Source organism: Azospirillum sp. CT11-132 (genome assembly GCF_047302835.1).
In the GTDB taxonomy this organism is placed as follows: Bacteria; Pseudomonadota; Alphaproteobacteria; order Azospirillales; family Azospirillaceae; genus Azospirillum.
On sequence record NZ_JBGLZA010000002.1, the window covers coordinates 707,814 to 823,156 of the forward strand.

Consider the following 115,343-nt stretch of genomic DNA (forward strand, 5'->3'; position numbering starts at 1 on the left):
CGTCCAAACCCCTCACCTGCCGCATGTTCCGCCGCTCCGCATTGCCGACCAGCCGTCAGCATAGCGCCGCCGCCGGCCCGGCGGCAAACCAACCGAAGGACGTCATCCATCGGCGAAGCTTGCGGCGGAGCCTGTTCAGGCCCCCGGTGCCACCACGAAACAGGCCATGCCGATGTTGACCAGTCCGCTGCAGGCGCTGGCGGCATCCTGCTGCGACAGGCCGGACAGGCGGGCGCGATAGAGCGGACCGGTCTGGGTATCCACCGCCTGGACGACCCGTTGCGAACGCGACAGCACCGGCATGGAATTGCGGGCGCGGTCGATCACGCGCTGGCTGTCGTCGGGCGAGCGGAAGGCGCCGAGCTGCACCGTCCACACCCCGCCGCCGGCGGTCGCCGCCCCGCTCATCGTCGCCACCGGACGCGGCGCCGGCGCATCCGGAGTCGAGGTATCGGGCGCCACCACCCGCACCGCCGGTGCCGGCGTCGGTGCAGGAGCCGGCAGGGCGGCCACGGCGATCGGCGGCCGACTCGCCGCCGGGCGGCTGCTGGCGGGAGGGGTGTAGGACGGCGCCGGATTGACCGGGGCCGAATAGGAGGAGGACGGCCGGGCATAGGGCGAACCGTAATCCGGCGGCGAATCGGAGGACGGCGCGCTGACCAGCACGATGTCGGCGCCGTTGGGCGCCGGGGTGCGGTTCAGCCGCGGCCCGACCGACGCGATGTAGCGGCGCGTCTCGCCCGGCAGGCCGCGCTTGCCCGCCAGATAGTCGCCGTAACAGCCGGGACCGCAGTTGTAGGCGCCGAGGAAGCCCGGCGCGCCGAACAGGTTGTACATCTCGCGCAGATACGCGGTGCCGGCGATGATGTTGTCATGCGGATCGAAGGGGTCCGAACCCAGATTGTGCTTGCGCCGCATTTCGTCATAGGTCGCCGGCATCACCTGCATCAGCCCCATGGCGCCAGCCTTGCTGACAATGGGCTTGCCGTTGACGGTCGTGCGCCCGCCGCTTTCCTGGCGGATGACCTCGCGGATCCACAGCTCCGGCATGTCGAAGCGCTTGGAGGCTTCCGCGACATGCGCGTCGATTTCCTCCGGCGAGGCGACGCGATGTGTGCCCCCGCCGCTGGCGCAGGCGCTCAGCAGGGCGGTCAAGGCGGCGCAGGTCAGCAACGGCTTCAGGCGACGCACGGAACCCCCGGTCATCGTTCAGTTCAACTTTAGGATAAGCCCGATTTGGAGGTAGAGACCTTTGCACATTCCCGGCCCGCCGTAAACCGTCCCAGCTGTGACCTTCGACGCGGCCGGAGAGCGCGGGAGGGGAGGGGGCTTCCAATCCTTCGGACGGACAAGCGGCCGTCCGGGTATCTGCCGTCCGGCGTGGCCTATGCCGGGATTTCCCTTGCCTGGGTTTAAAGGGCGATCAGCTCTCGCGATCGTCGTCGGGGTCGCGGCGGGTGGTGAGTTCGCGCATCAGCCGTTCCTTGGCGGTCTTGCGGCTTGGCCGGCTGCCGCCACGCCCGAACAAGCCGCCTCTCAGCCCGCCCAGCAGGCCGCCGGCTTTCGGCTCCTCCTCCGGCTCCTCGGCCATCTGGGCGCGTTCCGCCTCGCGCCGGGCCAGCATGGCGGCGCGGTCGACCAGCGGGTTGCGCAGCCGGTGCGGCAGCGCCCTGAAGGCGAGGTTGGCGCGTTCCAGGTCGGCCAGATCCTCGGTGGAGCGGGCGATGCGCAGCGCCACCCGCAGCAGGTCGAGTCGCCACGCATCCTCCGGCGCATGCGGCAGCGTCTCCGCCGCCGCCAGCAGGGTATCCAGCCCCTTGCCGGTCAGCGCGCTGGTGGATCGTTCGCTGCTGGATTTATCGGTGTCGCGGTCCCGTCCCATTCCGTCATCGAAGCTGTCGCGCTGAAGGCGGACTTTAGGACGGCTCGACAGGATTTGTCTGCCCCCATGCGGAGACCACACCATTCGGGTGGGCGCAGGCACCCCACTCCGTCGGCTTCAATCGCGAAACGCTACGACGATCATGCGGTCGGAAGCCTTGGCCGGTTTGAAGAACGGCCTCAAAGGCTGGTTCGACGTGTGGACGCCGGTAAACCCCGTCGGGAAATTATGTGTCCTTTTGAATTGCGCAGCGCCAAGAGGAACATCGGTCTGATAGTCGAAATAGGTTAGCTGTCCATTGTCGCGCACAGCTGCGATCCAATGCGCACCAATAATCTGTTTGAAGTCGCTGTTGTATTTTCCCACAAGAACAAGGAAGTAGGCCCCATCCGGATATCCATTCATGAAATGCTCTGCGGCGGGGATCATCAATGGGTTGTCTTGCGAGCCGTTCACGACGATGTTCTGGCAACCGTGTGAGCGGAGATAGCTCACAATCCCTTCGACCTGTCCCTGAATGTAGCGGGCAGAGTCGATCTTCGTTCCGTTTCTTTTTTCCTGATATCGGACGAAGATTTGCGAAACGAACTCGCCACTGAACGGAGCGTTGACGTTGCCGCCGACAATCGTGTTCAGTTCCTGCATGATGGTTCCATAGTTCTCGTCCATCAGGCCGGCCAGGGCACAGACGGCGCAATTCGATTCCGCCACCATTCCGTTCGGCGCGTTGTTAACTGGCATTTCCCGCACTCCTTTCGACCTTCGGCTGTGCGGATGCTCTCAAAGAATTGTTCGGCCGGTCAACCAAAGTCTTGCGGCAGATCGCGAAATAAAAACGACCCTCCCCCCGTTGCCGGGAAGAGGGCCGCAAGTCAGTCGGGGAAATGCGCGGCTGGATGCCGGCGGTCATGCCGACACCCACGGGGATGGGCGCGGCATCTCGAAGCCGGCCCCTCCGCTTTCCAGCGGAAGGACCGGAAAACTCACCTCACTCCGCGGCCTGCGCCACGGTCAGCCCCAGCCGTTTGGCGACGCCCTCGCCATAAGCGGGGTCGGCGGCCAGGAAGTGCTTCAGCTGGCGCTGCTGGATGAACAGCGGGGCCTTGCCCAGGCTGCCGGCGATGTTGTCCATCAGGCGGTCCTGAGCCTCGGCACCGATCAGGCGGAACAGCGCGCCGGCCTGGGCGTAGTCGTCGTTGCCTTCGCGGTGGTCGTAGGCGGCGGCGTCGCCGCTGATGCGCAGCGGCGGCTCGCTGGCAACCCCGGTCTGGACCGGGCCGCCGAAGCTGTTCGGCTCGTAGTTCGGCCGGCCGCCGCCGTTGCCGTCCACCCGCATGACGCCGTCGCGCTGGTAGTTGTGGACCGGGCAGCCCTGCGGCTTGTTCACGGGGATCTGCGCGTAGTTGCCGCCCAGCCGGTAGCGGTGGGCGTCGGCATAGGCGAACAGCCGGCCCTGCAGCATCTTGTCCGGGCTGAAGGAGATGCCGGGCACCACGCTGGCCGGGCTGAAGGCGGCCTGTTCGGTCTCGGCGAAGAAATTCTCCGGATTGCGGTTCAGCACCAGCTCGCCGATCTCGATCAGCGGGTAATCGGCGTGCGGCCAGACCTTGGTCAGGTCGAACGGGTTGATGCGGTAGGCGTCGGCCTCGGCCTCCGGCATGATCTGCACCGAGACGGTCCAGGCCGGGAAGTCGCCGTCCTCGATCGAGGCGTACAGGTCGCGGGTGGCGTGGTCGGGGTCGATGCCGGCCATCGCGGTCGCCTGCTCGGCGGTGAAGTTCTCGATGCCCTGGCGGGTCTTGAAATGGTACTTGACCCAGAAGCGTTCGTTCGCCGCGTTGATCCACGAGAAGGTGTGGCTGCTGAAGCCGTCCATGTGGCGATGGCTGCGCGGGGTGCCGCGGTCGCTGAACAGGATGGTCAGCTGGTGCATCGTCTCCGGTGACAGCGAGAAGAAGTCCCACACGGCGGTGGGGTCCTTCAGGTTGGTGGCCGGGTTGCGCTTCTGGGTGTGGATGAAGTCGGGGAACTTCAGCGGATCGCGCAGGAAGAAGACCGGTGTGTTGTTGCCGACCAGATCGTAGTTGCCTTCCTCCGTATAGAACTTCACCGCGAAGCCGCGCGGGTCGCGCTCGGCATCGGCGGAGCCCTTTTCGCCGCCGACGGTGGAGAAGCGCAGGAAGACGCCGGTCTCCTTGCCGACCGTCGACAGGAAGGCTGCCTTGGTCCATTGCGTCACGTCGCGGGTGACGCGGAAGGTGCCGTAGGCGCCGGCGCCCTTGGCATGCACGACGCGCTCCGGAATGCGTTCGCGGTTGAAGTGGGCCAGCTTCTCGATCAGGTGGAAATCCTGCAGCAGCAGCGGACCGCGCGGCCCGGCGCTCAGCGAATTCTGGTTGTCGGGAACGGGCTGGCCGAAGCTGGTGGTCAGGGTGCTCATCCGGGTCATCCTCGTTGGGGCGGTGTCGCCTGAAGCGGCGTCATTGTCTGTGCGCTATCATTGTCTCGCCCCTGGTTATCCGGCGTCTTGAACGATATATCCAAGACATAGAAGGAAATGCACCAATAGGCTCCACCTATGAATCTCTCCGGCCTGTCCCTGCGTGACCTGGAATATGTCGTCGCCGTCGCCGAGCTGCGCCATTTCGGCCGCGCCGCCGAACGCTGCGCCGTCAGCCAGCCATCGCTGAGCGCCCAGATTCGCAAGCTGGAAGAAGCCCTTGGCCTGTCGCTGTTCGAACGCACCAGCCGCAAGGTCCTGCTGACCCCGCGCGGCGAGGCCATCGTGGCGCAAGCCCGCGTGGTGCTGGAGGAGGCGCGGCGGCTTCTGACGCTGGCCGACGGGTCGGACGGGGCACTGACCGGCCGGCTGCGGCTGGCGGCGATCCACACGCTGGGCCCCTACCTGTTTCCCCACATCCTGCCGGCGCTGCGCACGACCTGGCCCGACCTGACCCTGATCCTGTCGGAAGGCCGCACCGACAGCCTGCTGGAGGAATTGCGCGACGGCCGGCTCGACGCCGTGCTGCTGGCCCTGCCGGTGGAGGGCGACGGGCTGGCGGCCGAACCGCTGTTCTTCGAACCCTTCCTGCTCGCCCATCCCGCCGGCCACCGCCTCTGCGCCATACCCGGCCTGTCGCTGAACGACCTCGACCCGGCGGAGCTTCTGCTGCTGGAGGAGGGGCACTGCCTGCGCGATCAGGCACTGGCCGCCTGCGGTCTCAGCGCGCGGGGCGGCGGCGTCCATGCCACCGGACTGGAGACGCTGCGCCACATGGTGGCGGCGGGGGCCGGCTGCACGCTGATGCCGGTCCTGGCGGTCAAAGGGGCGGCCAAGGGGGAGGATGGCCGCGCCGCCACGGTCGGCGGGCTGGTGGAATACCGTGCCTTCGACGGTCCGCATCCGCCCGGCCGCGTTATCGGTCTGGTCTGGCGCGCCAGCGACCCGCGCGACCGTGACCTGCGTCAACTGGCAGACTTGTTGCGCCGCGACCTGCCGGCCGGCACGGAGCCCGCCCTATCCCAAAGAGATGACTGACGGGGGGAAGGAACAAGCGCCCATCGGCCGGGTTGAAGGCTCCGCCCGCTCTCCTCACTGTTCAGGGGACGGGTGTGACTTTCGATACAGGCGGAGAAACGGGCGATCATGGCGAATATCCTGAAACAAGCGACACGGCTCGGTGAAGGATTGCCCTTTCCGTTGGGTGCGACCTGGGACGGGCTCGGCGTCAACTTCGCGCTGTTTTCCGCCAACGCGACGAAGGTCGAACTGTGTCTGTTCGATGAAAGCGGCGAGGAGGAGCTTGAGCGCATCGAGCTTCCCGAATTCACCAACGAGATCTGGCACGGCTACCTGCCGGACGCCCGTCCCGGCCTGCTCTACGGCTACCGCGTGTACGGCCCCTACGAGCCGGAGAATGGCCACCGCTTCAACCCGAACAAGCTTCTGCTCGACCCCTATGCCAAGGAGCTGGTCGGCGAGATCCGCTGGAACCCGGCCCATTTCGGCTATGTGATGGAATCGGGCGACGACCTGACCTATGACGAGCGCGACAGCGCGCCCTTCATGCCGAAATGCAAGGTGATCGACCCGGCCTTCACCTGGGGCCGCGACCACAAGCCCGGCACTGCCTGGGACCGCACCATCTTCTACGAAACCCATGTGAAGGGCTTCACCAAGCTGCACCCGGCGGTGCCCGACAGCCTGCGCGGCACCTATGGCGGCATGGCGGTGAAGGAGGTGGTCGACTACATCAAGTCGCTCGGCGTCACCTCGGTGGAGCTTCTGCCGGTCCATGCCTTCGTCCAGGACCAGCATCTGGTCGACAAGGGTCTGGCGAATTATTGGGGCTACAACTCCATCGGCTTCTTCTCGCCGGAGCCGCGCTATGCCGCGTCGGGCAACGCCATCAAGGAATTCAAGGAGATGGTCGCCCATCTCCACAATGCCGGGCTGGAGGTGATCCTCGACGTCGTCTACAACCACACCGCCGAGGGCAACGAGCGCGGGCCGACCCTGTCCTTCAAGGGCATCGACAACGCCTCCTACTACCGGCTGATCCCGGACCAGCAGCGCTACTACATCAACGAGACGGGGACCGGGAATACCGTCAATCTCAGCCACCCGCGCGTGCTGCAGATGGTCACCGACAGCCTGCGCTATTGGGCGACGGAGATGCATGTCGACGGCTTCCGCTTCGACCTCGCCACCATCCTCGGGCGCGAACCCTACGGCTTCGACGAGGGCGGCGGCTTCCTCGACAGCTGCCTGCAGGACCCGATCCTCAACAGCGTCAAGCTGATCGCCGAGCCGTGGGACTGCGGCCCCGGCGGCTATCAGGTCGGCAACTTCCCGCCGGGCTGGGCGGAGTGGAACGACCGCTATCGCGACACCGTCCGCGCCTTCTGGAAGGGCGACGAGGGCAAGCTGCCGGAGGTGGCGCCGCGGCTCTGCGGCTCTGCCGACCTGTTCGACAAGCGCGGGCGCAAGCCCTGGGCCAGCGTGAACTTCATCACCGCCCATGACGGCTACACGCTGAACGACCTCGTTTCCTACAACGACAAGCACAACGAGGCGAACGGCGAGGGCAACAACGACGGCCACTCCCACAATCTGTCCTGGAACCATGGGGTGGAGGGTCCGACCGACGATCCAGAGATCAAGGCGCTCCGTGAACGGCAGAAGCGCAACATGCTGGCGACGCTGCTGCTGTCTCAGGGCTCGCCGATGCTGCTGGCCGGCGACGAGTTCGGCAACACCCAGCACGGCAACAACAACGCCTATTGCCAGGACAACGAGACGGCGTGGCTGAAGTGGGACGGCATCGACGAGGACGGGCAGGCTCTGATCGAGTTCGTCCGCCGCGTCGTCGCGGTTCGCCAGTCCTTCCCCATGCTGCGCCGCGGCCGCTTCCTCTCCGGTGAATACAATGCCGAGTTCGACGTGAAGGACGTCACCTGGCTGACCCCGGCCGGCGACGAGATGGACGAGAGTCATTGGCACGACGGCAATGCCCGTTGCCTGGGCATGCTGCTCGACGGCCGCGGGCAGGCCAGCGGCATCAAGCGCCCGGCGATGGACGCCACCCTGCTGCTGGTCATCAACGCCCACCATGACGTGGTGGAGTTCACCCTGCCGGAGGTGACCGGCGGCAGCGTCTGGCGCTGTCTGCTCGACACCAACCTGCCCGACCCCGACGAGGTGCCGCGCGTCAACACCGGCGAGGGCTACATCGTCACCGGCCGGTCGCTGCTGCTGCTGGCCCTGGAACCGGAAGGCAAGACCTCCTTCGCGCTGCGCCGCGCCGCCCGCGCGCTCCGCAGCGTCGCCGAGAGCCCGACGCTGTCCTTCGGCGAGGAGAGCACGGACGAGGAGAAGCCCGAGGAACCGGTCGAGGTGAAGGTGGAGGAGACAGTGGAGGCCGAAGCGGCAGCGGAGACCGCGCCGGTGAAGGGTGAAGCTCCCGCAAAGAAACCGACTTAACCCGACGCCACACTCCCTCTCCCGTCCCGGGAGAGGGAAGGGGCCCAAGCGGAGCTTGGGAAGGGTGAGGGGTGTTCCAAGGATCAGGAATCCATGTCCGGATCACCCCTCACCCTCCCCACTTCGTGGGTCCCCTCCCTCTCCCGGGACGGGAGAGGGCGTCATCGGAACGCACCGGATCCCCCGCCATGAAACTCTTCGAATGCCAGAACTGCCACCAGCCGCTCTATTTCGAGAACACGCTGTGCGAGCGCTGCGGGCACCGGCTCGGCTATCTGCCGGATGTGGGGACGCTGTCGGCGCTCGACCCCACCGACCATGACGGGGTGTGGAGCGCGCTCGCCACCAGCGAACCGCTCTACAAGTTCTGTGCGAATGCGGATCTCGACGCCTGCAACTGGATGCTGCCGGCCGACTCCGCCGACACCCACTGCGCCGCCTGCCGGCACAATCGCACCATACCCGACCTGTCCGACACCGCCAACCTCACGCGCTGGCGCAAGCTGGAGTTGGCGAAGCATCACCTGTTCTACACCCTGACCAACCTGAAGCTGCCCCTGCAGAGCCGGATCGACAACCCGGAGGAAGGTCTCGCCTTCGACTTCCTGACCGACACCGTCGCCGCCGACGGCACGGTGACGCCGGTGCTGACCGGCCATGCCAACGGCCTGATCACCATCAACGTCGCCGAGGCCGACGATGCCGAGCGCGAGAAGCGCCGCACCGAGATGGGCGAGCCCTACCGCACGCTGCTCGGCCATTTCCGCCACGAGAGCGGTCATTACATCTGGGACCGGCTGGTGCGCGACGACCCGGCGCTGCTGGAGCGCTTCCGCGCCCTGTTCGGCGACGAACGGCAGGATTATGGCGAGGCGCTGAAGCGCCATTACGCCGACGGCGCGCCGGCCGACTGGCAGGCGAATTTCGTCAGCACCTATGCTACCGCCCACCCGTGGGAGGATTTCGCCGAGACCTGGGCGCACTACCTGCACATCGTCGACACGCTGGAAACCGCCCGCGCCTTCGGCCTGCGGGTTCGCCCACGCATCACCGAAGGGGCAGAACTGGAGGCGGAGGTCGACTTCAACCCCCACAAGGCCCGGCGGATCGAGGATCTGATCGACCTTTGGCTGCCGCTGACCTACGCGGTGAACAGCCTGAACCGCAGCATGGGCCAGCCGGATCTGTACCCCTTCATCCTGTCGGCCGCAGTGATCGAAAAGCTGGGCTTCATGAACGGGATGGTGCGGGGGCTGGAGGGACGTTAGACCCCCACAACCGTCCGCACCCAGCGCACCGCGCGGTTGCGGCCGTCGCGCTTGGCCTTGTAGAGCGCGGAGTCGGCATGGCGCATCACCGTCGCCATGTCACTGTCGTCCTCCGGCCAGGAGGCAATGCCGATGGAACAGCCGACGCGGACCGTCTCGCCGTTGAACGACACCGGCTCGTTGACGGCGGCGATGATGCGCGCCGCCAGTTCCTCGGTGTCGGGAGCCGGGCGGTCGGCGCGGCGGGGAAGCACGGCGGCGAATTCGTCGCCGCCCAGCCGGGCGACCACGTCGTCGTCGCGGAAGATGCTGGCCAGCCGGCCGCCGATCTGGCGCAGCACGGCGTCGCCGGCATCGTGGCCCAGCCGGTCGTTCACCGGCTTGAAACCGTCCAGGTCGATGTACATCACCGTCGCCGATCCGCCGCCGCCGCCGGTCGACGCCTCGACATACTGTTCGAAGTAACGCCGGTTCGGCAGCGCGGTCAGCCGGTCCTCGTAGGCGATGTCCTCCAGCCGCATCAGGGCGACGTCCTTGTTGGTCAGGCTGTCCACCATCTCCCGCAGCGCCACCGACAGCCGGCGGATCTCCGCCGCACCGCCGACATCGGGGATCGCCACGCCGCGCTCGCCCTTGCCGATGCGCTCGGCGGCGTCGGCGATGGCGCCCAGCGGCCGGGCGATGCGTCCGGCGGCGAACCAGCCGATGCAGCTGAACAGCAGGGCCAGCACCGCGCCGGACCCGATGATCGTCAGCCGCAGGCGGTCGGTTTCGGCATAGACGATATCGGCCGGCTGGCGGGCGACGACGGTCCAACCCAGCCCGGCGTAATCGTGCAGCCCCTTGCCGTGGGCCACGCCGGTGACATAGGTGACGCCGTCGGGCCAGACCTCGCTGCTCCAGCCGTCGCGCAGCTTGGCGGTCAGCGTCGGCACCGGCAGGGGCTTGCCGACCGCCGAATCGGGACCGATCAGCACGGTGCCGTCGGCCGACAGGATATAGAGCGTCAGCCCCTTGCGGTCGGACAAGGGCTCGATCAGCTGCCGGATCGAGGCGTGGGCCCATTCCCAGCTGTAATGGGCGGCCAGCACGCCGACCGTGGTGCCGTCCGCCTTCTGCAGCGGGGCCGACACGTCGACGAATTTCGGTGTTTCGCCCTTCAGGTACGGCACCTTGCCATGCAGGGCCACCGCCTCGTGCACGTCGCCGACGAACAGGCCCTTCATGCCTTCCTGATGGACCGGGCGGCTGGCGATGTCGGCCCCCAGCAGCAGCCCGTTGGAGGCCGCCACCACCCGCCCGTCGGCGTTGGTCATGCCGATCCAGGCGATGGTCGGGTCGCGGCGCTTCAACTCGTCGATGGTCGATTGCGCCACCGCCGGGTCCTTCAGCGCGTCGATCCGCGACAGCGCGGCGATCTGGTTGGCGCGCGCCCACATGGTCAGATCGAGCTGCCGCGCCAGCGATTGCGCCAGCCCGGTCATCGAATTGCCGATCTCCTTCGCCAGCGCGTCGGCTGCGCCATTGCCGACGACCAGCCCCTTCACCAGAGTCGACCCGAGCAGCAGCACGGCGACGGTGACGGCCACGGTCATCCGCAGGCCGAAGGCCCGGCGCGGAACACGGATGGTGGCGACATGGTGTCCGGCGGTCCGGCCGCTTGGCTGTCCAAGGGGCGACATCGTGGCAAGATCCTTATCAAGCGGCGCCGGCCGAGCCGGATGGGAGACGATCAGTGCAGACACTGTATCATCCCAGCCCTTTATAAAGGGTCAAGCGGAACCGAAGCGATGCATTTACAATGTAAAAGGGAAAATTGCCGAACTTCCAGCACGCCCCGGACGTACGTCAGCCAAAAAAGTTTGCGAAGCTGACTTTCAGCATATTGCGTAAAAGAGAAAAGGCCGCTAGCTATACAGCCGCGGCCCGAGTTTAGGGAGGAAACGCCTGAAAGGCGATCGAAAAAACAAATAATGCTGCGTCGCCGAAAATCCAGCCCGATGTGGCTGGATTTTTCGTTTCAGCCGCAAGAATCTTCGCCAATATCAGTGTTGCCCCGGCGGAAGGGGGATTCCCCAAACGGTTGGTTGCGCTATCATGTCAGTCCAACGAACCAGACAGCCGGGAAGACTCCTCATCATGAAACGGCGTGCGTTCCTCTCCAGCGCCGGTGTCGGCCTTGCCGCCGCCGGAACCGCCGCGACCATCGCGGCTCCGGCCATCGCCCAGACCTCCCAGCCGGAGATCAAGTGGCGCATGGCGTCGAGCTATCCCAAGAGCCTCGACACCATCTATGGCGCGGCGGAGTTCATCGCCAAGCGCGTGTCCGACGCCACCGACGGCAAGTTCCAGATCCGCACCTTCGCGGCGGGCGAGATCGTCCCGGCGCTGCAGGTGCTGGACGCGGTGCAGAACGGCACGGTCGAGTGCGGCCAGTCGGCGGCCTATTTCTATGTCGGCAAGGATCCGACCTTCTGCTTCGACACCGCCATGCCCTTCGGCCTGAACACGCGCCAGCACATCGCCTGGATGATGCATGGCGGCGGTCTGGAGCTGATGCGGGAGGTGTTCAAGGATTACAACATCCACCACATCCCCGCCGGCAACACCGGCGCCCAGATGGGCGGCTGGTTCCGCAAGGAGATCAAGAGCCTGGAGGATCTGAAGGGCCTGAAGATGCGCATCGGCGGTCTGGTCGGCCAGATCCTGACGCCCTTCGGTCTGGTGCCGCAGCAGCTCGGCGGCGGCGACATCTATCCGGCGCTGGAACGCGGCACCATCGACGCGGCGGAGTTCGTCGGTCCCTATGACGACGAGAAGCTGGGCTTCCACAAGGTCGCCAAATACTACTACTACCCCGGCTGGTGGGAGGGTTCGGCCCAGATCCCGCTGATGTTCAACATGCAGGCCTGGGAACAGCTGCCGAAATCCTACCAGACCATCCTGGAACAGGCCTGCTGGGAAGCCAACAGCTGGATGATCGCCAAGTACGACACGCTGAACGCCTCGGCGCTCAAGCGGCTGGTCGGCGGCGGCGCCGTGCTGCGCCCCTTCCCGCGCGACATGATGCAGGCCTGCGAGAAGGCGGCGTTCGAATTTTACGACAAGCTTGCCGCCGGCAACCCGCGCTTCAAGAAGGTCTATGACGGCTGGAAGCCCTTCCTGGAGCAGGAGCGGCTGTGGTTCCGCGTCGCCGAGAACGGCTTCGACAGCTTCGTCTACAGCCAGTCGGCGCAGCAGCGCTGAGTCGCGTCGCGGGGCGGACCGCCTGCGGCGATTCGCCCCGCCTTTCGTTGAAAAGGCTGATTTTTTCAGGTCTTTCTGTCCGCAATCTCGATCATTGGTCTTCTCAACCGCACGCGAATGGAGCACACTGCCGGTCTAAGCGTGGGCATTGCCTTCGCAGTTGCACAAAATTTCGGCAAAGCGTTGAATTGATCACGACATAGTCATTCCTCTTGTCTATTTTCTTAAACGCGTGGTACCGTCAGGGTCAGAAAGACGGACCGGACCGGGGTGGCGTACCCGGATCCAGGTCGCCTGTGACGGGAGCGGACGGATGGACGGCGGGATGATCGCGACGACAGATACCCTGGTGCGCTTTTCCGGGGTGCAGAAGACCTACGATGGCGAGCATCTCGTGGTGAAAAGCCTCGATCTCGACATTCGCAAGGGCGAATTCCTGACGCTGCTGGGGCCGTCGGGGTCGGGCAAGACCACCACGCTGATGATGCTGGCCGGGTTCGAAGTGCCGACCCATGGCGACATCTTCATCGGCGACCGGCCGATCAAGAACACGCCGCCGCACAAGCGCGACATCGGCATGGTCTTCCAGAACTACGCCCTGTTCCCCCACCTGACGATCGAGGAAAACGTCGCCTTCCCGCTGTCGGTGCGCGGCGTTCCGAAGGCGGAGGTGAAGGAGCGGGTTCGGGCCGCGCTCGATATGATCAAGCTCGGCAACCTCGCCAGCCGCCATCCCGGCCAGCTGTCGGGCGGCCAGCAGCAGCGCGTGGCGCTCGCCCGCGCCCTGGTCTTCAACCCCGCTCTGGTGCTGATGGACGAGCCGCTGGGCGCGCTCGACAAGCGCCTGCGCGAACATATGCAGCTGGAGATCAAGCGCCTGCACGAGACGATGGGCCTGACCGTCGTCTACGTCACCCACGACCAGGGGGAGGCGCTGACGATGTCCGACCGCATCGCGGTCTTCAACGACGGCATCGTCCAGCAGATCGACCGGCCGGACGCGCTGTACGAGCGGCCGGTGAACAGCTTCGTCGCCAACTTCATCGGCGAGAACAATGTTCTGAGCGGCGTTGTTGAAAATATCGAACAGGGCTGGGCGCGGGTCGCGCTGGATGCCGGCGGTTCGGTGGTGGCGCAGGCGGTGAACATCGGCGGCGCCGGCAACCGCACCTCGCTGTCGCTCCGGCCGGAGCGGGTCGCCATCGAAACCGGCGACAGCGGCGACGCCGACATGAACCGGCTGCCGGCGACGCTGACCGACCTGATCTATCTCGGCGACCATACGCTGGCGGTGCTGAACACGCCGGCCAACCCGGAATTCATGGTCAAGCTGCCGGCCGGCTCCTACGCCGGTCTGGCGCCGGGCCAGAATGTCTACATCGCGTTCCGCCCGGAGGACTGCCGGGCGCTCGATCCGGTCTGAGGACGTGGTTCCTCGGCACCAGGATGCCTTTCAGCAACAACAACCACGACGAATAAGGACGGGGAATCATGTCGAAGATTAAGGTGGCTCTCGGTTTCGCTGCGACCTTCACCGCCCTCACGGCCCTGGCTTCGGCCGCAAGCGCCCGCGACCTGACCGTCGTGTCGTGGGGCGGCGCCTATCAGGACGTCCAGAAGAAGGTGTATTTCGGTCCGTTCAAGGAGACCGGCACTCCGATGAACGACGAATCCTGGGACGGCGGCGTCGGCGTCCTGCGCGCCAAGGTCCAGGGTGGCGCCTCCACCTGGGACGTGGTGCAGGTCGAGAGCGAGGAGCTGGCGCTGGGCTGCGACGAGGGCCTGTACGAGAAGATCAACTACTCCAAGATCGGCGGCGAGGACATCTATCTGCCGGCCACGGTCAATCCCTGCGGCGTCGGCGCCATCGTCTATGACTTCGTGCTCGGCTACGACAAGGACAAGCTGAAGGACGCGCCGAAGAGCTGGGCCGATTTCTTCGACACCAAGAAGTTCCCGGGCAAGCGCGGCCTGCGCCAGGGCGCCAAGACCACGCTGGAAATCGCGCTGATGGCCGACGGCGTGGCCCCGGCCGACGTCTACAAGGTGCTGGGCACCGAGGCCGGTATCGACCGCGCCTTCAAGAAGCTCGACACCATCAAGAACGACATCGTCTGGTGGAAGGCCGGCGCCCAGCCGCCGCAGCTGCTGGCCTCGGGCGAAGTGGCGATGACCTCGGTCTACAACGGTCGCATCGACGCCGCCAACAAGAACGAGAAAAAGAACTTCGGCATGGTGTGGAACGGCGCGCTCTACACCATCGACAGCTGGGTGATCCTGAAGGGCAGCCCGAACCAGGACGCCGCCTACAAGTTCCTGAACTTCGTCGGCAAGGCGGAGAACCAGGCCAAGCTGTCCGAAGGCATCGCCTACGGCACGTCGAACAAGAAGGCCCCGTCGCTGCTGCCGAAGGCCGTTCTGGCCGACCTGCCGACCGCGCCGGACAACATGAAGAACGCGATCGAGATCAACACCGACTTCTGGCTGGAGAACATCGACCGCCTGACCGAACGCTTCAACAAGTGGGCGGCGAAGTAAGCGTCAGCTTTTCGTAAGGGCACTCTACCCCCCTCTCCCCCCGCTCACGCGCAAACTTCGTTTGCACTGACGCGACAGGCGGACCTCCGGTCCGCCGAAAGCGGGGAGAGGGTCGGGGTGAGGGGGACGCACAGCGGCACACATCGGGCCGAAATGTGCTTCCCACTTCAGTTTTTTGGCGGATCATTTCCCGCCCTTCGGTGACTGGACGCCTCGCGTCCCCCTCACCCTAACCCTCTCCCGGGGGGGAGGGGATGGTGCGCAAGTGCGTAAGCACCCACTGCGTCTTCTCAACAGGACAATGCCGATGACAGCCGCCTTCGTTGCCGGCGCCGACGTGCCGTTGAAGCGTCGATTGAAACGGGCCGAGCGGGCCCGGCAGTTCCGTGCGCTGGGCCTGGTGCTGCCGCTGCTGGCCTTCCTGCTGTTCACCTTCGTCGTGCCGCTCGCCGGCATGATCTGGAAGTCGGTGGACGATTGGGAGGTGCCGCAGGCGATGCCGCAGACCGTGGCGGCGCTGGAGCATTGGAACGGCCAGGGGCTGCCCGACGAGGCCGCCTTCGCCGCGCTCGCCGCCGACCTCCGCGCCGCGTATGACGCCGGCACGCTGGCCGTCGCCGCCAAGCGGCTGAACTACATCGTCAACGGCTATCGCACCACGCTGCTCTCCACCGGCCGCAAGCTGAAGGAGCAGCCGGCTCCCGGCACCGCCAAGGAGACGCTGATCGGCATCAACCCGGCCTGGGGCGAACGCGAGAGCTGGACCGCGATCAAGAGCGCCAGCGGCCCGGTCACCAGCTATTACCTGCTGGCCGCGGTCGACCTGACCCGCAACGCCGACGGCGCCATCGTCCAGGCCCCGGCGGACCAGTCGATCTACCGCGAGGTCTTCGTCCGCACCTTCACCATCGGCTTCGGCGTCACGGCGCTCTGCCTGATCCTGGGCTTCCCGGTAGCCTATCTGCTGGCGAACCTGCCGACCGGCCGGTCGAACCTGCTGATGATCTTCGTGCTGCTGCCCTTCTGGACTTCGCTGCTGGTGCGCACCTGCGCCTGGATCGTGATCCTGCAGAGCGAGGGCATCGTCAACGGCTCCCTGCAATGGCTGGGCGTCATCGACGAGCCGATGCGGCTGATCTACAACCGGTTCGGCGTCTACATGGCGATGACCCATGTGCTGCTGCCCTTCATGATCCTGCCGCTCTACAGCGTCATGCGCGGCATCTCGCCGGCCTACATGCGGGCCGCCGCCTCGCTCGGCGCGCCGCCGATGACCGCCTTCCTGCGCATCTACCTGCCGCAGACCATTCCGGGGATCGGCGCCGGCTGCCTGCTCGTCTTCATCCTGGCCATCGGCTACTACATCACGCCGGCGCTGGTCGGTGGGGCCGCCGACCAGATGATTTCGTCCTTCATCGCCTTCTACACCACGGAAACGGTCAACTGGGGCCTCGCCTCGGCGCTGGGGGCGGTGCTGCTGCTCTCCACGCTGGTGCTGGCGCTGGTCTACGGCAAGCTGGCGCTCGGCCGCCAGACGACGGGAGGTCTGAAGAATTGAGCGCGAACCATTCCCCCCAAACCGCCAGCCAGCGCATCGCCTGGATCGCCACGATCGTCGCCTCCACGCTGGTGTTCATCTTCCTGATGGCGCCGATCCTGGCGATCGTGCCGCTGTCCTTCAGCTCCAGCACCTACCTGACCTACCCGTTGCCCGGCCTGTCGCTGCGCTGGTACGAGGAATTCCTCAATTCGGCGCGCTGGATGAATTCGCTGAAGAACAGCTTCATCATCGGCGTGTCGTCGGCCATGCTGTCGATGGCGCTGGGCACGCTGGCTTCGCTGGGATTGGCCCAGTGGAAGAGCAAGTGGAAGCCGCTGATCCTGGCCGTCGTGCTGTCGCCGATGGTGGTTCCGGTGGTCATCACCGCGGTCGGCGTCTATTTCTTCTTCGCGCCGCTGGGGCTGACCGGCAACTATCTGGGCCTGATCCTGGTCCACACCGCGCTGGCGACGCCCTTCGTCGTCATCACCGTGTCGGCGACGCTGCAGAGCTTCGACATGACGCTGGCGCGCGCCGCCGCCTCGCTGGGGGCGCCGCCGCTGCTGACCTTCCGCAAGGTGATCCTGCCGCTGATCCTGCCGGGTCTGGCGTCGGGCGCGCTGTTCGCCTTCGCCACCAGCTTCGACGAGGTGGTGACGGTGCTGTTCCTTGCGGGACCTGAGCAGCGCACCTTGCCGCGTGAGATGTTCAGCGGCATCCGCGAGAACATCAGCCCGACCATCACCGCGGTGGCGGTGGTGCTGACGGTGATCTCGGTCTTCATGCTGTCGACGCTGGAAATCCTGCGCCGGCGCAACGAGCGGCTGAAGGGGAATGTGGGCTGAAGTGGTCGCTCATGACCCCCACCCCAACCCTCCCCCGCTGGGCGAGGGAGGGGGCAAGTGCTGAAGCGGGAGAGCGGCGGCAGTCCCTCCCCCGCTCAGCGGGGGAGGCTAGGTGGGGATCTAACCTGCCAAGAATCCGCCCCTCACAAATACGGCGGCGTGCAGGCGCTGATCAGCTCGCACTCTTCCTCGCCGATGTTGCGGAACCTGTGCGTCACGCGGCTGTCGAAGAAATAGGCATCGCCGGGACCGAGCAGCTGCTTGCGGTCGCCCACGGTCAGCTCGATCTGACCCTTGATGACGATGCCGCCCTCCTCGCCCTCGTGCTGCAGCATGGTGCGGCCGGTGTCGGCGCCGGGAGCGTAGCGTTCGTGGAGGATCTGCAGGTTGCGGCTGCGCAGGTCGCCGACCTGCCGGAAGGAAATCCGGCCGACGGTGCCCTTCAACTCATCGGCCAGTTCGATCAGCTCGTCGCCCTTGAAGAAAATCTGCTCGGGCGGCGGCAGATCGTCGGAGGAGAAGAATTCGGCAAGAGTCATCGGGATGCCCTGAAGCACCTTGCGCAGCGACGATACCGATGGGCTGCTGCGGTTCTGCTCGATCAGGGAGATCGTGCCGTTGGTCACTCCGGCCCGCTGGGCGAGCGCCCGCTGCGACAGTCCATGCTGTTCGCGGATCTGCTTCAACCTTGCGCCGACGTCGAATTCCATCACCGGACTCCTGCTCCACATCCGTTAACGCAATAGCCCATTCGTGCAACCCCGTCATCAGAATATGAACAGCTAAACAGGGGTTGTTTAATTTATTAAACATGGTAGGCTTCTGTCCAAGGTCCAGGCCCCCGTGACGGAAATCCTTGATTGGCAAGGACATTTCCACCGGGCGCGGCCGGACGGTTCCACAATCTTCATGCAGGGCGGATCGAACATGCTGTCGCTGAACGACCAGGGCCTTCTCCGAACCAAGGGCTACGTGAACGGTGCGTGGCGCGCGGCCGATTCCGGGAAGAGCTTCCCGGTCACCAACCCCGCCACCGGCGCCGTCATCGCCGAAGTGTCCGACATGGGCGCCGCCGAGACGCGCGAGGCGATCGACGCCGCCAACGCCGCCCTGCCGGCGTGGAAGGCCAAGACCGCCAAGGAGCGCGCGGCCATCCTGCGCCGCTGGTACGACCTGATCCTCGCAGCCCAAGAGGATCTGGCCCAGCTGATGACCGCCGAGCAGGGCAAGCCGCTGACGGAATCGCGCGGCGAGGTCGTCTATGGCGCCTCCTTCATCGAGTGGTTCGCGGAAGAGGGCAAGCGCGCCTATGGCGACGTCATCCCCAGCTTCGCCGCCAACAAGCGGATCGTCGTCCTGAAGGAGGCCATCGGCGTCGTCGCGGCGATCACGCCGTGGAACTTCCCGAACGCCATGATCACCCGCAAGGTGGCTCCGGCGCTGGCCGCCGGCTGCACCGTGGTGGTCAAGCCGGCCGAGGACACCCCGCTGTCGGCGCTGGCGCTGGCCGAACTGGCCGAGCGCGCCGGTTTCCCGGCCGGTGTCTTCAACATCGTCATGGGCCGCGACCCGGTCGCCATCGGGCATGAGCTGACCCACAGCCCCATCGTCCGCAAGGTCAGCTTCACCGGCTCGACCGAGGTCGGCAAGCTGCTGATGCGGCAGGCCGCCAGCACGGTCAAGAAGGTGTCGCTGGAGCTGGGCGGCAACGCCCCCTTCATCGTCTTCGACGACGCCGATCTGGACGAGGCGGTCAAGGGCGCCATGGCGTCGAAGTACCGCAACGCCGGCCAGACCTGCGTCTGCGCCAACCGCCTGCTGGTCCAGGCCGGCGTCTATGACGCCTTCGCCGCCAAGCTGGCCGAGGCCGTGAAGGCGCTGAAGGTCGGCAACGGTGCCGAGCCGGGCGTCACCCAGGGGCCGCTGATCAACGCCGACGCCGTCGCCAAGGTGGAAGAGCTGATGGGCGATGCGCTGGAGAAGGGCGCCAAGGTCGCGCTCGGCGGCAAGCGCCACGCGCTGGGCGGCACCTTCTTCGAGCCGACCATCCTGACCGGCATCACCACCGAGATGCGCGTCGCCCGCGAGGAGATCTTCGGCCCGGTCGCCCCGCTGTTCAAGTTCGAGACGGAAGAGGACGCCATCCGCATGGCGAACGACACCGAATTCGGGCTCGCCGCCTATTTCTACAGCCGCGACATCGGCCGCGTCTGGCGCGTGGCGGAAAAGCTGGAATACGGCATCGTCGGCATCAACGAGGGCATCATCTCGACCGAAGTCGCCCCCTTCGGCGGCGTCAAGGAGTCCGGCATCGGCCGCGAAGGCTCCAAGTACGGCCTCGATGATTTCATGGAAGTCAAATATCTCTGCGTCGGCCTCGGCGCCTGACCGTCGTCAAAGGAAAGAAGACCATGAGCACCAACCAGTCCTTCGTCGCCCGTCGCGAGGCCGCCGTCTCCCGTGGCATTTCCGCCGGCATGCCCTTCTACATCGACCGCGCTGAAAACGCCGAGATGTGGGACATCGAGGGCAAGCGCTTCATCGACTTCGCCGGCGGCATCGCCGTGCTGAACACCGGCCACCGCCACCCGAAGGTGATGGAGGCGGTGAAGGCGCAGCTGGAGCGCTTCACCCACACCTGCGCGATGGTCACGCCCTATGACAGCTTCGTCGAGCTGGCGGAGAAGCTGAACGCGCTGGTCCCCGGCCCGACCCCGAAGAAGACCGCCTTCTTCACCACCGGCGCCGAGGCGGTCGAGAACGCCGTCAAGGTCGCCCGCGCCGCCACCGGCCGTCCCGGCGTCGTCGCCTTCTCCGGCGGCTTCCACGGCCGCACGCTGCTGACCATGGGCCTGACCGGCAAGGTCGTGCCCTACAAGGTCGGCTTCGGTCCCTTCCCGGCCGAGATCTTCCACGTGCCGTTCCCCAACGCCTACCGCGGCATCAGCGAGGCGGAGAGCCTGAAGGCGCTGGACAATCTGTTCAAGTCCGACGTCGATCCGGCCCGCGTCGCCGCGATCATCATCGAGCCGGTGCAGGGCGAGGGCGGCTTCAACATCGCCAGCCCGTCCTTCCTGCAGGCGATCCGCGCGGTCTGCGACAAGCACGGCATCGTCATGATCGTCGACGAAATCCAGACCGGTTTCGCCCGCACCGGCAAGATGTTCGCCGTCGAGCATGCCGGGATCGAGCCGGACCTGATCACGATGGCCAAGAGCCTGGCCGGCGGCTTCCCGCTGTCGGCGCTGACCGGCAAGGCGGCGCTGATGGACGCGCCGATCCCCGGCGGCCTGGGCGGCACCTATGCCGGCAGCCCGCTGGCGACCACCGCCGCGCTGGCCGTCATCGACGTCATCGAGGAAGAGAAGCTGATCGAGCGCGCCGAAAAGCTCGGTGAGCGCATCGCCGGCCGCTTCCGCACCATGGCCCAGCGCAACAGCCTGTCGGTGATCGGCGACGTCCGCAACCTGGGCGCCATGGTTGCCATGGAACTGGTGACCGACCGCGAGACCAAGGAGCCGGCGGCCGACCTGACCAAGGCGCTGGTCGCCAAGGCGGCGGAAAAGGGCCTGATCCTGCTGTCCTGCGGCACCTACGCCAACGTCGTCCGCATCCTGGTCCCGCTGACCGCCTCCGATGCCCTGGTCGACGAAGGCCTGGACATCATCGAGCGTTCGCTGGAAGAACTGGTGTCGGCGTAACCTCTCCCACCCCCATATCCCCTCTCCCCCCCGGGGAGAGGGTTAGGGTGAGGGGGATGCGTTGCGGAGCGCCGGTGATAGTGCCGACGCTCCGCGATTCTTGTAAATCCTCGCCATGCGTCCCCCTCACCCTTCCCAAGCTTCGCTTGGGCCCCTTCCCTCTCCCCGGGGGGGAGAGGGAACTCAAGGGCGGGGGAGTGCCAATAATTCAGGAGGAACACACCTTGGCCGGACCCTTGTCGCACATCCGGGTGCTGGAGCTGTCGCGCGTGCTGGCCGGGCCGTGGTCGGCGCAGACGCTGGCCGATCTCGGCGCCGACGTGATCAAGGTGGAACGGCCGGGTGCCGGCGATGACACCCGTGCCTGGGGTCCGCCCTGGGCCGGCGACCAGTCGGCCTATTTCCTGTCGACCAACCGCGGCAAGCGCTCCATCACCATCGACTTCGAGCGGCCCGAGGGCCAGGAGCTTGTCCGCAAGCTCGCCGCCCAGGCCGATGTCGTCATCGAGAATTTCAAGGTCGGCGGGCTGGTCAAATACGGCCTCGACTATGACAGCCTGAAGGCGGTGAACCCGCGGCTGGTCTATTGCTCGATCACCGGGTTTGGCCAGACCGGGCCGTACCGCAACCGTGCCGGCTACGACTTCATGATCCAGGGCATGGGCGGGTTGATGAGCATCACCGGCCAGCCCGACGGCGAGCCGGGCGGCGGCCCGGTCAAGGTCGGCGTCGCGGTGACCGACATCTTCACCGGCCTCTACGCCACCATCGGCATCATGGGCGCACTGGCCCACCGCGACCGCACCGGCGAGGGGCAGCAGGTCGATCTGGCCCTGCTCGACGTGCAGGTGGCGGTGCTGGCGAACCAGGCGATGAACTGCCTGGTCGGCGGCAAGGCGCCGCAGCGGCTCGGCAACGCCCACCCGAACATCGTGCCCTATCAGGCCTTCGCCACCCGCGACGGCTACATCATTCTGGCGGTCGGCAATGACGGCCAGTTCGCCAAGTTCTGCGCCGTCGCCGGCCGTCCCGATCTGGCGAAGGACGAACGCTATGCCACCAACCCGGCCCGCGTCGCCAACCGCAAGGAGCTGGTGGCGCTGCTGGAGGAACTGATCCGCACCCGCGACAGCCACGACTGGCTGGCCGCGCTGGAAGAGGTCGGCGTGCCCTGCGGCCCGATCAACGACCTGACCGCGGTGTTCGAGGACCCCCAGGTGAAGGCCCGCAACATTCACCAGGACCTGCCGCACCCGACCCAGGGCAGCGTGCCGACGGTGGCGAGCCCGATCCGTTACAGCGGCACCCCGCTGGTGCACGACACCGCCCCGCCGACGCTTGGCCAGCACACCGACACGGTGCTGGCGGAGTCCCTCGGCCTGAGCGAGGCCGACATCGCGTCCTTGCGCGAGAAGGGCGTGATCTGACCGCAGGAGTGGGGAGCCGGGAAGCACCGACTTTCCGGCTGCCCGATCAGAACTCCGTCACCACGGTCACGCCGGCGCCCTCGAACCTATCCATGGCCATCAGGGCGTCGATCGACTGCTCCAGCGTGATCGTCCTGCCGATCAGCTTCTCCGGCGCCAGCTTGCCGGAGCGCATCATCTCCATCATCGCGTCGTAGCGGTAAGCCTGCATGCCGTGACTGCCGAGGATTTCCAACTCCTGGGCGATGACGCGGCTCATCGGGATGGCCGGCGTGCTGTTCTCGGCCAGCATCAGGCCGACCTGCACATGCTTGCCCCGCTTGCGCAGGTTGCTGATCGAATTGAAGCAGGTGGTGGGGTGTCCCAGCGCGTCGAGCGAGACATGGGCGCCGCCGCGCGTGATCTCGAGGACCGCTTCGGCGACCTCACCGACCTCCGATGCGTTCACCGTGGCGACTGCGCCGAGTGCTCGGGCCATGTCGAGCTTGTCTTCCGAAATGTCGATGGCGACGACATTGGCGCCCACCGCGTTGGCGATCATGATCGCCGACAGGCCGACGCCGCCGCAGCCGTGAACCGCCACCCACTGTCCGGCGGATGTCTTGCCCTGATCGACGACGGCGCGGAAGGAGGTCACGAAGCGGCAGCCGAGGCTGGCGGCCGTGGTGAAGTCCATCGTCTCCGGCAACCGCACCAGATTGATGTCCGCCTGATGCAGGCCGACATATTGCGCGAAGGACCCCCAGTGGGTGAAGCCGGGTTGGAACTGCCGGTCGCAGACCTGATGATTGCCGGAATGGCATTCAGGACAGGCGCCGCAGCCGCCGACGAATGGGACCGTCACCCGGTCGCCGACCTTCCATTTCGTCACATCCTTGCCGACCGCCTCGACGATGCCGGCCAGCTCATGACCGGGCACATGGGGAAGCCGGATGTCGGTGTCATGGCCGACCCAGCCATGCCAGTCGCTGCGGCAAACCCCGGTCGCCATCACCTTGACGACGACGCCATGCGCTTCCGGCGTCGGATCGGGCACGGTCATGATTTGGGGCGGTGCGGAAAACGCCTCGTAGACCACCGCTTTCATCGGGATTCTCCTGCTGGATTTTCCCGGCATTCTACGGCGAAGCCGCTGAAATTGCCTTTCAATTGAAGACAGGGCGTTCCCAAGATATGAAAGGGTCTTTCGGGAAAATCGGCCTTCTTGAAGGAATTCGCCGGGATGGACGCGCTCGATAAAATGGATGCCACGATCGTGGACCGGCTGCAGCAGGATGGCCGGCTGTCCAACGCCAAGCTTGCCGAGCAGCTGGCGCTGAGCGAGGCATCCTGCTGGCGCCGTCAGAAACGATTGGAGGACAGCGGCGTCATCAAGGGCTATCAGGCGGTGCTCGACCGCCGCAAGCTCGGCTTCGGCGTGATGGCCTTCGTGCAGATCGTCTGCACGCAGCATGGCGAGGAGGTGACTGCGGCGTTCGAGGCGGTCATCCAGGCCTGCCCCTATGTGCTGGGTTGCCACAACACAACTGGCGAGGCCGATTTTCTGCTGATCGTCGTCGCCCGCGATCTCGACGATTACAGCAGGTTCGTCGACACGGTGCTGCGAAAGCTTCCGGGCGTCGCCAGCATCCGGTCCAACCTCTCCCTGCGGGAGATGAAGGCGACGAACCGGCTGCCGGTGCTGGAAGAGCCCTTTCGCTGACGGACCGGCCCCCGGAGCGGATGGAATTTTCGCATCGCTCCTGCCCGCCGGGCGGGGGTTGCGTTCGTCCGCCAATCCAGCAAAATCGCTGCCCGCCCCGGGCCTCCGGCCTGCTCCTGCGGATCACGCCCTCAAACCATCCCCGGATCCCGTCCATGACCGCGGCCCCCGCGACCGACACCCGCCTCGGCATCCTGATGATGCTGGGCGGCATGACGCTGTTCACGCTGAACGACGCGCTCGGCAAATGGCTGGTGGCCGACCATCCGGTCGCCATGCTGATCGCGGTGCGCAGCCTGTTCGGGCTGGCGGTTCTGGCGCCGATGATCTGGCGCGACGGCTTCGCCGCGGTCTTCGCCGTCGACCGGCTGCCGCTGCACATCCTGCGCGTGGTCCTGATGACGGTGGACGTCGCCTGTTTCTATTGGGCGGTCGGCTATCTGCCCTTGGCCGACGTGATGACCATCTACATGTCGGCGCCGCTGATCGTCACCGCTCTGTCGGTGCTGGTCCTGCGGGAAAGCGTCGGCTGGCGCCGCTGGGTGGCGGTTCTGGTCGGATTCGTCGGCGTCGTCATCGTGTTGAATCCAACCGGCCGCTTCGACCTGCTGCCGTCGCTGGTGGCGTTGGTCGGCGCCTTCATCTTCTCCAGCGGCGTCATCTCAACCCGCGTCCTGCGCTCCTCCTCCAGCCTGACGCTGGTCGGCAACCAGATGGTCGGCGGCATCCTGATCGGCGGGGCGGCGCTGCCCTGGTCGTGGCAGGCGCCGGGCTGGGTGGGCTTCTTCCTGCTGGGGCTGCTGGGCGTCTCGGCACTGGCCGGCCACGCCATGATGAACCGCTCGCTGCAACTCAGCCCGGCCGCGGTGGTGGTGCCGTTCCAGTATGTGTCGATCCTGTGGGCGGTTGTGCTCGACCTCGCCGTCTGGGGCACCGCGCCGACCGCCCGCATGGGGGTGGGGGCGGCGCTGATCATCGGCAGCGGCCTGTTCATCGTCTATCGCGAGCAGCGCGTGAAGCGTGGCGTGGTGGCCGAAGGGGTGACGGAGGTGCCGTGAGGCGGCCCCTCATTCCCCGAAGAAGCGCGGCACCAGCCTGACCGTCAGCGGATCCAGCGGGCGCCAGCCATAGTCGCGGATGACGTCGTTGGCCTCCACTGGCCGTCGGCCATCGGCCAGCGACCATGTGATGTGGTAGGTCGATCCGTCCGGCCGGTCGCTGGTGCCGTCGATGGCGACGACCAGCGCCTGCACCCCCTCGCCGTCGTCGGCGCAGCCGATCACCTCGGCCAGCGTGGCGGTGGGCAGCGGGTCCTGCGGGCCGGCGCCGAACTGCAGCGTGACATGGTCGGCGACCAGCCGTTCATAGCGCGGCGGGACCTGGGCCAGCAGGCGGCCGCGCTCGTCGGCCGGCAGTTCCCACCCGGTGTATCCCGATCCCATCACCGCTTCCCCTAAGCCGAAAGGCGCCGGCACACTCACCGCCGGCCGCCTTTCATGATCCCGTCCATGATCTTATTCGCTTCCGCCGGCCCGGCAATCAGCTCAATCATGCGGATGGCGGTATAGCCGGTGCGGGCGTTGCCGGCGGGGCCGGCCAGTTCCTTTTGCGCCCGTTCCGTCAGCGAGGCGGTGGTCTTCTGCGTCATCTCGCGCAACTCGCCGCGCAGCCCCAGCGAATCGGCGATGGTCGCGCATTTGCGCAGCGCCCGCGCGTGGTTCTCCGCCTGGGCAAGCTGCGCCCGTCCCTCGCGGACGTCGCCGCCGCCATCCAGCGCACCGATGGCCGAGACGATGCCGGCGTCGGCATCCTGCAGCACCTGGGTCTTCACCATGGAGTGGACGGAGCTGCGGACCTGTTTCAGCCGCTGGTCGAACTCCTTGTTGCGGCTCTGCTCCATCGCCGCGCGGGTGGCGTCCAGGGTGGCGACGAGGTCGAGCGCCAGATCGGCCACCGCCATGCGATCCGCATTCCCGGCGCTCTGTCCCGCCCGCGAGCGGTCCTCGATCTGGGCGACGACCGTGCCGCTCAGCGACATGAACAGCGCGGCGCGGTCGGCCGATTTCTGCCCCAGATCCATGTCCCACAGCCCACTCAGCAGCGCCGACGGGTTGGTCAGCCGCGACGCGGCCAGCAGCACGAAGATCTTCAGCGCGTCCGGCCGGCCGCGGGACAGCCGCCGGCCGATGGCCTGGATCGCCTCGATATGGTCGGCGTGCAGCTTCGGCACCGGCTTTGGCGACAGCGCCGCCTTCAGCTCCGCCACCTCGGACGCGATGGACAGGATGACGGCGATGTCGGCCAGCGCCCGCGTCCGGTTGGGGTTCATCCGCAGGTCCAGCGGCTCGCTGAAATGTCCGGCCACCGCTCCCTCGGCGATCTTCGCCACCGCCGCCGCGCATTCCGTCCAGAACGTCTCGCGCAGCGCCTTATGCTCCGCCCCCTCCTCCAGGGCAGGGCGGTAGGCGCGCAGCCGGTCCTTGCCGATTTCCGCCTCGACCAGCGGCCACAGGCCGTTCATCAGCGACCGCTCGATCACGCTCAGCGGCACCGGGTCGGCCTTGCCCAGCGCTTCGAACAAATCCTCGAAAGGGTCGCAGAACAGGCGCTTCAGGGTCGGCCGGCGGCTCAGCCGCAGCTCGACCAGCCGCGGGCGGATGACGGCGATGGTGCGCTGGATGTCGGGATGGTCGTTCATCTGCTCCAGCAGGCCGACGACCTGGCGGAACTTGGCCTCGTCGATGTCCATCAGCTTGTCGCCCAGCGCGACCAGATCCCTCATCTCCATGGTCAGGCCGCCTTCCCTTTGATCGTCTCGATCCGCATGACCAGATCGACGTCCAGCTGGCCGCTGCGCCAGTCGACATAGGCGCGCACCGACCGCTTGTGGCTGGAGATCAGCTTGTCCGCCATCATCGACTGGTCGGCACGGCCCTCGTCCTTCGGCAGCAGGGGGATGACGCGGAAGATGTCGTGGACGGCCATGTCCTGGCTGTGGCGGTCCTGGGTCTGCGCGTCGGTCCACAGCAGGATCAGGTATTCCCAGCCGTCGAGCAGCCAGGACAGCCGGCTCGACGCCTTGCGGATCAGCGCCCGCTTGGTCTCCCACTGGCGCAGCAGGGTCTCGAACGACGCCATCGCCTGATCGAGCTGGCCGATGACGTTGCGGGCATGGTTGACCGTGTGTTCCGCCACCTCGGCGCAGAATCCGCCGATAGGCGCCGCTTCCGACACGTTGTCGGTCGCCCAGTCGGTCATGCTGTCGCGGAAGCCCTGCAGGTCGCGCATCAGCCGCCGCAGCCGCGCCGGCTTGGGCGAGCTTGCCAGCCCGATCGACTCCATCAGCACCGCCAGCTCGGCGATGCGGCCATACAGCTCGGTCGGCTCCAGCGCCAGACGTTGCGCCGCCTTCATCATCAGGTCGCGCGTCAGCTTCTGCCCCTCGGCGGAAGTCAGGCCGACCCGCAGGATCTCCGTCGATTCCAGCCCGACCGCCTTCAGCGCTTCGACGATCAGCTGATAGTTGATGAGAAGCCGCTGCTCCTCGTCGTCGTTCAGCGCCGCTTCGGCCGCCGCCACCGCCCCGCCGCCGGCCAGCCCGCAGCGCGCCGCCTCCAGCACCGCCTTGCGGATGTCGTCGGGCGAACAGCCCTCGGCCTTGGCGATCAACTCGTGCAGCATCCGGTCATGCACCGTCATCGGGAAGGCCAGCGGCAGCGACTTCCACGGCACCACATAGACGCCGCGCCCTTCCGACAGGTTGGGCACCAGCACCTCCAGCTGGTCGCGGCTGTCCTTGCGCACGCGGGTCTGGGCCAGCACCGGCGTGGTGAAGGCCACCGCGGCACCGCGTTCCTCGAAGGTGGACGGGGCGAAATTGGTAAGGGAACGCATCGTGTCTGCGGCCGTGGCTGCTGGAAATGGTGGAACCGGATGATCGGGTGATTACGGCGCCGCGATGCTGAATTTTGCGTTAAATCCAATATAAGCGCCAACGGAAATATATCACCTTTGGACAGTGCGCCCGGATCTCTCGCGGTACCCCCCGCCTGTGGCCTTCACTGTTCCGTCCGTTCGTCCGTTGTCGAAGAAGGACGGTGCGCGGAGGGACGGCGGCATGGCAGCGGGGGCGGGATCGGTGTTCAAATGGATCGGCTACGGGCTGCTCGGCCTCGTCGGTCTCGTCGTGGTGGCGGTCGGCGCGGTGCTGCTGCTGTTCGACTGGAACGATGCCCGCGGCTTCGTCGCCCGCCATGCATCATCCGCGCTGAACCGCGAGGTCGCCATCGACGGCGACCTGCGCGTCCATCTCGGCAACCCGATCCGCATCCATCTGGAAGGGCTGCGCGTCGCCAATGCCGACTGGGCGCAGGACAAGACCATGGCGGAGATCAAGGTTCTCGACGCCACGCTGCGCCCCTGGCCGCTGCTGCGCGGCGACTGGGAACTGCCGGAACTGAAATTCCAGGGACCGAAGCTGATCCTGGAGAAGAACGAGAAGGGCGAGGCCAACTGGAACTTCGGCCCGCCGAATGCGGAGAAGGAGGTGGCGAAGCAGACCGCGACCCCCGACAATCGGGGCGACATCCCGGTGATCGAGCGGCTGGTGATCGCCGACGGCACCATCCGCTATCGCGACCCCACCAGCGACATCGACATCGACAACACCATCAACACCGCGACCGGCGGCAACGACGACGACACGGTGGAGCTGAAGGGCAAGGGCAGCTTCGCCGGCAAGCCCTTCACCCTGGCGGCGGCCGGCGGCTCGCTGCTGTACCTGCGCGACGACCCGAAGCCCTATCCGCTGAAGATCGACGCCGCGGTCGGCAAGACCAAGGGCCACATCGAAGGCTCCATCGCCGAACCGGTGAAGATGGAGGGCGTCGATCTGTCGGTTGCGCTCAGCGGTCCCGACATGGCGGAGATCTTCCCCATCGTCGGCATTCCGACGCCGAAGACCCGGCCCTATTCCATCGACGGCCGTCTGTCGCGCGAGGGCGACCTCTGGGCCTTCCGCGACATGACGGGCAAGGTCGGCGAAAGCGATTTGTCCGGCGACCTGTCGGTCAAGACCGGCGGCGAACGGCCGCTGGTGAAGGCCGACCTCACCTCCAAACGGCTGGCGGCGCAGGATCTTGCCGGCCTTGTCGGCGCCTCCCCGCGCGGCAGCGACGATTATCCGACCCGCGGCAAGGACCGGGTCATCCCGGCGACGCCGATTCCGGTGGAAAAGCTGCGCAACACCGACATGGACGTCCGCCTGCGCGGCAAGCGGGTGGAGGCGCCCTTCGCGCCGCTCGACGATCTCGACATGAGGGTCCGGCTGAACGCCGGCGATCTGCATTTCGACCCGCTGTCGCTGGGAATCGGCGGCGGCCGGATCGCCGGCGCGGTGCAGGTGGACGGCCGCCCCAAGGTGCCGGCGATGCGCACCAACCTGGACATCCGCGCCATGAAGCTGTCGACCTTCTTCAGCGAGACCGCGCTGGCCGGGCAGATCGGCGGCACGGTGGCCGGGCGCATCCAGCTTGCCGGCACCGGCAAGACGGTGGCCGACCTGCTGGCGACCTCCGACGGCAAGATCGGCGTCGCGGTGGACGGCGGCCGGATCACCAGCCTCGCGGTCAAGGGGCTGAAGACCAACATCCTGGAAACGCTGGGAGTCGCCATTTCCGGGTCGAAGCCGATGCCCTTCAACTGCCTGGTCGGCAACATGGCGGTGGAGAACGGCATCGCCCAGGTCCAGGCGCTGGTGCTCGACACGCCGGAAACCCTGGTCACCGGCAAGGGGCGGATCAGCCTGCGCAACGAGGCGCTGGACCTGCGCATCGTCGGCGACGCCAAATCGCCGCAGGTCTTCGCCACCCATGTCCCGGTGCTGGTCGGCGGGACGCTGGGCAACCCCGACATCGGCGTCGATCCCACCGAGTCGGCGGCGCGCGGTGCGGCGGCGGTGGCGCTGGGCGTGCTGCTGACGCCGCTGGCCAGCGTGCTTCCCTTCCTTGACCCAGGCAGTGATGAGCAGCCACAGTGTGGCCGGCTGGTGCGGGATGCCCGTTCTCCCGAAAAGGGGGGGCAGGCATCCGGCAAGTCGGGCAATGGCCGCGGGGAAGGGAAGGCGTCGGGATCGGCGCGCTGACCGGACGCCGATCCGCATCCATCCTGTCCGATCCGGCCATCGTGTAGGCCTGGAAGGACGCTGTCCCTGCCAATGACCATCGACCAGATGTTATCTTTCGGAATCATCGGCGCGGTGATCGCGCTGCTGATCTGGGACCGTCTGCGCTACGACCTCGTCGGCATGCTGGCGCTGCTGGCTTCGGTCACGGCTGGCATCGTGCCGGCAAAGGAGGCCTTCCAGGGCTTCTCCGACGACATCGTCGTCATCGTCGGCTCTGCCCTGGTGGTCAGCGCCGCCGTCGGCCGGTCGGGCGTGGTGGAGGCGGCGATGCGCCCGCTGACCACGCGCATGACCAGCGTCTGGACCCAGGTGGCGGTGCTGGCCGGCGCGGTGACCATGCTGTCGGCCATCGTCAAGAACATCGGCGCGCTGGCCATCTTCATGCCCATAGCGCTGCAGGTGGCGCGGCGCACCGGCACGCCGGTGTCGATGCTGCTGATGCCGATGGCCTTCGGCTCGCTGCTGGGCGGTCTGATGACGCTGGTCGGCACCTCGCCCAACATCATCGTCTCGCGCGTCCGGGCGGAGATGACGGGCCAGCCCTTCCACATGTTCGATTTCACGCCGGTCGGGCTGGTGATCGCGGTGTTCGGCGTCGCCTTCCTGTCGATCGGCTACCGGCTGCTGCCGAAGGGCAGGGCGGCGGGGGCAGGCCCGGCCTTCAACATCGACGACTATACGGCGGAGGCGCGGCTGCCCCCCGGGTCGCAGTTCGTCGGCCGCACCGTGGCGGAGCTGGAGCATTTCGGCGAGGGCGAGGTGACCATCGCCGCCATCGTGCGCGAGAACTACCGCCGCTACGTGCCGTCCGCCCATTGGGTGCTGTTCGCCGGCGACATCCTGGTTCTGGAGGGCGACACCACGGCGCTGGCCGAACTGGTCAAGCGCGCCGGCCTGCGCATGATGCACGACAAGGACCAGGAGGGGGTCGAGCACGAGGACGACATCGCCGTGGTCGAGGCGGTGGTGGAGCAGCGCTCCGCCATGATCGGCCACAGCATCGAGGAGGTGAACCTGCGCGAGCGCTTCGGTGCCAACCTGCTGGCGATCAGCCGGCGTGGCCGTCCGATCCGCCAGCGCCTGCGCCGTGTCCGCCTGCAGTCGGGCGATCTGGTGGTGCTGCAATGCCGTCAGGCCGCCGTGGCCGACACGCTGGCCGAACTGGGCTGCCTGCCGCTGGCCGAACGCAACCTCGCCATCGGCCGCACGCCGAAACGGGCGGCGGCGGTGGCGGTGCTGGGCCTGACCATCATCCTGGTCGCCAGCGGGCTGGTGCCCGTCGCCATCGGCTTCTTCGGGGCGGCGGTGGCGATGACCGCGCTGAAGGTGGTCAGCCTGCGCGAGGCGTATGAGGCCATCGAATGGCCGATCCTGGTCCTGCTGGGATCGCTGATCCCGGTCAGCGAGACCTTGCGCACCACCGGCGGGACCGAGCTGATCGCCGGCTTCCTGTCGGAGGCGTCGCAGGGGCTGCCGCCCATCGGCTCGCTCGCCATGATGATGGTGGCGGCGATGGCGGTGACGCCCTTCCTGAACAATGCCGCGACCGTGCTGGTGATGGCGCCGATCGGCGCCAGCCTCGCCACCCATCTGGGGCTCAGGCCCGACGCCTTCCTGATGGCGGTGGCGATCGGGGCGGGCTGCGACTTCCTCACCCCCATCGGGCACCAGTGCAACACGCTGGTGATGGGTCCCGGCGGCTACCGCTTCGGCGATTACTGGCGGCTCGGCCTGCCGCTGTCGATCATGGTGGTGGTGATCGGCACCGCCGCCATCGCCCTGTTCTGGCCGCTGGTGCCGCGCTGAAAATCAGGTCCGTTCACGACATTGTGTAACCTACGGGCAGTTCCGTCTTCCCTCCGTCTGGTGTAGGCTTCTCCCCAGGGCTAGAGCCTGACAGGAGGCGGAGATGTCGGTTTGGCGCCGCTATCTGGTAAAGGACGTGACCGGCCGGCTGGTCGATCTGCCGAGCAGCCTGCTCGACCGGGCCGACGACGGCACGGCGCCGCTGCCGCATTTCGCCGGCCGCTGCGTGGAAATGGTGGCGGCGGTGATCGTCGGCGACCGCAAAACCCACGCCCGCGTCACCGAACTGGCCTTCACCAAGCTCTATTTCGACCAGATGGGCTATGTCGACGCCGCAAAGCGCGAGCGGATGATCCGCCTGATGCTGGAAAGCTGCGCCGACCGCCGCTGCCGACCGCCGCGCCGGGATTGCGCCCAGCTGTCCCGCCGCGCCGTCGCCGCCCGCGACCAGCTGATCCGCGAATTCGGCTGGGAGCCGAAACCGGCGGAACGCGACGCCGCCCTCAGCCGCCTCGACCCCGCCCGCCTGCGCGGCGCCCCATCGGAACTGGCGCGCACGCTGCATTGAGGATCGCCCATTCCGGCCCCGGGAAAGGGAGCCGGTTCCCGCAAAGGAGTGGGGCCCCTTTTCGACCCGCCTCTCCCGACCCATATGCAGACGTACGCAAAGCATGGAGCCTGGCGAACCGCAGATGAGTCCTCCCGATACCGCCCAGACGCTGTCTTTCGCGCGCGTGCGTCAGCTGGCCCTGATCGGCGCCGGATGCACCATCATCCTGCTCGGCATTCTGCTCGCCCCCTTGCCCGGTCCGGGCGGGCTGCCGGTGATGCTGCTGGGCGGCGTGCTGGTGCTGCGCAACTCCGCCGATGCCCGTCGCCTGTTCGTGCGGTCCAAGCGCCGCTATCCCCGCATGTTCAGCCCGGTCGAGCGCATCCGCAACAAGCTGCGCGCCCGCCGCCTGCGCAAGATGCACGGCGGCTGATCCGCCCGCGCCTGTCGGGCGGGCGGACTGCCGGACGATGCTTACGGCGCCCTTTATTACGGTGCCGGCAGGGCCGGAACGCCGTCCTTCCACTGGTCCCAGTGGCCGATGATGTGGTCGACCATGCGTGACCCGACGAGTTCCACATTCTCCACCGTTTCGGCGAAGCCGCCGGCGGTCTCGCCGGGTTTCGGGTCCAGGTGCTGGAGCGTGGTCTCGTTCGGATTGCCCTGGTCAAAATTGACGGCGCCGCGCAGGCTCATCACCCGGTCGGAGCCTTGCAGCCGCTTGATGACCAGCGTGATTGCCGCCGCCTCCATCTCGGTGATGACGTAGTCGTCCGCACCGTAGAGCTTGGCGATGTACTGCGCCTGGGCCGACATGCCGGGACCGTGGAAGAAGGTGTCGCCGGTCATGTGCGTTCCGGTGCCTACAAAAGGAGCACGCTGCGCGGTTTCCTGCGGATAGCGCTTGCGGTAGGCACGGGCGGAGTCGCTGTCCTTCAGCGGCGTGTCGGCGGTCAGGCGCATGGCCCAGGACACCAGCGCCGGGTTCATCGGGAACAGCCGCACCGCCTCATAGCCCTTGCGCGGCATGAAGGTCGGCTCGCCCGGCTTGCCTTCCTCCGGCGCCCAGCGGTGGCCCAGATCATAGTCGACCACCCAGGTCGCCCAGTTCACTTCGCCGATGGTGCCGCGTGACGGCGGGGTGCCGGCCACGCCGGTGACCAGGAAATAGGCTTGCGACAGGTCGAGCTGCGGATTCAGCAGGATCGCCTGCATCGAGGCGGAGGAACTGACCTTGCCCATGCCCAGCACCGACCCGCACACGCCGTCGGCGTTGCAGTAGACCGGATTCAGCGCGCCCCGCACCGTGATGGGTTCGGCCGTTTGCCAGTAGCGTTCGTACCAGTGCTGGAACTCGCCGGCGCGGTCGCCGGTGTTCTTGCCGATCTCGAACATCGAGCCGACGAACACCTTGACCTTGATCGGCTCCGCGGCCTGCAGGGAACCAGTCAGCCCGAACAGGAGCAGAGCCGACAGGGCGGCGCCGCGGCAGCGGGAGAACAATGACATCGGACCTTCACTCCTTGGGACGAAAAGACGCACCCGAGTATGCAACGGCCATACCATGGCCGTCTCCGTCGCTTCATACGGCTCTGTAGGATTCGTTGGCCCCTCACCGGTCACCCTGCCGCCCGCCCGCGGTCTGCCCTGCGGAAGCGGGCACTGGACAGCGTCGCCCCGCAGCAGCCATCTTGTGCGTCCGTTCGCATGAGGAGGTCTTCCGGTGAAGTCGGGCAACGCGCTCCTGTCCAGCTATGGCACCACCATTTTCGAGGTCATGTCCCGCCTGTCGGAGGAGCATGGCGCGATCAACCTGGGCCAGGGGTTCCCCGACGACCGCGGGCCGGCCGACGTGCTGCAGACCGCGGCCGACGCGCTGCTCAACGGGTGGAACCAGTACCCGTCGATGATGGGCACCCCCGACCTGCGTCAGGCGCTGGCCACCCATGCCGGCCGCTTCTATGGCCTCGAAATCGACTGGAAGACCGAGACGATGGTCACCTCCGGCGCGACCGAGGCGCTGACCGCCTGCCTGCTCGGCCTGATCAATCCGGGCGACGAGGTGGTGCTGTTCCAGCCGATGTACGACAGCTACCTGCCGATCGTCCGGCTGGCTGGCGGCGTGCCCCGCTTCGTCTCGTTGAAGGCGCCGGACTGGAGCTTCAGCCGCGCCGACCTGGAGGCCGCCTTCTCCCCCCGCACCAAGCTGGTGCTGATCAACGACCCGCTCAATCCGGCGGCCAAGGTGTTCGACCGGGCGGAGCTGGAACTGATCGCCGAGTTCGTTCAGCGCCATGACGCGCTGGCCGTCTGCGACGAGGTTTACGAGCACATCGTCTTCGACGGCCGCCGCCACATCCCGCTGATGACCCTGCCGGGCATGCGCGACCGCTGCCTGAAGATCGGCTCGGCCGGCAAGACCTTCTCGCTGACCGGCTGGAAGGTCGGCTATGTCACCGCCGCCCCGCACCTGCTGCAGCCGGTGGCGAAGGCCCACCAGTTCCTGACCTTCACCACCCCGCCGAACCTCCAGACCGCCGTCGCCTTCGGGCTGGGCAAGGAGGAGGGCTATTTCACCGGGCTCGCCGCCGGGCTGCAGGCGAAGCGCGACCGGCTGTCGGCCGGTCTCGCCTCGGTCGGCTTCGACGTGCTGCCCAGCGCCGGCACCTATTTCGTCGCCGCCGACATTTCCCGCTTCGGCTTCGACGGCGACGATCAGGCCTTCTGCCGCTGGCTGGTGGCCGAGGCGAAGGTGGCCGCCATCCCCGTCAGCGCCTTCTTCGTGGAGAATGCGCCGACCAACGTCGTGCGATTCTGTTTCTCCAAGCGCGATGAAGTGCTCGACGAGGCCATCGACCGGCTGCGGAAACGCTTCGTAAGCGAATAATGCGTTGCGTGCAGTAAAGTTGCCTGCGCTGATTATCAAGATGTTCGGCAAGTTTTAACCTGTCGGTGCGATGATTGGTCATTCCACGGCCGGCCGTCGCCCGCTGCATTGAGCCGGCGGGGAAGCGGTGGAACGGCGGAGCGCAGGTCATGCCACGTCTCCCGACCTTTCGGTTCCCGGCGATCAGGACGCCGTCCTTCCGGACCTGCGTCCTGACGGCCGCCGCCCTGGCCATTGCCGGTGTGTGGGTCGGCTACGTCGTAATGGCCGCCTCCATGCTGGAAACCCAGACGCGGGACGCGTTGGCGAATGCCGAGGCGACGGCGCGCGCCTATGAAAGCAGCACCAGCCGCACCCTGCACGATGTCGACACCACGCTCCGCTCCTTCGCCGAGCGTTATGCCGATGGCGGGCTGGCCCGTGCCCGCCGCATCGTCGACGACGGGCTCTATGACACCGCCCTGATCCATCACGTCTCGGTCTTCGGCCCCGGAGGCGTCCAACTCTTCCGCAGTCAGGGAAGCGGTTCCCCCGAAAAGCTGGAGGACGAGGCCCTGCTCGCCTATCACCGGATGGAGGGGCGGGACCGGATGACGGTCGGTCCGCCCTCCACCGGATCGGCGGCCGGCCGGCCACTGCTGCGCCTGTCCCGCCGCCTGGACGATGCGGCCGGCGGCTTCGCCGGGGTGGTGGTCGCCAACGTCGATCCCAGCCATCTCTCGCGCTTCTACCGGCAGGCCGATGTCGGCCGGAACGGGGTGGTGACCCTGGTCGGCGTGGACCGGATCATCCGCGCCCGCGGCTCCAAGGACGGGCACGATGCCATCGGGCTGTCCATCTCCGCCTCGGCCCTGTGGGACTCGGTGCGGCGGTCGCCGACCGGCATCTACTGGCAGGACAGCATCGCCGACGGCTTTCGACGCGCCTACGCCTACCGCCCGGTGGAGGGTTATCCGCTGATCCTCAGCGTCGGCATCGCCGTGAGCGACCTCGAGGCCGCGGTCGCCGGCTTCCGCGGACAGATGCGGATCATCGCCGCCCTGCTCAGCGTCTCGGTCCTGCTGGTCGCCGCCCTGCTGCTGGTCCAGCACCGCAATGCCGAACGGCTGGCGGAGGCGCTGGCGGTCAACCGCGATTTCCTGGCCCGCGTCAGCCACGAACTGCGGACGCCGCTGAACGCCATCATCGGCTTTTCCGAGATCATCAAGGACCGGATGTTCGGCCCCGATGCCGGCGACCGCTATGCCGACTATGCCGGCGACATCCACGCTTCCGGCCGGCATCTGCTGACGCTGATCGACGACATCCTCGATCTGTCGCGGTTGCAGGCCGGGAAATTCGCCCTGCTGATGGAGGATGTCGACCCCGTCGCCGCCGCCGAATGGGCCATCCGCATCGTCACCCCCCAGGCGGAGCAGAAGTCGATCCGGCTGGAGATCAACCGCCCGCCGGCCCTGACCCTGGTGCGGGCGGACGAGCGGGCGCTGAAGCAGATGCTGCTGAACCTGCTGGGCAACGCCCTGAAATTCACCCCGGAGAACGGACGCGTGCTGGTCAGCATCGGGCGCGGTGTCCATGGCCGCTGTATCGTCCGCGTCACCGACAACGGCATCGGCATGACAGCGGAGGAACTGCGCCAGGCCTCCATCCCCTTCGGCCAGACCTCCGCCCTCACCACCCATCCCGGCCGCGGCACCGGTCTCGGCCTGCCCATCGTCAAGTCGCTGATCGAGGCGCATGGCGGCAGCCTCCGCATCGACAGCCGCCCCGGCCAGGGCAGCCAGATCACCCTGGAATTCGCGGCCTGATCCACAAGTCCGTTGCCGATCCGGCCCGCAACCTGGGCGATCTTCGCGGCGGTGCCGCAAAGCCATGGCGAAACCCCCGCCGCTTGGGCATACTCCGCGCCGGTTTTGTCCAGGTCCGAGCCGACGCCAGGGCTGTCCCCGGCCGTGTGCTTCCGGACCCACCCGCGGAATTGGGGCCTGTCCAGAATGTTGCGTGCGCTGGCGCGTGTCTGTGCCGTTCTTGTCGCGTGCTCCGGCACGTTCACCGCATCCCAGACCCTCGCCGCCGATCCCCCGGCCGAGCCGGTGCCCTTCGGCGTCTCCAGCGTCGAGGTGGTGGCGGAGCGCGATACGCCGCAGGCCTGCTTCACCTTCACCGACCGGCTGGAGCGCTCGCGCGCCGTCAACTACCGCGACTATGTCGCGGTGGAGCCGGCGGTGGACGGCGCCGCCATCGCCCGCGACCGCACGCTCTGCGTCGAGGGGCTGCACCATGGCGAGACCTACCGCGTCACGCTGAAGGACGGGCTTCCCGGCGCCGACGGCAAGCGGCTGCCGGCCGCCGACACCCGCGAGGTGCAGGTGCCCAACCGCAAGCCCTCGCTCGCCTTCCGCGGCGCCGGCTACATCCTGCCGCGCGTGGGGTCGGACGGCCTGCCGCTGCGCTCGATCAACCTGGACCGGGCGAAGCTGCAGGTGTTGCGCATCGCCGACCGCGCGCTGGTCGAGAAGATCTATTTCGGCCGCATCACCCAGCAGATGACCGATTACGACATCGGCGAGATCCTGGACAAGTCGGGCCAGGAGGTGTGGCGCGGCGAGATCGGCATCGGCAACCAGCCGAACCGCACCGTCACCACCGCCTTCCCGATCGACGCCGTGCTGGGCAAGCTGGAGCCCGGCGTCTATGTCGCCGTCGCCGGCGCGGACGAGATCAAGCCGGGCGGCTGGGACCGCAAGGCGACCCAGTGGTTCGTCGTCTCCGACCTCGGCCTCAACACCATCCTCGGCGAGGATTCGCTGGTGGTCTTCGCCCGCTCGGTCCAGAGCGCCGCGCCGGCCGCCGGGGTGGAACTGCGTCTGGTCGCCCGCAACGGCACGGAGCTGGGCCGCGTCCAGACCGGCGAGGATGGGCTGGGCCGCTTCGACCTCGCGGCCCTGCGCGCCGCCGGGACGGAGCCGGTGCAGGCGCTGTTCGCCGCGCGCGGCGACGGCGACTTCGCCGTTCTCGACCTGACCGCCGGCGGCGCTCCGCCGGCCGACACGCCGGACAAGCCCGCCACCGTCGTCCGCCCGGCGGCCAATGGCCTCGACGCCTATCTCTACACCGAGCGCGGCATCTACCGTCCGGGCGAGACGGTGCAGCTGACCGCGCTGCTGCGCGACGCCGACCTGAATCCGCCGCCCGCCGGCAAGCAGCTGACCATCCGCGTCCTGCGCCCCGACGGTTTCGAGGTGGAGCGGCGCGGCCTGACCGACAGCGGGGCCGGCGGCTATGCCACCCGCATCGACCTGCCGATGAACGCCTATCCCGGCAACTGGATCGTCACCGCCCATGCCGAGCCGGACGGCCCGGCCATCGGCAAGGCCGAGTTCCTGCTGGAGGATTTCGTGCCGCCGCGGCTCGACGTGGCGCTCGCCTCCCCGACGACGGTGCTGGCGTCCGACGGCGAGGCCGACATCGCGCTCGACAGCCACTATCTCTACGGCGCGCCGGCTTCCGGCCTGCCGGGCGAGCTGACGGTGACGCTGCGTGCCGCCGCCAACCCCTATCCCAACCTGCCGGGCTATCATTTCGGTCTGGTTCAGGAGGACGTGAAGCCGGCCCGCGCCGATCTGCCGGGCTTCATCACCGATTCCAACGGCTCGGCCCGCCTGAAGGTCAAGCTGCCGCGCCCGCCCGACAGCACCCGCCCGCTGGAGGCGGTGGTGCGCGCCACCCTGTTCGACCTCGGCGGCCGTCCGGTCGGCCGTGACTTCGTGCTGCCGGTGCGCCACCAGTCCTTCGCCATCGGCATCAAGCCGCGCTTCGAAGGCGACGGCGTGCCGGAGGGGGCGACCGCCGGCTTCGACGTCATCGCCGTCGGCCCGGACGGCAAGCCGACCGACCACGCCGACCTCTCCTACGAGCTGTTCGAGGAGGAGTATGATTACTCCTGGTACGAGGCCAACGGCCGCTGGGACTACAAGGTCACGGTGAAGGACCAGCGGGTGACCGGCGGTTCGCTGTCGGCCCAGGCCGGCGCGCCCGTCCCGGTCGAAACCCCGGTGACCGCCGGGCGTTACCGGCTGGAGGTGTTCGATCCCAAGACCGGCGTCGCCAGCAGCTTCCGCTTCGCCGCCGGCTGGTGGATGACCCCGACCGCCGGCGAGCGGCCGGATTCCGTCGACGTCTCGGTGATGATGCCGGCCTACCGCGCCGGGGAAAGCGCCTGGGTCTTCGTCAAGCCGCCCTATGACAGTCAGGTTCTGGTTGCCGTGGCCGACCGCGGCGTCTCCTATGCCGTCACCCGCGCCATCGGCACCCAGGGCGCGTTCCTGGAAATCCCGGTCGGGCAGGGCTGGACCAGCGGCGCCCATGTGCTGGCAACCGCCTTCGCCACCTCCGACCCGCAGTCGAAGAAGCCGCCGCGCCGTGCCGTCGGCCTCGCCTGGCTGGCGATGGACAAGGCGCCGCGGACCCTCGACGTCCGCCTCTCCGCCCCGGCGGAGACGGAGCCGCGTCGCGCCATGACCGCCGACATCACGGTGGACGGCGTCGCCGAGGGCAAGCAGGCCTTCGTCACGGTCGCCGCCGTCGACGAATCGGTGATGCAGCTGACCGACCAGCCCTCGCCCGATCCGGCCCGCCATTATCTGCGCAAGCGTCCGCTCAGGGTGGAGCTGCGCGACTCCTACGGCCGCCTGATCGATCCGGCCAGCCTGGACGCCGCCCGTCCGCCGGCCCAGCCGACGCCGCGCCTGCGCCAGATCGCCGGGCTGGTGCCGCCCAAGTCGGAACGGGTGGTCTCGCTCTATTCCGGCATCCAGACCATCGGGGCCGACGGCAAGATCTCCGTCCCCTTCGATCTTCCCGACTTCCAGGGCCGCCTGCGCCTGATGGCCGTCGCCTGGAGCGAGGGGCGGATGGGCCATGCCGAAAGCCAGATGCTGGTCCGCGACCCGGTCGTCGCCGACGCCGTGCTGCCGCGCTTCCTCGCCCCCGGCGACTCGGCGCAGGTCCTGCTGTCGCTCGACAACCTGAATGGGCCGTCCGGCGATTATACCATGACCCTGACCGCGGAGGGCGCCATCGCCATCGTCCAGTCTGCGTCCGGGGCCCAGTCGGAGTCCGGCAATGAGCTGGCCGTTCCAAAGCTGGCGCGCGGCAAGCGGGCGACGGCCGGCCGGGTGCTGACCGCCACCGGGGTCGGGTCGGGCCATGTCACGCTCGACGTCACCGGTCCGGAGGGCGTCCGCGTCACCCGCCGCTGGGACGTGACCGTCCGCCCGGCCACCCCGCCGGTATCGCGCCGCAACACCGCTGCGCTGCCGACCGACAAGAGCCTGACCATCCCCGCCGACCTCACGGCCGGCCTGCGGCCGGAAACCCTGTCGGTCGGAGCGGTCGTCGCGCCCCTGCCGGACCTCGACGTGGCGGGTCTTCTCTTCGCGCTCGACCGTGCGGCGGCGGGCGGGGCGGAGCAGACCGCCAGCCGCATCCTGCCGCTGCTGTCGATGAGCGACGTCGCTGCCGGCCTCGGCATCGCGCCGGAGGACCGCATCCAGGCCCGTGTCCAGCGCAGCGTCGACCGGCTGCTGACCTTCCAGCGGCTCGACGGCGCCTTCGCCGCATGGTCGCCGAAGGGAGATCTCGATCCCTGGCTGACCGCCTATGCTGTCGACGTGCTGGGCCGTGCCAAGGCGGCGGGCTACCGCGTACCCGACCAGCCCTATCGCAAGGGTCTGGACTGGCTGAAGCAGGCCATCGACAACGCCTGGGTCGAGACCGCCGACCTGCCGGGCCGCGCCTATGCGCTCTATGTGCTGGCGCGGGCGAAGATGATCGACGCCGGCGCCGTGCGCTATTTCCGCGAGAACTACTGGGACCGGCTGCAGACGGACTTCGGCCGGGCGCAGATCGCCGCCGCCACCGCCGTGCTGGGCGACCAGCCGGGGGCGACGGAGGCCTTCTCCAAGCTGACCGGCGCGCGCATGGTCACCGCCAGCCTGCGCGACCAGGGCTCCTCCCTGCGTGACGAGGCCGGCGTGGTGGTGCTGATGGCCGAAAGCGGGGCGGTGGACCGTGACCGCATCTTCCAGGCGGCTGACCGGGTGGCCAAGACCTTCGCCGCCGTCCGCACCACCAACCCGCAGGAGCAGGCCTGGTTGCTGTTGGCGTCCAAGGCGCTGATCGACCGCGCGGCGCCGATGAAGCTCGCCATCGGCGACCAGACGGTGGAGAACGCCAAGCCGCAGATCCTGCCCGTCGACCTAGCCGCCCCGCCGGCCATCCGCAACCTCGGCGGCGAGGTCCGCCAGACGGTGTCGGTCGCCGGTGTGCCCGACCAGCCGGCCGGCGCGGAGGAGCAGGGGATGACCATCCGCCGCCGCCTGTTCGACATGGCGGGCCGTCCGGTCGATCCGGCCGGCATCCGCCACAACGACCTGCTGGTGGTGACCCTGGAGGGCGAGGCCGGCGATCCGCTCGACCATTCGGTGCTGGTCAGCGACCCGCTGCCGGCCGGCTTCGAGATCGAGAATGTCCGCCTCGCCAACAGCGGCCAGCTCGGCAAGCTGTCCTGGCTGGGCGACCTGTCGGCCGTTCGCAATGTCGAGTTCCGCGACGACCGCTTCCTCGCCGCCGTCGACTTGCCGAAGGCGGCCCCCCGCTTCCGGCTGGTCTATCTGGTCCGTGCCGTGACCCCCGGCGACTTCGCGGTCCCCGGCGCCCAGGTTCAGGACCTGCAGCGCCCCCACCTGTCCGCCCGCACCGCCGCATCCCGGCTGCGCGTGCTGCCGGAGTGACGCAGGCAAGGCGGACGGGGGGCCGGCAACGGCGCCACCGTCCGCCTCAAATGCCTAAAGCCTTGAAAGTCTAAAGATAGCTCTGCTCGCCCCGGTGGTGCTCCCGCCGGCGGGCGAGCAGGGTCAGGGCCGCGACCACCACCGCGAAGCACAGGGTCAGCAGCAGGTAGAAGGCCAGTGCAAGGCCGACCGTCATGGTGCCGATCAGCACCATGGCCAGTATCCAGACGCCCAACGATACGATGGCGCGCGCCGACATGGGTTGTCTCCTGTCCCCTGTCCCGATCTGCCCGAAACCTTGAAATTTGTCGCGGCCTTCTGGCCGTCTGTCCGGCGCCGCACCCCATCCCCATATCGACCGGGGAGATGGGCGGATGCGTCCGCTCACCGCAAAGCCTGCCACAGCCGCCACCCATGCGGGGGCGTGGCATCCTGTCACTGCGCGGGCGCGCCGCACCCGTTAGTGACTGAACAGTTCAGGCCAACCAGTTTCCCCGCCGGTTCGGCAAACTGGTTTGCATGGTCAACAAGTCTGTTGACAGCAAGGGGCATCGACCTTACCTTTACGTAAACGTTAGGGAAGGGAGCGGACAGCGTGGATCGGCTTTCGGTCGGCAAGGGCATGATGGACGGCGGGGTGGATGCGGGCGACGACCTGATGTCCGGCCCGCGCCTTGCCATCGGCGAACTGGCCGGGGAGTTCGGTCTGACCCACCGCACCATCCGCCATTACGAGGATGAGGGACTGCTGTCGCCCGAGCGGATCGGCAGCGCCCCTGGAGGCGCCCGTGTCTACGGCCACCGCGACCGCGCCCGGCTGGCGCTGATCTGCCGGGGCAAGCGGCTGGGCTTCAGTTTGGCCGAGATCAAGGATTTCCTGAACCTCTACGACACCGACGACGCCCAGATCGAACAGATGCGCTACATGCGCACGATCGCGCGCCGCCGGATTTCCGCGCTTGAACAGCAGCTCGCCGACGTCAAACAGACACTGTCGGAGCTGTGCACCATCGACACCCAGATCTCCGAGCATCTTCGCCGCAACGGCATCACGGAGACGCAGGACATGGAGGAGAAGCACTCATGAAGTCGGTCGTCATCGCCGGTTATGCCCGTTCGCCCTTCGCCTTCGCCCACAAGGGCGAGCTGACCAAGGTCCGCCCCGACGATCTGCTGGCCCGCGTCATCGCGGCGCTGGTCGAGCGCACCGGCCTGAAGACCGACGACATCGAGGATGTCATCGTCGGCTGCTCCTTCCCCGAGGGCGAGCAGGGGCTGAACGTCGCCCGCAGCATCTCCTTCCTGGCCAAGCTGCCGCAGACCGCGGCGGCCACCACGGTCAACCGCTATTGCGGCTCCTCCATGCAGTCGATCCATCAGGCGGCGGGCGCCATCCAGATGGGCGCCGGCGAGGTGTTCATCTGCGGCGGCGTCGAGTCGATGACCCGCGTGCCGATCATGGGCTTCAACCCGATGCCGAACCCGGCGCTGAAGGCCTCCTACCCCGAAGCCTACTGCTCCATGGGCATCACGGCGGAGAATGTCGCCCGTAAATACGCGATCTCCCGCGCCGAGCAGGAGGCGCTGGCCGTCGCGTCCCACGCCAAGGCGGCGGAGGCCCTGGCCGCCGGCCGCATGGCCGATGAGATCGTCGGCATCCAGACCCCGGCCGGTCTGGTCGACAAGGACGGCTGCATCCGTCCCGGCACCAATGCCGACAGCCTGTCGGGCCTGAAGCCGGCCTTCATCGCCGACGGCACGGTGACCGCCGGCACCTCCTCGCCGCTGACCGACGGTGCGTCGGTCGTTCTGGTGACGACGGAGGAGTATGCCCGCGCCAACGGCCTGCCGATCCTGGCGAAGATCCGCTCGGTCGCCGTCGCCGGCTGCGCGCCGGAGCTGATGGGGCTTGGTCCGGTCCCGGCCACCCGCAAGGCGCTGGCCCGCGCCGGCCTGTCGATCAACGACATCGACATCATCGAGATCAACGAGGCCTTCTCGTCCCAGGCCATCGCCTGCATGCGTGACCTCGACATCGACCCGTCCCGCATCAACCCGGACGGCGGCGCGCTGGCGCTCGGCCACCCGCTGGGGGCCACCGGCGCCCGCATCACCGGCAAGGCCGCGGCGCTGCTGAAGCGCGAAGGCAAGCAGTTCGCGCTGGCCACCCAGTGCATCGGCGGCGGTCAGGGCATCGCCACCATCCTGGAAGCGGTCTGACGAACGGGATCGGGGAGGAAACGACCATGAAGATCGAACGCGCCGCCGTGATCGGTGCGGGCGTGATGGGCGCCGGCATCGCCGCCCATTTCGCCAACGCCGGCATTCCCTGCGTCCTGCTCGACATCCAGGCGAAGGAGGGTGCCGACCGCAGCGCCATTGCCAAGGGCGCCGTGGCGAAGATGCTGAAGACCGATCCGGCCCCCTTCATGCATCCCAAGAACGCCAAGCTGATCACGCCCGGCAATCTCGAGGATGACCTGAATCTGCTGGCCGACGTCGACTGGATCGTCGAGGCCATCGTCGAGAACCCGGCGATCAAGGCCGATCTGTACAAGCGCATCGATCCGGTGCGCAAGGCAGGCTCGGTGGTGTCGTCCAACACCTCGACCATCCCGCTGGCGGTGCTGACCGAAGGCCAGAGCGAGCAGTTCGCCAAGGACTTCCTCATCACCCACTTCTTCAACCCGCCGCGCTACATGCGGCTGCTGGAGATCGTCGGCGGCGCCGACACGCGCCCCGATGCGCTGGCCGCCATCTCCGACGTCGGCGACCGCCGGCTCGGCAAGGGCGTCGTCCACTGCAAGGACACGCCGGGCTTCATCGCCAACCGCATCGGCGTCTTCTGGATCCAGGCGGCGTTGAATGCCGCGGTCGATCTCGGCCTGACGGTGGAGGAGGCGGACGCCGTCGGCGGCCGTCCGATGGGCATCCCCAAGACCGGCGTCTTCGGCCTGATGGACCTCGTCGGTCTCGACCTGATGCCGCACATCGCCAAGAGCATGTCGGCGACCCTGCCGGCCAACGACGCCTATCGCGGCCAGATGCGCGAACACCCGGTCATCACCAAGATGATCGCGGAGGGCTACACCGGCCGCAAGGGCAAGGGCGGCTTCTACCGCATCAACAAGGCCGGCGGCGGCAAGGTGAAGGAGTCGGTCGATCTGCAGACCGGCGAATACGCCCCGTCGGAGAAGGCCCGGCTGGACAGCGTGTCCGCCGCCGGCCGCGACCTGCGCAAGCTGTGCGAGCATCCGGACAAGGGCGGCCGTTTCGCCCGCCGCGTCCTGGCGCAGACCTTGGCCTACGCCGCCAGCCTGGTGCCGGAGATCGCCGACAGCATCGTCGCCGTCGATGAGGGCATGCGGCTCGGCTACAACTGGAAGCAGGGTCCGTTCGAGCTGATCGACCGGCTGGGCACCGAGTGGTTCGCCGAGCTGTGCCGCTCCGAAGGGATCCCGGTCCCGGCGCTGGTCGAGACCGCCGCCGGCCGCCCCTTCTACCGGGTGGAGGGCGGCAAGCTCCAGCACCTGACCACCGCCGGCGTCTACGACACTGTTGTGCGTCCGGACGGCGTGCTGCTGCTGTCGGACATCAAGCGCGCCGCCGGCAAGCCGGTGTGGAAGAACGGCTCCGCCAGCCTGTGGGACATCGGCGACGGCGTGCTGTGCGTCGAGTTCACCAGCAAGATGAACGCGGTCGACGCCGACATCATGGCCGCCTACGAGAAGGCCATGCGCCTGATCGGCGACGGAAAGGGCGACTGGAAGGCGCTGGTCATCCACAACGAGGCCGACAATTTCTCGGTCGGCGCCAATCTGGGCCTCGCCCTGTTCGCGCTGAACATCGGCCTGTGGCCGCAGATCGAGGAGATGGTGGAGGGTGGCCAGCGCACCTACCGCGCGCTGAAATACGCGCCCTTCCCGGTGGTGGCGGCGCCCAGCGGCATGGCGCTCGGCGGCGGCTGCGAAATCCTGCTGCATTCCGACCATGTCCAGGCCCATGCCGAGACCTATGTCGGCCTCGTTGAGGTCGGCGTCGGCCTGATCCCGGCCTGGGGCGGCTGCACCGAGATGCTGGCCCGCCATCAGGCCAACCCAAAGGCGCCGCGAGGGCCCATGCCGGGTATCGCCAAGGCTTTCGAGATCATCAGCACCGCCACCGTCGCCAAGTCGGCGGCCGAGGCCAAGGAACTGCTGTATTTCCGCGCCACCGACGGCATCACCATGAACCGCGACCGCCTGCTGGCCGACGCCAAGGCCAAGGCGCTGGAACTGGCGGCCAACTATACCCCGCCGGAGAAGACCACGGCCTATGTCCTGCCCGGCCCCAGCGCCAAGGCGGCGATGGAACTGGCGGTGGAGGGCTTCGCCCTGCAGGGCAAGGTCACGCCGCACGACAAGGTGGTCTGCGCCGCCCTGGCCGAGGTGCTGAGCGGCGGCGAGGAGGCCGATGTCTCCAAGCCGGTCGGCGAGGACCATGTCCTGCGCCTGGAGCGTGAGGCGTTCATGGGTCTGGTGCGCACCGGCGGCACCATCGACCGGATCGAGCACATGCTGCTCACCGGCAAGCCGCTGCGGAACTGAGGGGGAGGAACGAGAGATGCCGATCTACAAGGCTCCGCTTGAGGATGTGCGCTTCGTCCTGGACGAAATCATCGGTCTGGACAAGCTGTCGGCCCTGCCGGGCTACGAGGACGCCACGCCGGAACTCGTCGGACAGGTGCTGGAGGAAGGCGCCAAGCTGTGCGAGGAGGTGCTGTTCCCGCTGAACCAGTCCGGCGATGGCGAGGGCTGCCATTTCGAGAATGGCGAGGTCCGTACGCCCAAGGGCTTCAAGGAGGCGTACACCACCTATATCGAGGCCGGCTGGCAGGGGCTGGCCTGCGACCCGGCCTATGGCGGGCAGGGGCTGCCGAAGCTGGTCAACATCATGCTGGAGGAGTTCATCTGCTCCGCCAACCTCAGCTTCGGCATGTATCCCGGCCTGTCGCTCGGCGCCTACAACGCGCTGGCGATGTATGGTTCGGACGAGCTGAAGCAGCGTTTCCTGCCCAAGCTGGTCGACGGCACCTGGTCCGGCACCATGTGCCTGACCGAGCCGCATTGCGGCACCGACCTCGGCATCATCCGCACCAAGGCGGTGCCGGATGAACGGGGCGGCTACAAGATCACCGGCACCAAGATCTTCATCTCGGCCGGCGAGCATGACCTGACCGAGAACATCCTGCATCTGGTACTGGCCCGCCTGCCGGACGCCCCGGCCGGGACCCGCGGCATCAGCCTGTTCCTGGTGCCGAAGTTCATGCCGAATGCCGACGGTACGCCGGGCGCGCGCAACGGCGTCGCCTGTGGCTCCATCGAGCACAAGATGGGCATCAAGGCGTCGTCGACCTGCGTCATGAACTTCGAGGACGCCACCGGCTGGCTGGTCGGCGAGCCGCACAAGGGCATGCGTGCCATGTTCGTGATGATGAACGCGGCCCGTCTGGCCGTGGGCATCCAGGGGCTGGGCCTGTCCGAGGTGTCGTACCAGAACGCCGTCAACTACGCCCGCGAGCGGCTCCAGGGCCGGTCGCTGTCGGGGGTGAAGGCGCCGGACAAGCCGGCCGATCCAATCATCGTCCACCCCGACGTGCGCAAGAACCTGCTGACCGCCCGCGCCTTCACCGAGGGTGCGCGCGCCCTGGGCGCCCTGACGGCCTACAAGCTCGACGTGGCGGAAAAGCACGCCGACGCCCGCACCCGCCGCGACGCCGACGAGTTCGTCCAGCTGATGACGCCGGTCGTCAAGGCGCTGTTCACCGACATCGGTTTCGAGTCGGCCAACATCGCCGTGCAGGTCCATGGCGGCCACGGCTTCATCTGGGAGACCGGCGTCGAGCAGTATGTCCGCGACGCCCGCATCTGCCAGATCTATGAGGGCACCAACGGCATCCAGGCGCTCGACCTCGTCGGCCGCAAGCTGCCGCAGGACATCGGCCGCCTGCTGCGCCACTTCTTCCACCCCGTCGGCCGCGACATCGAGACGGCGATGGAGAAGGACGAGCTGGGCGAGTTCGTGATGCCGCTGGCCAAGGCCTTCGCCAAGCTGCAGCAGGCCACCGCCCTGATCGCCCAGAAGGGCCTGAAGGATCCGGAGGAGGCGGGTGCCGCCGCCAGCGACTACCTGCGCCTGTTCGGTCTGGTGGCGCTGGGCTGGAGCTGGCTGACCATGGTGGAGAAGGCGCAGGCCAGGCTCGCGGCCGGGGAAGGCAACGCCGCCTTCTATGAGGCCAAGATCAAGACCGCCCGCTTCTATATGACCAAGCTGCTGCCGCAGACGAACAGCCTGTTCATCACCATCGCCGCCGGCGCCAAGCCGCTGATGGAACTGGAAGAGGCCGCTTTCTAACAGACCTGTCGATCCGCGTCCTATCGTCCTCCGGGGCGCGCAACTTCAAAGCCGGTCCGGTGCCAGAAATTGGTGCCGGCCGGCATTTTTTTAGATATTTCAAGATCCAGTGACGCATTCGCATATTGACCTAAAATTGTCATAGCGCTTTAGAAATATCACTCCCGGGAAGTGTTGCCTCCGTCCGCTAGGCCATCGGAGCGGTGACAAAAGTTAATTTCCGGTTGTCGGTCCTCGTCCCTGCGTGTTACATCTCAATAGAGATTACGTTCGGCCGGTGCCTGCTATATCCTTTGGATTTTAGGGAATATGCGGGTGGCGACAGCCCCCTCCTTTTCTCAAGCCCTTGGGGCGTCTTTCGGAGGGGCAGGCATGGTGCGGGAGTTTGAGCGATGAAGATCCTGATCGGTGATGATCACGTCCTGTTCCGGGAAGGTCTTCGCCGTCTGCTTGAGCAGCTTCGCGATAATGCTACCTTTGCGGAGGCCAGCAATTTCGACGAGCTTCTGGATATGGCGGCGTCGAAGGATGAGGCCTATGACCTTGTCCTGACGGACCTGCGCATGCCCGGCTGGCCCGGCTTCTCTGGCATCGGCATGCTGCGCGAGCGGCAGCCGAACGCCAAGGTCGTGGTCGTGTCGGCGTCGGAGGCACAGGCAGACGTGCGGGAGGCGCTGGAGAACGGCGCCGCCGGCTATATCCCGAAATCGTCCAGCGTGAAGATCATGCTGAGCGCGCTCGACCTGATCTTCTCCGGCGGCGTCTATGTGCCGGCGACGGTTCTGCGCGAGGGGACCGAGCCCGACCACCGCGGTGCCGGTGGCGTGATCCCGCCGACCGATCCGCAGCTGGAGCAGCTTCTGACCCAGCGTCAGCGCGAGGTTCTGGACCGCCTGCGCGAAGGCAAGTCGAACAAGCAGATCGCCCATGAACTGGGCCTGTCCGAAGGGACGGTGAAGATCCACATGACGGCGATCTTCAAGTCGTTGGGCGTTCGCAACCGCACTCAGGCGGCGATGGCCTTCCCGCAGTCGCATTCGGCCTGACGCCGCTCTTCCCGAACAGAATGAAACGACCCGCCGGAGCGCTCCGGCGGGTCGTTTTGCGTTTCAGGCGGTGTGGAACGCCTCACCCCATGCCGGCGACATAGCCCCGCAGCGACTCGACCTCCAGCTCGGCATCGTCGATGCGGGCCTTCACCACGTCGCCGATGCTGATCACGCCGACGACCCGGCCGGACTCGACGATGGGCACATGGCGGATGCGCCGCTGGGTCATCACCGCCATCATGTCGGCGACGGTGTCGGTGGGGGTGCCGGTGATCAGCTCCCGCGTCATCAGGTCTGCCGCCGGCCGGTCCAGCGCGCCGGCACCGTCGCGGGCGACGGCCCGCACCACGTCGCGTTCCGACAGGATGCCGACCGGTTGCCCGTCTTCATCGATCACCAGCACGGCGCCGATCCGGTGTTCGGTCAGCAGGCGGGTGACGGCGGCAACGCTGTCTTCCGGCGCGGCGGAGACGATCCGGTTGCCCTTGCGCTTCAATACGGCTGCAACATGCATGGCGGTACGGCCTCCCTTCCGTTGATCCCCGTAGGGGAATCATGGGGATAACCGTACAATCTGCAAGACTGATGGTAAAAAGAAAAAGACGGCCTCCCCCGGATGGGGAAGGCCGTCCTTCCGATGTCCGGAACTGATTCCGGAAACCGGTCTTAGAAGCGGTAGCCGACGCCGACGCCGACCAGCCACGGGTCCAGCGTGACCTTCGAGGAGACCGGAAGGACGCCGCCGCCGGGGAGGTTGGCGTTGGCGGTCACGTCGGTCTTCAGGAAGACCTTCTTGACGTCGAGGTTCAGCGACCAGTTGCCGGTCAGGGCGACGTCGACACCGGCCTGCAGGGCCCAGCCGAAGCGGTTCTTGTAGTTGGTGTCGGTGATCCGCACCCCGGCCGAGTTCGGGTTGTTGGCCGCGTCCTCGTTGTAGAACAGGGTGTAGTTGATGCCGGCGCCGACATACGGGCTGATGCGCTCCTTCGGCATGAAGTGGTACTGCACGGTCAGAGTCGGCGGCAGCAGCGACACCTTGCCGATTTCCGTGACGCCGCCGGCGCCGGCGATCAGGTTGCCCTTCACGCGGTGACGGCTGGTGCCGGCGATCAGCTCGGCGGCGATGTTGTCGGTGAAGAAGTAGGAGAAGTCGACTTCGGGGATGTAGTCGTTGCCGACCTTGGCCGAGCCGATGTCACCGATCGGGCTGTTGATCGTGCCCTTTTCCTGCGGCAGCACGGCCAGGCCGCGCGCACGGACGACGATGTCGCCGGCCGACTTGCCCTTGAAGTCCTGAGCGAGCGACGGGGAAGCGATGGCGACGAGGGCCGAGGTCGCCAGCAGGGCGGCGGCGGCGCGCGACAGGATGGTCATGGGGTCTGCTCCAGGCAATGCGTTGTTGCTGTTCTGTGGCATCAGCCAATGGAGCTATTACCAGACACTGTGTAAGGGTACTAGGGGGGCTACAACCCTTCCTCTCCTTCTGCAGCAGCTATGCAACAGTGACGAGTTGTCGCATGGACAAGGAAATCAAGGGCTTGGTTTGATTGTCCGCTGTGGGATCAGCGCCATGCAGTTCTGAACGATGGCATAGCATTGACCAAGTCGCGCGGAGCCGCCGCTGGCGCCGCCATATACGACGCGCTCGACCACACCGTTTCTCAAACTGAAAGTTGCTTCACAGTCGAAGCTGTTGACTTCATAACCATAGGACGGCCAGCCATAGCCGTAACCGTAATAAGGCCATCCCCAGCCGCCATAATAGCCGATCGGCGGCGTGCTGGGGTAGGAGACGATGCGGGAGCTGCGGTAGGTGAAGAACTCCTGGTTGCCGACGGTCGCCTGCCGTTCCGGCACCCCGGCGCAGGACAGCAGCGTCGCCTTGGACATGCCGATCAGCGCGGTCTGCGCCGCCAGCGCCTCGTCCGCCGCAGGGTTGGCACAGCCGCCGAGCGCTCCGGCAGAAGCCAATGCCAGGACGGCGAACGCCCTTCGTGCCACAGGTCCCTTCGCCACCAGACGCACAGACATCGCACGCCTCCTCCGCCCTGATGCCGGGCTACCATAGCCTGCCTTATCGGGCTCTTGCCGGCGACAGGTCCGACTCGGCTACTCCCAATGCCCGCACATCCTCCGGCAGGCCGCGGCCGGTGACGAGCCCCGCCGCCACCCGACCCATGGCCGGCGCGGTCTGGATGCCGTAACCGCCCTGGGCCGCCAGCCAGAAGAAGCCCTCCGCATCCGGCGCGAAACCCACCACCGGCACCTTGTCGGCGACGAAACTGCGCAAGCCTGCCCACCGGTGGGCCAATCTGCGAACGGAGAAGCGCGAGGCCTGCTCCAGCCGGTCCACCGTCACGGCGATGTCGATGTCCTCGGGCTGCACGTCGCAGGGTTCGATCGGCGTCTGGTCGGCGGGGGAGGCCAGCAGCCGGCCGGCATCCGGCTTCACATAGAAGGTCTCGGCCACGTCCGACACCATCGGCCAGCCGTCCAGCCCGGTCTTGTCGGCCGGATCCTCGAACACCGGATCGAAGGTGATGGCGGTGCGCCGCTTCGGCACCAGCCCGACGGTGGCGACTCCGGCCAGCTTCGCCAGCTCGTCCGCCCAGGCGCCGGCGGCATTCACCACCACCGGCGCGGCAAAGCTGCCGGCGCTGGTTTCGGCCACCCACAGCCCATCCTGCCGGGTGAGCGTCCGCACCTCGGCATCCGTCACCACCCGGCCGCCGCGCGCCTTCAGCCCGCGCAGATAGCCCTGGTGCAGGGCATGCACGTCGATGTCGCGGGCGTCCGGCTCCCAAACGCCGCCGGCGACATAGTCCGGGCGCAGAAAGGGCGCGCGGGCCAGAACCTGTTCGCGGTCATAGCGTTCAACCGACGGGGTCAGGCGGCGGCCCTGCTTGAATTCGGCATCCAGCCGGTCGATCTCATGCTCGCGGCCGATGATGAGGACGCCGCGCGGCGTCAGCAGGTCGTGCTCGGCGAAGCCGGCGGGCGGGCTGGTGTAGAAGTCCCAGCTCGCCACCGTCAGGGCGCGGATCGGTGCCGGGCCGTAGGTCTGGGTGTAGAGCGCCGCCGACCGGCCCGTCGAGTGATAGCCGGGCTGCGACTCGCGCTCCAGCACCAGCACCCGGCCCTGTGCGGCCAGCTCATAGGCGGCGGACGCCCCGGCGATGCCGGCCCCGACCACCAGAAAATCGACGCGCTCCACTCGTCCCGCTCCTCAACTTGTTATCGGCCGCCTATCGCGTGGCGACGCTTAGGCTTGGCATTTGATCCGGCAGGGCCACCATTTCAAGGATCAGCTTCTGCCGCAGGGCGGCGACGAAGCTGTCCTTGTCCATGGCGCTCTTCACGAAGCTGCCCGGCCCGCCGATCACGCTTTCGTCGAAATACTCCTCCAGCCAGGGGAATTCGTCGAGGATGGCGAGGCCGTTGACGATGATTCCGCGCTTCGTCACCCGGTCGCGGGCGTCGGCCGGATCGATCCCGCTGTTGGAAAAGCCGTTGGAAACCAGATCGATCACCTGCCGCGGCGCCTTGCCGCCGTGGTCGAACAGCTTCGCCGCCTCCAGGATCGCGCTGCCGATCGCCGTCGAGTCGCCCTGGAAGCCGCGGGGCAGGGCGTCGATCCGGTCGGCGAAGCGCCCGGCATCCTCCGGCTTGTCCAGCGCCGTCCAGGGGATCAGCACCCGCAGGCTGTTCGGACCGGAATAGGCCGCCAGCGTCACCCGCGTCCCGGCCGAAGCCAGCGCATCGGCCACCGCGGGATCGCGGAAGGCGGCGGCATGGCCCTGCAATTGGAATTCCAGGTCGCCGGTGGTGATGGAGGCGGAGCCGTCGAGCGCCAGCACCAGCGCCACCCCCGCCTTCTTCTCCGCCGTTCTCTCCGGCGGCGCGGCCAGCACCTCGCCGCACAGCGCCAGCAGGACGAACAGGACGGCGATCACGGCACGCAGCATTCTTATCGGCACTCCATCCTGCGCGAGCCCTTCTCACACGTTGGAAAGGGCGTGGCGCACCACCTTCACCATCACCGACGGCAGGGCATGATCGCCCAGCCGGTCGACCGGCACCCAGGTTCCGTCGGCCTGCCGCCAGTCGGTCCCGGCCTGCGCCGCGACCACCTCAAGCTCCAGGTGAAAATGGGTGAATGTATGGCGGACCAGACCGGGCAGCCGGCGCCAGCGGGCGGGCAGGGGCTGCTGCGCCGCCACCGCGGCCTCGCCGGGCAACTCCGGTCCCCAGGATGTCGAGGGCACCTCCGCCATGCCGCCCAGGAGCCCTTCCTCCGCCCGGCGGCGCAGCAGGACGGCGCCGTCGAAGTTCAGCAGCCAATAGGCGACGCCGCGCCGGGTCGGCTTCTCCGCCTTGGCCACCTTGCGCGGCAGGCTTTCGGCGATGCCGGCGGCGCGCGCCTCGCAATACTCCGCCCACGGGCACAGCATGCATTTCGGCTTGCGCGGGGTGCAGATGGTGGCGCCGAGGTCCATCATCGCCTGGGCATAGTCGCCGGGACGGAACTCCGGCGTCAGGGTTGCGGCCAGCCGGCGCAGGGTCGGCTTGGCATTGGGCAGCGGCTCCTCCACCGCGAAGATGCGGGCGATCACCCGCTCGACATTGCCGTCCACCACGGTGGCCTTGCGGCCGAAGGCGATGGCGGTGATGGCTGCGGCGGTGTAGGCGCCGATTCCCGGCAGTTCCAGCAGCGCCGCCTCATTGTCCGGAAAGATTCCGCCATGAACGTCCGCCACCACGCGGGCGCATTTGTGCAGGTTGCGCGCCCGCGCGTAGTAGCCGAGCCCGGCCCAGGCCACCAGCAGATCGTCCAGCGGCGATTCCGCCAGATCGCGCACGGTCGGCCAGCGTTCGGTGAAGTTGCGGAAATAGGGCGCTGCGGCGGGGACCGTCGTCTGCTGCAGCATGATCTCCGACAGCCAGACCCGGTAGGGATCGGCGGTCTCGTCCGGCTTGGCGCGCCAGGGCAGGTCGCGGCGGTGGCGGTCGTACCAGGACAACAGCCGCCGGGCGGCCTCGGTGGAATCTGGAATCATGATGGGAAGAAATAGAGGGTCCGGAGCGTCTGGGGAAGGGAGCCGGTCCGGTCTCTGGTCGGAAGCTGGGCATCGGCCCACGCTTGCGCTAGGGTGCCGGCATCCCACATGACCCGGAACCGGTGCCTGAACCGGGGCCGTATAGGAGTGATCGCAGAGCATGACCGGACCGCGTCGCATCGGCCAATCCGTTCCGGAGGTCGCCGGCAAGGTGCTGGGCAAGCGCGGGCTTGCCTTCGGCGCGCTGATCACCGACTGGCCGTCCATCGTCGGCCACCAGCTGTCGCTGCGCACCGCCCCCGACAAGCTCAGCTTCCCCCGCGGCAAGCGCGAGGAGGCGACCCTGCACATCCGCGCCATGGGCGCCATCGCGTTGGAGCTGCAGCATCTGGAGCCGCAGATCATCGAGCGCATCAACAGCTTCTTCGGCTATCGCGCGGTGGCGAAGATCAAGCTGATCCACGCGGCCCTGCCGTCCACGCCATCCCCGGTGGTGCGCCCGCGCGCCCTGACGATGGACGAGGAGATCGGCATCACCACCACCACCGCGGCCATCGAGGACGAGGAACTGCGCGCCACCCTGGAACGCTTCGGCCGCTCGCTGATGGCGCGGCCGAAACGGGCGGTGCGCTAGCCGGCCTGCTGGACGCGCCGGGGCCTGATTGTCTATACGTCAACATCTGGTAGGAACGAGGGCAAAGTGAACCGCAAAATTTTGGGACGCAGGTACTTCGGGCTGGCCGGCTTTCTGGCCATCGGCTTCACCGCCGCCATCGGCACCGCCGTGACGGCTCCGTCGGCCGCCCGCGCCGCCGCCACCCTGCCGCCGGTGTCGGAGATGATGGCCGACCGCGTCATGGGCGATCCCAAGGCGCCGGTGACGATCCTCGACTATTCGTCGATGACCTGCCCGCACTGCGCCCATTTCCACACCGACATCCTGCCGAAGATCAAGGAAGCCTATATCGACACCGGCAAGGCCAAGCTGATCTTCCGCGACTTCCCCTTCGATCAGGCGGCGCTCAGCGCCAGCATGCTGGGACACTGCGCGCCTGCCGAGCGCTACTATCCGCTGACCGACGTGCTGTTCAAGAGCCAGTCGACCTGGAGCCGCGCCGCCGACCCGACCAAGGCGCTGGCCCAGTACGGCAAGCTGGCCGGCATGAGCCAGGACACCATCGACGCCTGCTTCGCCAACAAGGAGCTGGCCGACGCCATCCTGAACAGCCGCCTGACCGGCCAGAACCAGTACAAGGTCGAAGCCACCCCGACCTTCATCCTCAACGACGGCAAGGTCCGCATCGAAGGCGCCCAGTCGTTCGAGGAGTTCTCCAAGGCGATCGACAAGCTGTTGAAGTAAGCGCCTGAAAATTGCCCCCACCTAACCTCCCCCGCTGGGCGGGGGAGGGACTGCCGCCACCCTCCCGTACAAAAACTTGTCCCCTCCCCGCCCAGCGGGGGAGGGTTAGGGTGGGGGCATTCGAAGCCGACACTTCGCCACTCGAAGCCCTCACCTCCTCAAAGCCCAAGTACACCAAAGGTTCTTCCCCAGTGCAGTTCACGCGTCTCCGCCTGTCGGGTTTCAAGTCTTTCGTCGATGCCACGGATCTGGTCATCGAACCCGGCATGACCGGCATCGTCGGTCCCAACGGCTGCGGCAAGTCCAATCTGGTGGAGGCGCTGCGCTGGGTGATGGGCGAGACGTCGGCCAAGCGCATGCGCGGCGACGACATGGACGACGTCATCTTCGGCGGCACCTCCAGCCGGCCGGCGCGCAATCTGGGCGAGGTAACGCTGGCGGTCGACAACCGGTCGCGCACCGCGCCGGCCGGTTTCAACGAGCATGACGAGCTGGAGATCACCCGCCGGATCGAGCGCGGCTCCGGCTCCGATTACCGCATCAACGGCAAGCTGGTGCGGGCGCGCGACGTCCAGCTGCTGTTTGCCGACAATGCCTCGGGCGCCAGTTCCCCGGCTCTGGTCAGCCAGGGCAAGGTGGCGCAGATCATCTCCGCCAAGCCGCAGGACCGCCGCGCCCTGCTGGAGGAGGCCGCCGGTATCACCGGCCTGCATTCCCGCCGGCACGAGGCCGAATTGCGGCTGAAAGCGGCGGAGACCAACCTGACCCGCCTCGACGACGTGATCGGGGCGATGGACACCCAGCTGCAAAGCCTGAAGAAGCAGGCGCGGCAAGCCGCCCGCTACCGCAACCTATCCGACCAGATCCGCAGGGCGGAGGCCGTGCTGTGGCACCTGCGCTGGCTCGCCGCGCAGGAGGAGCGCGCCCGCGCCCACGCCGCCTTCGCGACCGCCGAGGCCGAGGTGCGCGACCGCATGCTGGCCGTCAACCAGCTGACCGCCCGCCGCACCGAGGCCGCCGCCGGCCTGCCCGACAAGCGCCAGGACGAGGCCCGCGCAGCCTCCGCCCTGCAACGGCTGGTGATCGCCCGCGAACAGCTCGACGCCGAGGAAAAGCGTGTCGCCGATCAGCAGCGCGCGCTGGAGGCCCGGCTGCGCCAGATCGCAGGCGACCTCGGCCGCGAAGAGGCCCTTGCCGCCGATGCCGGCGAGGCGCTAGCCCGACTGGTGGCCGAACGCGACCGCCTGATCGCGGCGCAGGCCGACGAGGAGATGCTGGAGGAAGCCGCCGCCGAGGCTCTGGCCGAGGCGCGCGAGCAGGTCGATGCGCTCGACCACGAATTGACCCGCCTGACCGAAGCCGTCGCCACCGACGAGGCCCGCCGCGCCGCCACCCAGCGTCAGGCCGCCGATCTGGAAACCCGCGCCGCCGGCCTTGCCAAGCGGCTGGCCGAGCAGCAGGCCCAGCGCGCTGCGCTGGAGGCGGAGATCGCCGCCCGTGCCGACCTGTCGGAAGCCGAATTGGCGGTCGAACTGGCCGAACAGCGGCTGGAGCAGGCCCGCGACGCCGCCGAGGCCGCCGAACAAGCGAAGGCGGAGGCGGAACCGGCACAGTCCCGCGCCCGCGAAGCGCTGTCCGCCGCCGATAGCGCGCGCGCCAAGCTGCGCGCTGAGGAACGGGCGCTGGCCGAACTGCTGGAGGCCGGGGCGGGTGGGCAGTTTCCCCCGTTGGTCGATGCGGTGACGGTGTCGCCCGGCTATGAGGGGGCGCTCGCCGCCGCGCTCGGCGATGCGTTGACCGCTCCGCTCGACATGGCGGCACCGGTGCATTGGCGCATGCTGCCTGCCTATGAGTCGGTGGCGCCGCTGCCGGCCGGGGCCCAGCCGCTGTCGAACCATGTGCAGGGGCCGCCGGCCGCCGCCCGTGCGCTCGCCCATATCGGGGTGGTCGCCGATGCCGGGACCGGGGTGGCGCTGGCCGCGACCCTGGCGCCCGGGCAGGTGCTGGTCAGCCGCGACGGCGGGGCGTGGCGTTGGGATGGGCTGACCGTGCAGGCCGGCGCCCCGACCGCCGCCGCCATCCGCTTGAAGCAGCGCAACCGTTTGGCCGAACTGCGCGGCGAACTGGAGCTTGCCGAGGAGCAGGTCGAGCTGGCGCGCGAGGCGCTCGACGCCGCCAAGCTGGCGGTGGAGGCGGCGGCCCAGGCTGACCGCCGCGCCCGCGACTCCGTGCGGGATGGCTTCGCCGCGCTGAACGCTGCCCGCGACCGCCATGCCAAGCTGGCACGCGAGGCCGACGCCGCATCGTCCCGCCTCGCCGCCCTGGTGGAGGCGGTGGAGCGGCTCGCCGCCGACGAGCGCGAGGCCGCGGCCCGCCGGGACGAGGCGCTGGAACTGTTGGACTCGTTGCCCGACCCGCGCGAAGGGCGGGAGCGGGTGAACGACCAGCGCGCCGCCTTGGCCGAACGCCGCGCGGTTCTGGCCGAGCGGCAGAATGCGCTGGACCGGCTGACCCGCGAGGCGCAGGCGCGGCGCCAGCGTCTGGCCGCCATCCAGTCAGAAACCGCCTCCTGGGACACCCGTTCCGCCGGGGCCGGCGGACGTGTGGCGGAACTGCGCCAGCGCTCGCAAGAGGCGGAGGGCGAGATCGCCGCGCTGTCCGGCCGCCCGTCCGCGATCGCGGCGGAACGCCAGGAGCTTCTCGACCGCATCGCCATGGCCGAGCGCGACCGCAAGCGTGCCGCCGACGCGCTGGCGGAGGCCGAGTCCCGGCTGGCCGGGACCGAGCAGGCGCTGCACGACGCCGAGGCGGCGCTGGCCGATGGCCGCGAAGCCCGCGCCCGCGCCGAGGCCGCGGTCTCCGCCGCCCGGCAGCAGGAACGCACCCTGACGGAGCGCATCGCCGAACGGCTGGACTGCCGGCCGGAGGACACCCGCGCCGCCGCCGACCTCGACCCCGCCGAACCGATGCCCGACGCGACGGCGGTGGAGGCCCGGCTCGACAAGCTGACCCGCGAGCGCGAGAACATGGGGCCGGTCAATCTGCGCGCCGAGATCGAGGCGGAGGAGCTGGAGGCCCAGATCACCGGCCTGCATGGCGAGCGTGAGGATCTGACCGCCGCCATCGCCCGTCTGCGCCAGGGCATCTCCAGCCTGAACCGCGAGGCGCGCGAGCGTCTGGTCGCCAGCTTCGATGTGGTCAACCGCGACTTCCAGGAGCTGTTCACCCGCCTGTTCGGCGGCGGCAAAGCCTATCTGGAACTGGTCAACGCCGAGGATCCGCTGAACGCCGGCCTGGAGATCTACGCCAGCCCGCCGGGCAAGAAGCTACAGGTTCTCTCCCTGTTGTCGGGCGGTGAGCAGGCGTTGACGGCGCTGTCTCTGCTGTTCGCCGTCTTCCGGTCGAACCCGGCGCCGATCTGCGTGCTGGACGAGGTCGACGCCCCGCTGGACGAGGCGAATGTCGGCCGCTTCTGCGATCTGGTGGAGGACATCGCGCGGCAGGGCGACACCCGCTTCCTCATCATCACCCACCACCGCCTGACTATGGCGCGGGTGGACCGCCTGTTCGGCGTGACGATGGTGGAGCGCGGCGTCTCGCAGCTGGTCAGCGTGGATCTCAGCCGCGCCGAAGAGCTGCGCGGGGTGGCGTGACGCCCCGCCCCCTCCCGCCATGGAACGCGGAAGGGGGCGACGGGGGTGGTTACGCCGCGACCGGCATCCGGCCGTCCCGCGTGCGCATCAGCAGCCAGACCACCGAAACGCCCAGCAGCTTCGACGCGAAGCTGGCGGCCCAGACGGTGGGATCCCAGACGTCCAGCATGCCGAAGAAGATGGCGGTGTCGACCGGCACCGACAGGGCGGCGCTGATCCACAGCCGGTCGCGCAGGGGGCGGCGGGTGATGGTGAAGACCGCCCAGTCGATCATCTCCGACACCGCGAAGGCGACGACGCTGGCGGTGGCGACGAACGGATCGGTCAGCAGATAGGACAGCACGGTGCCGCCCAGCATGGCGGCGAGCGCCCAATGGCCGAAGCGCACCTGCACCATGTCGCGCAGGATGAAGATCAGGCCGGCCCAGCAGGACCAGACCAGATCCAGGTGCGGAAACAGGCTGAAGGCGTAGTTGATGGCAAGAATGCTGCCAATATAGGCGGCGAGCCAGAGCATGGCGATGTTCCTCCGAGAGCGGACCCGCGGCAATACGGGCGCTGATGACCGGAGCCGACCCCGCGTGAATGCGAGCGCCCCGAAACCGCTGTAGCTAACAGAACATCGCCATGGTGGGAAGTCCGTAAGGCTCCCTCTCCCGGGGCGGGAGAGGGCAAATTCCCTCACACCGGCGTCGCGTCGCTCTTCATCAGCGCGTAGGTGTAGCTGTCCACCAGCGCTTCCATCGAGGCCTCGATGATGTTGGTGGACACGCCCAGCGTCGACCATTCGCTGCCGTCGGTCCGCGCGCTGCGGATCAGCACCCGCGGCATGGCGCCGGTGCCGTCCTTGGCCGCCAGGATGCGGACGCGGTAGTCAGACAGGCTGACCTTGGCCAGTGCCGGATAGACCGGCTCCAGAGCCTTGCGCATGGCGACGTCCAGCGCATGCACCGGACCGTTGCCGTCCGCCACCTCCAGCCGCACGGTGTCGCCGACGCGCACGCGCACCACCGCCTCCGACTCCACCACCAGCTTGCCGACGGCGTTGTAGCGGCGCTCGTCGGTGACGTGGAAGCGCAGCAGTTCGAAGAAGTGCGGCACCTCGCCCAGCTCGCGCCGGACCAGCAGCTCGAAGCTGGCCTCCGCCGTGTCGTAGGCATAGCCGTCGCTGTCGCGCTGCTTCACCAGATCGAGCAGGCCGGCCAGCCGGTCGTCCTTGGAATCCACCGCCATGCCGATGTCGCGCAGCCGCACGATCAGGTTTGAGCGGCCGGCCTGATCGGACATGACGATCTGGCGGCGGTTGCCGATGGCCTCCGGCGCCACATGCTCGTAGGAGGACGGGTCCTTCTCCACCGCCGAGACATGCAGCCCGCCCTTATGGGCGAAGGCGCTGGCGCCGACGTAAGGGGCGTGACGGTTGGGGGCGCGGTTCAGCCGGTCGTCGAAGGCGCGGCTCAACTGGGTCAGGAGATGCAGATCCTCGCGCCGGATGCCGGTCTCATAGCCCAGCTTCAGCATCAGCGTCGGGATCAGCGAGACGAGGTTGGCGTTGCCACAGCGCTCGCCCAGACCGTTGATGGTGCCCTGGACCATACGGGCACCGGCCCGCACCGCCGCCAGCGAGTTGGCAACGGCGTTCTCGGTGTCGTTGTGGCAGTGGATGCCGAGATGGTCGCCGGGGATGCCGTGCCTTTCCACCACCTCGCGCACGATGGCGTCGACCTCGTGCGGCAGGGTGCCGCCGTTGGTGTCGCACAGCACGATCCAGCGCGCCCCGGCGTCATGGGCAGCCTTGATGCAGGACACCGCATAGGCCGGATTGCGCTTGTAGCCGTCGAAGAAATGCTCCGCGTCGAACAGCGCCTCGCCCTTGGCGGCATGCAGCGCGGCGATGCTGTCGCGGATCAGGTCGAGATTTTCCTCGCGCGGGATGTTCAGCGCGACGTCGACATGGAAGTCCCAGGTCTTGCCGACCATGCACACCGCCTTGGCGCGCGACTGCGCCAGCGCCGTCAGCTGCGGGTCGTTGGCGGCGCTGCGGCCGGGGCGGCGGGTCATGCCGAAGGCGGTGAAGGTGGCGCGGGTCAGCTCCGGCGCCTCGGCGAAGAATTGGTCGTCGGTCGGATTGGCGCCCGGCCAGCCGCCTTCGATGTAATCGATGCCCAGCCGGTCGAGATCCTTGGCAATCGCAATCTTGTCGGCGACCGAGAAATCCACATCCTGGGTCTGCGCCCCGTCGCGCAGCGTGGTGTCGTAGAGAAAGATGCGCTCGCCCGTCATCGCCGCCTGACCTGTAAATACAAGGGGACCGGCAGAGTTTTGCCGCCCTGTGGAAAGCCGGGAGAATGGACGATGCGACGCTTATCCTCAACCGTTTTGACAAGAAACTTGCGGAAAGCAGGCTTTCGCCGCAACGGAAGGGAATGGCGGAGCGATACGCTCCGTCTTCCGGGGTCAGCGCGCGAACAGGCGGTAGAGGGCGGAATGATCCAGCCCGCCGTCGCCCTGGTCCACCAGCATCTCGAACAGCTCCAGCGACAGGCCGAGCGTCGGCAGGTCGATGCCGGACTGCTGGGCCAGTTCCTCCGCCTGCCGCAGATCCTTGACCTGGGTGGTGACGCGGCCGCCGGGGGTGAAGTCGCCGCTGACCATGCGGCCGCCATGCAGGTCGAGGATGCGGGATTCGGCGAAGCCGCCGCGAATGGCGTCGCGCACCTTGGCCGGATCGGCGCCGGCCGCCTTGGCGAGCGCCAACGCCTCCGCCACCGCGCCGATGGTCAGGGCGACGATGACCTGATTGGCGGACTTGGCGATCTGGCCGGCGCCGCTGGCCCCGACATGGGTGATGCGGCGGCCCATCGCCTGCAGCACCGGCAGGGCGCGGGCGAAGGCGGTCTCCGACCCGCCGGCCATGATGGTCAGGATCGCCCCCTCCGCCGCCACGGTTCCGCCGGAGACGGGCGCGTCGAGCCACTCCGCCCCGGCGGCGGCGACACGCTGCGCCAGCGCGCGGGTGGCGGCGACGGCGGTGGTGCCCATGTCGATCACCAGATGGCCGGGGCGCAGGACCGGCAGCAGCGCCTCGGCCACCGCTTCCACCGCCGCAGTGTCGGTCAGCATCAGGATGATGGTCCCGGCCTGTCCGGCGACGGCTGCGGGGCCGGTGGCGGCGATCATGCCTTCCGCCGCCATCTCGGCGACCGGGCCGGGGCTGCGGCTGGAAACCACCAACTCCGCGCCGGCACGGGCGAGCGCGCGGGCCATCGGCTTGCCCATCAGGCCAAGCCCGATGAAGCCGATGCGCTGGCCGGCGAGGTCGGGGCGGAGGGTCTCTTCGGTCATGTCAAAGCTTTCAGCAAAGAATGGAAGACGGTCACAGGCGCATGTGGCGGGCGCGGGCGCCGCGTTCGATGGCGGCGGCGCACAGCCGGTCGACCCCCAGCCGGTGCCGGATCAGCTCCAGCATCCGCAGCTCCTCCTGCGAGGCCTTGGGATCGGCGGCGGCGATGTCGCAGGCCACCGCATAGGCGGTCTCGCGCAGCTTGGACGGCAGCGCCTGCTCGACGATGGTCAGCACCGTGTCCAGCCCGTCGTTGTCGGACAGCATGGCGGTGCATTCGCGCGTCGCGGCCATCACCTGGTCGCCGCTGTAATCCTTGAAGATCGGCAGGTAGCGCACATTCTCGCCGATGGCTTCCAGCTCAGGGTCGGTCATGTCGCCATCGCAGGCGGACACCAGGACCATGATGTAGATGAGCGCGCTGTGGTGGTCGATCATGGCGTCGGTCGGCTTTCTCATGAGGCGGTCTCCCCCGGGGAGTGGTCGCAAGTCGGGTCGGCAATCTCGAACGCCGCCTGCGCGGCGTCAAGCTTTGGCATCCGACGCCACTTTCGCGCCGTCAAGGGTGCCATGCTTGGCGCGGAGAGGTCGGCCGCTCGACGCGACGGTTGGGTCTGCTTATTGTCGCGCACCATGAACGTCGTCCTCAATGTCGCATTTCCCGTATTCGCCATCATTCTGGCCGGATTCCTGTCCGGGAAGTCGAAGCTGCTCGGCGCCGCTTCGTCGGAGGCGCTGAACAAGTTCGTCTATTGGATGGCGCTGCCGCCGGTGCTGTTCCTGGGCACGGCGAGACGGTCGATCCCGGAAATCTTCAACGGCCCCTTCATCGGCGCCTTCCTGGGGTCGATGCTGATGGTCTATGCGCTGGGCGCGATCATCGGCCGGCTTCTGCGGCGGGAGCGCACGCAGATCCAATGCATGCAGGGCCTGAACTCGGCCTTTTCCAACACCGGCTACATGGGCATCCCGCTGTTCCTGGCCGCCTTCGGCCCGGACCATCTCGCCCCCACCATCCTGGCGACCGTCATCATGAGCGCCATCATGGTCGGCATCGCCGTGATCTGGATGGAGTTCGCCAACAGCCACGGCGGCGGGCTGGGCAAGGCCCTGCGCGACGTCGGCCGGGCGCTGGCGAAGAACCCGCTGATCCTGTCGACCGCCGCCGGCCTCGCTTGGTCGGCGCTGCTCCCCGGCGTGGCGGTGCCGAAGCCGATCGCCACCTTCTGCGAACTGATGGGCTCCCCCGCCGGTCCCTGCGCGCTGTTCGCCATCGGCCTGTTCCTGGCCTCGCAAAGGCTGACCGCCGGGCTGGCGGAGGCGGGGTGGATCAGCGCGCTGAAGCTGCTGGTCCATCCGGCGCTGGCCTGGGTGCTGACGCAGACGCTGTTCCCGATGGACCCCTTCTGGACCGGCAGCGCGGTGATCCTGGCGGCCTTGCCGACCGGCGCGCTCACCTTCGTGGTGGCGAGCCAGTACCAGACCTATGTCGAGCGCACCTCCTCGGCCATCCTGGTCTCGACGGTGCTGAGCGTGGTCACGCTGTCGGCGCTGCTGGCGGTTTATGCGCCTGGGGGGTGAGGAGCGCAGCTTCCCCCATTGCGCGTGACCGATTTCTTCTGCACGATTTTTCGTATCAGCCATCCAGTGCGGAGAAATGTCATGCCGTCGAGCCGCGTGCGAGAGTGGGTTCTGTTGAATGACTTTTTCGAGCACAAGGTCCGGCAGGGAAATGATGTGTTCGTTCCGGACACATCCTATCCCCACATACACATCGGCAAGGGCTTCGTCGTTTTCTCCAGGACTTCGAACGACCATCCGGACCTGATCCGCGGCGACATCGTTTCGACGGCGCGGGCGCAGTCACTGGTCATTGATCTGCAAGGCACTAAAGATCCCCGCAAAGAGCGGTTTGCCGACATCCTTCAGATCTGCCGCTTCATCGCCCACCAGTTCTGAGCGGACGCCCTCACCACCCCCGCAGGAACTCCGCCGTCTCCTCCACCGCCTGCTTCAGCCCGACGCGCCGCATCTCCACCCCCTCAGGGAAGGCGCCGGCCAGCCGGCTCGGCATCATCGGGTCGAGCAGGACGAACACGCCGGTGTCGTCGGCGCGGCGGACCAGACGGCCGAAAGCCTGTTTCAGGCGCAGTCGGGTGATCATGTCCTCGTAGCGCCGGCGGCCGAAGGCCTCGCGGCGGGCACGGTGCAGGATGTCGGGACGCGGCCAGGGCACGCGGTCGAAAACGATCAGGCGAAGCGAGCGGCCCGGCACGTCCACCCCGTCGCGCACCGCGTCGGTGCCGAGAAGGCAGGCGTGCTCCTCGTTGCGGAAGATGTCGATCAGGGTGGACACGTCGAGCGGATCGACATGCTGGGCATAGAGCGGGATGCCGACCTGATCCAGCGGCTCGGCGATGCGGTCGCGCACCGCGCGCAGGCGGCTGATCGCGGTGAACAGGCCGAGCCCGCCGCCGCCCGCCGCCAGGAACAGCGATTTGTAGGCCGCCGACACCTGCCCGAGGTCGTCCTTGCGCACATCGTTGACCACGAAAACGCGGGTGCGGTTCGGATAGTCGAAGGGCGAGGGGACCTGCGCCCGGATCGCCGGGGCCGGCAGGTGGCTGGCCCCGCAGCGGTCCTCCGCCGCGCGCCAGTCCTGGCCGACATCGCCGGTGCCGTCGGTCAGCGTGGCGCTGGTCACCACCAAGCCATGGGCGGGACCGGCCAGCGCCTCGGCGAAGGGAACCGTCGGGTCGACCCAGTGGCGGTACAGCCCGACATCGACGTCGCGGCCGTCGATCCGCTCCACCGCGAACCAGTCGACGAAGTGGGAGGGCGTTTCGGTCGGCAGGGTGCGCAGCATGGCGCGCCACGCCTCCACCGTCAGGGTGCCGCGGCGGTGCAGGCTGCGCGACAGGGCGTCGATGCGGCGGCGCTGGTCGGAATCCAGTTCGGCGCTTTCGTCCTCAAGCCGTTGCGCCAGCCGGCGGGCCAGCGCCTCCACCGGTTCGGACAGGCGGACCAATGCCTGCTCCAACTCCGCCGCCGCGTCCAGCAGCCCATCCACCGGGTAAGCCTTGTCGGCCTCCAGGCTGTAAGGGCCGCCCTGGCCGGCGGTGCGGGCATAGACCTGCTGGCGGGCGAGCAGAAGGAAACGCTCGGTCGGCCCCTGCGGGTTGTCGGCGGCCAGACGCGCCGACCAGCCATCGCCGGGCAGCACGCGGGCGCCCATCAGAATGTCGTCGAGATGGCGCAGAGCCTCCTCGTCGCCGGCGACGATGTCCTCCAGCCGGCGCTTCAGCCCGCGGGCGCGGCTGCGGCCGGTCTCCTCGGCACCCAACAGCCAACGCCGAAGTTCCTGCGTCTCGCGGCAGGTCAGGTGGCCAGCGAAGGCGCTGTCGGCGGCGTCGAAGACATGGTGCCCCTCGTCGAAGACATAGCGGCTGGGCAGCGTCGGTTCCTCGCCGCCGCCGAGCGCTGCCTGCACCATCACCAGCGCGTGGTTGGCGATGACGATGTCGGCGCGGCGGGCGCGGCGGACGCTCTTCTCGATGTAGCAGCGGGCGTAATGATCGCAGGCTGAATAGATGCACTCGCCGCGGCGGTCGGCCAGCCCCATGGTCGGGCCGCGCCCGGCGATGTCGACCAGCCAGCCGGGAAAGTCGCCTCCGGTCATGTCGCCGTCGCGCGTCGCCGCCGCCCAGCGCGCCATCAGCCCGACGCCGATGGCGTTGTGCGGCTGGAAGGGCATGGCGCGCACCGCCTCTTCCAGGTTCAGCAGGCACAGATAATTCTCGCGCCCCTTGCGCAGCACCACCTTGCGCGCCTTGGTCGCCGGGTCGGCATAGAGCCGGTCCAGTTCCCCGTCGATCTGGTGCTGGAGGTTGCGGGTGTAGGTGGAAATCCACACCGTCCCGCCATTCTTCTCCGCCCAGACCGTGGCCGGCGCGAGGTAGCCCAGCGTCTTGCCGACGCCGGTTCCGGCCTCCGCCAGCACCACGTTCGGGGTGTCGGGCAACTGGCGTGGCGCGAAGGCGGCCGACACCGCGCTGGAATAATCGGCCTGCTGGGGCCGCGGCTCCGCCACCTTGCCCAGCACATTGGCCGACAGCATGGCGGCGAGGCGGCGGCGCGCCTCCTCCGGATCGACCGGGTTCTGAGCGGGCGGCGGCGGGGGTGCGCCTTCCTCCCACTCCTTGATGCGGGTCCAGACGCGCAGGCCGGAGCGGGCGGCCCCCTTCTCCGGCCCGTCGGGCTTGCCCAGCGCCGCCAGAACTGCCGGCGCCCAGGGCCAGCCGGCGCGCCCCATCTCCCAGGCGAAGGCGACGGGGTCGGAGGACTCCTCCCGCCCGGCGGCACCCAGGTCACCCAGCAGGCGGCGCACGGCGCGTTGCAGGGCCAGCGCCTCCGCCTCGTGGCCGTCGGGGGTGGGCAGGTCGAGCGCCTCGGCGATGCCGCGCGGGGTGGGGACGCAGAAGCGGGCGGGGTGGACGAAGGCGAACAGCTCCAGCACGTCGAAGGCCGGGAAGCCGTCGATCCCCAGCCGGCGGGCAAAGGCGCGGGCATGGCAGACCAGCGGCGGCAGACGGCGCACCTTCGATGCGGCGGCGGCCAGCGACAGCTCCTCCACCTCGCCGTCGAGGGTCAGCGACACGACGCGGCGCGCGCCGGCCACCATGGCGGGCGCATCGTCAAGGCTGTGGAGCGGGGTGGGGTCGGCGGTCAGGTCCATCGGCGGCACTATATGGCGGCGGCACGCCGCAAAGCGAGTGCCGGATGTTGACGGCCCGCCGCTTCACCCCCATTGAGGGAAGTCCGGGGAGCCAGGCGGAGACGGGACCTTATGCGGAAACTGCTGCGCTGGGCGCTGATCGGGGCGGCGGGGCTGATGGCCTTCACCATTCTATGGGCGGCGCTCTACCGGATCGTGCCGCCGCCGGCCACGCCGCTGATGTTGATCCGGGCGCTGGGCGGCTCCGGCCTGTCGCGCGACTGGGAGCCGCTGGAGCGCATTTCGCCGGCCCTGGCAGAGGCGGTGATCGCGTCGGAGGATACCGGCTTCTGCGGCCACGGCGGCTTCGACTGGGCGGCCATCGAGGACGCCTTCGAGGACAACGAGGAAGGCAAGCGCCTGCGCGGCGGCAGCACGATCAGCCAGCAGACCGCCAAGAACGCTTTCCTCTGGCCCGACCGCAGCTGGACCCGCAAGGGGGCGGAGACCTGGTTCACCCTGCTGATCGAAAGCCTGTGGAGCAAGCGCCGCATCCTGGAGGTCTATCTGAACATCGTGGAGTGGGACGACGGCGTCTATGGCGCCGAAGCCGCCGCGCGGCATCATTTCCACAAATCCGCGGCGGCTCTGACCCGGCGCGAGGCGGCGCTGCTGGCCGTGGTGCTGCCCAATCCGCGCAACTGGTCGCCGTCCCGCCCCGGCCCCTATGTCGCCCGCCGGGCCGGGGTGATCGAGCGGCGGATGGCGGTGGTGCGGCGGGACGGGCTAGCGGACTGCGTGCGGTGAGCATTTTGGCGGCAAACACTTGCCCCCACCCTAACCTCCCCCGCTGGGCGGGGGAGGGGACAGGCGCCTGATCGGAAAAGCAGCGGCAGTCCCTCCCCCGCCCAGCGGGGGAGGTTAGGTGGGGGTCTAACTTCTCGAAAGCGGCGCTGCTACCCTCCACCGAATCTTAACCCCCACCGCTTTACCATTCGCGATGCCCCCGCCGCTCCGGAGGAGGCCGACCATGGCCACGCGTCGCACGCTGCACGGAACGCCGTACCCGACACCGCCTCCCGCCCCGATGCGCGAGGAGTTGGTGCCGCACCATGCCTCGGAGCCGGAAGCGGCCCATCCCACCCGCCTGCTGATCATCGTCCTGATTTCGCTGCTGACCCTGGCCGGGCTGGCCTATGGCGGCGGCATCGCGGTGGACCGCATCCTCGAACAGCGGCGGATCGAGGCGCGGATGGGGCCGAAACCGCATCTTGCGCAGCTGCCGGCGATGGAACTGCCGCTGGGCGGGTCGCGGGCGGTGGAGATGCAGGTCTCGCTGGTGCTGGCGCCGAAGGTGACCGCCGACCGGGTGCTGCGCTACCAGGACCGCATCGCCGACCGCCTGTTCCAGACCGTCGGCCAAACCGACAGCGAAATCCTGACCGGCCCCGGCTCCGCCGCCTTCCTGAAGGCGCGCATCCGGGACGCCGTCAACCGCGAGGCGGGGACCGGCCTGATCCGCGACATCTACATCGAACGCATGGTCGTCAAGTGACGCACGCGGGGCTCGTTCGGCGATGGCCCTTGTCTTGTGCGGCGCAATAGCTTATGTAGGGCGTCTTGATCGCTGGAGGCTCGCGCGTCTCTTGAGCGAGACGCGCTGTGATTGCGCAACGGCAGCTCCTTCGGGGGCAAACGTCCCAGGGTTCTAGGGACGCTCTGGCCGCTGCATCGGATAGACGCCTCTCCCTCTATCGACCTCCTCCCGGCGAGTCCGCCGGTATGTCCCACGCCCGCCATCGGGGCGCGCGGGGCCGTGCCGTGTTGCTTTGAGAAGGTTGTTACGACTTGACGTTTTCCGAACTCGGCCTGCACCCGCTCGTCCTGAAGGCCCTCGAGGCGTTCGAATACACCGTTCCCACCCCGGTCCAGCTCGCCGCCATTCCGCCGGCGCTCCAGGGCCGCGATATCCTCGCCACCGCCGAGACCGGCACCGGCAAGACCGCCGCCTTCATGCTGCCGGCGCTGACCCGCACCGCCGAGCTGCCGCTGAACGGCGCCGCCACCCCGCGCGTGCTGGTTCTGGCTCCGACCCGCGAGCTGGCCAAGCAGGTCACCGACGCCGCCCGCAAGTACGCGAAGTTCATGAAGCTGAACATCGTGGACGTGGTCGGTGGCATGCCCTACCGCGAGCAGCTGCGCCTGCTGTCGCGCCCGGTCGACGTTCTCGTCGCCACCCCGGGCCGCCTGCTGGACCATGTCGCCCGCCGCCGCATCGCGCTGGACGAGGTCGAGGTGCTGATCCTCGACGAGGCCGACCGCATGCTGGACATGGGCTTCCTCGACGATGTCGAGACCATCGCCAAGTGCTGCCCGCCGACGCGCCAGACCCTGCTGTTCACCGCCACGCTGGACCGCCGCATGGCGCAGCTGGCCGGCAACCTGCTGCGCAACCCGGAGCGCGTGGCCGTCGAGAGCCAGGCGACCGCGATCAACGTGGAACAGCGCCTGCACCATGCCGACGATCTGGACCACAAGCGCCGCCTGCTGCAGCATTTCGCCGCTCAGGAAGAGGTCGGCAAGGCGATCATCTTCGCCGCCACCAAGCGTGATGCCGACACGCTGGCCGAGGAGCTGAGCGCCGCCGGCCATGCCGCCGCCGCCCTGCACGGCGACATGGACCAGACCAAGCGCAACCGCACGCTCCAGCGCCTGCGCTCCGGTCAGGTCCGCCTGCTGGTCGCCACCGACGTCGCAGCCCGCGGCATCGACGTGCGCGACATCACCCACGTCATCAACTTCGACCTGCCGCGTTCGGCGGAGGACTATGTCCACCGCATCGGCCGCACCGGCCGCGCCGGCGCCTCGGGCGTTGCGATCTCCTTCGCCGCCCGCGCCGACCGCGAGACGCTGGTCCGCATCGAGCGCTACACGAAGGCGACGCTCGAGGTGCATGTGGTGCCCGGCCTGGAGCCGACGCGCCCCTTCACCACCGGTGGCGCCGGCCGTCCGGCCGGTCGCAACGGCCGTCCGGGTGGCGGCGCCGGCAAGCCGTGGCACCGCAACGGCGAGTCCAAGGGTCCGCATGCCCCGCGCGGCCCGCGTCCGGACTATGGCCGCAACGACAACCACCGCGGCGACGCCCGTCCGGACCATGGCCATGCCCGTCGTGAAGCCCACGGCAACGGCAAGCCGGCGGCCCGTGCCAAGAGCTGGTAAAAGATAGCTGGTAAGTCTTGTTCTTGAAGTGACCGAGGGGGCGTCGCCGGCTGGCGGCGCCCCTTTCGTTTATCCGCCCCGCTTCCACACTGTCGTTTCGATGTAGCGGCTTGCCAGGAACCGGTAGGTCTGCTTCTGCAACGCCTCCACCTTCGGCGAGCGTTCCATCGTGACCTCGTCCCAGCCCTGCAGCAGTTCCTCCCATTCCAGCAGCTTGGCGCGCAGGTCGTCGCGGATCTTGCGGATGAACTGGATGGTGGGGTGGAAGTTGCGCAATGCGCCGACGATGTCGCCGGTCTGGGCGTCGGCCTGATCGAAGATCATGTCATATTCGCGCAGCGGCTTGCGGATCAGCCCCTGCATGCGGTTCAGCTCGCTGCAGAAGGTGCGGTCGGTGCGATAGATGGTGGCCAGCTTCGCCATCGCCTGATCGATGCGGCGGATGTGCCTGAAGCGGTCGCGCAGCGCCTCGATGTAGGACAGTTCCTGCGCAAGGTCATCGATGCGGTCGGTCAGATATTGTTCGGCGTTGGTGGTCAGCTTCAGCCGCTCGGCGATCTTGGCGAAGGCGGCCTTCATCTTCTCCTTGGTCTGCGGATCCTCGACCAGCTGTTCCAGTTCCGACTGGTCGGAAACGATGATCTCGTTGCCGGTGAAGGACGAGACGATCTGAACGGTCAACCGGCCCTTGGCGATGATGCGGTGCTTGTCCTCCACCGACCAGGAGGCGCGGCCGTCCAGCAATTCGCCCGGAATTTCCTCGCCCGGCCGGATCTGCTTCACGAAGGCCAGCCCCTGTTCGATGATCTCCAGCAGGCGGGCGTCATGGCTGCCCTCCTCGATCTGGAAGGACTCCATCAGGGTGGGAAAGGCGAGCGCCGCCTTCAGGTCGCCCAGCAGGATGTTCAGCACCGCTTCCTTGCTGTTCGGCTCCTGGCAGAAGAAGGCGCCGGGCAGGCTGAAGACCTTGTGCTGGAAATCGAAATGCGTGTCCCGCATCGGCTGGACCAGAACATTCTCCTGCGCGGCCTTTTCGGCGATGCCGGAGTCCGGAGCGCCGTCCGGGGAGGGGGTGGTCTCGTCGCTGCTGGGGGTATCGGTCATGGGCGGGGAGGGGACTCAAGGCCGGAGGAGGGGGCTGTCGATTGCTTGCGCAGCCTACAGCAGATCGCGCAGACGGAACCACATCATTGCGAGGACCAGCGCCGGCGTGCGGAATCGCCTCCCGCCGGGGAACGGCATGTGCGGGATGCGGGCGAACACGTCGAAGCGCCCGGCGGTGCCGCTCACCGTCTCCGCCATCAGCCGCCCGGCCATGCCGGCCAGCGCCACGCCATGGCCGGAATAGCCGTGGGCGTACAGCGTCGTCGGCGACAGCCGGCCCAGATGCGGCATGCGGTTCATGGTGATGGCGACCCGCCCGCCCCAGAAATACTCGACACGGGCATCCTTCAGCTCCGGATAGATCGCCAGCATCTTCAGCCGCATCGCCTGCTTCAGCCCCGGCGCGTCCACCCCCGAATAGCTGACGCCGCCGCCGAACAGCAGCCGGTGGTCGGCGGAGCGGCGGAAGTAATCGAGCGAGAACTTCATGTCCGACACCGCGATGTTCGTCGGCAGCAGCGCGGCGGCCCGCTCCGTCCCCAGCGGCTCGGTGGCGATCATATAGGTGGCGACCGGCATGATCTTGCGGTCCAGCGCCGGGGCCAGCCCGCCGAGATAGGCGTTGCCGGCCAGGATCAGGTGCTTCGCCGTCACCCGGCCGCGTTGGGTGCGGACCCACGGCGCGGCGCCGCTGTCCATGGCGAGGACGCGGCTGTTCTCGAAGATGCGCACCCCGGCGGCATCGGCGGCGCGGGCGAGGCCCAGCGCGTAGTTCAGCGGGTGCAGATGACCGCTGCCCTCGTCCAGCAGGCCGCCGATATAGGCCTCGCTGCCGACATGGCGGCGGATGCCGGCGTGGTCCAGCCGATGCACCCGGTCATAGCCGTAGCCGTCGCGCATTTCCCGCTCCAGCGCCGTCACGTCCTGCATGTGGCGCGGTTTCAGCGCGGCATAGGCGAAGCCCCAGGTCAGGTCGCAGGCGATGGCGTGGCGCTCCACCCGCTCCGCCAGCTGGGCCTTGGCCTCCTCGCCGAACTCCCACAGGCGGCGGGCATCCTCCTTGCCCATCCAGCCCTCGATGGTCGCCATCGGCTTGTTGTAGCCGGTGATGATCTGCCCGCCGTTGCGGCCCGACGCCCCCCAGCCGCAGCGCTCGGCCTCCAGCAGCACCACGTCGAAGCCGCGCTCCGCCAGCTCCAGCGCGGCGGTCAGGCCGGTGTAGCCGCCGCCGACGATGCAGACGTCGCAGGCGACCTCCCCCTCCAGGGTCGGGCAGTCGACACGGGGCGCGGCGGAGGCCGCGTACCAGCTGTTCAGGTATGAAGCTTTCGGCATGGCGGCAGTTAAGTCCCAGCCGATGGGGGAGGTCAACGGAAAGGCGGATGTTTCACCAAAGCATCATGCGGAACCCTCTGGCGCGGTCCGCCGGAACGGCGTCATAGTGTCGCTGTCGTTCACAGCACGGAGGGGGCTGCCCATCGCCCGGAGCGGTCCGCCATACCCATGGGTTTTATGGAAGACTTCATCAAGAAGAACCGCATTACCGAAGTCGAATGCCTTGTGCCCGACATGTCGGGCATCGCGCGGGGAAAGATCGTCCCTGCCGAGAAGTTCCTCCGCATCCTGCGCGACCGCGGCCTGCGCCTGCCCGAGGCGATCTTCGTCCAGACCGTGACCGGTGAATTCCCCGAGGACGAGGACATCACCTCGGACGAGAATTCCGACATCTACATGATCCCGGACGAACGCACGATCCGCTTCGTCCCCTGGTACAACGAGCCGACGGCCCAGGTCATCACCGACTGCGTCTATGCCGACGGCAAGCCGGTCGACGTCTCGCCCCGCCATGTCCTGAAGCGCGTGCTGGCGCTGTACGAGGAGCGCGGCTGGAAGCCGCTGGTGGCGCCGGAGCTGGAATTCTTCCTCGTCCAGGTCAACAAGGACCCCGACTACCCGCTGGTGCCGCCGGTCGGGCGCAACGGCCGGATGGAAAGCGGGCGGCAGGCCTTCGGCATCGACGCCGTCAACGAATTCGATCCGATCTTCGAAGCGGTCTATGATTTCTGCGAGAAGCAGGATATCGACATCGACACGCTGACCCACGAGGCCGGCGCCGCCCAGATCGAGATCAACTTCAACCACGGCGACGCCCTGGAACTGGCCGACCAGGCCTTCCTGTTCAAGCGCACGGCGCGCGAGGCGGCGATGCGCCACAATATCTACGCCACCTTCATGGCCAAGCCGATGCAGGGCGAACCCGGCAGCGCCATGCACATCCACCAGTCGGTGGTGGACGCCGACAGCGGCCGCAACCTGTTCGCCAATCCCGACGGCACCGACAGCGCCCTGTTCATGTCGCACATCGCCGGGCTGCAGAAATACCTGCCCTATGCGATGCCGCTGCTGGCGCCGAACGTCAACAGCTACCGCCGGCTGGTTCCCAACTCCGATGCGCCGATCAACGTGCATTGGGGCCGCGACAACCGCACCACCGGCCTGCGCGTCCCGGTCTCCCAGCCCGACGCCCGCCGGGTGGAGAACCGGGTGGCCGGCGCCGACGCCAACCCCTATCTCGCCATCGCCGCGTCGCTGGCCTGCGGCTATATCGGCATGATCCAGGGGCTGGAGCCGAACGACCCGATCAAGGGCTCCGCCTACCGCCTCGCCTTCACCCTGCCGCGCCACCAGTCGGAGGCGCTGACCAAGTTCAACGCCTGCAAGCCGCTGAAGGAAATCCTCGGCGAACGCTTCATCGACGCCGTCGCCTGCGTGAAGGAGGCGGAATACGAGGCCTACAACCGCGTCATCAGCTCGTGGGAACGGGAAAACCTGCTGCTGAACGTCTGAAATCTTAAGCTGACGAACAAAAGGGGCGGCCCGCGGAGACATCCGTCGGCCGCCCTTTTACGTGTTTGGTTCCCTGTTCCTGCGCGGGGTCCGGCAGTCCGGCACCTGCCCGGCGCTTAGCGGATCGCGCCGGCCGGCACCCCGTTCGTGCGCCGATCCGCCACGGAATTTCGCAAGTTCGGCCAGGAAGACCGGCCGCGTGCTGGCAATGGCCGCCTGTCCTACCCCGACCGGTCCGCAGCCCCACCCCGATCGATCGCCGGTCGTCGTTCCATGCCACGACCGCGCTGATCGGCCGTGTCGGCACAGCCGTAAATTTCAAAGCTGGCGTTAATCCGCTTATGGCCGCCCGAACACGAAATCGAAGACTTTCAAAGCAAAGCCGCAGTGTATTTTCGGCTGTGTCAGAGGAGGCGGAAGGAGATGCGGACGCTGCATGGCGTTTCGGCATCGCTGCACTTTGTTATCTCCTTTGAAAATAGTCAACACACGTAACCGTTTTTCGCGGAGACGGCGACCCCTGCCGCCGCGCTGTGCCTTCGATTGCCTATTCGGATAATCCAGGCGAGCGGCCGGACCGGCGCACGGGCACTGTCTCCACACAATCGATGGGCAACCGATGGATGGCCAAGCATGAGCATGCAACCTGCGATCCCGTCCCTTCGGACCGGCCTCCACAGCGTTGGCTGGGTCCAGCGCAGCATCATCCTGGCGTCGTTGTTCATCGTGCTGACGACGGGGCTGCTCGGGCTGGCGCTGCACCGCGGCGGCCATGCCAGCAACCTGACCGACATCCAGAACCTGTTCGTGCTGGAAAACCAGGACCTGATTCCGGTCGACAGCTGGGATCCGATGATCGCGGCGCTCAACTGGCTGCACGAGCGGCCCGGCGAGAACGTCTATGAAGGGGTGTTCTTCCAGCAGCACATCAAGTTCCAGTATCCGGTGACCTCGCTGTTGCCGCTGGAGGCGATGAAGGCGCTGGGGGTGCTAAACCTCGTGGCCTTCGAGCGGGTTAACCTGCTGTTCGTGCTGGCGACCGCGGCCGGCATGGCGATCCTGGTGCTGGAGATGGCCGCCCGTTTGCGGGTGCCGGGTGCCCGTGACGATCGCATGACCCAGGTGCTGCTCGGCGGCTTCGGCTTTGTCGCGACCCTGTGCTTCTACCCGGTGCTGAAGGCCTTCTCGCTGGGGCAGGTGCAGGTCTGGCTGAATGCGGCCTTCGTCTTCGCGTGCATCGCCCTGTTGCGGGATCGCCGCGCCCTGTGCGGCGCCCTGCTCGGCGCATCGACGCTGATGAAGCCGCAGATGTCGCTGTTCCTCGTCTGGGCGGTTCTGCGCGGCGACTGGCGGATGGCGGCGGGCTGGGCGGCCGTGGTGGTGCCGGGCGTGGCGCTGGCGACCCTGTTCTACGGCTTCGCCCCGATGATCGATTATCTCGACGTGCTGCTGTTCATCGGCCGCCATGGCGAGAGCTATCACGTCAACCAGACCGTCAACGGGCTGGTCAACCGCCTGCTGCACAACGGCAACAACCTCGACTGGTCGGCGGAGGCCTTCGCCCCCTACCATCCGGCGGTCCACATTGCGACGCAGATCTCCGGCCTTGCCTTCGTCGCCCTCGGCCTGCTGTGGCGCCGGCGCGACCGGGGGGCCGAGCGGATCCTGCCCTTCGTCGTCGCCGGCATCTGCTTCACCGTCGGCTCGCCGGTCGCCTGGGTGCATCATTACGGCATCCTGCTGCCGGCCTTCGCGCTGGCCTTCCTGATCCTGCTGGAGCCCGGCCTGCGGCGTCCGGCCGGGGCGGCGGCTCTGCTGGCCGTGGCCTATTTCCTGGCCGGCAACCTGCTGTTCTGGCCGGTCAACGCGCTGGCCGACACGCCGCTGAACGTCCTGCAATCCTATCTGTTCTTCGCCACCCTGATGCTGTTGGGGCTGACGGTCGTGCTGGCAGGGCGGCACGACCGCGCCGCTTTGGTCTGGGGCGGGGCGGACGCCGGCGACCGCAGGGACCGCGTTCCGCATGCGGGCGCTCCCGGCCTGACCGCGACCACGGTGGCGCTTCCCCGCGCCGCCGCGGCCGAAACGCCGGTCCCGCCGCCCGCCGCGGAGGAGCCGCCGCTGTTCGTCGATCTCGACGGCACGCTGCTGAAGACCGACCTTCTCTATGAATCACTGTTCGGCCTGATCAAGGCCCGGCCCTGGGCGGCGCTGCTCGTGCCGGTCTGGCTGGCGGGGGGCAAGGCGCGGCTGAAGGCGGAGCTGGCCCGGCGTGTCGACATCGATCCAACCGGCCTCGTCTACAATCCCGCCGTCCTGGAACGGCTGGAGGCCGAGCGCAAGCGCGGGCGCCGGCTGGTGCTGGCCACCGCCGCCCACCACCGCTATGCCGACGCCATCGCCCGCCATCTCGGCCTGTTCGATCAGGTCCTCGCCAGCAATGACGGCGTGAACCTGAAGAGCGAGCGCAAATACGAGGCGATCCGCGCGCAGGTGCCGTCCGGCGTCTTCGATTACATGGGCAACGACGAGGCCGATTATGCGATCTGGCGCGGCGCCCGCCGCGGCATCGCGGTGGATGCGCCGGCCGCCGTGCTGCGCCATGCCAACACCCTCTGCCCGCTGGAGACCATCACGACCCCGCGCCGGCCGCGCCTGCTGCTGATCCTCAAGGCGCTGCGCCTGCACCAGTGGCTGAAGAACCTGCTGGTCTTCGTGCCCCTGCTGGCCGGCCAGAAGCTGGGCGAGGTCGGCCCGACGCTGCAGGCGGCGGCAGCCTTCCTCGCCTTCGGGCTGTGCGCGTCGAGCATCTATGTGCTGAACGACCTGCTCGACCTGCCGGCTGACCGGCGGCACCCGCGCAAGCGCCGCCGTCCCTTCGCCGCCGGCGACCTGCCGCTCGACCTCGGCCTGACGCTGATCCCCGGCTTGCTGCTGGCGAGCCTCGTCCTGTCGCTGGTGGCGTTGCCGCCGCTGTTCCTGGCGGCGCTGGCGACCTACGCCGCCTCGTCGCTGTTCTACAACCTGTTCGCCAAGAACCGGGTGATCTGGGACGTGATGCTGCTGGCCGGTCTCTATTCGCTGCGGGTGCTGGGCGGCGCCACGGCGACCGCCATCGTCCCGTCCTTCTGGCTGTTGGCCTTCTCCATGTTCCTGTTCCTCAGCCTCGCCATGGTGAAGCGCTATTCCGAGATGGACAGCATGATGAAGCTCGGGTTGGAGCAGGCGGAGGGGCGCGGCTATGTGACCGCCGACATGCCGGTCCTGCAATCCATCGGCGTGTCGGCCGGCTTCCTCTCCGTGCTGGTGATGGCGCTCTACATCAACAGCCCGGAGGTCGGACGCGTCTATGACCAGCCGCAGGCGCTGTGGATCATCTGTCCGCTTCTGCTCTTCTGGATCGGGCGGGTGTGGCTGCAGACCCACCGCGGGCTGATGCACGACGATCCGGTGGTGTTCGCCGCCCGCGACAAGTGGAGCCTCGCCATCGGTGCGGTCTGCGGCGCCGCCCTTCTCTTCGGCCGGACCTGAGCCGCCGTCCTCCACCATTCCGCCTTTAGCCGGGAGTCCCCATGCCCATCGCCGTCGTCGGATTGATCCTGCTGAGCGTCACCCTGTCCGCCATCGCCCAGATCTCGCTGAAGATCGGCATGTCCAGCCCGGCGGTATCGACCGCGCTGGCGCGGGGGGAGGCCGGGCAGATCGCCCTGTCGGTCGTCGCCACGCCGCACATCCTGACCGGGCTCGCCTGCTATGGGCTGGGCATGGTGGTGTGGCTGGCGGTGTTGGCGAAGGTCGAGGTCACCATGGCCTATCCGTTCGTCGGGCTGGGCTTTCTGGTCACGCTGGCGCTCGGCGTCCTGCTGCTGGGCGAGACCATGAGCCTGACCCGCGTCATCGGCACCCTGCTGGTGGTGCTGGGCGTCGTTCTGACCGCACAGAGCTGAAGCCCCCACCAAACCCACATCCTAGACCCCGGCCGCCACCGGCGGGGGACGATGAAGGCGCCGCGGCAACAGTCGCGGCGCCTTCATTTTGCGTTGCACAAAAACTGCGGCAACGCGACTGTCGGCAACTTAGTGAATACCCCGTTATGGAAACGATTTTCATCACTGAATCTTTCAGTTTCAAAATCAAATGTCATGATTCCGGCATTGACCGGAATCCCCTGATGGATATAACTGACGGCATATTCGCGAGCGAAAATATCAGCGTATGCAATTTCAACGACAGGAGGTCTGGGCGCCGGCCGTCAGGCCGTTGCCTGGAAAGAGGGATCTCTTCGCCGGTCGCGACACCAAACGCACGGGATTTTCGCCCCCTGCGGTCGCGACCGGCCTCCCTCCTGCCGATCTACCGTTGACGATCGCCAGCGCCGCGAAACCAGCCACATCTTGAAGATCGAAATCGCCGAGGTCGAAACCGGCCCTCTGGCACCGCTTTGCGCTGAAGCAAGGACGCCGTCCGAATGGTGCGGCGTCCTTTTTCTTTGCATCCGGTGTGAATGATTTCCCGCGCACCGGCGCCGGATGGAGCGCCAGTCGCCTACGGCGAAACACAATAATCAGTTACAAAAGCATTCTTTCAAAAACAAAATTAAAAATAACATATTAACAATTGACCTCTACCAGAACGTGGATATAGCTTTCTGAAAATAAGGCACGGAGTTCACACAATAGTATGAAAACTTGCGGCGATCGGCGTTTATGTTTTAAAAAGGCCGTTCTCTGACCTTGCATAGATTTGCCGATTTTCAGCTGTCGTCCATTCAGTCAGGAATTTCGTCAGTTTCAAACATCGGCATCAAGCTGCGCATTGAAAGCGCATTTCTCCAATCATGTCTTGCCAATCATGTCTTGAAGGAGATCATCGGATGTCCACCGCTCCCATTCGCATGCTCTACGGCGGCGCCATGACCGAGGCGATCGTCAGCGGCGACCTGTCCAAGATGAAGGAGGCCGCCGCGGCCGCCGAGACGCACCTCGCCGAGCATGGCGACGTCGGCTCGATGCTGCAGATGCTGAAGATCGAGATCGCGAAAGCGGAATCGAAGGGCTGATCGGGCGCGCAGTCGCTTTTCCATTTTTCCTGCGGAGCAGTCTCCACATGTCCGAAGCACCCATGCGCTCCATCAAGCCTTACGGCGTGGCGATCTCCGACGCCATCGCCGGCGGCGATCTGGCGAAGATGAAGGAAGTGGCCGCGGCCGCCGAGCAGCATCTCGCCGAACATGGTGACGTGGCCGGCATCCTCAACCTGCTGAAGGTCGAGATCGCCAAGGCCGAAGCCGGTCTCTGACTCTGATTTTCAATCGACCGATTTCCAACCTCCCCGCCATTCAAAACCGAGGAACCGACAGATGTCCAAATCGCACCTTCCCCATCCCCGTCCGATGTACATGGCCACCATGACCCAGGCCATCGCCGGCGGCGATCTGGCGACGATGAAGCAGGTCGCGGCCGAGGCCGAGGAGCATCTCGCCACCTACGGCGACGTCCAGGGGCTGCTGCAGCTCCTGAAGGTCGAGATCGCCAAGGCCGAGGCGAACGGCTGATCGGCTTCGGCCGGGGTGCTGCGGCCGGGGTGCGGCGTCCATGCCGTCCGCACCCCGGCGGCGCCGCGCCGCCGATATACGGAGCCGCCGATATTCAGAGCCAATGCCATTCCGAGGAAGATACCGGAACCATGGACCAGCCGCTTCCCTGCCCCGACCTTTCGGCCCGCTCCCCGGATCAGCCCCCGGATCAGCCCCCGGATCAGTCGGCGTCCGTGCCGGCGCGCTATTGTTTTGAGGACGATTTCCGCAAGCTGGTCCCGGTCCTGGTGGTCTGGGAAACCACGCTCGCCTGCAATCTGAAATGCCAGCATTGCGGATCGCGCGCCGGCCGGCCGCGGCCGGACGAGCTGAGCACCGAGGAGGCGCTGGACCTCGTCGATCGTCTGGCCGCACTCGGCACCCGCGAGATTTCGCTGATCGGCGGCGAGGCCTATCTGCGCAAGGATTGGGTGGAGATCATCCGGCGCTGCCGCAGCCATGGCATCAGGACCGCCGTGCAGACCGGCGGCCGCAACCTGACCGATCGCCGGCTGGACGAGGCGGTGGAGGCCGGGCTCCAGGCGATCGGCGTCTCGATCGACGGGCTGCCCGACCTGCACGACCGGGTGCGCGGCGTTCCCGGCTCCTACGATCAGGCGATGAGCGCCCTGCGCCGCGCCAAGGAGCGCGGTCTGGCGGTGTCGGTCAACACCCAGATCGGACCCGAAACCCCCGACCATCTGCCGGAGCTGATGAACCGGATCATCGAGGCCGGGGCCACCCACTGGCAGATCCAGTTCACCGTCGCGATGGGCAACGCCGTCGACAATCCGGACCTGCTGCTGCAGCCCCACCGCCTTCTCGACGTCATGCCGCTGCTGGCCCGCCTCTACCGCGAGGGGCTGGAGCGCGGGCTGCTGATGGTTGTCGGCAACAATGTCGGCTATTACGGCCCCTACGAGCATATCTGGCGCGGCCTGGGCGACGACCGGATGCATTGGTCCGGCTGCGCCGCCGGGCAGATCGGCATCGGGATCGAAGCGGACGGCACCCTGAAGGGCTGCCCGTCGCTGGCGACCTCCCTCTATGCCGCCGGCAACATCCGCGAGATGAGCGTCGAGGACATCTGGCGCCATGCCGACCGGATGCAGTTCGGCCGCCTGCGGTCGGTGGACGAGCTGTGGGGCTATTGCCGCACCTGCTATTACGCCGACATCTGCCGCGCCGGCTGCACCTGGACCTCCGAATCGCTGCTGGGCAAGCGCGGCAACAACCCCTACTGCCATTACCGGGTGCTCGACCTCGCCAAGCATGGCCTGCGCGAGCGGGTGGTGAAGATCAAGGACGCGCCGAACGAGGCCTTCGCCATCGGCGAGTTCGCGCTCATCACCGAGCCGATCCCCGGCGCCGAATCCCCCGGCCTGCCGCAGCGCGACCCGGCAAAGGTGCATCGCCACGCCTACGAACGCTCCCCCGAAGGCGGCGTGGTGCCTCCCAGCCTGACGCTCTGCCGCGGCTGCAACCAGTATGTCTGGCCGCACGAGACCGACTGCCCCCATTGCGGCGCCGACGTCGCGGCGGCGGCAGTGCAGCACGAGATCGACAGCGCACGGCGCCGAGCCCTGATCCGCGAGACCCAGCGCCTGCTGGACGAGGCCCAGGCGCGGAAGCAATCCGTGGCCGCGCTCCCCGGATAGTCGGTTGATCGGGCACGGCTTCGGGCAGATGGCCGCCGCCCGGAAACCGGCTCCCGACCTCGACCCAAACCGTTGACAACATGCCCGGCCGTGGGTGCAATAGCGCCCGCGAGCCGGGTATGCCGTTGGGATGTGGCGGCGCCCGCAACACTCACGAACAGGTCGGGGCAAATCATGAAAAAACTCGCTCTCAGCCTCATCGGCGCGGTCGCGGCGATTGCCATCGCCGGCCCGGCGATGGCCCAGGCCAAGAAGCCGGTCAACATCTACATCTGGAACGATTATCTGGGTGAAACGACCCTCGCCGACTTCACCAAGGCCACGGGCGCTGAGACGAAGGTCGACCTGTATGACAGCCTGGAACTGCTGGAGCAGAAGGTGCTCGTCGGCAAGTCCGGCTATGACGTGATCGTGCCGACCGCCGAGCCGACCCTGTCCCGCCTGATCCAGGCCAAGGTTGTGGGTCCGCTCGACAAGTCGAAGATCCCCAACTACAAGAACGTCGACCCGAAGGTCCTGAAGCTGCTGGAGAATTCGGACCCCGGCAACAAGTACGCCGTGCCCTATCTCGGCGGGACCGTCGGCATCGCCATCATCCCGGAAAAGATCAAGGCCGTCGCCCCCGACGTGGCGCTCGACAGCTGGGACCTGATCTTCAAGCCGGAAGTGGCGAAGAAGGTTTCGGCCTGCGGCATCACCGTGATGGATTCGGCCATCGACGTCATCCCGTCGGTGCTGAACTACCTCGGCCTCGATCCGAATTCCGAGAAGAAGGAGGATCTGGAGAAGGTCGAAAAGACGCTGATGGCGGTCCGCCCCTACATCAAGCGGTTCGTCACCGGTGAGAACATCAACATCCTGGCCGGCGGCGACGCCTGCGTCGTGATGGCCTACAACGGCGACGCCATCCAGGGCGCCGCCCGCGCCGCCGAGGCCAAGAGCGCCAAGGTCGAATACATCACGCCGAAGGAAGGCGTGCAGGTCTGGTGGGACACGCTGGCGATCCCGGCCGACGCGCCGAACAAGGAGGGCGCGTACGAGTTCATCAACTTCGTGCTCGACCCGGCCAACATGGCCAACATCTCCAACAAGGTCAGCTACGCCAACGCGGTGCCGGCCTCGCTGCCGATGGTGGCCGACGACATCAAGTCGAACCCCGGCATCTTCCTGCCGGCCGACAGCAAGGTGAAGCTGTTCTCGCTGAAGCAGATCAAGCAGACCACCGACCGCGCCCGCACCCGCGTGTGGACCAAGGTCAAGACCGGCAAGTAAGCCGCTCCCAACGAGGCGCCGATCTGTGGCGCTGGCCCGCCCCGGCCGATCCCCAGCGATGGGGAGCGGCCGGGGCGTCGTCATGAAAGAGGAACCCGGATGGCCGGTCAGCCGATTCGCAAACCCACCCGTCTGGAACCGTGGCAGGACGCGGGCCAGACGCCGTATGTCCGAATCGAGAAGGTGACGAAGACCTTCGGCGACTTCGTCGCGGTGGACGAGGTCAGCCTGTCGATCTATCGCAACGAGTTCTTCGCTCTGCTCGGCGGTTCCGGCTCCGGCAAGACGACTCTGCTGCGCATGCTGGCGGGGTTCGAGCAGCCGACGGAAGGCAAGATCTTCATCGACGGCGTAGACATGGCCGGCATCCCGCCCTATGAGCGGCCGGTCAACATGATGTTCCAGTCCTACGCCCTGTTCCCGCACATGACGGTGGAGCAGAACGTCGCCTTCGGCCTGAAACAGGACGGGGTGGCGAAGGCGGAGATCCGCGACCGCGTGGCGGAGATGCTGGGAATGGTCCAGCTGTCGGCCTTCGGCAAGCGCCGTCCGCACCAGCTGTCCGGCGGCCAGCGCCAGCGCGTGGCGCTCGCCCGCTCGCTGGTCAAGCGGCCGAAGCTGCTGCTGCTTGACGAGCCGCTGGGCGCGCTGGACAAGAAGCTGCGCGAACGCACGCAGTTCGAACTGGTCAACATCCAGGAAAAGCTGGGCGTCACCTTCATCGTCGTCACCCACGACCAGGAAGAGGCGATGACCATGTCGTCGCGCATCGCCGTGATGAACCACGGCGTCATCGCGCAGGTCGGCACGCCGACCGAGATCTACGAATATCCGCACAGCCGTTTCGTCGCCGAATTCATCGGCTCCATCAACATGTTCGACGGCCGCGTCGTTTCCACCGACGCCGATCAGGTCATCGTCGCGTCGGAGGAGGCCGGCTGTGAGCTGCTGATCGCCCACGCCACCCCGGCGCCGGCCGGCTCCCCCGTCTCCGTCGCCATCCGGCCGGAGAAGATCGCCCTGTCGAAGGACCCGGTCGCCGGCGGGGACGGCCGCAACCAGACCACCGGCATCGTGCGCGAGATCGCCTATCTCGGCGACGTGTCGATCTATCTGGTGCAGCTGCCGACCGGCAAGACGGTGCGGGTCACCGCCCCCAACGTCACCCGCCGCACCGAAATGCCGATCACCTGGGAGGACGAGGTGACCCTGACCTGGCGCCCCTTCGCCGGCGTGGTGCTGACCCAATGAGGGCGGTCGTCGCCATTCTCGTTTCTGGCCTCAGCCGGATCGGGCTGTGGGGCCGCGGCGTGGTCGTCGCAGTCCCCTATCTGTGGCTGATGCTGTTCTTCCTGGTGCCCTTCCTGATCGTCTTCGGCATCAGCTTCTCCGAATCGATCATCGCCCAGCCGCCCTATTCGTCGCTGGTGGAGTGGCTGACCGACGAGGATGCCGGCACCTCGAAGCTGCAGATCCTGTTGAACATCAGCAATTACTTCCGGCTGGGCGGGGACGACCTCTACATCCTCGCCTACCTGAACTCGCTGAAGATCGCGGCGGTCACCACGCTGCTGTGCCTGCTCATCGGCTATCCCATGGCCTATGCCATCGCCAAGGCCGACCCGGCGCGGCGCGGGCCGCTGATGATGCTGGTGATCCTGCCCTTCTGGACCAGCTTCCTGATCCGCATCTATGCCTGGATCGGCATCCTCAAGGGCAACGGCGTCATCAGCAACCTGCTGGAATGGGCGGGCATCACCAGCGGTCCGGTGGAGATCCTCTATTCCGACTGGGCGGTCTATATCGGCATGACCTATTGCTACCTGCCCTTCATGGTGCTGCCGCTCTATTCCACCCTGGAGAAGATGGACCCCAGCCTGCTGGAGGCGGCGGCCGACCTCGGCTCCCGTCCCTTCAAGTCCTTCCTGCAGATCACGCTGCCGCTGTCGCTGCCGGGCATCATCGCCGGGTCACTGCTGGTCTTCATCCCGGCAGTGGGTGAGTTCGTGACGCCGGAACTGCTGGGCGGTCCCGACACGCTGATGATCGGCCGCGTGCTGTGGAACGAGTTCTTCGCCAACCGCGACTGGCCGGTGGCGTCGGCTGTCGCCATTGCCCTGCTTCTGGTCCTGGTGGTGCCGATCATGATCTTCCAGCATGTGCAGGGCAAACAGGCGGAGGCCGGGCGATGAAACGGTTCGGCTTCCTGTCCTGGGCGCTGCTGTTCGGCTATGCCTTCCTCTATGTCCCCATCGCGCTGCTGATCGTCTTCAGCTTCAACGAGTCGCGGCTGGTGACGGTGTGGGCCGGCTTCTCGACCAAATGGTATGCGGAGCTGATCCACAACGACACGCTGCTGGACGCCGCCCTGCTGTCCTTCCAGGTGGCGGCGGTGTCGGCAACGCTGGCGGTGCTGCTGGGCACCTGCGCCGGGCTGGCTTTGACCCGCTTCGGGCGGTTCCGCGGTCGGACGCTGTTCGGCGGCATGATCACCGCGCCGCTGGTCATGCCGGAGGTCATCACCGGCCTGTCGCTGCTGCTGCTGTTCGTGGCGATGGAGCAATGGGTGGGCTGGCCCGACGGGCGCGGCGTCACCACCATCACCATCGCCCACACCACCTTCACCATGTCCTACGTCGCGGTGGTCATCCAGTCGCGGCTGGCCGGCATGGACGGCAGCCTGGAGGAGGCGGCGATGGATCTGGGCGCCCGCCCGGCCAAGGTCTTCTTCGTCATCACCCTGCCGCTGATCGCCCCGGCGCTGGTCGCCGGCTGGCTGCTGGCCTTCACCCTGTCGCTGGATGACGTGGTGGTGGCGAGCTTCGTCTCCGGCCCCGGATCGACGACGCTGCCGATGGTGATCTTCTCCAGCGTGAAGTTCGGCATCAGCCCGCAGATCAACGCGCTGGCCACCCTGATGGTGCTGGTGGTGGCGACCGGCATCTTCGTCGCCAGCATCGTCATGGCCCGCCAGGAACGCCAGCGCAAACGCGACGAGCAGATGGCGATTCAGAACGGCTGATGGAGTTTTATGGACCGGCCGGACGCCATAGCCCGGCCGGTCCATAGACGATCCCGGCACCCCATCCGTCCGCGCAGAGGAGAAACCTGCCGCCATGGATGGCAATTGCCTGCTTCTTTTGCTATGTTGAAGCCATCTGCAACAGCGAAAGAGGCCGTGCCATGCGCGCGCTCCTGTGGTTCCCCTTGTTGAGACTCGGATTTTTCAATCCCGTTTCCAGTGCTTATTCGACCACCCGTACGGTCACCGCCCGCCGCGCCCTGCGCCCGCCGTCCGGCGCCTGATCGGCCGCCGATGGCCCTCATGCCGGCCCCCTCCCGGCATGCCGACGCGACCCGATGTCGCGTTCTTTCAAAAGTTCCTCTGCCATAAGGCCAAGTGCCGGCTGCCGTGGACGCGATTGCCAAACGCGCGCTCCCGTGGTTAGGGTGGACCGGGACGGAAAATGTCCCAGTCTTGCGGTTTGAGGCTCGCGGTTTCCAGTCACGCGGCCGCCGCGACGGGCAGGGACTTTTAAAAAATGGGTAGGGGGATCGACGCATGACGACACCGAACGCCCCGATGCCGACGGGCCAAGGCTTCCACATGCCCGGCGAATGGGCGCGCCACAGCGGCTGCTGGATGGCGTGGCCGTGCCGGCCGGAAACCTGGCCGGAGGGTGCCTTCGACGCCGCGTGCGACGCCTACGCCGAGGTCGCGCAGGCCATCTCCCGCTTCGAGCCGGTGACGATGGTGTGCGACCCGGCGGATGTGGCGGAGGCCTCGCTCGCCTGCGGTGCCGGCATCCAGATTCTGCCGCTGCCGATCAGCGATTCCTGGATCCGTGACACCGGCCCCAGCTTCGTTATCGACGGCAAGGGCGGGCTGGCCGGCGTCCATTGGGGCTTCAACGCTTGGGGCGGCAATTACGAGGGCTGCGAGAAGGACCAGCAGGTCGGCCGCCTGATCCTCGACCACCTCAAGCTCCCCTGCTTCTCCGCTCCGCTGGTGATGGAGGGCGGCTCCTTCCATGTGGACGGGGAGGGGACGCTGATCACCACCGAGCAATGCCTGCTCAACCCCAACCGCAATCCCGGCCTGTCGCGCGAGGAGATCGAGCGGCAGCTGAAGGACCATCTCGGCGTCGAGACGGTGATCTGGCTGGGGCAGGGCTATCAGGACGACGAGACCGACGGCCACATCGACGAGATCGCTCTGTTCGTGCGTCCCGGCGTGGTGATGGCGATCACCACCGACGATCCCGGCGATCCCAACTTCAAGATCTTCCAGGACAATCTCGACCGGCTGAAGCGTGCCCGCGACGCGAAGGGCCGCGCGCTGGAGGTCATCCCGATCCAGCAGCCGGCCCGCCGCGACGTGAGCGGCGTGCGCCTGACCCTGTCCTACACCAACCTCTACATCGCCAACGGCGGCATCGTCATGCCGGCCTTCGAGGACCCGGCCGACGACGAGGCATTCCGCGTCGTCCGCAAGGCCTTCCCCGACCGCGAGGTGGTGCAGATAGCGGCATTGGACATCGTGCGCGGCGGCGGCGGCATCCACTGCATTACCCAGCAGCAGCCGCTTCCCTGAAACCGGTGCTCTGATCCGGCCCGTCAGGCCGCCATGGCGGGGGCCGGCCGCAACGCCCGGCGTGCCAGTTCGAACGGGATCAGACCGACGGCGACCAGCGCCAGCAGCGCGCAGCCGAACTCGACGGTGACGAGGTCGCTGCCGGTCCGGTCGCGGATCAGGCCGGCCAGCATCTGGATGAGCGTCATCAGGATATAGAAGACGGTCATGAACCAGCCCAGCGACCATGCCGTCTCGCCCGGGGCGGAGTGGCGGGCGGGCAGGGCCAGGATGCCGCCGGCCGGCAGGCCGAGGAACAGGCCGGCGGCGATGCAGCTCGCCACCGGCGGCGCCCCCAGGCTGAAGGCCATCCCCGCCGCCGCGGCACCCAGCGATCCGACCGCCACCGGCATCAGCGGCCGGCCGCAACGGTCGGTCAGCAGGCCGCCCAGCGGCATGGTCGCCATGGTCACCCACACGGTCAGGCTGACGGTGCGCGACGCCTCGGTCACCGACATGCCGGTGGAGGCCAGCAGGGCCGGCGCATAGGTCAGGAAAATCACCTGTCCGACATTGTAGGCGGTCCAGATGATGCCGGCCAGGGTCGGAAGAATGCTCTGCCGCCGGGCGATCAGGCGCAGGCTGGGCATGCTCCGCCGCCCTATGGCGGTGCCCGTGGTGGTGCCGGCGGGCGAGCGGTAGGTCAGCCCCACCAGAACCGCCACCGTCAGGCAGACCAGGGTCGTCAGATGGCAGGCCCAACGCCAGGACGCCGCCTCCGCGATCGCCGGGAACACCGCCAGCGCGACGGCGAGGCCGAATTGCCAGCTGATGAACACGATGGACAGCGCCGTCGACAGATCGCGGTCGCGGAACCATTCGGCCACCATCGCCGACACCAGCACGCTGAGCACCGCGTTGCCGGCCCCGCCGACCAGACGCCCGGCCAGGGCGGTGCCATAATCGTGACTGACCGAGAACAGCGCGCTGCCGCCGGCCAGCAAAAGCAGGCTGAAAACCGCCAGCCGCTTCAGCCCGAACCGGCTGCTCAGCATGCCCGCCGGCAAGGCCAGCACGATGCCCGGCAGCATGAACAGGCCCATCAACTGGCCCATGGCGGCATAGTCGCTGTCCAAATCCACCCGCGCGAACGGCATCACGGCGCCGAGAATCTGGAACTCCAGCGCCATGCAGGTGCGGGCGATGAACAGGATGGCAAGAATGAACCAGCGCATGGTCGTCGCTTTCCCTGTCCACCGTGATCGCCGCCGTGCCCGTGCCGAAGATGACACCGAAACGCGCCTTGTCCAGAGCCCTCACCGGACCGGTGTCTTCCCACGCGGAAATGTCTGCGCCTCCTCGAAAAGCGGCAACAGGGAACGTGGCGGCACGGCCGGTGTTCCTGTCGGGCATTCTCCCATTCTGAAAGCCCGACGACCATGGCCGAGGACACCGCCCGCCGGCTGCAGGCACGCCCTATCGCGGTGACGAAGGCCGCTCCGCCCGCATCCACCCAGACCATCCTGCTGATCATCACGCTGATCGTGGTGACGCTCTATGTGGCGGCGGACATCCTGATGCCGATTGCCCTGGCGGTGCTGCTCGGCTTCGTGCTGACGCCCATCGTCAGCCGTCTGGAGCGCTGGCGCCTTGGCCGGGTGCCGTCGGTGCTGGCGGTGGTGGTCCTGCTGTTCCTCGCCATCATCGGCTTCGGCGCGGTGGTGGGCAGCCAGCTTGGCGATCTGGCCGACAATCTGCCGACCTACCAGCGCAACATCCACACCAAGATCCAATCCCTACGCAGCGCCACCGCATCGACCGGCGACCGCGGCGCCATCAAGCAGGCGACCGAGGCCTTCCGCGACCTCAAGCAGGAGCTGGAGAACGCCACCGGCAGCGCGCCGCCGGCGCAGCAGGGCACCACGGCCGCGCCCACGCCGCAGGCCGGCCCCGCCGCCACCCCGCCGCGCCGCGAACCCGTGCCGGTGCGCATCGACCAGTCCGACACCGGCGTGTTCGACCTCGCCAGCCGGTTTCTCGGTCCGGCGATGACGCCCATCGCCACGGCCGGCATGGTGCTGGTCTTCACCATCTTCATGCTGCTGCAGCGGGAGGATCTGCGCGACCGCCTGATCCGTCTGGTCGGGTCCGGCGACCTCAGCCGCACGACGGAGGCGATGAACGACGCCGGCGAGCGGGTCAGCCGCTATCTGCTGATGCAGGTGGTGGTGAACGTCACCTACGGCATTCCCATCGGCGTCGGCCTCTGGCTGCTGGGCGTGCCGAACCCGCTGCTGTGGGGACTGCTGGCGACGGTTCTGCGCTTCATCCCGTTCCTGGGGCCGGTGATCGCGTCGGCCTTTCCGATCCTGCTGTCCTTCGCGGTCGACACCGGCTGGACCCTGCCGCTGCTGTGCATCGCCCTGTTCGTGGCGGTGGAGCTGTTTTCCAACAATGTGGTGGAACCCTGGCTCTACGGTACGGCGACCGGCCTGTCCTCTCTCGCCATCATCGTCGCGGCGGTGGTGTGGACGACGCTGTGGGGACCGGTCGGCCTGCTGCTGGCGACGCCGCTGACGGTGTGCCTCGTCGTGCTGGGCCGCCATGTGCCGCAACTGCATTTCCTGGAGGTGATGCTGGGCGACCGCCCCGTCCTGCCCGACGAGGCGAAGGTGTACCAGCGCCTGCTCGCCCGCGATCCCACCGAGGCTACGGAGCTTGCCGAGGAGCGGCTCGGCGCCTGCAGCCCGGTCGAACTGGCCGACAGCCTGTTGCTTCCCGCCCTGTCGCTGGCCGAGCAGGACCGCCAGCGCGGCACCCTGAACCCGGACGGCCGGCAGGCGGTGGCCGAGGGCATGGCGAGCCTGCTGGACGAGTTGAGCGACAGCGTGTCCCCGGCCGCCGACGCGCCCCATGTGCTCTGTGTCGGTGCCCGCAACAATCTGGACGAGGCGGCGGCCGGGCTTCTGGCCTATCTGCTGACCGGCCGCGGCATCCGGACCGATGTCGTGCCGTGCGAGAAGGTGTCATCGCGCACCATCGCCAGCCTGGGAACCGCCGGGGTGGATGCGGTGGTGCTGTCCTCCCTCAACCCGTCCGCCCTCGGCCACAGCCGGCGGCTGGTGCGCCGCCTGCGCCTGCATTTCGGTCCGCACGTGCCGATTCTGCTCTGCCTGTGGAGCGCCCATCCGGAGGCCGAGGTGCCGGAGCGCGCCAGCGCCGAGACCGACGCCAATCTGGTCGCCACCGGCATGGCCGGCGCCCTGGCGGAGTTGGAGAAGATCCCCTCTCCCCGGGGGGGAGAGGGGGATTCCCCATAGGAATCTCAGGCCGCTGCCGCCCACCGGTTGCGCCCGGCGCGCTTGGCGATGTACAGCGCATCGTCGGCCGCCTGGATGCAGGCATCGGCCGTCCGCCCCTCGCGGTAGGTGGCGACGCCCAGGCTCAGAGTCACGACGATGTCGTGGTCCTGATGCGCGATCGGATGGCGGGCGATGATCTCCCGCAGCTTTTCCGCCACCGCTTCGGCCTGGATCTGATCGGTGTCGGGCAACAGGATCAGGAACTCTTCGCCACCCCAGCGGGCGCACAGATCGTGCCCGCGCAGGTTCCGCCGCAGCAGGCCGGCGGTTTCCACCAGCACATGGTCGCCGGCGGCATGGCCGAAGGCGTCGTTCACTTCCTTGAAATGGTCGATGTCCAGCATGATGAGCGCGAAGCCGCCACCGTTGCGGCCGACGCGGCACAGCTCCGCCTCCAACCGTTCGATCATCTGGCGGCGGTTGGGCAGCTCGGTCAGCGGATCGGTCTGCGAGGCGGCATACAGCGCCCGCGCCATCTGGCGGGTGTCGGTCTGCATGCGGTCGCTGATCTTGGCGATCTTGGTCAACTGCCGCATCAGCTTCAGATGCTCGTCGGCGAGCGCGCGAAATTCCCCCATCAGCGGATGGGCGGCGTAATCCGGGTTCTCCGCAAGGCGGGCGAGCCAGTCCTGGATCTTCTGCTCCTGCAGCATCATGCCCACCGTTCCCCGCCGCAAGGCCCAGCGCCTGGGCAAACCCGTCACCGTCGCGCCCTCAAGCCCGGTGCCAAGCCCGGTGTCGGCGGATTTGGTGTCGCCGGTCATGATGCCTCCTCTGCCACCGGGGCGATAGCGGTCGCCCGAAGCGTGGCCCGCGGCACCGGCAGCCGGACGGTGAAGGCCGACCCCCGCCCCAGTTCGCTCGTCACCGAAATGCCGCCGCCGTGGGTGTCCACGATGCAGCGGGCAAGGTGGAGCCCAAGCCCGGCGCCGGTCGTGCCGGCGGCGTTGGACGCGCGGAAATACTTGTCGAACAGCCGCGCCGCGTCGGCAGCATTGACGCCGATTCCCTCGTCCGTGATCCGCACCGTGACCTGACCCTCACCGGCCGAGAGGTCGACACGGACCGTCCCCCCGTTCGGCGAGTATTTGACAGCGTTCTCCAGCAGGTTGGAAAACACAATCGCCAAAAGGTCGCGGTCCCCCGGGATCGGGAGCGGACGCTCGGCGCCATGCAGCTCGACCCGGTGGCCGCAGGCCGACGCCCCCACCTCGCCCACCAGCGCGGTCAGCATCGCCGCAAGGTCGAAGGCCATCGGCCGTGCCGCCACGGTGCCCAGCCGGTCGTTGGTCAGGCAGCGTTCGATCAGGTGCAGCATCCGCTGGACCGCATTGCGGATCTTTCCCACCCGCGGCATCGCCGAAACCGGAAGCTTCGGCTCAAGCTCCAGCATCTGCGAGGCGCTGTCGATGATCGCCAGCGGCGTGCGGAATTCGTGGCTGACCATCAGCACGAACTGCCGCTGCTGGAGCGCCATCTCCTTGGTCTCGGTCTGCAGGCGGTCGCTGATCTTGGCGATCTTGCGGAACTGGCGCAAAAGCTTGCCGTGCCGTTCCGCCAGCGTCTGGAATTCCGCCAGCAGCGGGTTGTCGGCATTGGCCGGATCCTCGGCCAGCCGCTGAACCCACTGACGAAGCTCCTGTTCCTGCGACCGCATCGTCATCCCGGGTGCTCAGTGCGCGATCAGTGCGCCAGAATTTCGAAAGGCAGCGACACGTCCTCGGCAAATTCCTCGGCCATGTCGAGCGCGCGGTCGTTGTCGCTATCGTAATGCCAGCGCACCGACACCGTCTGACCCTTCTGGTGGGCGCCGTCCAGCATCTCCAGCACGTCGATCATGCATTTGATGCTGCTGGTGTTGAGATAGCTCAGCCCGATGTCCAGCACCACCGCCGGGGCGGGGGCCTTCAGATACTCCTCCAGCCAGCTGAACACCGGCGCGTAGAAGTCGAAGGAGTTTTCCGGATAGGATTCCCCTTCGATGCGCAGCAGCCCGGCCGCCGGATCGAAATCGATCAGGGGCGAGCAGGAGGTTGCCTCGATCCGCAAACTGTCCATTATGCGTGTTCCGTGATTTCTTATAGCTGGACTTCAAGGCTGAAGAAGAAATAGGCGTCGTCCACCGCGCGCAGCGAGTATTCCAGCGGCCGGGTGGCCTTGCGCGCCATGTCGATCAGCCCCAGCCCGGCGCCGCTGGCGCCCGGCTCGCGCGGCTTGCGCGACTGCTCCTTGTAGACCGCCTTGAGGCCGGCCTTGTCCAGCCCGCGCAGCTTTTCCAGCATCGCCGACAGACCGGGCACATCGTCCGCCTCCACCAGATTGCCGGAGCTGACGGCGTAATGGTCGCCCTCCTTGCCGATCACCACGATGCCGCTGTTGGCCGGGATCGGCCGGCCCAGCGCTTCGCGCGATGCCGTGTAATTGCGGACATTCTGCGCCTGCTCCACATAGACGGAGAAGACGTCCATGATCGCCGACTTTTCGATCCGCTCATTTTCCAGATGGTTGCGGACCGCCTTGCCCAGCTCCTCGATGACGCTGTGGCTGAAGGGGCCGCTGAAGCAGATCAGCAGCTTCTGCCGCGACAGCAGCTCCTGCAGGTTGAAGAGTTCGTTGCCTTTCATCGTACTTTGACGACCTGCCTTACGGGTGGACGGGGTGGGAGGAGGATGCGTCGGCTGCGGACACCGCCGCAAGTGCCGGCGAAACGGTGAAGCCGACCAGGGTGATGTCGTCGCGCTGGGCCCGCTCGCCCTGATGCTCGGCCAGGGCCTGCGCGAAGGCGGTCCTGCGCTCCGCCATCGGGATCGCGTCGTGCTCCAGCAGCATGGTGCTGAAGCGGCGGTTGCCGAAGCCGAAGCCGCGGGCGCCGCCGGCCTGATCGAGGAAACCGTCGGTGGTCAGGTAGAAACTGCGGCCCGGCGCCAGTTCCACCCGGTGGGTGGTGAAGCGATGGCCGATGTCGGAGCGGCGATAGCCCAGGCTCTGCGGGTCGCCCTTCACCTCGTCGACCTTGTCGGTACCGGGATCGACGATGTGCAGGCCGATCCGCCCGCCGGCGAACAGCAGGTCGCCGCGATCCGGCCGCACCAGGCACAGCCCGATGTCCAGCCCGTTGTCGAAGCGCGGGTTGTCGCGTCCGCGGGCCAGCGCCGCGCGCACCATGCGGTTCAGCCCGCCCAGGATCGCCGCCGGATCGCTGTCCGGCGTCTCCGACAGCACATGGTCGAGGATGGCCGACACCGTCATCGTCATGAAGGCGCCCGGCACGCCATGGCCGGAACAGTCGGCGACGCCGATCAGGAAGCGGCCGTCCTCCAACTCGCGGAAGATGTGGAAATCGCCGCCCACCACGTCGCGCGGACGCCACAGCACGCAGACGCCGTCCAGATGCCGCGCCATCTCGCGCTCGTCCGGCAGGATGGCCGACTGCAGGAGGCTTGCATACTGGATGCTGTCCATCACCTGCCGGTTGACGACCGCCAGCTGCTCATTGGACTGGCGCAGTTCCTCCGTCCGTTCGGCGACGCGCTGTTCCAGCCGTTCGGTATAGTCGTGGACGGTTTCCGCCATATGGTTGAAGGCGACGGTCAGTTGGCCGATCTCGTCGGCGCGGGTGTTGCGCAGGCGCACGCGATAGTCGCCGGCGGCGATGGCTCCCGCCGACCGCGTCAGCCGGGCGAGCGGCGCCAGCACCAGCCGGTTCAGCAGCACGCTGATCATGCCGATGACCGCCAGAAGCGAGAAGATGACGAGGCCCGCCATCGGCGCCAGCGCCGTCAGGGTGGCGCTTTCCGCCTCCTCCAGCGAATAGGTCATGCGCAGCAGGCCGACCATCGTGCGCTCGCCGTTGCTGCCGGACATGACGATCTGCCGTTCGACGGTCGCCAGCTCCGCCCGCCCGGCAGGACGGTCCAACTCCACCAGCGGTTCGCCATGGCCGCCGCGTCCGCCGGTCGCCGCCCACACCTTGACGCTGCGCACCGCCGGATCCTCGGCCATCAGGCCGCGGATCATCGCCTCCACCGCGCGGGTGTCGAACTCCCAAACCGCCTGCCCCATGGCCGAGGCCTGGAGCGTGCCGACCAGTGTCGCGCGGTGGGTCAGCGCGTCGCGCTGCTGCCGGCCGACCAGCACGGACGACACGCCCATGGCGATCAGCCCGACCAGCAGGGTGCAGCCGACGATCATCAGAATGACGCGGGTCAGCAGAGACGATCCGCCGGCGCGGGCGACCTCGTCACCCGATCCACGGGGGCCGGCGCCGCGAAGCGTATAGGATTCGGTGTCGTCCCATCCCGTGACGCTCATCCACATCCTCCTGACCCGGCCGATCGGGGCCTCTGCATTCATGGCGGGTTTCATGCCAACCCCGTCCCGGAGGTTCGGGGGTGCGGTAGTCCCATTTCCATCAGTAAATCCACCCTCGCGTGCAACATGCCGACAGTCATCGAGCCAGCCGGCGGGCATCATGCGAGTGGCCGATGAGCCTATCCATAGCACGACCGGTTTACTCAGTCCTGAAATAACATTTGGCAAAGGAGTGTTCATTGTCGGAGCAGCCGACAAAATGGGAACGACCGGCGACGGCCGGCGACCAATCCCAACCAATTGCGACGAACTGTAACATACGCCCTGTTCAAGTCGTCGAAGCCTTTGCCGGACGCGGGAATTTCCGTGGACGGCGGCGCCGTCGCCCATGCTACTTTCCGGGGCCGTCGCCTCCTGGCCGGACGCGGCGGTTGCGGCGGACTTGAGCTGAGGCTGGCAAGGACGGAGTGCGAAGGATGGCGTTCGGTGTTCGTGCATTCGCTGCCCCGGGGGGAGTCGCGGCCCGCCTGGCCCTCGTCATCGGCCTCGCTTCCGCGGCGCTGCCCGCGGCGGCCCGCCCGGTGACCATCCTGGCGCCGGAACTGCCACCGATGATGACCGCCGACGGCTCCGGGCGCGAGGCCTCCATCATCAAGGAAACCCTGGCCACCTGCGGGCATGAGGCGCATTTCAAGGTTGTCCCCTTCGGCCGCCACTGGAACGATTATCGCGACGGTGTCCAGGCGGGCGGGCGGGTGGATGCCGTCACCACCGTTCCGGCGGGAATGGAGATGCCGGGGTCCCGCTCCGTCCCCTACATCCACTACCAGAACGGCGCCTCGGTGCTGAAAGGCAGCGGCCTGACGGTGCGGTCGCTGGCCGATCTGGCGGGCAAGCGGGTCATCACCTTTTCCGGCGCGCCGGACGTGCTGCCGGGCCTGCGCGCCGCCATCCCCAGCTTCGGCGATTTCCGCGAGCGCGCCGACCAGATGGTGCATTCCAACCTGCTGTTCGCCGGCCGGGTGGACGCGGTGCTGGCCGACGGCCTGATTTTCGCCGAATACAACCGCCAGCTTCAGGAAAAGGCGAAATCGGCCGGCGGGCTGCCGTTCGATCCGGCCCAGCCGGTGCAGTTCACCGCCATCTTCCCGCCGACGCCCTACAGCATGGTTTTCCGTGACGAGTCGCTGCGCGCCGACTTCGACCGCTGCTTTGCCGAGCTTAAGGCGAAGGGCCGAATCGACGCCATCGACCGCGAATGGGTGGCCCGCTATGCCGCGACGGTCGGCGACCGCTACCTATCCAATAGGTAAGAGATCGGAACTGATATTGCGCGGTCTCGTTTATTCCGTTCGTCTGATAGGGTTTGCGTAACCCATTCGGGCGTTTAAGATAACCTCATACGAATGTGAATGGGGGCGTGAGGCGTCGTGGCCCGGATCATTGTGGTCGAAGACGAAGCCGACCTTCGTGACGATCTTGTCGAATATCTCGATCGCTGCGGCTTCGAGGTGCGGGGGGCGTCGCGCGGTGCGGAGCTGGACCGGCTGCTGGACGCAGGACCGGCCGACGTCATCGTGCTCGACATCAACCTGCCGGACGAGGATGGCTTTTCGGTCGCCCGCCGCGTCCGTGCCAGCTCGTCGGCCGCCATCATCATGCTGACGGCGCGGTCCAGCCTGATCGACCGCGTCATCGGACTGGAGCTGGGCGCCGACGTCTATCTGGTCAAGCCGGTCGATTTCCGCGAGGTCGAGGCGCAGATCAAGGCGCTGATGCGCCGGATGCAGAAGGGCGCCGATTCGCCGCCTGCCGCGGACCATGTCCAGGCGCCGCCCGCCGCGCCCGCCGGCGCTTCGCCTGCGGATTCGCGCAAGGCCTGGCTGTTCGACGACATCGAATGGCGCATCCAGCCGCCGAGCGGCGCCGCCGTTCCGCTGACCGCGACGGAGTACAAGTTCCTCTCGCTGCTGGTCACCGCGCCCGGCGAGGCAGTGAGCCGCCAGGACATCTCCCTGGCGCTGACGGGCCGCGACTGGGACCCCTACAGCCGCTCCATCGACTCGCTGGTCCGCCGCCTGCGCATCAAGGTGGAGGAGCGCAGCGGCTGCGCCCTGCCGGTCCAGGCGGTGCACGGCGTCGGCTACGCCTTCGTCGGCCCGGTGGTGACCAGCGCGGTGGAGGACAGCGCCGGCTGAGGGCGCTCTACCCCGGTCTCGGCACTCGACTCCCGGCCTTCCTTCGGCGATGGTAGCGCCCGCAAGGAAGGGACGAGAGACCACCATGACCGCCGAGACCGCTGGCGCCACCGCCTCCGAGAACACCGCGACCGAAGCCAAGGCCACCACCGGCGGCGACGGCAGCGGCCTGTATCTGGTCGACGGGTCGGGCTTCATCTTCCGCGCCTTCCACGCGCTGCCGATGCTGACGCGGCCGGACGGCACGCCGGTCAATGCGGTGCTGGGCTTCTCCAACATGCTGCTGAAGCTGCTGGCCGATGCCAAGGCGGAAGCGGTGGCGGTGGTCTTCGACAGCAAGCGGCTGAATTTCCGTAACGAGTTCTACCCCGACTACAAGGCCCACCGCCCGGAACCGCCGGAGGAGCTGAAGCCGCAGTTCGCCCTGATCCGCGAGGCGACGGAGGCCTTCTGCCTGCCCTGTCTGGAGCTGGAGGGCTTCGAGGCCGACGACCTGATCGCCACCTACGCCCGTCTGGCGCAGGAGGCCGGCCGTCAGGTCACCATCGTGTCGTCGGACAAGGATCTGATGCAGCTGGTCCGCCCCGGCGTCGGCATGTTCGACCCGATGAAGAACAAGTCCATCGGCCCCGACGAGGTGTTCGAGAAGTTCGGCGTCCCGCCGGAAAAGGTGGTGGATGTCCAGGCGCTGGCCGGCGACAGCGTCGACAATGTCCCCGGCGTGCCCGGCATCGGCGTGAAGACCGCCGCCCAGCTCATCACCGAATATGGCGACCTGGAAGCCCTGCTGGCGAATGCCGAGAAGATCAAGCAGCCGGCCCGCCGCCAGAAGCTGATCGAATTCGCCGATCTGGCCCGCGTCTCCCGCCGTCTGGTCCTGCTGGACGATCAGGTGCCGCCGCCCAAGCCGCTGGACGAGCTTCGTGTGCGCGAGCCCGACCACCAGAAGCTGATCGATTTCCTGCGCGCCCAGGGCTTCCGCAGCATCGTCTCGCGCGTCGAGATGGAGATGCAGAAGGACGGCCGCATCGCCGACGGCGCCGCCGGCGGTGCCGCTCCCACCACCGCCGCCGCTCCCGTGTCGAAGTCCCCGGCGCCTGCCGAAAGCACAGCTGCGGAAGACCGCCCGGCCCGCAAGACGGTGCTGCATGTGCCGGAGGTGCGCTATGAGCTGGTGCAGGACGCCGACGCGCTGCGCCGCTGGGTCGAGCGGGCGCGCGAGACCGGCGTGCTGGCGGTCGATACCGAGACCGACAGCCTGACCCCGGCCACCGCCACGTTGGTCGGCGTCTCGCTGTCCACCGAGCCCGGCATCGCCTGCTACATCCCGCTCGCCCATGGCGCCTCGACCGCCGCCGCCGGACAGTTGGACTTCGACGCCCCGCCGCCGCCCAAGCAGATCCCCACGGCCGAGGCGATGGCGATCCTGAAGGACGTGCTGGAGGACCCGTCGGTCCTGAAGATCGGCCACAACTTCAAGTTCGACCACCAGCTGTTCGCCCGCAACGGCATCACAGTGTCGCCGGTGGACGACAGCATGCTGATCTCCTACGTACTGGAGGGCGGTTCGCATGGCCACGGCATGGACGAGCTGGCGGAGCTGCACCTCGCCTACACGCCGATTCCGTTCAAGGAGGTCTGCGGCACCGGCAAGAACCAGATCACCTTCGACCGCGTGCCGCTGGACAAGGCGCTGGCCTATGCCGCCGAGGACGCCGACATCACGCTGCGCCTGTGGACGCTGCTGAAGCCGCGTCTGGTCGACGACCGCATGGTCACCGTGTACGAGACGCTGGACCGCCCGCTGGTTCCGGTGGTGGCGGACATGGAGCGGGCGGGCGTGCGCATCGACAAGAAGGCGCTGTCCGACCTGTCGCAGAGCCTGTCCGTCCGCCTCGCCGAGATCGAGAAGGACGTCCACACGCTGGCCGGCCAGACCTTCAACATCGGCTCGCCCAAGCAGCTTGGCGAAATCCTGTTCGACACGATGAAGCTCGGCACCGGCAAGAAGGGCAAGACCGGCGCCTATTCCACCGACAGCAGCGTGCTGGAGGAACTGGCGGAGCAGGGCCACACCATCGCCCAGCGCGTGCTCGACTGGCGCCAGCTCGCCAAGCTGAAAAGCACCTACACCGACGCGTTGCAGGAGAAGATTTCCCCGGTCACCGGTCGCGTCCACACCGCCTTCGCACTGGCGGCGACCAACACCGGCCGCCTGTCCTCCACCGACCCCAACCTGCAGAACATCCCGGTGCGGACGGAGGAGGGCAAGAAGATCCGCCGCGCCTTCGTGGCATCCCCCGGCCACAAGCTGCTGAGCGTCGACTATTCGCAGATCGAGCTGCGTCTGGTGGCGGAGATGGCGAACATCCAGGCGTTGAAGGACGCCTTCCGCGACGGTCTGGACATTCACGCCGCCACCGCCGCCCAGGTCTTCGGCATCCCGCTGGAGCAGATGACGCCGGACATCCGCCGCAAGGCCAAGGCGATCAACTTCGGCATCATCTACGGCATCTCCGGCTTCGGCCTCGGCCGCCAGCTCGGCATCGCGCCGGGGGAGGCCAACGCCTTCATCAAGACCTATCTGGAGCGCTTCCACGAGTTGAAGGTGTGGATGGAGTCGATCAAGACCTTCGCCCGCCAGCATGGCTATGTGGTGACGCTGTTCGGCCGCCGCTGCTACATGCCCGGCATCCAGGAAAAGAACGCCGCCCGCCGCGCCTTCGCCGAGCGTCAGGCGATCAACGCCCCGATCCAGGGCACCGCCGCCGACATCATGAAGCGCGCGATGAACCGCATGCCGGCCGCGCTCGCCGCCGCGGGCAGCAACGCGCGGATGCTGCTGCAGGTGCACGACGAACTGCTGTTCGAGGTGCCGGAAGCGGAGGCGGAGGACGCCGCGCGGATCGTGCGGGAAGTGATGGAGGGGGCGGCCCATCTCGGCGTTCCGCTGGTGGCGGAAGCGGGGATTGGGGACAATTGGGAAGAGGCGCACTGAGGGGGCCTTGACGCGGCCGGGGGGCGGCGGCCGTCAACCGTCGCCCCTGAGGTGCGCAACATATTGAGTCAGCATAGTTATGTGTGTTAGCCCGGACGGACCGAAAATATCCCTTTGATAGGGAGGGTTTATCGTGATGTCCGTTGCCCATAAGATCGCCTTCGCTCCGGCGGAGACCCGGCGCGCCCTGGTCTATGCCGCCTTGTCGCGGAGCCAGGGGGCGATCGCCAAGAACATGGATGTGGATTCGGTCGAGACATCGATCGACCGTCTCAAACGGGTGCTGTTTCCCTGGATGGTGCTGGATTTCCGCGCCGAGCCGACCAAGACCAAGGCACTGTGCATCTTCAAGATGTTTCTCGGCGACCGTGACGATGACAGCGCCGCCTACGCAAAGCTCGCCAGCGAGATGAAGACGGTCGAGCAGAACTCCAAGCTCGCGAAGAGCATGAGCTGGTTCAAGCGCGTCAAGACTTCGAAGTCCCGCACAGTCGACAGCAACATCTTCGACGACATGTTCCTTCTTCATCTGGAAAGCGACCCCAGGAACACGCTGAGATACCAGATGAATCAGGAACTGTTCGCACAGATTCTCCGCACCTCGCCGACGCTCAGCCAGAGCAAGGAACTGCTGGCCGCCGTCCGCAAGCTCCGCCAGACCTGCAAGGATGCCGGCTTCAACCTGAAGAATCTCGGGCTGGGCGACAGCTTCACCTGATCCGCTTCGCCGCGGAACACGTCGGCCTCGGCGGGCCGCCGTTCAGGCCCCGTCGGCCCCCACCCCATCCGCAAGGATCCGCACCGGCACGCCCTTCGCCGCCGGCGTCTTCGACGCCTCGTCGTGATACCACAGCGGAATCAGCGGGTTCATCTCCGGATAATAGGCCCCGACGCAGCCGCGCGGCAGGTGGAAGGGCGTGACCGTCAGGCCGCCGACCCGGCGGTCCACATCGTCGCCGGCATCGCTCGCCAGCGCGACCACCTGACCCTCGCTCAAGCCCGCCGCGGCGATGTCCAGCGGGTTCATCAGCAGCACGTCGCGGGTGCCCTCGATCCCGCGCAGGCGGTCGGAATAGCCGTAGATCGTCGTGTTGAACTGGTCGTTCGACCGCAACGTCATCAGCCGCCAGCGGCCCGGCGCATCCTCGAAGCCGATGGCGCGCAGGCGGCCCGGCGGGGTGAAGTGGGCCTTGCCGGACTCCGTCTTCCAGATCCGCTCGCGCGCCGGGTTGCCGCGGTAGAAGCCGCCGGGGGTGAAGACCCGTTCGTTGAAGCGGTGGAACTGGTCAGGATAGGTCTCCTCGATCAGCGCGCGGATGCGGCGGTAATCGGCCACCCACGCGTCCCACGTCACCTTCGGGTTGGGCGGCAGGGTAGCCTTCGCCATGCCGGCGACGATCGCGACCTCCGACTTCAGGTGCGGGCTGGCCGGCGTGTTGTTGCCGAGCGAGCCATGGATGCAGCTGAGGCTGTCCTCCATCGTCACCGCCTGCGCACCGCTCTCCTGCACATCCTCTTCCGACCGGCCGAGGCAGGGCAGCAGATAGGCGACCTCGCCGTTGATCAGGTGGCTGCGGTTCAGCTTGGTGGCGATCTGCACGGTCAGGCGCATGCGCGTCCAGGCCGCCTCCATCCGCTCGCGCTCGGGGATCGCGCGGACGAAGTTGCCGCCGAGGCCGATGAAGGCCTTCACCTCGCCCGACAGGATCTTCTCGCAGGCCTTGACGGTGGTCAGCCCCTCCTTGCGCGGCGGCTCGAAGCCGAACAGTTCGGCCAGCCGGTCGAGCGGCACCAGCTCCGGCTTTTCGGAAATGCCGACGGTGCGCTGCCCCTGGACGTTCGAATGCCCGCGCACGGGGGAGATGCCGGCGCCGTCGCGGCCGATGTTGCCCTTCAGCAGCCACAGGTTCACCAGTGCCGCCAGCGTCTCCGACCCGTGTACCTGCTGGGTCAGGCCCATGCCGTACATGGCGATGGAGCGGTCGGCCTCGACATAGATGTCGGCGGCCTGCTTCAGGTCGGCGCGGGTCAGGCCGGATTCCTCTTCGATCTCCTCCCAGCCGATGGCGGTCACCCGCGCCTTCATCTCCTCGAAGCCGACGGTGTGCTGGGCGATGAAGTCGGGGTCGAGGACATGCTTGCCCTCCTTCTGTCGCTCCTCCTCCGCCGCCAGCACATGCTTGATCAGGCCGGTGATCGCCGCGATGTCGCCGCCGGCCTTCACCTGGAAATACAAAGTGGAGATCTGCGTTTCCTTGCCGGTCAGCATCTCCAGCGGGCTTTGCGGGTTGCGGAAGCTCTCCAGCCCCTTTTCCCGCACGGGGTTGAAGGTGACGATCTTCGCCCCGCGCTTTACCGCGTCCTGCAACGGGTGGAGCAGGCGGGGGCTGTTCGACCCGGTGTTCTGGCCGAAGAAGAAGATGGCGTTGCAGCTGTCGAAATCGTCCAGCACACAGGTGCCGACCGGCGAGCCGATGACCTTCTTCAGCCCGACCGAGGTCGTCTCGTGGCACATGTTGGAACTGTCAGGCAGATTGTTGTGCCCATAAAGCCGCGCGAACAGCGCATAGAGATAGGAGGTCTCCAGGCTGGCGCGGCCCGACGAATAGAACACCGCCTGCTCCGGGGCGATGGCGCGCAGCTCCGCCCCGATGGCGGCGAAGGCCTCGTCCCAGCCGCAGGGCACATAGCGGTCGCTGGCCCGGTCATAGCGCATGGGGTGAGTCAGCCGCCCCTGCTGTTCCAGGTCGTAATCCTTCCAACCCTTCAACTCGGTAACCGTGTGCTCCGCGAAGAAATCGGGCGTGCAGCGCCGGCTGGTCAGTTCCCAGATCGTCGCCTTGGCGCCATTCTCGCAGAACTCGAAGGTGTGGGGCTTGGCCGGCTTGGCCCAGGCGCAGGACACGCACATGAAGCCGCCGGGCTTGTTCTGCCGGCGCAGCGTGTCGAGCACGGCGGGGGTCGGCCGTTCCTCCCCCATGATGCGGGCCATCGACCCGACCGATCCCCAGCCGCCAGCCGGGCCGTCGTAATGCGGGGTGTCCTTGTCGTCCGACAATCCGTCGATGCTCATGGGATCGGTCTTTCTCTGCGATTCGGTCATGACTTTCAGGGGGCTGGCTGCACTGGCTTCAAGTCCAACTCCTCAGACACGATCCGGTTCCGGCCCGTCGGAATTTCGGCTCCGCCCGTCTTCCGCATGGGTGCGCAGCGCCGCCCGTAGGGCTTTTCCCATCGCCTCACACCAAACTGAATAGGAGTCCGAATAACTGACTTCGGCAAAGATTTGCGGGATGCGCAGTGTTTTTGCCGCTGCGGCGCAAACGGCATCCAAATACCGGAATCGCTTCTCTGAAGTCATATGACCGAAATGATCTGGCACCTCGACAGTTAGCATTTCATGGGAAATGCTGGTGTCCTGACCCAACATCATGCACCGTGGACAGCTGGTCTTGAATTGGACTGCATCGCCATGTCTGATGTACAGGGATTCCGTGGTTCCAAAGCCAAGCCGTTGATAATCCAACCGATATGGGACCGACTGGACCAAGCGGTCATCGTCACCGACCGGGTGCTTGCCGCGCCGGGGCCGGTCATCCGCTATGTCAACCGGGCCTTCACCCGCCTCACCGGCTATCGGGCGGATGAGGTGATCGGCCGATCGCCCCGCATGCTGCAATGCGCGCGCACCGACAAGGCGGTGTCCGCCGCCATCAAACGCGACCTGCAGAACGGCGAGGTTACCCGCGGTACCCTGGTCAACCGGCGCAAGGACGGCAGCGACTATCTGTGCTCACTGGTCATCGCGCCGCTGATCAGCCCCAGCGGCGAGCCGGAGCACTTCATCTGCGTGGCGGAAGACCTGAAGGAAAAACGCTCGGCATCTGAGGTCCAGCACCTGTCCGCCGAACTGGAGCAGGCGCAGACGCAGATCGAGGATCTGGAGCAGCGCCACAGCGGCGCGAACGAGATGGTCGCGCGCCAGCGCAACCATCTGCGGATGGTCACTGGACGATACCGGGATACGATGTCTCAATTGGATGCGGTGCAGGAAAGGCTCTCGCTGCGGGAAAACGCTCAGGACCACCTGAACCGGGAGTTCGACCGCTCCGACAGCGATCTGAACGCCTCGCTGGAAGAGCTGCGCGCCATGGATGAGAAGCTGCGCCTCTCTCTGGAGCGCATCGAGGAAGCCAACCTGCAACTCGCCCGCTCCAACGAGGAACTGCAGCGTCTGCGGGCCGCCGATGCCGACAAGCTCCAGCTTCTCGCCACGGCCAGCCATGACCTGCGCCAGCCGGTGATGTCCATGGGGCTGTTCCTGGATGTGCTGCGCCATCGGCTGGGTGATGCCGAGCGGCCGATCCTGGGTGGGATTCTGGCTGCGCATCTGTCGATCCGCACCCTGCTGGAGGGCATGCTCGACACCGCGCGTCTCGAGGCTGGGGCACTGGATCCGAACATCGGACCGGTGCCGATGTGCGACATGCTGGACGTCATCAAAGGCGAGTTCACCATCCAGGTGGAAATGCGCGGCATCCGATTCCGCGTCGTCTCCAGCACTGCGGTGGTGTACAGCGATGCGCAGCTTCTGGAGCGCATCCTGCGCAATCTTCTCGCCAACGCGCTGAAATACACCGCGTCCGGGTCGATCCTGCTGGGCTGCCGCCGCTGCCACGACTTGGAGGGCCGCCCCTGCTTGCGCATCGAGGTGTGGGACGCCGGTCCCGGCATCGACGAGAAGTGCCAGAGCATCATCTTCGAGGAGTTCCGGCAGTTGGACAACCGCGACCGCGATCAGAGGCGCGGTGTCGGCCTCGGCCTCGCCATCGTGGCGCGGCTGGCCCGTCAACTCGGGCACGGGATTGCGCTGCGGTCGTCGCCGGGACGGGGGTCCGTCTTCTCGGTCCTGGTCCCGCTTGGCCTGAAGACCGACGGCGGCCGCTACAAGACCGGGGGGAAACGCCGGGGATGAGGCGCCGCCAAGTGCACAGGCGCGGAATTGCGGCCTTGCCACTTCCGGTTTGCTGGCTGCTCATCCCCATGCACCGGAAAGACCGCCGGATGGGAAGGTTCTTCCGGGTTGCCGCTTGGAACTAAGGTTGCAGTCACCCCCCGGAGATCCGGCGGGTAACGGCACTTTCGACCTATGAAAGGGAACAAACGTGGATCATCATGTGCAGCACGCCCAAGACTCCTCGGAGCGGGACATGGTATCCGACCGCCGGACGCCGTCCGACGATCCGCTCAAGTTCCTGGTTGTCGACGATCACGCGCTGGTTCGTTATGGCCTGTCGCTGGCCTTGCGGCAGCGCTACGAGCATGCAGCGGTCGTCGAGGCGGGTTCGCTGGCCGAGGCCGTGCGCAAGGTACGCTCCGAACCGGACCTCACCGCGATCCTCTACGACCTGCAGATGAGCGACAGCGACGAGCACAGCGGCCTGACCGACATGCTGGAGGCGGCTGGCGATGTACCGCTGATCGTCGTCTCAGGGGTGAGCGACGGCGACGTCATCGCGTCCTGCATCCGTGCCGGCGCCCGTGGCTTCGTCCACAAGGGCTGCGAGGGCGGGGTGCTCGATCAGGCGCTGCCCATCGTGCTGGCGGGCGGAATCTTCGCACCGGCACCACCGACGCCGCCCGATGGCAGGCCGGTCCGCATCGCGCTGGCTTCCGCCGCCGCTTCGGTGCGCAACGAAAGCGACGCGGTCAACGGCCTGACCGAGCGCCAGCGCGAGGTACTGCGGCTCCTGCTGGAAGGCCAGTCGAACAAGGAGATCGCCCGCGCGCTTGGCGTGCTGGAGGGCACCATCAAGGTGCATCTGCGCACGGTGATGCAGCGGCTGGGCGTGCGCAACCGCACGCAGCTGGCGCTGGCCACCGTGAAGGCCGGGATCACGCTGTCGTCCTGAGCGGTCCTATTGCGGCGTCGGGCCGATGCCGCGCTGCTGGGCGGCATCCAGCAGGCTGACCAGTTCGCCCGACACCCACCAGCGGCAGCGGCGGCGTTCCTCGGTCGCGACGGTGACGACGCGCTCGATCAGCCTGCTTTCGGCGGTGTTCAGTTCGCGGCCGTCGCGCAGCGCCCGCTCGGCGATGGCCAGCAGCGTCTTGTCGATGGCCGTCACCTCGATGGGATAGCCGGTCTCTTCGGCCAGCTCGCACAGCTCGGCCATGGCGGACAGCGCATCCTCCCGGCCATAGGCGCCGATCTGTCGGAACAGGCCGGCCAGATGCTCGCCGATCGCCGTCAGCCAGGGGTTGGTCGAGGCGGCGATGCCGCGGCGGCGAAGCCGGTGGTTGAAGCCGTTGATGAAGCGCACCGGGTCGATCAGCGGCCGGGCCGAGCTGCTGGCGTTCAGCGTCAGCAGGCGGTGGCTCAGCACCGGCACCACCTCTCCCTCGACCAGCCCGGTCACCCGGCCGACGGCGGCGGACACCGCTGCCCAGTTGCGCCCGCCGCGCTCGACGCCGAAGCCCTGCAGCGCATCGTACCAGCGGAAGGCGCGCTCCTGCAGCCGGTCCACCGTCTCGCCGGCGGTCAGTTGCGGCGGGGCAGGGCGGCCGAGATGCAGGTCCTCCAGCTTCTGGCGCAGGCACTGCCAGGCGAACTGCACATGCCCGACCGCCGCCTCGACCAGAGCCGGGTTGGGCGACAGGCCATGGAGCGCCAGCGCCTGATCGGGATCGCGCGATCCGTTCAGCAGGGCCAGGGCGTACTGCATCGCGCCCTCCGCACCGCCACCCGTGGCGGCGCCGCGCTCCGCCATCTCCGACACCATGTGCAGGATGCCGATGGTGTCGCGCGGACGGACGGCGCCTTTCCACAGCGGGGCATGATCCAGCATGGCGTCCAGCATCGCCAGATCGCTGAACGACAGCGGCGCCACCCCGGTCAGCCCGCGCTTGCGCAGCAGGGTGATCCGCTCGGCGTTGGCGGTCGCCAGCAGCGGTCCGGCCGCGCCGCGCCGGCGCAGGACCTCCAGCGAACGGACGCGAAGCTCCTCCGCCCATTCCGCGGCGGCGGGGGAGGCGAGGACGGCGTCGAGCGGATGTTCGCTGGCACGGTCGGCGATGTCGGCCTGGACCCGCCCGGCAAGGTCACGCAGATGCGGCAGCAGGGCGAACCACCAAGCGCTGGCGTCGACCACATGCATGCAGCCGGGCGGCCGGCTTTCCGCCAGCATCAGCGCATCGGTGCGCAGCATCACCGGGTCGAACCAGCCGGTCCAGATGCGCCGGGCATGTTCTGTGCGCGGGCCGTTCAGCATGGCGACGATCAGACGGCCGACCTCCACCGTCATCTGGTCGTCTTCCAGATGGCCCGCCTGCACCAGTTCGAACAGCTTGGACTTCTGCGCCCGGTCCAGCGGGGCCAGGATCGCCTTGACCTTGTCGAGGCTGACGGCTGCCGGATCCGGTTCCACCGCGTGAAGCGGCACGGTCTGAAGGGAGGCGCTGCGGTTGGGGCGGCCGGCCATGGCGTTCACGGGCGCTGCTGAGTCGCGGCAATTTTAGGTACTAGCACCAATGATTGCTACTGGTATGTCGTGACATATTCTGTCGAGCTGTGTCGGGGCTGTACCACGCTCGCGGTTTGCCGCTTTTCGCCACCGGCCAGCGACACATGAAACGAGATGTATCAAATGCAGCCTAAATTTATTTCATTTAAACGCTAAATCGCATCTTCACACCCGCCGGTCGCAGACCCATTATTCGCAAAGGCCCCGCGTCCAGCATCAAGGCGCCCCGATGATTCCCCAGAAGCTCGCCGATACGAACCCCAGGTTGTTCCCCGTCATGACAAAAGTCGACACCCGGAAGGCCGAACAGGTGGTTGACGATTTCGTCGCCCGCCTGGACGTGGCGGGCCTGCCCGATGGCGAGCGCGCCGAGGTCTACGAGGCGGCGCTGAAGCGTCTGATGGGCCACCTGATCGAGCACGAAGGCTGGCTGGCCGAGGAATTCACCGCCGCCGCCCTCTCGCTCGGCGCCTACTGACCGCTCGCGCTTTCCATCGGCCGCCCGTCCTACCCAGGACCGGCGGCCTTTTTTGTTTCCAGGGGGAGGGGCCCTGCATCTCCCTCTCCCGCCCCGGGAGAGGGTCGGGGTGAGGGGGATGCACCGCGTGACTATTCCAAAAATCCTCGCCGCGCCTCCCCCTCACCCTAACCCTCCCCCCGGGGGGGAGAGGGGACTTCTCACCGTTCGTTGAAGCTGTCGGACAGGGCGAAGTAGATCGGTTTCAGCAGATATTCCAGCAGCGACCGCTCGCCGGTGGGCATCTCCACCTGGGTGGTCATGCCGGGCAGAACCGGGTGCTGGACGTCGTCGCGGCCGACATGGTTGCGGCTGAGCGCCACGACCGCCTTGTAGTAGGGGCGTTTCTGCTCGTCCAGGAAGGTGGAGGCGGAGATGCGCTGCAGCGTGCCGGTGATGGCGCCGTAGCGGGCGAAGTCGTAGGTCAGCACCTTCACCGTCGCCTCCTGCCCGACCTGGAGATGGCCGACGTCGCGCGGGGTGACATGCGCCTCCACCGTCATCTCGTGGTCGACCGGGACGATCTGCATCAGGACGCCGCCTTCCGGCACCACGGCGCCGATGGTGTTGATCCGCAGATCCTGCACCAGCCCGCGCACCGGCGACGGCACGGTCAGCCGCTCGGCGCGGTCGTCCAGCTTGGCGCGGGCCTCGCGTAGCTGGGCGATCTCGGCGGTGACGGTGCCCATCTCGGTCACGGCGTCCTGCGACAGCTTGGCCGACTGGTCGAGGATGCGGTTGCCGGCCTCGGTGATCGCCTGCCGGGTGGCGATGATCTGGCCCTCGATCCGCCGCTGCTCGCCCATCAGGCGCGACTGCTCGCGCTGGGTTTCCAGCGATTGCAGCTTCGACGACAGGCCCATGGATTCCAGCCTGTTGCGGATGTCGACCGATCCGGTGATGAAGGTGATCTGGTCCTTGATGTTGGCGAGCTGCCCTTCGTACAGAGCCAGCTCGGCCTCGCGCTGCGACACCTGGGCCTGCAGCACGGCGATGGCGGTATCGCGGGCCTTGCGCTGGGTATCGTAGATCAGGCGCTGGTCGGCGACCTGCGCCTCCATCTGGGCCTTCGCCTGCGGCGTGTCGGGACCGGCGGCGCGGGTGAAGTCCGGCTCCCGCCCGGCGGCGAAGGCGCGCAGCCGCTCCGCCCGCAGCTCCAGCGTCAGCAGGCGGGCGTTCATCTGCTCGCGCTCGGCCTGGACCTGCTTGGGGTCGAAGACGATCAGCGGCTGGCCGGCCTCGACCAGATCGCCCTCCTTGACCAGGATGGCCGACACGATGCCGCCTTCCAGATGCTGGACGACCTGGGAGTTGCCGGACGGCACCACCTGTCCGGCGGTGACGACGGCCTCCTTGACCGGCATCAGCGTGGCCCAGGTCAGCAATGCTGCCAGCAGCAGGACCAGCACGACGATGGTCGCACGGACCAGCGACAGCGTCGCATCGTCGGCGCTGAGCGATTTGCCGGTGGGGCGGGCGAGGTCTGAAGCGGCCATCTGCGGTTCACACTGAATTCGAAGAGAAAGGAGCGAAACGGGTCAGCGTTGCGGCGTGGCGGCGACGCCGGGCGGGCGTTGCAGCCCGATCCCGCCCAGCAGCGCCCCGGCGATGCCGTTGGCGACGCTGCTGCCTCCACCACCACCCGGACCAACCGGCCGGGGACCGGGCAGGCCGCCGGCCGGGTTGGCGGGGGCGATCATGCCGGCGTCCATGGTCAGCACCGTGTCGGCCAGCGTCAGGTGGCTCGGCCGGTGGGTGACCAGGAAGATGGTGCTGTGGCCGCGCAACGCGGCCAGCGCCGCGTGCAGGGCCTTGTCGCCCTCGAAATCCAACCGGCTGGCCGGTTCGTCCAGCAGCAGGATGCGCGGCCGGCGGATATAGGCGCGGGCCAGGCAGATCTTCTGCGTCAGGCTGGGTGACAGGCGCAGCGACTGGTTGTCGCCGATGCGGGTGTCCAGCCCGCGCGGCAGCGCCTCCACCTCGTCCAGCGCGCCGGCCAGCGACAGTGCCCAGCGCAGCTCGGCCTCGTCGGCGGTCTGGTCGGCGAAGCGCAGGTTCTGGGCGATGGTGCCGTAGAACAGCGAGCTGGCCTGCGGCACATAGCCGACCGACTTGCGCAGGTCGATCGGGTCCATCTGGCGGATGTCGACGCCGTCGATCCGCACATTGCCGGCCTGCGGCGCATAGAGCCCCAGCATCACCTTCAGCAGCGACGACTTGCCGGCGCCGTCCGAACCGACGATGGCGACGATCTGCCCCGGCTTGACGGTGAAGGTCACGCCGACCAGCGCCGGGTCGGCATCGTTGCGATAGCGCAGCGACACGCGGGAGAAGGACACTTCGCCCTTCAGCTTGCGCGGCTGCAGGGTGGCGCAGCGCGGCTCGCGTTCCGGCCGGATGCTCATCAGGCCGTTGATCTGGCGGGCATTGGCGCGCAGCTGCTCGATGCGCGGCAACATGGAGACGGCGGTCTGCAGCGGCACCATCACCCGCCACAGCAGCATCATCGACGCCATCAGCGCACCCGGCGTCATGGTGCCGGCGAAGACCTGCAGGGCGCCGACGCCGACGGTGGCCAATCCTGCGACCGGCACCACCAGCCCGGCCAGCGCCGCGTGGGTCGCCGACAGGTTGGCGGCGGTGTGGCCCGACCGGGCGGTGCGGGCCGACAGCCGGTCATAGCGGTCGCGCCAATGGGCCAGCCCGCCGATGGCGCGCAGCGCCGGCATCTTGGCGACCATCTCGACGAAGAATTCCTGCCGCTCGGTGTCGGCACGCGCGGTGGTGCCGGTGCGGGCGCGCACCAGCGGGTGGACGGCGGCCCCGATGGCGGCGGTCACCAGCACGGCGCCCAGCGGCACCAGCGCCAACGGCCCGCCCAGCAACGCCATCACCCCGAGATAGAACAGGGCGAAGGGCACGTCGAACAGGGCCGCGACCTGCCCCTGGCTGATGAAGTCGCGGATCGATTCCAGATCCTTCACCCGGGCGATCTGCGTGCCGATGGCGGCGCGCTCGCTCAGCCCCACCGGCAGCATCAGGATGCGCTCGATGGTGGCGTTGCTGATGCTGCGGGCGATGCGCGACCCGGCATGGGCCAGCGCCCGGCCGCGGATCTGGCGCAGCGCGAAGTCGCCGGCGATCACCAGGAACGCGCCGACGGCGATGGTCGCCAGCGTGTCGAAGGACCCGGTGCCGATGACCTTGTCGTAGATCGCCATGGTGAAGAGCGGTGCGGCGACGGACAGCAGGTTGATGACCGCGCTCAGCCCCAGCACCGCCCACAGCAGCGGCAGATAGGCATGGATGACCGTGCCGACCCAGTTCTGGTTGCCGGTGCCGGCCGCCGCCTCCAGCGGGGTGAAGACATAGGCGGTGCCCTTGCCGAAATTCAGCAACACTGTCTCGCGCGAACGGCCGCTGAAGGCGGTGACGCCGTCGGCGTCGGCTGACAGCAGGGTGTAGATGCCGCCGTCGCGGGCCTGGAACAGGCAGGGCAGCAGCGACGGCTCCGGCCGGCCGAGATCGAAGCGCAGGCTGCGCCCCTCGAAATGCAGGCGCTGGAGCACGTCGCACAGCTCCTCCACCGTCTGCACCTCGGAGAAGTGGGGCAGGGCCTCCGCCAGTGTCTGCGGCGCGCCGCGCCAGCCCAGCGCGTCCAGCAGCGGGACCATGCAGGCGCCGACCGCCGAGGCTTCGGCCAGCCGGCGGCGCAGGATGTCGCCATCGTCATGGGCGGCGCGGATCGGCTCCGCACCGGTCTTGGCCTCCGCCTCGGCCGCCGGGGCGGCGGTGGCGGCGACCAGGGCCGGCTGCCCGCCGACGCTCCCGGTCTCCGGGTTGCGGGTGACGGCATGGCCGTCGACGATCTGCACCACCCTGTCGGCCAGCGACAGCAGCGACGGACGGCTGGTGACCAGCAGGATGGTGACGCTGCCGCGCAGCTCGTCCAGCGCACGGCGGAACGCCTTGTCGGACTCGACGTCGAGGGACGAGTTCGGCTCGTCCAGCAGCAGCACCGCCGGCTCGCGCACCAGCGCGCGGGCGAGGCAGATCAGCTGGCGGGCGCCGCGCGGCAGCGCCTCCTGCGAGGCGTCGCCGACGATGGTCTCATAGCCCTGCGGCAGGCTGGCGATGCGGCGGTCGAGGCCCAGGCGGCGGCAGACCTCCATCGCCAGATCGGCCCGGCCGGGGTCGAACAGGGTCAGGTTCTGCAGGATGGTGCCTTTGAACAGTTCCGGATGCTCGCCGACATAGACGACGCCGCCGATGCCGGTCATGGCGTCGGCCTCCGTCAGGGCGCGCACGCCGACCCGCACCTCGCCCGAACTTGGCCGCAGCACGCCCAGGATCAGGCGCAGCAGCGTGGTCTTGCCCGAACTGTTGGTCGCCACCACACCCAGGAACTCGCCCGGCCCGACGCTCAGCGACAGGCCGCTCAGGATCTCCGGCCCGCGGTCGTAGGCGAAGCGGACCTTGTCCATCTCGATGGAGCCGGGAGCCAGCGCCATGCCGACCGCGCCTCCGGCCTTGCCGTCTGCTTGCGGCTGCGCTGCGGCACCGTCAACTCCGACTTCCAGCAGGACATGGCCGATGCGGCGCAGGGCCAGCGACACCGACTGGTAGCGGACCCAGCGGTCGAACAAAGCCTGCACCGGCTGCACGCAGCGTCCGGCCAGCATCGAGCAGGCCGTCAGCACACCGGTGGTCATCGTGCCGTCGATCACCGACACGCTGCCCAGGATCACCACCAGCATCATCGTCGCCTGCGCCAGCGTGGCGGCGGCGACGGAGGCCGAACCGCTGAGCCGCGCGACGGCGAAATCCTCCTCGCTGCAGCCCTGCTGCAGGCGTTCGTGACGGCGCAGCAGCCCGGCCTCGGCGCCCAGCCCCTTCACGGTATGGACGCCGGCCAGCACCTCGCTGATGAAGTTCAGGCGCCGTTCCTCCAGCGTGTGGCGGCTTTCCAGCGCCCGGCGCATCCGCCGGCCCAGCACGGCGCCGACGATCAGGAACAGCGCCAGCACCGCCACCGGGATCACCGCCAGCCAGCCGGCCAGCAGGGCGATCAGCCCCAGGTAGAGAACGGCGAAAGGGATGTCGATGGCCGACTGCAGCGCCTGGCCCGAATAGAACTCCCGCACCATCTTGATGGCGCGATAGACCTCGAAATGGGTGCCGATCCCTTGCTGGGAAAAGGCGTTCAGCGGCATGTGCATCAGCCGGTCGATCAGCGCCGCGCTCGACCGATGCTCGATCCGGGCGCCCATCCAGGTGGTCAGCGCCGAGCGCGCGACGCGCAGGATCGCCTCCATCACCGCCGCCGCCCCGCAGCCGATGCCGAGCAGAAGCATGGTGCCGTAGGACTCGTTCGGCAGGATGCGGTCGTAGACGTGCAGTAGCGTGACCGGCAGTGCCAGCGCGAAGATGTTCAGCGCGAAGGACGCCAGCACCAGCATCGCCCGGTCGCGGCGCGGTCCCAGCATGCCCGACAGCAGGCGCCGGGCCGCCTTTTCGGCCGCCCGGTCGCTGCCGGAAGACGCATTTGCCGCTACGGTGCGCGATGCGGAGCGGATGGTGGACGGGGCTGCGGACTGCAAGACGACCAACTTGTTCACGGAGTTAACCGGGCGCTAATCAACACCACAATTGCTAGTGATAGGTAAATCCGCGAATAGCAACAAAAGGCAACCGAGTGACAAAAGGTGTTACGCGCACCTCTTTCGAACCTGCGCGAAAGAGGAAGAAACCAAGCGTTTCCAAGTGGTTTCGTGTCGTGGAGCGCAGGCGGCAGGATGGTTGCGATCGTCGGTTCAGCGTCCAAGCTGTTGAAACTCATCACAGGATGTTTCTTATCACAAGCAAGTCAGAGCGCTAGAACCTAGGATCGTGACGAGTGGCGTGGTGCGACTTCGCATCCCTCTTATGGAGCGGTCCGATGGCTGAGGAAGCGGTTCAAGGCAATGTCCCGGCGGTCGACGATCGTCAGATCCTGGACGATCTGACCCTCCTGCAGCAGGTCGACGGCACCCGGCTGGGCGGCGTCATCCACGAGGCGAGCGCGGTCCAACTGCAGCGGCCCGACGACACGCTGGGCTACGTTCAGACCGACTACCGCGGCGCCGAGGATCTGATGGTCGGCGGCGCGGTGCAGACCGGCACCGTCGTCGGCGAATCGGTGGCGGTCGCCTCCGACCGGGCGGTGAACGCGCTGCTTCTGAACGGCGATGTCCTGCGCACCGAAGGCCCCCGCGGCTCCGGCCC

The 115,343-nt window shown here is 67.6% G+C and carries 91 protein-coding genes (2 of these 91 cut by a window edge); 54 read left to right on the top strand and 37 right to left on the bottom strand.

Annotation, left to right across the window (positions count from 1 at the left end; translation table 11 throughout):
• From ACCD06_RS04975 to ACCD06_RS04995, 5 genes are all read right to left on the bottom strand, one after another.
• A protein-coding gene (locus ACCD06_RS04975; RefSeq protein ID WP_413339213.1) for a hypothetical protein crosses the window boundary here: on the bottom strand, nt 1-25 show its beginning. It extends 461 nt beyond the left edge of the window; the window shows 25 of its 486 coding nt (coding positions 1-25); it begins with the start codon at nt 23-25; its stop codon lies beyond the left edge, outside the window.
• A gap of 110 nt (nt 26-135) precedes the next feature.
• Nucleotides 136-1,206 (bottom strand): transglycosylase SLT domain-containing protein, encoded by a 1,071-nt coding sequence (locus ACCD06_RS04980; RefSeq protein ID WP_109156654.1) that lies wholly within the window; start codon nt 1,204-1,206, stop codon nt 136-138.
• A 217-nt stretch (nt 1,207-1,423) separates the two neighbouring features.
• The gene (locus tag ACCD06_RS04985; RefSeq protein WP_109156653.1) at nt 1,424-1,882 is read right to left on the bottom strand and encodes a hypothetical protein; all 459 of its coding nucleotides are present in this window, start codon (nt 1,880-1,882) and stop codon (nt 1,424-1,426) included.
• 117 nt (nt 1,883-1,999) lie between these two features.
• Nucleotides 2,000-2,623, bottom strand: coding sequence for a hypothetical protein (locus tag ACCD06_RS04990; protein ID WP_413339216.1), 624 nt, complete (start codon nt 2,621-2,623; stop codon nt 2,000-2,002).
• A 247-nt stretch (nt 2,624-2,870) separates the two neighbouring features.
• On the bottom strand, nt 2,871-4,322 hold the full coding sequence (locus tag ACCD06_RS04995) for a catalase (RefSeq protein ID WP_413339218.1): 1,452 nt from the start codon (nt 4,320-4,322) through the stop codon (nt 2,871-2,873).
• Nucleotides 4,323-4,460: 138 nt separating this feature from the next.
• Between ACCD06_RS04995 and ACCD06_RS05000 the strand changes: the two genes are divergently transcribed.
• The 3 genes from ACCD06_RS05000 (at nt 4,461) to ACCD06_RS05010 (ending at nt 9,133) form a co-directional block, all read left to right on the top strand.
• Complete coding sequence (locus ACCD06_RS05000; protein ID WP_413339220.1) at nt 4,461-5,420, top strand: LysR substrate-binding domain-containing protein; 960 nt, start codon at nt 4,461-4,463, stop codon at nt 5,418-5,420.
• Nucleotides 5,421-5,528: 108 nt separating this feature from the next.
• Nucleotides 5,529-7,865 (top strand): glycogen debranching protein GlgX, encoded by a 2,337-nt coding sequence (gene glgX / locus ACCD06_RS05005; RefSeq protein WP_413339222.1) that lies wholly within the window; start codon nt 5,529-5,531, stop codon nt 7,863-7,865.
• A gap of 188 nt (nt 7,866-8,053) precedes the next feature.
• Nucleotides 8,054-9,133, top strand: a complete 1,080-nt coding sequence (locus tag ACCD06_RS05010; RefSeq protein ID WP_109156648.1) for a putative zinc-binding metallopeptidase — start codon at nt 8,054-8,056, stop codon at nt 9,131-9,133.
• Here the strand turns inward: ACCD06_RS05010 and ACCD06_RS05015 are convergent.
• On the bottom strand, nt 9,130-10,815 hold the full coding sequence (locus ACCD06_RS05015; RefSeq protein ID WP_413339225.1) for a diguanylate cyclase domain-containing protein: 1,686 nt from the start codon (nt 10,813-10,815) through the stop codon (nt 9,130-9,132). The two genes, ACCD06_RS05010 and ACCD06_RS05015, sit on opposite strands and share 4 nt — an antisense overlap.
• Before the next feature lie 457 nt (nt 10,816-11,272).
• Here ACCD06_RS05015 and ACCD06_RS05020 point away from each other — a divergent pair, with 457 nt between their 5' ends.
• The 5 genes from ACCD06_RS05020 to ACCD06_RS05040 all read left to right on the top strand — a co-directional run bounded on the left by ACCD06_RS05020 (nt 11,273) and on the right by ACCD06_RS05040 (nt 17,302).
• Entirely contained in the window at nt 11,273-12,379 is a 1,107-nt protein-coding gene (locus ACCD06_RS05020; protein ID WP_413339227.1) for a TRAP transporter substrate-binding protein, read from the top strand.
• A gap of 313 nt (nt 12,380-12,692) precedes the next feature.
• Nucleotides 12,693-13,802, top strand: a complete 1,110-nt coding sequence (locus tag ACCD06_RS05025; protein ID WP_413339229.1) for an ABC transporter ATP-binding protein — start codon at nt 12,693-12,695, stop codon at nt 13,800-13,802.
• Between the two features lie 68 nt (nt 13,803-13,870).
• Nucleotides 13,871-14,917, top strand: a complete 1,047-nt coding sequence (locus ACCD06_RS05030) for an ABC transporter substrate-binding protein (RefSeq protein ID WP_109156644.1) — start codon at nt 13,871-13,873, stop codon at nt 14,915-14,917.
• 307 nt (nt 14,918-15,224) lie between these two features.
• Nucleotides 15,225-16,475: an ABC transporter permease gene (locus tag ACCD06_RS05035; protein ID WP_413339231.1), complete on the top strand. Its 1,251-nt coding sequence runs from the start codon at nt 15,225-15,227 to the stop codon at nt 16,473-16,475.
• Nucleotides 16,472-17,302 (top strand): ABC transporter permease, encoded by an 831-nt coding sequence (locus ACCD06_RS05040; RefSeq protein WP_169054926.1) that lies wholly within the window; start codon nt 16,472-16,474, stop codon nt 17,300-17,302. Before ACCD06_RS05035 ends, ACCD06_RS05040 begins: the two co-directional genes overlap by 4 nt.
• Before the next feature lie 143 nt (nt 17,303-17,445).
• On the opposite strand, the gene ACCD06_RS05045 is transcribed toward ACCD06_RS05040, so the two are convergent.
• Nucleotides 17,446-18,012 carry a cupin domain-containing protein gene (locus tag ACCD06_RS05045; protein ID WP_109151829.1) on the bottom strand — a complete coding sequence of 189 codons (567 nt, stop codon included), beginning with the start codon at nt 18,010-18,012 and terminating at the stop codon, nt 17,446-17,448.
• A 217-nt stretch (nt 18,013-18,229) separates the two neighbouring features.
• On the opposite strand from ACCD06_RS05045, the gene ACCD06_RS05050 reads away from it, so the two are divergent.
• From ACCD06_RS05050 to ACCD06_RS05060, 3 genes are all read left to right on the top strand, one after another.
• Entirely contained in the window at nt 18,230-19,690 is a 1,461-nt protein-coding gene (locus tag ACCD06_RS05050) for an NAD-dependent succinate-semialdehyde dehydrogenase (RefSeq protein WP_211103557.1), read from the top strand.
• Between the two features lie 23 nt (nt 19,691-19,713).
• Nucleotides 19,714-21,003, top strand: a complete 1,290-nt coding sequence (gabT, locus tag ACCD06_RS05055; RefSeq protein WP_136703152.1) for a 4-aminobutyrate--2-oxoglutarate transaminase — start codon at nt 19,714-19,716, stop codon at nt 21,001-21,003.
• A gap of 224 nt (nt 21,004-21,227) precedes the next feature.
• Nucleotides 21,228-22,430 (top strand): CaiB/BaiF CoA transferase family protein, encoded by a 1,203-nt coding sequence (locus tag ACCD06_RS05060; protein WP_413339234.1) that lies wholly within the window; start codon nt 21,228-21,230, stop codon nt 22,428-22,430.
• 46 nt (nt 22,431-22,476) lie between these two features.
• Here ACCD06_RS05060 and ACCD06_RS05065 read toward each other — a convergent pair whose 3' ends face one another.
• The gene (locus ACCD06_RS05065) at nt 22,477-23,517 is read right to left on the bottom strand and encodes a zinc-dependent alcohol dehydrogenase family protein (RefSeq protein WP_413339236.1); all 1,041 of its coding nucleotides are present in this window, start codon (nt 23,515-23,517) and stop codon (nt 22,477-22,479) included.
• Nucleotides 23,518-23,670: 153 nt separating this feature from the next.
• Here ACCD06_RS05065 and ACCD06_RS05070 point away from each other — a divergent pair, with 153 nt between their 5' ends.
• A complete protein-coding gene (locus ACCD06_RS05070) occupies nt 23,671-24,132 on the top strand; it encodes an Lrp/AsnC family transcriptional regulator (RefSeq protein WP_413339238.1) in 462 nt (153 codons plus the stop codon).
• Nucleotides 24,133-24,287: 155 nt separating this feature from the next.
• Entirely contained in the window at nt 24,288-25,190 is a 903-nt protein-coding gene (locus ACCD06_RS05075; protein WP_136703155.1) for a DMT family transporter, read from the top strand.
• 9 nt (nt 25,191-25,199) lie between these two features.
• On the opposite strand, the gene ACCD06_RS05080 is transcribed toward ACCD06_RS05075, so the two are convergent.
• The 3 genes from ACCD06_RS05080 to ACCD06_RS05090 are packed head-to-tail and all read right to left on the bottom strand — an operon-like array spanning nt 25,200 to nt 28,026.
• A complete protein-coding gene (locus ACCD06_RS05080; RefSeq protein WP_413339240.1) occupies nt 25,200-25,574 on the bottom strand; it encodes a hypothetical protein in 375 nt (124 codons plus the stop codon).
• A gap of 35 nt (nt 25,575-25,609) precedes the next feature.
• Complete coding sequence (locus ACCD06_RS05085) at nt 25,610-26,920, bottom strand: hypothetical protein (protein ID WP_413339242.1); 1,311 nt, start codon at nt 26,918-26,920, stop codon at nt 25,610-25,612.
• A gap of 2 nt (nt 26,921-26,922) precedes the next feature.
• Nucleotides 26,923-28,026, bottom strand: a complete 1,104-nt coding sequence (locus ACCD06_RS05090; protein ID WP_413339244.1) for a hypothetical protein — start codon at nt 28,024-28,026, stop codon at nt 26,923-26,925.
• Between the two features lie 223 nt (nt 28,027-28,249).
• Here ACCD06_RS05090 and ACCD06_RS05095 point away from each other — a divergent pair, with 223 nt between their 5' ends.
• The 4 genes from ACCD06_RS05095 (at nt 28,250) to ACCD06_RS05110 (ending at nt 33,105) form a co-directional block, all read left to right on the top strand.
• On the top strand, nt 28,250-30,274 hold the full coding sequence (locus ACCD06_RS05095) for an AsmA family protein (protein WP_109155960.1): 2,025 nt from the start codon (nt 28,250-28,252) through the stop codon (nt 30,272-30,274).
• Nucleotides 30,275-30,361: 87 nt separating this feature from the next.
• A complete protein-coding gene (locus ACCD06_RS05100) occupies nt 30,362-32,122 on the top strand; it encodes an SLC13 family permease (protein ID WP_348770461.1) in 1,761 nt (586 codons plus the stop codon).
• A gap of 103 nt (nt 32,123-32,225) precedes the next feature.
• Nucleotides 32,226-32,690 (top strand): hypothetical protein, encoded by a 465-nt coding sequence (locus ACCD06_RS05105; protein ID WP_413339247.1) that lies wholly within the window; start codon nt 32,226-32,228, stop codon nt 32,688-32,690.
• A 124-nt stretch (nt 32,691-32,814) separates the two neighbouring features.
• Complete coding sequence (locus ACCD06_RS05110; protein ID WP_109155963.1) at nt 32,815-33,105, top strand: hypothetical protein; 291 nt, start codon at nt 32,815-32,817, stop codon at nt 33,103-33,105.
• Between the two features lie 56 nt (nt 33,106-33,161).
• Here the strand turns inward: ACCD06_RS05110 and ACCD06_RS05115 are convergent, their stop codons facing one another.
• The gene (locus ACCD06_RS05115) at nt 33,162-34,181 is read right to left on the bottom strand and encodes a purine-nucleoside phosphorylase (RefSeq protein WP_413339249.1); all 1,020 of its coding nucleotides are present in this window, start codon (nt 34,179-34,181) and stop codon (nt 33,162-33,164) included.
• A 214-nt stretch (nt 34,182-34,395) separates the two neighbouring features.
• Between ACCD06_RS05115 and ACCD06_RS05120 the strand changes: the two genes are divergently transcribed.
• The 3 genes from ACCD06_RS05120 to ACCD06_RS05130 all read left to right on the top strand — a co-directional run bounded on the left by ACCD06_RS05120 (nt 34,396) and on the right by ACCD06_RS05130 (nt 42,353).
• Complete coding sequence (locus ACCD06_RS05120) at nt 34,396-35,559, top strand: aminotransferase (RefSeq protein WP_413339251.1); 1,164 nt, start codon at nt 34,396-34,398, stop codon at nt 35,557-35,559.
• 149 nt (nt 35,560-35,708) lie between these two features.
• The gene (locus tag ACCD06_RS05125; RefSeq protein ID WP_413339253.1) at nt 35,709-37,367 is read left to right on the top strand and encodes a sensor histidine kinase; all 1,659 of its coding nucleotides are present in this window, start codon (nt 35,709-35,711) and stop codon (nt 37,365-37,367) included.
• Nucleotides 37,368-37,553: 186 nt separating this feature from the next.
• The gene (locus ACCD06_RS05130) at nt 37,554-42,353 is read left to right on the top strand and encodes an alpha-2-macroglobulin family protein (protein ID WP_413339255.1); all 4,800 of its coding nucleotides are present in this window, start codon (nt 37,554-37,556) and stop codon (nt 42,351-42,353) included.
• A 70-nt stretch (nt 42,354-42,423) separates the two neighbouring features.
• On the opposite strand, the gene ACCD06_RS05135 is transcribed toward ACCD06_RS05130, so the two are convergent.
• Complete coding sequence (locus ACCD06_RS05135) at nt 42,424-42,612, bottom strand: hypothetical protein (RefSeq protein WP_109151845.1); 189 nt, start codon at nt 42,610-42,612, stop codon at nt 42,424-42,426.
• A 336-nt stretch (nt 42,613-42,948) separates the two neighbouring features.
• On the opposite strand from ACCD06_RS05135, the gene ACCD06_RS05140 reads away from it, so the two are divergent.
• The 5 genes from ACCD06_RS05140 to ACCD06_RS05160 all read left to right on the top strand — a co-directional run bounded on the left by ACCD06_RS05140 (nt 42,949) and on the right by ACCD06_RS05160 (nt 49,792).
• Nucleotides 42,949-43,440 carry a MerR family transcriptional regulator gene (locus ACCD06_RS05140; RefSeq protein ID WP_413339257.1) on the top strand — a complete coding sequence of 164 codons (492 nt, stop codon included), beginning with the start codon at nt 42,949-42,951 and terminating at the stop codon, nt 43,438-43,440.
• On the top strand, nt 43,437-44,573 hold the full coding sequence (locus ACCD06_RS05145; RefSeq protein ID WP_413339259.1) for a thiolase family protein: 1,137 nt from the start codon (nt 43,437-43,439) through the stop codon (nt 44,571-44,573). The genes ACCD06_RS05140 and ACCD06_RS05145 overlap by 4 nt, the downstream gene beginning before the upstream one ends.
• 26 nt (nt 44,574-44,599) lie before the next feature.
• A complete protein-coding gene (locus ACCD06_RS05150; RefSeq protein ID WP_413339261.1) occupies nt 44,600-46,939 on the top strand; it encodes a 3-hydroxyacyl-CoA dehydrogenase NAD-binding domain-containing protein in 2,340 nt (779 codons plus the stop codon).
• Nucleotides 46,940-46,955: 16 nt separating this feature from the next.
• On the top strand, nt 46,956-48,746 hold the full coding sequence (locus tag ACCD06_RS05155) for an acyl-CoA dehydrogenase C-terminal domain-containing protein (RefSeq protein ID WP_109155971.1): 1,791 nt from the start codon (nt 46,956-46,958) through the stop codon (nt 48,744-48,746).
• A gap of 392 nt (nt 48,747-49,138) precedes the next feature.
• Nucleotides 49,139-49,792 carry a response regulator gene (locus ACCD06_RS05160; RefSeq protein WP_109155972.1) on the top strand — a complete coding sequence of 218 codons (654 nt, stop codon included), beginning with the start codon at nt 49,139-49,141 and terminating at the stop codon, nt 49,790-49,792.
• Between the two features lie 82 nt (nt 49,793-49,874).
• On the opposite strand, the gene ACCD06_RS05165 is transcribed toward ACCD06_RS05160, so the two are convergent.
• The 6 genes from ACCD06_RS05165 to mutY all read right to left on the bottom strand — a co-directional run bounded on the left by ACCD06_RS05165 (nt 49,875) and on the right by mutY (nt 54,852).
• Nucleotides 49,875-50,309 carry a CBS domain-containing protein gene (locus ACCD06_RS05165; RefSeq protein ID WP_109155973.1) on the bottom strand — a complete coding sequence of 145 codons (435 nt, stop codon included), beginning with the start codon at nt 50,307-50,309 and terminating at the stop codon, nt 49,875-49,877.
• A 152-nt stretch (nt 50,310-50,461) separates the two neighbouring features.
• Nucleotides 50,462-51,169, bottom strand: coding sequence for an OmpW/AlkL family protein (locus ACCD06_RS05170; RefSeq protein WP_247871212.1), 708 nt, complete (start codon nt 51,167-51,169; stop codon nt 50,462-50,464).
• Nucleotides 51,170-51,325: 156 nt separating this feature from the next.
• Complete coding sequence (locus ACCD06_RS05175) at nt 51,326-51,826, bottom strand: hypothetical protein (RefSeq protein ID WP_247871213.1); 501 nt, start codon at nt 51,824-51,826, stop codon at nt 51,326-51,328.
• Nucleotides 51,827-51,869: 43 nt separating this feature from the next.
• Nucleotides 51,870-53,009: an NAD(P)/FAD-dependent oxidoreductase gene (locus ACCD06_RS05180; protein ID WP_413339265.1), complete on the bottom strand. Its 1,140-nt coding sequence runs from the start codon at nt 53,007-53,009 to the stop codon at nt 51,870-51,872.
• A gap of 31 nt (nt 53,010-53,040) precedes the next feature.
• Nucleotides 53,041-53,760 (bottom strand): DUF1194 domain-containing protein, encoded by a 720-nt coding sequence (locus ACCD06_RS05185; protein ID WP_136703169.1) that lies wholly within the window; start codon nt 53,758-53,760, stop codon nt 53,041-53,043.
• Nucleotides 53,761-53,793: 33 nt separating this feature from the next.
• Nucleotides 53,794-54,852 carry an A/G-specific adenine glycosylase gene (mutY, locus tag ACCD06_RS05190; protein WP_413339267.1) on the bottom strand — a complete coding sequence of 353 codons (1,059 nt, stop codon included), beginning with the start codon at nt 54,850-54,852 and terminating at the stop codon, nt 53,794-53,796.
• A 160-nt stretch (nt 54,853-55,012) separates the two neighbouring features.
• Between mutY and ACCD06_RS05195 the strand changes: the two genes are divergently transcribed.
• The 3 genes from ACCD06_RS05195 (at nt 55,013) to smc (ending at nt 59,865) form a co-directional block, all read left to right on the top strand.
• Nucleotides 55,013-55,486: a DUF721 domain-containing protein gene (locus ACCD06_RS05195; RefSeq protein WP_109155978.1), complete on the top strand. Its 474-nt coding sequence runs from the start codon at nt 55,013-55,015 to the stop codon at nt 55,484-55,486.
• 66 nt (nt 55,487-55,552) lie between these two features.
• Nucleotides 55,553-56,212 carry a DsbA family protein gene (locus ACCD06_RS05200; RefSeq protein WP_413339269.1) on the top strand — a complete coding sequence of 220 codons (660 nt, stop codon included), beginning with the start codon at nt 55,553-55,555 and terminating at the stop codon, nt 56,210-56,212.
• A gap of 191 nt (nt 56,213-56,403) precedes the next feature.
• Nucleotides 56,404-59,865 (top strand): chromosome segregation protein SMC, encoded by a 3,462-nt coding sequence (gene smc / locus ACCD06_RS05205; RefSeq protein WP_413339271.1) that lies wholly within the window; start codon nt 56,404-56,406, stop codon nt 59,863-59,865.
• Between the two features lie 49 nt (nt 59,866-59,914).
• On the opposite strand, the gene ACCD06_RS05210 is transcribed toward smc, so the two are convergent.
• The 4 genes from ACCD06_RS05210 to ACCD06_RS05225 all read right to left on the bottom strand — a co-directional run bounded on the left by ACCD06_RS05210 (nt 59,915) and on the right by ACCD06_RS05225 (nt 63,667).
• Nucleotides 59,915-60,382 carry a preQ0 transporter gene (locus ACCD06_RS05210; RefSeq protein WP_413339273.1) on the bottom strand — a complete coding sequence of 156 codons (468 nt, stop codon included), beginning with the start codon at nt 60,380-60,382 and terminating at the stop codon, nt 59,915-59,917.
• A 164-nt stretch (nt 60,383-60,546) separates the two neighbouring features.
• On the bottom strand, nt 60,547-62,148 hold the full coding sequence (gene cimA, locus ACCD06_RS05215) for a citramalate synthase (protein WP_413339275.1): 1,602 nt from the start codon (nt 62,146-62,148) through the stop codon (nt 60,547-60,549).
• 174 nt (nt 62,149-62,322) lie between these two features.
• On the bottom strand, nt 62,323-63,210 hold the full coding sequence (locus tag ACCD06_RS05220) for an NAD(P)-dependent oxidoreductase (RefSeq protein WP_413339277.1): 888 nt from the start codon (nt 63,208-63,210) through the stop codon (nt 62,323-62,325).
• Between the two features lie 31 nt (nt 63,211-63,241).
• Nucleotides 63,242-63,667, bottom strand: coding sequence for a tellurite resistance TerB family protein (locus tag ACCD06_RS05225; RefSeq protein ID WP_109151862.1), 426 nt, complete (start codon nt 63,665-63,667; stop codon nt 63,242-63,244).
• Nucleotides 63,668-63,841: 174 nt separating this feature from the next.
• Between ACCD06_RS05225 and ACCD06_RS05230 the strand changes: the two genes are divergently transcribed.
• Complete coding sequence (locus ACCD06_RS05230; protein ID WP_109155999.1) at nt 63,842-64,789, top strand: AEC family transporter; 948 nt, start codon at nt 63,842-63,844, stop codon at nt 64,787-64,789.
• 81 nt (nt 64,790-64,870) lie between these two features.
• Nucleotides 64,871-65,167 carry a hypothetical protein gene (locus ACCD06_RS05235; protein WP_109151863.1) on the top strand — a complete coding sequence of 99 codons (297 nt, stop codon included), beginning with the start codon at nt 64,871-64,873 and terminating at the stop codon, nt 65,165-65,167.
• 10 nt (nt 65,168-65,177) lie between these two features.
• On the opposite strand, the gene ACCD06_RS05240 is transcribed toward ACCD06_RS05235, so the two are convergent.
• Nucleotides 65,178-67,943, bottom strand: coding sequence for an ATP-dependent DNA helicase (locus ACCD06_RS05240; RefSeq protein WP_413339280.1), 2,766 nt, complete (start codon nt 67,941-67,943; stop codon nt 65,178-65,180).
• A 111-nt stretch (nt 67,944-68,054) separates the two neighbouring features.
• Between ACCD06_RS05240 and mtgA the strand changes: the two genes are divergently transcribed.
• The 3 genes from mtgA to ACCD06_RS05255 all read left to right on the top strand — a co-directional run bounded on the left by mtgA (nt 68,055) and on the right by ACCD06_RS05255 (nt 71,141).
• The gene (gene mtgA, locus ACCD06_RS05245) at nt 68,055-68,729 is read left to right on the top strand and encodes a monofunctional biosynthetic peptidoglycan transglycosylase (RefSeq protein ID WP_413339282.1); all 675 of its coding nucleotides are present in this window, start codon (nt 68,055-68,057) and stop codon (nt 68,727-68,729) included.
• A gap of 223 nt (nt 68,730-68,952) precedes the next feature.
• Nucleotides 68,953-69,477, top strand: coding sequence for a flagellar basal body-associated FliL family protein (locus ACCD06_RS05250; protein ID WP_109155985.1), 525 nt, complete (start codon nt 68,953-68,955; stop codon nt 69,475-69,477).
• Between the two features lie 293 nt (nt 69,478-69,770).
• Nucleotides 69,771-71,141, top strand: coding sequence for a DEAD/DEAH box helicase (locus ACCD06_RS05255; protein ID WP_136703176.1), 1,371 nt, complete (start codon nt 69,771-69,773; stop codon nt 71,139-71,141).
• Between the two features lie 69 nt (nt 71,142-71,210).
• On the opposite strand, the gene ACCD06_RS05260 is transcribed toward ACCD06_RS05255, so the two are convergent.
• Complete coding sequence (locus ACCD06_RS05260; RefSeq protein WP_413339285.1) at nt 71,211-72,245, bottom strand: hypothetical protein; 1,035 nt, start codon at nt 72,243-72,245, stop codon at nt 71,211-71,213.
• Nucleotides 72,246-72,299: 54 nt separating this feature from the next.
• Nucleotides 72,300-73,580 carry an NAD(P)/FAD-dependent oxidoreductase gene (locus tag ACCD06_RS05265; RefSeq protein ID WP_413339287.1) on the bottom strand — a complete coding sequence of 427 codons (1,281 nt, stop codon included), beginning with the start codon at nt 73,578-73,580 and terminating at the stop codon, nt 72,300-72,302.
• A 168-nt stretch (nt 73,581-73,748) separates the two neighbouring features.
• Between ACCD06_RS05265 and ACCD06_RS05270 the strand changes: the two genes are divergently transcribed.
• The 12 genes from ACCD06_RS05270 (at nt 73,749) to ACCD06_RS05325 (ending at nt 88,191) form a co-directional block, all read left to right on the top strand.
• Nucleotides 73,749-75,092: a glutamine synthetase family protein gene (locus tag ACCD06_RS05270; RefSeq protein ID WP_413339289.1), complete on the top strand. Its 1,344-nt coding sequence runs from the start codon at nt 73,749-73,751 to the stop codon at nt 75,090-75,092.
• A gap of 633 nt (nt 75,093-75,725) precedes the next feature.
• Nucleotides 75,726-78,623, top strand: a complete 2,898-nt coding sequence (locus ACCD06_RS05275) for a UbiA family prenyltransferase (protein WP_413339291.1) — start codon at nt 75,726-75,728, stop codon at nt 78,621-78,623.
• Between the two features lie 41 nt (nt 78,624-78,664).
• Nucleotides 78,665-79,039 carry an EamA family transporter gene (locus ACCD06_RS05280; protein WP_085085754.1) on the top strand — a complete coding sequence of 125 codons (375 nt, stop codon included), beginning with the start codon at nt 78,665-78,667 and terminating at the stop codon, nt 79,037-79,039.
• 926 nt (nt 79,040-79,965) lie between these two features.
• Nucleotides 79,966-80,151, top strand: a complete 186-nt coding sequence (locus ACCD06_RS05285; protein WP_109155991.1) for a DUF1843 domain-containing protein — start codon at nt 79,966-79,968, stop codon at nt 80,149-80,151.
• A 47-nt stretch (nt 80,152-80,198) separates the two neighbouring features.
• Nucleotides 80,199-80,390 carry a DUF1843 domain-containing protein gene (locus ACCD06_RS05290; RefSeq protein ID WP_109155992.1) on the top strand — a complete coding sequence of 64 codons (192 nt, stop codon included), beginning with the start codon at nt 80,199-80,201 and terminating at the stop codon, nt 80,388-80,390.
• 61 nt (nt 80,391-80,451) lie between these two features.
• Complete coding sequence (locus tag ACCD06_RS05295; protein WP_109155993.1) at nt 80,452-80,646, top strand: DUF1843 domain-containing protein; 195 nt, start codon at nt 80,452-80,454, stop codon at nt 80,644-80,646.
• Nucleotides 80,647-80,861: 215 nt separating this feature from the next.
• Nucleotides 80,862-82,325, top strand: a complete 1,464-nt coding sequence (locus ACCD06_RS05300) for a GDL motif peptide-associated radical SAM/SPASM maturase (protein ID WP_413339295.1) — start codon at nt 80,862-80,864, stop codon at nt 82,323-82,325.
• 174 nt (nt 82,326-82,499) lie between these two features.
• Entirely contained in the window at nt 82,500-83,597 is a 1,098-nt protein-coding gene (locus tag ACCD06_RS05305; protein WP_109075978.1) for an extracellular solute-binding protein, read from the top strand.
• A gap of 99 nt (nt 83,598-83,696) precedes the next feature.
• Nucleotides 83,697-84,848, top strand: a complete 1,152-nt coding sequence (locus tag ACCD06_RS05310) for an ABC transporter ATP-binding protein (protein WP_413339298.1) — start codon at nt 83,697-83,699, stop codon at nt 84,846-84,848.
• Complete coding sequence (locus ACCD06_RS05315) at nt 84,845-85,789, top strand: ABC transporter permease subunit (RefSeq protein ID WP_109075976.1); 945 nt, start codon at nt 84,845-84,847, stop codon at nt 85,787-85,789. The genes ACCD06_RS05310 and ACCD06_RS05315 overlap by 4 nt, the downstream gene beginning before the upstream one ends.
• A complete protein-coding gene (locus ACCD06_RS05320) occupies nt 85,786-86,619 on the top strand; it encodes an ABC transporter permease subunit (protein ID WP_109151878.1) in 834 nt (277 codons plus the stop codon). The genes ACCD06_RS05315 and ACCD06_RS05320 overlap by 4 nt, the downstream gene beginning before the upstream one ends.
• A 540-nt stretch (nt 86,620-87,159) precedes the next feature.
• Complete coding sequence (locus tag ACCD06_RS05325; RefSeq protein ID WP_109075974.1) at nt 87,160-88,191, top strand: agmatine/peptidylarginine deiminase; 1,032 nt, start codon at nt 87,160-87,162, stop codon at nt 88,189-88,191.
• A 23-nt stretch (nt 88,192-88,214) separates the two neighbouring features.
• Here the strand turns inward: ACCD06_RS05325 and ACCD06_RS05330 are convergent, their stop codons facing one another.
• On the bottom strand, nt 88,215-89,405 hold the full coding sequence (locus tag ACCD06_RS05330) for an MFS transporter (RefSeq protein WP_413339300.1): 1,191 nt from the start codon (nt 89,403-89,405) through the stop codon (nt 88,215-88,217).
• A 204-nt stretch (nt 89,406-89,609) separates the two neighbouring features.
• Between ACCD06_RS05330 and ACCD06_RS05335 the strand changes: the two genes are divergently transcribed.
• A complete protein-coding gene (locus ACCD06_RS05335) occupies nt 89,610-91,490 on the top strand; it encodes an AI-2E family transporter (RefSeq protein ID WP_413339302.1) in 1,881 nt (626 codons plus the stop codon).
• A gap of 5 nt (nt 91,491-91,495) precedes the next feature.
• Here the strand turns inward: ACCD06_RS05335 and ACCD06_RS05340 are convergent, their stop codons facing one another.
• The 5 genes from ACCD06_RS05340 to ACCD06_RS05360 are packed head-to-tail and all read right to left on the bottom strand — an operon-like array spanning nt 91,496 to nt 95,843.
• Nucleotides 91,496-92,296 (bottom strand): GGDEF domain-containing protein, encoded by an 801-nt coding sequence (locus ACCD06_RS05340; protein ID WP_413339304.1) that lies wholly within the window; start codon nt 92,294-92,296, stop codon nt 91,496-91,498.
• Nucleotides 92,293-93,195, bottom strand: a complete 903-nt coding sequence (locus ACCD06_RS05345; protein ID WP_413339306.1) for a sensor histidine kinase — start codon at nt 93,193-93,195, stop codon at nt 92,293-92,295. Before ACCD06_RS05345 ends, ACCD06_RS05340 begins: the two co-directional genes overlap by 4 nt.
• Before the next feature lie 20 nt (nt 93,196-93,215).
• The gene (gene siaC / locus ACCD06_RS05350) at nt 93,216-93,590 is read right to left on the bottom strand and encodes a biofilm regulation phosphoprotein SiaC (protein ID WP_413339308.1); all 375 of its coding nucleotides are present in this window, start codon (nt 93,588-93,590) and stop codon (nt 93,216-93,218) included.
• Nucleotides 93,591-93,610: 20 nt separating this feature from the next.
• Nucleotides 93,611-94,156, bottom strand: coding sequence for a SiaB family protein kinase (locus tag ACCD06_RS05355; protein ID WP_109075968.1), 546 nt, complete (start codon nt 94,154-94,156; stop codon nt 93,611-93,613).
• 19 nt (nt 94,157-94,175) lie between these two features.
• Nucleotides 94,176-95,843 carry a SpoIIE family protein phosphatase gene (locus tag ACCD06_RS05360; protein WP_413339311.1) on the bottom strand — a complete coding sequence of 556 codons (1,668 nt, stop codon included), beginning with the start codon at nt 95,841-95,843 and terminating at the stop codon, nt 94,176-94,178.
• A 476-nt stretch (nt 95,844-96,319) separates the two neighbouring features.
• Between ACCD06_RS05360 and ACCD06_RS05365 the strand changes: the two genes are divergently transcribed.
• From ACCD06_RS05365 to ACCD06_RS05380, 4 genes are all read left to right on the top strand, one after another.
• Nucleotides 96,320-97,156, top strand: coding sequence for a substrate-binding periplasmic protein (locus tag ACCD06_RS05365; RefSeq protein WP_413339313.1), 837 nt, complete (start codon nt 96,320-96,322; stop codon nt 97,154-97,156).
• 117 nt (nt 97,157-97,273) lie between these two features.
• A complete protein-coding gene (locus ACCD06_RS05370; protein ID WP_413339315.1) occupies nt 97,274-98,041 on the top strand; it encodes a response regulator transcription factor in 768 nt (255 codons plus the stop codon).
• A gap of 85 nt (nt 98,042-98,126) precedes the next feature.
• The gene (gene polA / locus ACCD06_RS05375; protein WP_413339317.1) at nt 98,127-101,039 is read left to right on the top strand and encodes a DNA polymerase I; all 2,913 of its coding nucleotides are present in this window, start codon (nt 98,127-98,129) and stop codon (nt 101,037-101,039) included.
• A 136-nt stretch (nt 101,040-101,175) separates the two neighbouring features.
• Nucleotides 101,176-101,757: a hypothetical protein gene (locus ACCD06_RS05380; RefSeq protein ID WP_413339319.1), complete on the top strand. Its 582-nt coding sequence runs from the start codon at nt 101,176-101,178 to the stop codon at nt 101,755-101,757.
• Between the two features lie 42 nt (nt 101,758-101,799).
• On the opposite strand, the gene ACCD06_RS05385 is transcribed toward ACCD06_RS05380, so the two are convergent.
• Nucleotides 101,800-104,112, bottom strand: a complete 2,313-nt coding sequence (locus ACCD06_RS05385; RefSeq protein ID WP_413339320.1) for an FdhF/YdeP family oxidoreductase — start codon at nt 104,110-104,112, stop codon at nt 101,800-101,802.
• A 72-nt stretch (nt 104,113-104,184) separates the two neighbouring features.
• A complete protein-coding gene (locus ACCD06_RS05390) occupies nt 104,185-104,472 on the bottom strand; it encodes a hypothetical protein (protein WP_413339322.1) in 288 nt (95 codons plus the stop codon).
• A gap of 39 nt (nt 104,473-104,511) precedes the next feature.
• On the opposite strand from ACCD06_RS05390, the gene ACCD06_RS05395 reads away from it, so the two are divergent.
• Entirely contained in the window at nt 104,512-106,014 is a 1,503-nt protein-coding gene (locus tag ACCD06_RS05395) for a PAS domain-containing sensor histidine kinase (protein WP_413339324.1), read from the top strand.
• Nucleotides 106,015-106,249: 235 nt separating this feature from the next.
• Nucleotides 106,250-106,951, top strand: a complete 702-nt coding sequence (locus ACCD06_RS05400; RefSeq protein WP_413339326.1) for a LuxR C-terminal-related transcriptional regulator — start codon at nt 106,250-106,252, stop codon at nt 106,949-106,951.
• A gap of 6 nt (nt 106,952-106,957) precedes the next feature.
• On the opposite strand, the gene ACCD06_RS05405 is transcribed toward ACCD06_RS05400, so the two are convergent.
• Nucleotides 106,958-108,520, bottom strand: a complete 1,563-nt coding sequence (locus ACCD06_RS05405) for a hypothetical protein (RefSeq protein ID WP_413339420.1) — start codon at nt 108,518-108,520, stop codon at nt 106,958-106,960.
• Nucleotides 108,521-108,839: 319 nt separating this feature from the next.
• Between ACCD06_RS05405 and ACCD06_RS05410 the strand changes: the two genes are divergently transcribed.
• Entirely contained in the window at nt 108,840-109,040 is a 201-nt protein-coding gene (locus tag ACCD06_RS05410) for a hypothetical protein (RefSeq protein WP_413339328.1), read from the top strand.
• 200 nt (nt 109,041-109,240) lie between these two features.
• Here the strand turns inward: ACCD06_RS05410 and ACCD06_RS05415 are convergent, their stop codons facing one another.
• Both ACCD06_RS05415 and ACCD06_RS05420 read right to left on the bottom strand, forming a co-directional pair.
• Complete coding sequence (locus ACCD06_RS05415; RefSeq protein ID WP_413339330.1) at nt 109,241-110,575, bottom strand: HlyD family type I secretion periplasmic adaptor subunit; 1,335 nt, start codon at nt 110,573-110,575, stop codon at nt 109,241-109,243.
• Between the two features lie 42 nt (nt 110,576-110,617).
• Nucleotides 110,618-114,697, bottom strand: a complete 4,080-nt coding sequence (locus ACCD06_RS05420) for a peptidase domain-containing ABC transporter (RefSeq protein WP_413339332.1) — start codon at nt 114,695-114,697, stop codon at nt 110,618-110,620.
• Nucleotides 114,698-115,017: 320 nt separating this feature from the next.
• Here ACCD06_RS05420 and ACCD06_RS05425 point away from each other — a divergent pair, with 320 nt between their 5' ends.
• Nucleotides 115,018-115,343: the 5' end (the start) of a tandem-95 repeat protein gene (locus tag ACCD06_RS05425; RefSeq protein WP_413339335.1), read on the top strand. Its footprint extends 15,790 nt past the window's final position; only the first 326 of its 16,116 coding nucleotides appear in the window; it begins with the start codon at nt 115,018-115,020; its stop codon lies off the right edge, out of view.

What these genes read in the sequence shown, in the direction of transcription:
- ACCD06_RS04980 (WP_109156654.1), bottom strand. Translation starts at nt 1,206, where the DNA reads ATGACCGGGGGTTCCGTGCGTCGCCTGAAGCCGTTGCTGACCTGCGCC.
- ACCD06_RS04985 (WP_109156653.1), bottom strand. Translation starts at nt 1,882, where the DNA reads ATGGGACGGGACCGCGACACCGATAAATCCAGCAGCGAACGATCCACC.
- ACCD06_RS04990 (WP_413339216.1), bottom strand. Translation starts at nt 2,623, where the DNA reads ATGCCAGTTAACAACGCGCCGAACGGAATGGTGGCGGAATCGAATTGC.
- ACCD06_RS04995 (WP_413339218.1), bottom strand. Translation starts at nt 4,322, where the DNA reads ATGAGCACCCTGACCACCAGCTTCGGCCAGCCCGTTCCCGACAACCAG.
- ACCD06_RS05000 (WP_413339220.1), top strand. Translation starts at nt 4,461, where the DNA reads ATGAATCTCTCCGGCCTGTCCCTGCGTGACCTGGAATATGTCGTCGCC.
- glgX (WP_413339222.1), top strand. Translation starts at nt 5,529, where the DNA reads ATGGCGAATATCCTGAAACAAGCGACACGGCTCGGTGAAGGATTGCCC.
- ACCD06_RS05010 (WP_109156648.1), top strand. Translation starts at nt 8,054, where the DNA reads ATGAAACTCTTCGAATGCCAGAACTGCCACCAGCCGCTCTATTTCGAG.
- ACCD06_RS05015 (WP_413339225.1), bottom strand. Translation starts at nt 10,815, where the DNA reads ATGTCGCCCCTTGGACAGCCAAGCGGCCGGACCGCCGGACACCATGTC.
- ACCD06_RS05020 (WP_413339227.1), top strand. Translation starts at nt 11,273, where the DNA reads ATGAAACGGCGTGCGTTCCTCTCCAGCGCCGGTGTCGGCCTTGCCGCC.
- ACCD06_RS05025 (WP_413339229.1), top strand. Translation starts at nt 12,693, where the DNA reads ATGGACGGCGGGATGATCGCGACGACAGATACCCTGGTGCGCTTTTCC.
- ACCD06_RS05030 (WP_109156644.1), top strand. Translation starts at nt 13,871, where the DNA reads ATGTCGAAGATTAAGGTGGCTCTCGGTTTCGCTGCGACCTTCACCGCC.
- ACCD06_RS05035 (WP_413339231.1), top strand. Translation starts at nt 15,225, where the DNA reads ATGACAGCCGCCTTCGTTGCCGGCGCCGACGTGCCGTTGAAGCGTCGA.
- ACCD06_RS05045 (WP_109151829.1), bottom strand. Translation starts at nt 18,012, where the DNA reads ATGGAATTCGACGTCGGCGCAAGGTTGAAGCAGATCCGCGAACAGCAT.
- ACCD06_RS05050 (WP_211103557.1), top strand. Translation starts at nt 18,230, where the DNA reads ATGCTGTCGCTGAACGACCAGGGCCTTCTCCGAACCAAGGGCTACGTG.
- gabT (WP_136703152.1), top strand. Translation starts at nt 19,714, where the DNA reads ATGAGCACCAACCAGTCCTTCGTCGCCCGTCGCGAGGCCGCCGTCTCC.
- ACCD06_RS05065 (WP_413339236.1), bottom strand. Translation starts at nt 23,517, where the DNA reads ATGAAAGCGGTGGTCTACGAGGCGTTTTCCGCACCGCCCCAAATCATG.
- ACCD06_RS05070 (WP_413339238.1), top strand. Translation starts at nt 23,671, where the DNA reads ATGGATGCCACGATCGTGGACCGGCTGCAGCAGGATGGCCGGCTGTCC.
- ACCD06_RS05075 (WP_136703155.1), top strand. Translation starts at nt 24,288, where the DNA reads ATGACCGCGGCCCCCGCGACCGACACCCGCCTCGGCATCCTGATGATG.
- ACCD06_RS05080 (WP_413339240.1), bottom strand. Translation starts at nt 25,574, where the DNA reads ATGGGATCGGGATACACCGGGTGGGAACTGCCGGCCGACGAGCGCGGC.
- ACCD06_RS05085 (WP_413339242.1), bottom strand. Translation starts at nt 26,920, where the DNA reads ATGGAGATGAGGGATCTGGTCGCGCTGGGCGACAAGCTGATGGACATC.
- ACCD06_RS05090 (WP_413339244.1), bottom strand. Translation starts at nt 28,026, where the DNA reads ATGCGTTCCCTTACCAATTTCGCCCCGTCCACCTTCGAGGAACGCGGT.
- ACCD06_RS05095 (WP_109155960.1), top strand. Translation starts at nt 28,250, where the DNA reads ATGGCAGCGGGGGCGGGATCGGTGTTCAAATGGATCGGCTACGGGCTG.
- ACCD06_RS05100 (WP_348770461.1), top strand. Translation starts at nt 30,362, where the DNA reads ATGTTATCTTTCGGAATCATCGGCGCGGTGATCGCGCTGCTGATCTGG.
- ACCD06_RS05105 (WP_413339247.1), top strand. Translation starts at nt 32,226, where the DNA reads ATGTCGGTTTGGCGCCGCTATCTGGTAAAGGACGTGACCGGCCGGCTG.
- ACCD06_RS05110 (WP_109155963.1), top strand. Translation starts at nt 32,815, where the DNA reads ATGAGTCCTCCCGATACCGCCCAGACGCTGTCTTTCGCGCGCGTGCGT.
- ACCD06_RS05115 (WP_413339249.1), bottom strand. Translation starts at nt 34,181, where the DNA reads ATGTCATTGTTCTCCCGCTGCCGCGGCGCCGCCCTGTCGGCTCTGCTC.
- ACCD06_RS05125 (WP_413339253.1), top strand. Translation starts at nt 35,709, where the DNA reads ATGCCACGTCTCCCGACCTTTCGGTTCCCGGCGATCAGGACGCCGTCC.
- ACCD06_RS05130 (WP_413339255.1), top strand. Translation starts at nt 37,554, where the DNA reads ATGTTGCGTGCGCTGGCGCGTGTCTGTGCCGTTCTTGTCGCGTGCTCC.
- ACCD06_RS05135 (WP_109151845.1), bottom strand. Translation starts at nt 42,612, where the DNA reads ATGTCGGCGCGCGCCATCGTATCGTTGGGCGTCTGGATACTGGCCATG.
- ACCD06_RS05145 (WP_413339259.1), top strand. Translation starts at nt 43,437, where the DNA reads ATGAAGTCGGTCGTCATCGCCGGTTATGCCCGTTCGCCCTTCGCCTTC.
- ACCD06_RS05150 (WP_413339261.1), top strand. Translation starts at nt 44,600, where the DNA reads ATGAAGATCGAACGCGCCGCCGTGATCGGTGCGGGCGTGATGGGCGCC.
- ACCD06_RS05155 (WP_109155971.1), top strand. Translation starts at nt 46,956, where the DNA reads ATGCCGATCTACAAGGCTCCGCTTGAGGATGTGCGCTTCGTCCTGGAC.
- ACCD06_RS05160 (WP_109155972.1), top strand. Translation starts at nt 49,139, where the DNA reads ATGAAGATCCTGATCGGTGATGATCACGTCCTGTTCCGGGAAGGTCTT.
- ACCD06_RS05165 (WP_109155973.1), bottom strand. Translation starts at nt 50,309, where the DNA reads ATGCATGTTGCAGCCGTATTGAAGCGCAAGGGCAACCGGATCGTCTCC.
- ACCD06_RS05170 (WP_247871212.1), bottom strand. Translation starts at nt 51,169, where the DNA reads ATGACCATCCTGTCGCGCGCCGCCGCCGCCCTGCTGGCGACCTCGGCC.
- ACCD06_RS05175 (WP_247871213.1), bottom strand. Translation starts at nt 51,826, where the DNA reads ATGTCTGTGCGTCTGGTGGCGAAGGGACCTGTGGCACGAAGGGCGTTC.
- ACCD06_RS05185 (WP_136703169.1), bottom strand. Translation starts at nt 53,760, where the DNA reads ATGCTGCGTGCCGTGATCGCCGTCCTGTTCGTCCTGCTGGCGCTGTGC.
- mutY (WP_413339267.1), bottom strand. Translation starts at nt 54,852, where the DNA reads ATGATTCCAGATTCCACCGAGGCCGCCCGGCGGCTGTTGTCCTGGTAC.
- ACCD06_RS05195 (WP_109155978.1), top strand. Translation starts at nt 55,013, where the DNA reads ATGACCGGACCGCGTCGCATCGGCCAATCCGTTCCGGAGGTCGCCGGC.
- ACCD06_RS05210 (WP_413339273.1), bottom strand. Translation starts at nt 60,382, where the DNA reads ATGCTCTGGCTCGCCGCCTATATTGGCAGCATTCTTGCCATCAACTAC.
- cimA (WP_413339275.1), bottom strand. Translation starts at nt 62,148, where the DNA reads ATGACGGGCGAGCGCATCTTTCTCTACGACACCACGCTGCGCGACGGG.
- ACCD06_RS05220 (WP_413339277.1), bottom strand. Translation starts at nt 63,210, where the DNA reads ATGACCGAAGAGACCCTCCGCCCCGACCTCGCCGGCCAGCGCATCGGC.
- ACCD06_RS05225 (WP_109151862.1), bottom strand. Translation starts at nt 63,667, where the DNA reads ATGAGAAAGCCGACCGACGCCATGATCGACCACCACAGCGCGCTCATC.
- ACCD06_RS05230 (WP_109155999.1), top strand. Translation starts at nt 63,842, where the DNA reads ATGAACGTCGTCCTCAATGTCGCATTTCCCGTATTCGCCATCATTCTG.
- ACCD06_RS05235 (WP_109151863.1), top strand. Translation starts at nt 64,871, where the DNA reads ATGCCGTCGAGCCGCGTGCGAGAGTGGGTTCTGTTGAATGACTTTTTC.
- ACCD06_RS05240 (WP_413339280.1), bottom strand. Translation starts at nt 67,943, where the DNA reads ATGGACCTGACCGCCGACCCCACCCCGCTCCACAGCCTTGACGATGCG.
- mtgA (WP_413339282.1), top strand. Translation starts at nt 68,055, where the DNA reads ATGCGGAAACTGCTGCGCTGGGCGCTGATCGGGGCGGCGGGGCTGATG.
- ACCD06_RS05250 (WP_109155985.1), top strand. Translation starts at nt 68,953, where the DNA reads ATGGCCACGCGTCGCACGCTGCACGGAACGCCGTACCCGACACCGCCT.
- ACCD06_RS05260 (WP_413339285.1), bottom strand. Translation starts at nt 72,245, where the DNA reads ATGACCGATACCCCCAGCAGCGACGAGACCACCCCCTCCCCGGACGGC.
- ACCD06_RS05265 (WP_413339287.1), bottom strand. Translation starts at nt 73,580, where the DNA reads ATGCCGAAAGCTTCATACCTGAACAGCTGGTACGCGGCCTCCGCCGCG.
- ACCD06_RS05270 (WP_413339289.1), top strand. Translation starts at nt 73,749, where the DNA reads ATGGGTTTTATGGAAGACTTCATCAAGAAGAACCGCATTACCGAAGTC.
- ACCD06_RS05275 (WP_413339291.1), top strand. Translation starts at nt 75,726, where the DNA reads ATGAGCATGCAACCTGCGATCCCGTCCCTTCGGACCGGCCTCCACAGC.
- ACCD06_RS05280 (WP_085085754.1), top strand. Translation starts at nt 78,665, where the DNA reads ATGCCCATCGCCGTCGTCGGATTGATCCTGCTGAGCGTCACCCTGTCC.
- ACCD06_RS05285 (WP_109155991.1), top strand. Translation starts at nt 79,966, where the DNA reads ATGTCCACCGCTCCCATTCGCATGCTCTACGGCGGCGCCATGACCGAG.
- ACCD06_RS05290 (WP_109155992.1), top strand. Translation starts at nt 80,199, where the DNA reads ATGTCCGAAGCACCCATGCGCTCCATCAAGCCTTACGGCGTGGCGATC.
- ACCD06_RS05295 (WP_109155993.1), top strand. Translation starts at nt 80,452, where the DNA reads ATGTCCAAATCGCACCTTCCCCATCCCCGTCCGATGTACATGGCCACC.
- ACCD06_RS05305 (WP_109075978.1), top strand. Translation starts at nt 82,500, where the DNA reads ATGAAAAAACTCGCTCTCAGCCTCATCGGCGCGGTCGCGGCGATTGCC.
- ACCD06_RS05310 (WP_413339298.1), top strand. Translation starts at nt 83,697, where the DNA reads ATGGCCGGTCAGCCGATTCGCAAACCCACCCGTCTGGAACCGTGGCAG.
- ACCD06_RS05315 (WP_109075976.1), top strand. Translation starts at nt 84,845, where the DNA reads ATGAGGGCGGTCGTCGCCATTCTCGTTTCTGGCCTCAGCCGGATCGGG.
- ACCD06_RS05320 (WP_109151878.1), top strand. Translation starts at nt 85,786, where the DNA reads ATGAAACGGTTCGGCTTCCTGTCCTGGGCGCTGCTGTTCGGCTATGCC.
- ACCD06_RS05325 (WP_109075974.1), top strand. Translation starts at nt 87,160, where the DNA reads ATGACGACACCGAACGCCCCGATGCCGACGGGCCAAGGCTTCCACATG.
- ACCD06_RS05330 (WP_413339300.1), bottom strand. Translation starts at nt 89,405, where the DNA reads ATGCGCTGGTTCATTCTTGCCATCCTGTTCATCGCCCGCACCTGCATG.
- ACCD06_RS05335 (WP_413339302.1), top strand. Translation starts at nt 89,610, where the DNA reads ATGGCCGAGGACACCGCCCGCCGGCTGCAGGCACGCCCTATCGCGGTG.
- ACCD06_RS05340 (WP_413339304.1), bottom strand. Translation starts at nt 92,296, where the DNA reads ATGACCGGCGACACCAAATCCGCCGACACCGGGCTTGGCACCGGGCTT.
- ACCD06_RS05345 (WP_413339306.1), bottom strand. Translation starts at nt 93,195, where the DNA reads ATGACGATGCGGTCGCAGGAACAGGAGCTTCGTCAGTGGGTTCAGCGG.
- siaC (WP_413339308.1), bottom strand. Translation starts at nt 93,590, where the DNA reads ATGGACAGTTTGCGGATCGAGGCAACCTCCTGCTCGCCCCTGATCGAT.
- ACCD06_RS05355 (WP_109075968.1), bottom strand. Translation starts at nt 94,156, where the DNA reads ATGAAAGGCAACGAACTCTTCAACCTGCAGGAGCTGCTGTCGCGGCAG.
- ACCD06_RS05360 (WP_413339311.1), bottom strand. Translation starts at nt 95,843, where the DNA reads ATGAGCGTCACGGGATGGGACGACACCGAATCCTATACGCTTCGCGGC.
- ACCD06_RS05365 (WP_413339313.1), top strand. Translation starts at nt 96,320, where the DNA reads ATGGCGTTCGGTGTTCGTGCATTCGCTGCCCCGGGGGGAGTCGCGGCC.
- polA (WP_413339317.1), top strand. Translation starts at nt 98,127, where the DNA reads ATGACCGCCGAGACCGCTGGCGCCACCGCCTCCGAGAACACCGCGACC.
- ACCD06_RS05380 (WP_413339319.1), top strand. Translation starts at nt 101,176, where the DNA reads ATGTCCGTTGCCCATAAGATCGCCTTCGCTCCGGCGGAGACCCGGCGC.
- ACCD06_RS05385 (WP_413339320.1), bottom strand. Translation starts at nt 104,112, where the DNA reads ATGAGCATCGACGGATTGTCGGACGACAAGGACACCCCGCATTACGAC.
- ACCD06_RS05390 (WP_413339322.1), bottom strand. Translation starts at nt 104,472, where the DNA reads ATGATGTTGGGTCAGGACACCAGCATTTCCCATGAAATGCTAACTGTC.
- ACCD06_RS05395 (WP_413339324.1), top strand. Translation starts at nt 104,512, where the DNA reads ATGTCTGATGTACAGGGATTCCGTGGTTCCAAAGCCAAGCCGTTGATA.
- ACCD06_RS05400 (WP_413339326.1), top strand. Translation starts at nt 106,250, where the DNA reads ATGGTATCCGACCGCCGGACGCCGTCCGACGATCCGCTCAAGTTCCTG.
- ACCD06_RS05405 (WP_413339420.1), bottom strand. Translation starts at nt 108,520, where the DNA reads ATGGCCGGCCGCCCCAACCGCAGCGCCTCCCTTCAGACCGTGCCGCTT.
- ACCD06_RS05410 (WP_413339328.1), top strand. Translation starts at nt 108,840, where the DNA reads ATGACAAAAGTCGACACCCGGAAGGCCGAACAGGTGGTTGACGATTTC.
- ACCD06_RS05415 (WP_413339330.1), bottom strand. Translation starts at nt 110,575, where the DNA reads ATGGCCGCTTCAGACCTCGCCCGCCCCACCGGCAAATCGCTCAGCGCC.